This is a genomic window from Chelativorans multitrophicus, assembly GCF_011317445.1.
Classification (GTDB): Bacteria; Pseudomonadota; Alphaproteobacteria; order Rhizobiales; family Rhizobiaceae; genus Chelativorans; species Chelativorans multitrophicus.
In genome coordinates this window covers 56,105-167,992 of record NZ_JAAAPL010000004.1, presented here as the reverse complement: position 1 = coordinate 167,992, position 111,888 = coordinate 56,105, and the positions used below count along the sequence as shown (strand labels likewise).

At 60.1% G+C, this 111,888-nt stretch carries 111 protein-coding genes, 2 tRNA genes and 1 pseudogene (1 of these 114 running past the window's edge); 38 read left to right on the top strand and 76 right to left on the bottom strand.

The genetic code is table 11. The features are described 5' to 3' along the window. Both GNP00_RS18945 and GNP00_RS18940 read right to left on the bottom strand, forming a co-directional pair. Positions 1-679 carry the 5' portion of an aldo/keto reductase gene (locus GNP00_RS18945; RefSeq protein ID WP_011583331.1) on the bottom strand. It extends 83 nt beyond the left edge of the window, so 679 of the gene's 762 nt are visible here — the first part of the coding sequence; its start codon is at positions 677-679; the stop codon falls past the left edge of the window. A 176-nt stretch (positions 680-855) separates the two neighbouring features. Continuing rightward, positions 856-1,587 carry a sulfate transporter family protein gene (locus tag GNP00_RS18940; RefSeq protein WP_011583330.1) on the bottom strand — a complete coding sequence of 244 codons (732 nt, stop codon included), beginning with the start codon at positions 1,585-1,587 and terminating at the stop codon, positions 856-858. A gap of 151 nt (positions 1,588-1,738) precedes the next feature. Here GNP00_RS18940 and GNP00_RS18935 point away from each other — a divergent pair, with 151 nt between their 5' ends. Next, complete coding sequence (locus GNP00_RS18935; RefSeq protein WP_011583329.1) at positions 1,739-2,731, top strand: adenosine kinase; 993 nt, start codon at positions 1,739-1,741, stop codon at positions 2,729-2,731. A gap of 9 nt (positions 2,732-2,740) precedes the next feature. On the opposite strand, the gene GNP00_RS18930 is transcribed toward GNP00_RS18935, so the two are convergent. From GNP00_RS18930 to hrcA, 4 genes are all read right to left on the bottom strand, one after another. Next, positions 2,741-3,373, bottom strand: coding sequence for a trimeric intracellular cation channel family protein (locus GNP00_RS18930; protein ID WP_011583328.1), 633 nt, complete (start codon positions 3,371-3,373; stop codon positions 2,741-2,743). Positions 3,374-3,586: 213 nt separating this feature from the next. Further along, the gene (grpE, locus tag GNP00_RS18925; protein ID WP_049764890.1) at positions 3,587-4,237 is read right to left on the bottom strand and encodes a nucleotide exchange factor GrpE; all 651 of its coding nucleotides are present in this window, start codon (positions 4,235-4,237) and stop codon (positions 3,587-3,589) included. 84 nt (positions 4,238-4,321) lie between these two features. Beyond that, complete coding sequence (locus tag GNP00_RS18920; protein WP_011583326.1) at positions 4,322-4,618, bottom strand: putative quinol monooxygenase; 297 nt, start codon at positions 4,616-4,618, stop codon at positions 4,322-4,324. Positions 4,619-4,636: 18 nt separating this feature from the next. Beyond that, complete coding sequence (hrcA, locus tag GNP00_RS18915) at positions 4,637-5,707, bottom strand: heat-inducible transcriptional repressor HrcA (RefSeq protein ID WP_011583325.1); 1,071 nt, start codon at positions 5,705-5,707, stop codon at positions 4,637-4,639. 151 nt (positions 5,708-5,858) lie between these two features. Here hrcA and rph point away from each other — a divergent pair, with 151 nt between their 5' ends. Genes rph through hemW form a run of 4 tightly spaced genes read left to right on the top strand, consistent with a single transcriptional unit; the run spans position 5,859 to position 8,798 of the window. Beyond that, the gene (gene rph, locus GNP00_RS18910) at positions 5,859-6,575 is read left to right on the top strand and encodes a ribonuclease PH (protein WP_011583324.1); all 717 of its coding nucleotides are present in this window, start codon (positions 5,859-5,861) and stop codon (positions 6,573-6,575) included. Between the two features lie 5 nt (positions 6,576-6,580). Next, positions 6,581-6,994: a VOC family protein gene (locus GNP00_RS18905; protein WP_011583323.1), complete on the top strand. Its 414-nt coding sequence runs from the start codon at positions 6,581-6,583 to the stop codon at positions 6,992-6,994. After that, a complete protein-coding gene (rdgB, locus tag GNP00_RS18900; protein WP_011583322.1) occupies positions 6,991-7,638 on the top strand; it encodes an RdgB/HAM1 family non-canonical purine NTP pyrophosphatase in 648 nt (215 codons plus the stop codon). The genes GNP00_RS18905 and rdgB overlap by 4 nt, the downstream gene beginning before the upstream one ends. After that, positions 7,635-8,798: a radical SAM family heme chaperone HemW gene (gene hemW / locus GNP00_RS18895; RefSeq protein ID WP_011583321.1), complete on the top strand. Its 1,164-nt coding sequence runs from the start codon at positions 7,635-7,637 to the stop codon at positions 8,796-8,798. Before rdgB ends, hemW begins: the two co-directional genes overlap by 4 nt. Positions 8,799-8,802: 4 nt before the next feature. Here hemW and GNP00_RS18890 read toward each other — a convergent pair whose 3' ends face one another. Further along, positions 8,803-10,011: a penicillin-binding protein activator gene (locus GNP00_RS18890; RefSeq protein ID WP_011583320.1), complete on the bottom strand. Its 1,209-nt coding sequence runs from the start codon at positions 10,009-10,011 to the stop codon at positions 8,803-8,805. 110 nt (positions 10,012-10,121) lie between these two features. Between GNP00_RS18890 and rsmI the strand changes: the two genes are divergently transcribed. Next, the gene (gene rsmI / locus GNP00_RS18885; protein ID WP_011583319.1) at positions 10,122-11,033 is read left to right on the top strand and encodes a 16S rRNA (cytidine(1402)-2'-O)-methyltransferase; all 912 of its coding nucleotides are present in this window, start codon (positions 10,122-10,124) and stop codon (positions 11,031-11,033) included. Continuing rightward, positions 11,023-11,397 (top strand): YraN family protein, encoded by a 375-nt coding sequence (locus GNP00_RS18880; protein WP_011583318.1) that lies wholly within the window; start codon positions 11,023-11,025, stop codon positions 11,395-11,397. Before rsmI ends, GNP00_RS18880 begins: the two co-directional genes overlap by 11 nt. Here the strand turns inward: GNP00_RS18880 and GNP00_RS18875 are convergent. Beyond that, positions 11,394-12,782 (bottom strand): cytochrome P450, encoded by a 1,389-nt coding sequence (locus GNP00_RS18875; RefSeq protein WP_011583317.1) that lies wholly within the window; start codon positions 12,780-12,782, stop codon positions 11,394-11,396. The genes GNP00_RS18880 and GNP00_RS18875 overlap by 4 nt on opposite strands. Before the next feature lie 117 nt (positions 12,783-12,899). Between GNP00_RS18875 and GNP00_RS18870 the strand changes: the two genes are divergently transcribed. After that, a complete protein-coding gene (locus tag GNP00_RS18870) occupies positions 12,900-13,097 on the top strand; it encodes a CsbD family protein (RefSeq protein WP_011583316.1) in 198 nt (65 codons plus the stop codon). Between the two features lie 66 nt (positions 13,098-13,163). On the opposite strand, the gene aztD is transcribed toward GNP00_RS18870, so the two are convergent. Further along, on the bottom strand, positions 13,164-14,372 hold the full coding sequence (gene aztD / locus GNP00_RS18865) for a zinc metallochaperone AztD (RefSeq protein ID WP_011583315.1): 1,209 nt from the start codon (positions 14,370-14,372) through the stop codon (positions 13,164-13,166). Between the two features lie 96 nt (positions 14,373-14,468). Further along, on the bottom strand, positions 14,469-15,449 hold the full coding sequence (locus GNP00_RS18860; protein WP_041544938.1) for a zinc ABC transporter substrate-binding protein: 981 nt from the start codon (positions 15,447-15,449) through the stop codon (positions 14,469-14,471). A 90-nt stretch (positions 15,450-15,539) separates the two neighbouring features. On the opposite strand from GNP00_RS18860, the gene GNP00_RS18855 reads away from it, so the two are divergent. From GNP00_RS18855 to GNP00_RS18845, 3 genes are read left to right on the top strand one after another with little or no spacing between them, the layout of a single operon-like run. Beyond that, a complete protein-coding gene (locus tag GNP00_RS18855; RefSeq protein WP_011583313.1) occupies positions 15,540-16,391 on the top strand; it encodes an ATP-binding cassette domain-containing protein in 852 nt (283 codons plus the stop codon). Then, complete coding sequence (gene znuB / locus GNP00_RS18850) at positions 16,381-17,202, top strand: zinc ABC transporter permease subunit ZnuB (protein WP_011583312.1); 822 nt, start codon at positions 16,381-16,383, stop codon at positions 17,200-17,202. Before GNP00_RS18855 ends, znuB begins: the two co-directional genes overlap by 11 nt. Then, on the top strand, positions 17,199-17,633 hold the full coding sequence (locus tag GNP00_RS18845; protein WP_011583311.1) for a Fur family transcriptional regulator: 435 nt from the start codon (positions 17,199-17,201) through the stop codon (positions 17,631-17,633). Before znuB ends, GNP00_RS18845 begins: the two co-directional genes overlap by 4 nt. Here GNP00_RS18845 and GNP00_RS18840 read toward each other — a convergent pair. From GNP00_RS18840 to cpaB, 7 genes are read right to left on the bottom strand one after another with little or no spacing between them, the layout of a single operon-like run. After that, positions 17,613-18,602, bottom strand: coding sequence for a type II secretion system F family protein (locus tag GNP00_RS18840; RefSeq protein ID WP_011583310.1), 990 nt, complete (start codon positions 18,600-18,602; stop codon positions 17,613-17,615). The two genes, GNP00_RS18845 and GNP00_RS18840, sit on opposite strands and share 21 nt — an antisense overlap. Before the next feature lie 7 nt (positions 18,603-18,609). Then, on the bottom strand, positions 18,610-19,623 hold the full coding sequence (locus tag GNP00_RS18835) for a type II secretion system F family protein (RefSeq protein WP_011583309.1): 1,014 nt from the start codon (positions 19,621-19,623) through the stop codon (positions 18,610-18,612). Then, the gene (locus GNP00_RS18830) at positions 19,623-21,125 is read right to left on the bottom strand and encodes a TadA family conjugal transfer-associated ATPase (protein ID WP_011583308.1); all 1,503 of its coding nucleotides are present in this window, start codon (positions 21,123-21,125) and stop codon (positions 19,623-19,625) included. Before GNP00_RS18830 ends, GNP00_RS18835 begins: the two co-directional genes overlap by 1 nt. 4 nt (positions 21,126-21,129) lie before the next feature. After that, on the bottom strand, positions 21,130-22,398 hold the full coding sequence (locus GNP00_RS18825) for a CpaE/TadZ family protein (protein ID WP_166016217.1): 1,269 nt from the start codon (positions 22,396-22,398) through the stop codon (positions 21,130-21,132). A gap of 12 nt (positions 22,399-22,410) precedes the next feature. After that, a complete protein-coding gene (locus GNP00_RS18820; protein ID WP_011583306.1) occupies positions 22,411-23,091 on the bottom strand; it encodes a CpaD family pilus assembly protein in 681 nt (226 codons plus the stop codon). Between the two features lie 11 nt (positions 23,092-23,102). Beyond that, positions 23,103-24,653 carry a type II and III secretion system protein family protein gene (locus GNP00_RS18815; RefSeq protein WP_011583305.1) on the bottom strand — a complete coding sequence of 517 codons (1,551 nt, stop codon included), beginning with the start codon at positions 24,651-24,653 and terminating at the stop codon, positions 23,103-23,105. A 25-nt stretch (positions 24,654-24,678) separates the two neighbouring features. After that, positions 24,679-25,491, bottom strand: a complete 813-nt coding sequence (gene cpaB / locus GNP00_RS18810; RefSeq protein ID WP_011583304.1) for a Flp pilus assembly protein CpaB — start codon at positions 25,489-25,491, stop codon at positions 24,679-24,681. A 314-nt stretch (positions 25,492-25,805) separates the two neighbouring features. On the opposite strand from cpaB, the gene GNP00_RS18805 reads away from it, so the two are divergent. Then, positions 25,806-26,021: a hypothetical protein gene (locus tag GNP00_RS18805; RefSeq protein ID WP_041544936.1), complete on the top strand. Its 216-nt coding sequence runs from the start codon at positions 25,806-25,808 to the stop codon at positions 26,019-26,021. A gap of 59 nt (positions 26,022-26,080) precedes the next feature. Here GNP00_RS18805 and rpsU read toward each other — a convergent pair whose 3' ends face one another. The 7 genes from rpsU to GNP00_RS18770 form a co-directional block, all read right to left on the bottom strand. Continuing rightward, the gene (gene rpsU, locus GNP00_RS18800) at positions 26,081-26,308 is read right to left on the bottom strand and encodes a 30S ribosomal protein S21 (RefSeq protein ID WP_011583302.1); all 228 of its coding nucleotides are present in this window, start codon (positions 26,306-26,308) and stop codon (positions 26,081-26,083) included. A gap of 211 nt (positions 26,309-26,519) precedes the next feature. Then, on the bottom strand, positions 26,520-27,056 hold the full coding sequence (locus tag GNP00_RS18795) for a DUF934 domain-containing protein (RefSeq protein ID WP_011583301.1): 537 nt from the start codon (positions 27,054-27,056) through the stop codon (positions 26,520-26,522). A 2-nt stretch (positions 27,057-27,058) separates the two neighbouring features. Continuing rightward, positions 27,059-27,796 (bottom strand): phosphoadenylyl-sulfate reductase, encoded by a 738-nt coding sequence (locus GNP00_RS18790; protein ID WP_011583300.1) that lies wholly within the window; start codon positions 27,794-27,796, stop codon positions 27,059-27,061. Further along, the gene (locus tag GNP00_RS18785; RefSeq protein ID WP_011583299.1) at positions 27,771-29,441 is read right to left on the bottom strand and encodes a nitrite/sulfite reductase; all 1,671 of its coding nucleotides are present in this window, start codon (positions 29,439-29,441) and stop codon (positions 27,771-27,773) included. Before GNP00_RS18785 ends, GNP00_RS18790 begins: the two co-directional genes overlap by 26 nt. A gap of 9 nt (positions 29,442-29,450) precedes the next feature. Further along, positions 29,451-29,759, bottom strand: coding sequence for a DUF2849 domain-containing protein (locus tag GNP00_RS18780; RefSeq protein ID WP_011583298.1), 309 nt, complete (start codon positions 29,757-29,759; stop codon positions 29,451-29,453). Positions 29,760-29,761: 2 nt separating this feature from the next. Next, positions 29,762-31,204 (bottom strand): siroheme synthase CysG, encoded by a 1,443-nt coding sequence (gene cysG / locus GNP00_RS18775; RefSeq protein ID WP_011583297.1) that lies wholly within the window; start codon positions 31,202-31,204, stop codon positions 29,762-29,764. Next, positions 31,180-31,440 carry a hypothetical protein gene (locus GNP00_RS18770; RefSeq protein ID WP_157038144.1) on the bottom strand — a complete coding sequence of 87 codons (261 nt, stop codon included), beginning with the start codon at positions 31,438-31,440 and terminating at the stop codon, positions 31,180-31,182. Before GNP00_RS18770 ends, cysG begins: the two co-directional genes overlap by 25 nt. Here GNP00_RS18770 and GNP00_RS18765 point away from each other — a divergent pair. Further along, on the top strand, positions 31,430-31,921 hold the full coding sequence (locus GNP00_RS18765; protein ID WP_011583296.1) for a baeRF12 domain-containing protein: 492 nt from the start codon (positions 31,430-31,432) through the stop codon (positions 31,919-31,921). The two genes, GNP00_RS18770 and GNP00_RS18765, sit on opposite strands and share 11 nt — an antisense overlap. A 13-nt stretch (positions 31,922-31,934) precedes the next feature. On the opposite strand, the gene GNP00_RS18760 is transcribed toward GNP00_RS18765, so the two are convergent. The 8 genes from GNP00_RS18760 to GNP00_RS18725 all read right to left on the bottom strand — a co-directional run bounded on the left by GNP00_RS18760 (position 31,935) and on the right by GNP00_RS18725 (position 41,763). After that, the gene (locus tag GNP00_RS18760; protein WP_011583295.1) at positions 31,935-32,705 is read right to left on the bottom strand and encodes an SDR family NAD(P)-dependent oxidoreductase; all 771 of its coding nucleotides are present in this window, start codon (positions 32,703-32,705) and stop codon (positions 31,935-31,937) included. A gap of 44 nt (positions 32,706-32,749) precedes the next feature. Further along, positions 32,750-34,921, bottom strand: coding sequence for a transglycosylase domain-containing protein (locus tag GNP00_RS18755; protein ID WP_011583294.1), 2,172 nt, complete (start codon positions 34,919-34,921; stop codon positions 32,750-32,752). Between the two features lie 209 nt (positions 34,922-35,130). Continuing rightward, complete coding sequence (locus tag GNP00_RS18750; RefSeq protein ID WP_011583293.1) at positions 35,131-37,323, bottom strand: putative bifunctional diguanylate cyclase/phosphodiesterase; 2,193 nt, start codon at positions 37,321-37,323, stop codon at positions 35,131-35,133. Positions 37,324-37,487: 164 nt separating this feature from the next. Beyond that, positions 37,488-38,105 carry a ribonuclease D gene (locus GNP00_RS18745; RefSeq protein ID WP_166016214.1) on the bottom strand — a complete coding sequence of 206 codons (618 nt, stop codon included), beginning with the start codon at positions 38,103-38,105 and terminating at the stop codon, positions 37,488-37,490. Further along, complete coding sequence (locus tag GNP00_RS18740; protein ID WP_011583291.1) at positions 38,105-39,493, bottom strand: dipeptidase; 1,389 nt, start codon at positions 39,491-39,493, stop codon at positions 38,105-38,107. Before GNP00_RS18740 ends, GNP00_RS18745 begins: the two co-directional genes overlap by 1 nt. 82 nt (positions 39,494-39,575) lie before the next feature. Further along, positions 39,576-40,574: a BMP family lipoprotein gene (locus GNP00_RS18735; RefSeq protein WP_011583290.1), complete on the bottom strand. Its 999-nt coding sequence runs from the start codon at positions 40,572-40,574 to the stop codon at positions 39,576-39,578. A 184-nt stretch (positions 40,575-40,758) separates the two neighbouring features. Next, positions 40,759-41,418 carry a peptide-methionine (S)-S-oxide reductase MsrA gene (msrA, locus tag GNP00_RS18730; RefSeq protein ID WP_011583289.1) on the bottom strand — a complete coding sequence of 220 codons (660 nt, stop codon included), beginning with the start codon at positions 41,416-41,418 and terminating at the stop codon, positions 40,759-40,761. 24 nt (positions 41,419-41,442) lie between these two features. Beyond that, entirely contained in the window at positions 41,443-41,763 is a 321-nt protein-coding gene (locus GNP00_RS18725) for a hypothetical protein (protein ID WP_011583288.1), read from the bottom strand. Between the two features lie 208 nt (positions 41,764-41,971). On the opposite strand from GNP00_RS18725, the gene GNP00_RS18720 reads away from it, so the two are divergent. Then, positions 41,972-42,061: transfer RNA gene (locus GNP00_RS18720), tRNA-Ser, on the top strand. Positions 42,062-42,354: 293 nt separating this feature from the next. Here the strand turns inward: GNP00_RS18720 and GNP00_RS18715 are convergent. The 9 genes from GNP00_RS18715 to GNP00_RS18675 form a co-directional block, all read right to left on the bottom strand. Continuing rightward, entirely contained in the window at positions 42,355-43,839 is a 1,485-nt protein-coding gene (locus tag GNP00_RS18715; protein ID WP_011583287.1) for a M81 family metallopeptidase, read from the bottom strand. 113 nt (positions 43,840-43,952) lie between these two features. After that, the gene (locus GNP00_RS18710; protein WP_011583286.1) at positions 43,953-44,735 is read right to left on the bottom strand and encodes a transporter substrate-binding domain-containing protein; all 783 of its coding nucleotides are present in this window, start codon (positions 44,733-44,735) and stop codon (positions 43,953-43,955) included. A gap of 31 nt (positions 44,736-44,766) precedes the next feature. Further along, on the bottom strand, positions 44,767-45,408 hold the full coding sequence (locus GNP00_RS18705) for an amino acid ABC transporter permease (protein ID WP_011583285.1): 642 nt from the start codon (positions 45,406-45,408) through the stop codon (positions 44,767-44,769). Next, positions 45,408-46,103 (bottom strand): amino acid ABC transporter permease, encoded by a 696-nt coding sequence (locus tag GNP00_RS18700; RefSeq protein WP_246259138.1) that lies wholly within the window; start codon positions 46,101-46,103, stop codon positions 45,408-45,410. The genes GNP00_RS18705 and GNP00_RS18700 overlap by 1 nt, the downstream gene beginning before the upstream one ends. A gap of 90 nt (positions 46,104-46,193) precedes the next feature. Further along, positions 46,194-46,925: an amino acid ABC transporter ATP-binding protein gene (locus tag GNP00_RS18695; RefSeq protein ID WP_011583283.1), complete on the bottom strand. Its 732-nt coding sequence runs from the start codon at positions 46,923-46,925 to the stop codon at positions 46,194-46,196. Between the two features lie 363 nt (positions 46,926-47,288). After that, a complete protein-coding gene (locus GNP00_RS18690; protein WP_166016211.1) occupies positions 47,289-48,716 on the bottom strand; it encodes an aldehyde dehydrogenase family protein in 1,428 nt (475 codons plus the stop codon). Between the two features lie 10 nt (positions 48,717-48,726). Next, on the bottom strand, positions 48,727-49,980 hold the full coding sequence (locus tag GNP00_RS18685; RefSeq protein WP_011583281.1) for a DegT/DnrJ/EryC1/StrS family aminotransferase: 1,254 nt from the start codon (positions 49,978-49,980) through the stop codon (positions 48,727-48,729). 49 nt (positions 49,981-50,029) lie between these two features. Beyond that, positions 50,030-50,839 carry a shikimate dehydrogenase family protein gene (locus tag GNP00_RS18680; protein WP_166016209.1) on the bottom strand — a complete coding sequence of 270 codons (810 nt, stop codon included), beginning with the start codon at positions 50,837-50,839 and terminating at the stop codon, positions 50,030-50,032. After that, complete coding sequence (locus GNP00_RS18675; RefSeq protein ID WP_011583279.1) at positions 50,840-51,769, bottom strand: dihydrodipicolinate synthase family protein; 930 nt, start codon at positions 51,767-51,769, stop codon at positions 50,840-50,842. A gap of 105 nt (positions 51,770-51,874) precedes the next feature. Here GNP00_RS18675 and GNP00_RS18670 point away from each other — a divergent pair, with 105 nt between their 5' ends. The 7 genes and pseudogenes from GNP00_RS18670 to GNP00_RS18645 all read left to right on the top strand — a co-directional run bounded on the left by GNP00_RS18670 (position 51,875) and on the right by GNP00_RS18645 (position 58,741). Continuing rightward, positions 51,875-53,404, top strand: coding sequence for a UxaA family hydrolase (locus GNP00_RS18670; RefSeq protein WP_011583278.1), 1,530 nt, complete (start codon positions 51,875-51,877; stop codon positions 53,402-53,404). Between the two features lie 15 nt (positions 53,405-53,419). Beyond that, positions 53,420-53,605 (top strand): annotated as a pseudogene (locus GNP00_RS23895) (GntR family transcriptional regulator); the annotation flags it as partial. 12 nt (positions 53,606-53,617) lie between these two features. Beyond that, positions 53,618-54,391, top strand: a complete 774-nt coding sequence (locus tag GNP00_RS18665) for a GntR family transcriptional regulator (protein ID WP_246263732.1) — start codon at positions 53,618-53,620, stop codon at positions 54,389-54,391. A gap of 193 nt (positions 54,392-54,584) precedes the next feature. Then, positions 54,585-55,571 carry a tripartite tricarboxylate transporter substrate binding protein gene (locus GNP00_RS18660; RefSeq protein ID WP_011583276.1) on the top strand — a complete coding sequence of 329 codons (987 nt, stop codon included), beginning with the start codon at positions 54,585-54,587 and terminating at the stop codon, positions 55,569-55,571. A gap of 116 nt (positions 55,572-55,687) precedes the next feature. Further along, positions 55,688-56,179, top strand: a complete 492-nt coding sequence (locus GNP00_RS18655) for a tripartite tricarboxylate transporter TctB family protein (RefSeq protein ID WP_011583275.1) — start codon at positions 55,688-55,690, stop codon at positions 56,177-56,179. Beyond that, positions 56,169-57,662, top strand: a complete 1,494-nt coding sequence (locus GNP00_RS18650; protein WP_011583274.1) for a tripartite tricarboxylate transporter permease — start codon at positions 56,169-56,171, stop codon at positions 57,660-57,662. The genes GNP00_RS18655 and GNP00_RS18650 overlap by 11 nt, the downstream gene beginning before the upstream one ends. A gap of 14 nt (positions 57,663-57,676) precedes the next feature. Then, the gene (locus tag GNP00_RS18645; protein WP_011583273.1) at positions 57,677-58,741 is read left to right on the top strand and encodes an Ldh family oxidoreductase; all 1,065 of its coding nucleotides are present in this window, start codon (positions 57,677-57,679) and stop codon (positions 58,739-58,741) included. A 73-nt stretch (positions 58,742-58,814) separates the two neighbouring features. On the opposite strand, the gene GNP00_RS18640 is transcribed toward GNP00_RS18645, so the two are convergent. Then, positions 58,815-59,252: an Lrp/AsnC family transcriptional regulator gene (locus tag GNP00_RS18640; protein ID WP_011583272.1), complete on the bottom strand. Its 438-nt coding sequence runs from the start codon at positions 59,250-59,252 to the stop codon at positions 58,815-58,817. Positions 59,253-59,383: 131 nt separating this feature from the next. On the opposite strand from GNP00_RS18640, the gene rocF reads away from it, so the two are divergent. From rocF to GNP00_RS18625, 3 genes are all read left to right on the top strand, one after another. Continuing rightward, a complete protein-coding gene (gene rocF, locus GNP00_RS18635; RefSeq protein ID WP_011583271.1) occupies positions 59,384-60,313 on the top strand; it encodes an arginase in 930 nt (309 codons plus the stop codon). Then, positions 60,306-61,358 (top strand): ornithine cyclodeaminase, encoded by a 1,053-nt coding sequence (locus tag GNP00_RS18630; RefSeq protein ID WP_011583270.1) that lies wholly within the window; start codon positions 60,306-60,308, stop codon positions 61,356-61,358. The genes rocF and GNP00_RS18630 overlap by 8 nt, the downstream gene beginning before the upstream one ends. Positions 61,359-61,531: 173 nt before the next feature. Next, complete coding sequence (locus GNP00_RS18625; protein ID WP_011583269.1) at positions 61,532-62,731, top strand: OpgC family protein; 1,200 nt, start codon at positions 61,532-61,534, stop codon at positions 62,729-62,731. Positions 62,732-62,818: 87 nt separating this feature from the next. On the opposite strand, the gene GNP00_RS18620 is transcribed toward GNP00_RS18625, so the two are convergent. Further along, positions 62,819-63,127, bottom strand: coding sequence for a septal ring lytic transglycosylase RlpA family protein (locus tag GNP00_RS18620; RefSeq protein WP_049764885.1), 309 nt, complete (start codon positions 63,125-63,127; stop codon positions 62,819-62,821). A 332-nt stretch (positions 63,128-63,459) separates the two neighbouring features. On the opposite strand from GNP00_RS18620, the gene GNP00_RS18615 reads away from it, so the two are divergent. Next, a complete protein-coding gene (locus tag GNP00_RS18615; RefSeq protein ID WP_011583267.1) occupies positions 63,460-64,104 on the top strand; it encodes an SH3 domain-containing protein in 645 nt (214 codons plus the stop codon). 132 nt (positions 64,105-64,236) lie between these two features. Here GNP00_RS18615 and GNP00_RS18610 read toward each other — a convergent pair. From GNP00_RS18610 to GNP00_RS18585, 6 genes are all read right to left on the bottom strand, one after another. Then, positions 64,237-64,321 (bottom strand) — tRNA-Leu (locus GNP00_RS18610). A gap of 63 nt (positions 64,322-64,384) precedes the next feature. Further along, positions 64,385-65,188, bottom strand: coding sequence for an ABC transporter permease (locus GNP00_RS18605; protein WP_011583266.1), 804 nt, complete (start codon positions 65,186-65,188; stop codon positions 64,385-64,387). Further along, positions 65,185-66,066 carry an ABC transporter permease gene (locus GNP00_RS18600; protein ID WP_166016205.1) on the bottom strand — a complete coding sequence of 294 codons (882 nt, stop codon included), beginning with the start codon at positions 66,064-66,066 and terminating at the stop codon, positions 65,185-65,187. Before GNP00_RS18600 ends, GNP00_RS18605 begins: the two co-directional genes overlap by 4 nt. Then, on the bottom strand, positions 66,059-67,126 hold the full coding sequence (locus GNP00_RS18595) for an ABC transporter ATP-binding protein (RefSeq protein ID WP_011583264.1): 1,068 nt from the start codon (positions 67,124-67,126) through the stop codon (positions 66,059-66,061). Before GNP00_RS18595 ends, GNP00_RS18600 begins: the two co-directional genes overlap by 8 nt. A 47-nt stretch (positions 67,127-67,173) precedes the next feature. Beyond that, entirely contained in the window at positions 67,174-68,298 is a 1,125-nt protein-coding gene (locus GNP00_RS18590; RefSeq protein ID WP_011583263.1) for an extracellular solute-binding protein, read from the bottom strand. A gap of 123 nt (positions 68,299-68,421) precedes the next feature. Further along, entirely contained in the window at positions 68,422-69,204 is a 783-nt protein-coding gene (locus tag GNP00_RS18585; protein WP_011583262.1) for a tetratricopeptide repeat protein, read from the bottom strand. Between the two features lie 151 nt (positions 69,205-69,355). Between GNP00_RS18585 and GNP00_RS18580 the strand changes: the two genes are divergently transcribed. The 3 genes from GNP00_RS18580 (at position 69,356) to GNP00_RS18570 (ending at position 71,992) form a co-directional block, all read left to right on the top strand. After that, complete coding sequence (locus GNP00_RS18580; RefSeq protein ID WP_011583261.1) at positions 69,356-70,723, top strand: leucyl aminopeptidase family protein; 1,368 nt, start codon at positions 69,356-69,358, stop codon at positions 70,721-70,723. Between the two features lie 61 nt (positions 70,724-70,784). Then, a complete protein-coding gene (locus GNP00_RS18575) occupies positions 70,785-71,135 on the top strand; it encodes a MarR family winged helix-turn-helix transcriptional regulator (RefSeq protein WP_011583260.1) in 351 nt (116 codons plus the stop codon). Continuing rightward, on the top strand, positions 71,132-71,992 hold the full coding sequence (locus tag GNP00_RS18570; RefSeq protein ID WP_011583259.1) for a C40 family peptidase: 861 nt from the start codon (positions 71,132-71,134) through the stop codon (positions 71,990-71,992). Before GNP00_RS18575 ends, GNP00_RS18570 begins: the two co-directional genes overlap by 4 nt. Before the next feature lie 93 nt (positions 71,993-72,085). On the opposite strand, the gene GNP00_RS18565 is transcribed toward GNP00_RS18570, so the two are convergent. From GNP00_RS18565 to GNP00_RS18555, 3 genes are all read right to left on the bottom strand, one after another. Further along, entirely contained in the window at positions 72,086-72,640 is a 555-nt protein-coding gene (locus GNP00_RS18565; protein ID WP_157038143.1) for a hypothetical protein, read from the bottom strand. A 70-nt stretch (positions 72,641-72,710) separates the two neighbouring features. Next, complete coding sequence (locus GNP00_RS18560) at positions 72,711-73,415, bottom strand: D-lyxose/D-mannose family sugar isomerase (protein WP_011583257.1); 705 nt, start codon at positions 73,413-73,415, stop codon at positions 72,711-72,713. 71 nt (positions 73,416-73,486) lie between these two features. Continuing rightward, positions 73,487-73,723: an Lrp/AsnC ligand binding domain-containing protein gene (locus tag GNP00_RS18555; RefSeq protein WP_011583256.1), complete on the bottom strand. Its 237-nt coding sequence runs from the start codon at positions 73,721-73,723 to the stop codon at positions 73,487-73,489. A gap of 143 nt (positions 73,724-73,866) precedes the next feature. Here GNP00_RS18555 and GNP00_RS18550 point away from each other — a divergent pair, with 143 nt between their 5' ends. The 4 genes from GNP00_RS18550 (at position 73,867) to cml (ending at position 80,489) form a co-directional block, all read left to right on the top strand. After that, entirely contained in the window at positions 73,867-74,295 is a 429-nt protein-coding gene (locus GNP00_RS18550; protein WP_011583255.1) for a Fur family transcriptional regulator, read from the top strand. A 60-nt stretch (positions 74,296-74,355) separates the two neighbouring features. Continuing rightward, positions 74,356-75,774 (top strand): NADP-dependent phosphogluconate dehydrogenase, encoded by a 1,419-nt coding sequence (gndA, locus tag GNP00_RS18545; RefSeq protein WP_011583254.1) that lies wholly within the window; start codon positions 74,356-74,358, stop codon positions 75,772-75,774. A gap of 304 nt (positions 75,775-76,078) precedes the next feature. Continuing rightward, complete coding sequence (polA, locus tag GNP00_RS18540) at positions 76,079-79,015, top strand: DNA polymerase I (RefSeq protein WP_011583253.1); 2,937 nt, start codon at positions 76,079-76,081, stop codon at positions 79,013-79,015. A gap of 268 nt (positions 79,016-79,283) precedes the next feature. Next, positions 79,284-80,489 (top strand): CmlA/FloR family chloramphenicol efflux MFS transporter, encoded by a 1,206-nt coding sequence (cml, locus tag GNP00_RS18535; RefSeq protein ID WP_011583252.1) that lies wholly within the window; start codon positions 79,284-79,286, stop codon positions 80,487-80,489. A 120-nt stretch (positions 80,490-80,609) separates the two neighbouring features. On the opposite strand, the gene GNP00_RS18530 is transcribed toward cml, so the two are convergent. After that, positions 80,610-81,611, bottom strand: coding sequence for a 2-hydroxyacid dehydrogenase (locus GNP00_RS18530; protein ID WP_011583251.1), 1,002 nt, complete (start codon positions 81,609-81,611; stop codon positions 80,610-80,612). Positions 81,612-81,827: 216 nt separating this feature from the next. Between GNP00_RS18530 and GNP00_RS18525 the strand changes: the two genes are divergently transcribed. Both GNP00_RS18525 and GNP00_RS18520 read left to right on the top strand, forming a co-directional pair. Next, positions 81,828-82,385, top strand: a complete 558-nt coding sequence (locus GNP00_RS18525; protein WP_011583250.1) for an SH3 domain-containing protein — start codon at positions 81,828-81,830, stop codon at positions 82,383-82,385. A gap of 241 nt (positions 82,386-82,626) precedes the next feature. Beyond that, positions 82,627-82,800, top strand: coding sequence for a hypothetical protein (locus tag GNP00_RS18520; RefSeq protein ID WP_011583249.1), 174 nt, complete (start codon positions 82,627-82,629; stop codon positions 82,798-82,800). Between the two features lie 84 nt (positions 82,801-82,884). On the opposite strand, the gene irrA is transcribed toward GNP00_RS18520, so the two are convergent. Further along, entirely contained in the window at positions 82,885-83,325 is a 441-nt protein-coding gene (irrA, locus tag GNP00_RS18515) for an iron response transcriptional regulator IrrA (RefSeq protein ID WP_166016203.1), read from the bottom strand. A 267-nt stretch (positions 83,326-83,592) separates the two neighbouring features. On the opposite strand from irrA, the gene fabA reads away from it, so the two are divergent. From fabA to fabI, 3 genes are read left to right on the top strand one after another with little or no spacing between them, the layout of a single operon-like run. After that, positions 83,593-84,105 (top strand): 3-hydroxyacyl-[acyl-carrier-protein] dehydratase FabA, encoded by a 513-nt coding sequence (gene fabA / locus GNP00_RS18510; RefSeq protein WP_011583247.1) that lies wholly within the window; start codon positions 83,593-83,595, stop codon positions 84,103-84,105. Between the two features lie 47 nt (positions 84,106-84,152). Then, on the top strand, positions 84,153-85,373 hold the full coding sequence (fabB, locus tag GNP00_RS18505; protein ID WP_166016201.1) for a beta-ketoacyl-ACP synthase I: 1,221 nt from the start codon (positions 84,153-84,155) through the stop codon (positions 85,371-85,373). Between the two features lie 7 nt (positions 85,374-85,380). Then, entirely contained in the window at positions 85,381-86,229 is an 849-nt protein-coding gene (gene fabI, locus GNP00_RS18500; RefSeq protein WP_011583245.1) for an enoyl-ACP reductase FabI, read from the top strand. A 28-nt stretch (positions 86,230-86,257) separates the two neighbouring features. Here the strand turns inward: fabI and GNP00_RS18495 are convergent, their stop codons facing one another. The 10 genes from GNP00_RS18495 to rimP form a co-directional block, all read right to left on the bottom strand. Then, positions 86,258-87,268, bottom strand: a complete 1,011-nt coding sequence (locus GNP00_RS18495) for a class I SAM-dependent methyltransferase (RefSeq protein WP_011583244.1) — start codon at positions 87,266-87,268, stop codon at positions 86,258-86,260. Positions 87,269-87,351: 83 nt separating this feature from the next. Beyond that, positions 87,352-89,499: a polyribonucleotide nucleotidyltransferase gene (gene pnp / locus GNP00_RS18490; RefSeq protein ID WP_011583243.1), complete on the bottom strand. Its 2,148-nt coding sequence runs from the start codon at positions 89,497-89,499 to the stop codon at positions 87,352-87,354. A gap of 252 nt (positions 89,500-89,751) precedes the next feature. Next, entirely contained in the window at positions 89,752-90,021 is a 270-nt protein-coding gene (gene rpsO, locus GNP00_RS18485) for a 30S ribosomal protein S15 (RefSeq protein ID WP_011583242.1), read from the bottom strand. Positions 90,022-90,163: 142 nt separating this feature from the next. Then, positions 90,164-91,903 (bottom strand): sensor histidine kinase, encoded by a 1,740-nt coding sequence (locus tag GNP00_RS18480; protein ID WP_011583241.1) that lies wholly within the window; start codon positions 91,901-91,903, stop codon positions 90,164-90,166. Positions 91,904-91,973: 70 nt separating this feature from the next. Next, the gene (truB, locus tag GNP00_RS18475) at positions 91,974-92,912 is read right to left on the bottom strand and encodes a tRNA pseudouridine(55) synthase TruB (protein WP_011583240.1); all 939 of its coding nucleotides are present in this window, start codon (positions 92,910-92,912) and stop codon (positions 91,974-91,976) included. Between the two features lie 32 nt (positions 92,913-92,944). Beyond that, on the bottom strand, positions 92,945-93,346 hold the full coding sequence (rbfA, locus tag GNP00_RS18470; RefSeq protein WP_011583239.1) for a 30S ribosome-binding factor RbfA: 402 nt from the start codon (positions 93,344-93,346) through the stop codon (positions 92,945-92,947). Positions 93,347-93,466: 120 nt separating this feature from the next. Then, positions 93,467-96,037: a translation initiation factor IF-2 gene (gene infB / locus GNP00_RS18465; RefSeq protein ID WP_011583238.1), complete on the bottom strand. Its 2,571-nt coding sequence runs from the start codon at positions 96,035-96,037 to the stop codon at positions 93,467-93,469. Continuing rightward, complete coding sequence (locus tag GNP00_RS18460) at positions 96,034-96,669, bottom strand: RNA-binding protein (RefSeq protein WP_011583237.1); 636 nt, start codon at positions 96,667-96,669, stop codon at positions 96,034-96,036. The genes infB and GNP00_RS18460 overlap by 4 nt, the downstream gene beginning before the upstream one ends. A 38-nt stretch (positions 96,670-96,707) precedes the next feature. Next, the gene (gene nusA, locus GNP00_RS18455; RefSeq protein ID WP_011583236.1) at positions 96,708-98,312 is read right to left on the bottom strand and encodes a transcription termination factor NusA; all 1,605 of its coding nucleotides are present in this window, start codon (positions 98,310-98,312) and stop codon (positions 96,708-96,710) included. Between the two features lie 2 nt (positions 98,313-98,314). Beyond that, entirely contained in the window at positions 98,315-98,977 is a 663-nt protein-coding gene (gene rimP / locus GNP00_RS18450; protein WP_011583235.1) for a ribosome maturation factor RimP, read from the bottom strand. 241 nt (positions 98,978-99,218) lie between these two features. Here rimP and GNP00_RS18445 point away from each other — a divergent pair, with 241 nt between their 5' ends. Then, a complete protein-coding gene (locus GNP00_RS18445; RefSeq protein ID WP_166016200.1) occupies positions 99,219-99,383 on the top strand; it encodes a hypothetical protein in 165 nt (54 codons plus the stop codon). Positions 99,384-99,461: 78 nt separating this feature from the next. Here GNP00_RS18445 and trmB read toward each other — a convergent pair whose 3' ends face one another. The 12 genes from trmB to GNP00_RS18385 form a co-directional block, all read right to left on the bottom strand. Continuing rightward, a complete protein-coding gene (gene trmB, locus GNP00_RS18440; protein WP_011583233.1) occupies positions 99,462-100,160 on the bottom strand; it encodes a tRNA (guanine(46)-N(7))-methyltransferase TrmB in 699 nt (232 codons plus the stop codon). Between the two features lie 9 nt (positions 100,161-100,169). After that, a complete protein-coding gene (gene metK / locus GNP00_RS18435) occupies positions 100,170-101,480 on the bottom strand; it encodes a methionine adenosyltransferase (protein ID WP_198139758.1) in 1,311 nt (436 codons plus the stop codon). Between the two features lie 62 nt (positions 101,481-101,542). Then, positions 101,543-101,965 carry a helix-turn-helix domain-containing protein gene (locus GNP00_RS18430; protein ID WP_011583231.1) on the bottom strand — a complete coding sequence of 141 codons (423 nt, stop codon included), beginning with the start codon at positions 101,963-101,965 and terminating at the stop codon, positions 101,543-101,545. Positions 101,966-102,582: 617 nt separating this feature from the next. Continuing rightward, complete coding sequence (locus tag GNP00_RS18425; protein WP_011583230.1) at positions 102,583-103,644, bottom strand: hemolysin family protein; 1,062 nt, start codon at positions 103,642-103,644, stop codon at positions 102,583-102,585. A gap of 27 nt (positions 103,645-103,671) precedes the next feature. After that, positions 103,672-104,163, bottom strand: a complete 492-nt coding sequence (ybeY, locus tag GNP00_RS18420; RefSeq protein WP_011583229.1) for an rRNA maturation RNase YbeY — start codon at positions 104,161-104,163, stop codon at positions 103,672-103,674. After that, complete coding sequence (locus GNP00_RS18415; RefSeq protein ID WP_049764877.1) at positions 104,156-105,154, bottom strand: PhoH family protein; 999 nt, start codon at positions 105,152-105,154, stop codon at positions 104,156-104,158. The genes ybeY and GNP00_RS18415 overlap by 8 nt, the downstream gene beginning before the upstream one ends. 70 nt (positions 105,155-105,224) lie before the next feature. Beyond that, on the bottom strand, positions 105,225-106,652 hold the full coding sequence (miaB, locus tag GNP00_RS18410; RefSeq protein ID WP_011583227.1) for a tRNA (N6-isopentenyl adenosine(37)-C2)-methylthiotransferase MiaB: 1,428 nt from the start codon (positions 106,650-106,652) through the stop codon (positions 105,225-105,227). Between the two features lie 51 nt (positions 106,653-106,703). Beyond that, positions 106,704-107,492, bottom strand: a complete 789-nt coding sequence (olsA, locus tag GNP00_RS18405) for a lyso-ornithine lipid O-acyltransferase (protein WP_011583226.1) — start codon at positions 107,490-107,492, stop codon at positions 106,704-106,706. Between the two features lie 24 nt (positions 107,493-107,516). Next, entirely contained in the window at positions 107,517-108,011 is a 495-nt protein-coding gene (gene rimI, locus GNP00_RS18400; protein WP_011583225.1) for a ribosomal protein S18-alanine N-acetyltransferase, read from the bottom strand. Next, a complete protein-coding gene (gene tsaB, locus GNP00_RS18395) occupies positions 108,011-108,688 on the bottom strand; it encodes a tRNA (adenosine(37)-N6)-threonylcarbamoyltransferase complex dimerization subunit type 1 TsaB (protein WP_011583224.1) in 678 nt (225 codons plus the stop codon). Before tsaB ends, rimI begins: the two co-directional genes overlap by 1 nt. A gap of 161 nt (positions 108,689-108,849) precedes the next feature. Continuing rightward, positions 108,850-111,048, bottom strand: coding sequence for a malate synthase G (locus GNP00_RS18390; RefSeq protein WP_011583223.1), 2,199 nt, complete (start codon positions 111,046-111,048; stop codon positions 108,850-108,852). A gap of 200 nt (positions 111,049-111,248) precedes the next feature. Next, positions 111,249-111,581 (bottom strand): hypothetical protein, encoded by a 333-nt coding sequence (locus GNP00_RS18385; RefSeq protein WP_041544926.1) that lies wholly within the window; start codon positions 111,579-111,581, stop codon positions 111,249-111,251. Between the last annotated feature and the right edge of the window lie 307 nt (positions 111,582-111,888).

Below are 111,888 nucleotides of genomic sequence, written 5' to 3'. Positions count from 1 at the left end.
AGTCGAAGACGGAGATATTCTCTTTCATATGCGAATGAAGGTTGGCTTTGGGGATGGGCACTGTGCCGCGCTCCAGGTTCCACCGGATCAGCACTTGAGCCGGCGTCTTACCGTATTTTTCCGCTGTTTCGCATAGCGCCGCGTCATCGAGCCGTGTGGCCCGCGTAAGCGGGCTATAGGCCTGAATGACAATGCCGTTGAAATCCGCGTAATGCTTTAGCTCCAGATCGTGCCCGAACGGGCTCCACTCCACCTGGTTGACCACCGGTATTTCGCCGGTCGCGTCGACCAGTTCTTCGATCAACTCGATCGAGTAATTGCTCACGCCAATGTCCCGCGTCAGCCCGTCCTCTCGCGCGCGGATGAGTGCGCGCCACAATTCCTCACCTGCGCCATGCCGCGGCGGACGGTGAATGAGGATGAGATCGGCATAATCCAGGCCCAACTCGCGCAGATTCGCCTGCGTCGCGTTATAGGCATCTTCGGTTTCTTCGACCTTGGTGACCAGGTAGATATCGTCACGGTCCAAGCCGCTCGCCCGGATCGCCTCGCCGATGGCGCTCTGCGTTCCGTAGTCGCCGGAGGTGTCGACCATACGGTAGCCAAGATCGAAAGCGGCCCGGACCGTCCGCGCCGTCTCATGGGTAAGCTGCCATGTGCCCAGCCCCAAAATGGGCATCCGATTTCCCGTATGGAGCTGAATGAGAGAAGACAAGTCCAACGATATCCTCACGGTAAAGAAATATAACAGAAAGTAACGTTCGCATTATTTATAAGTTCCGCATCGCAGGAAAAAACCCTGTTCCGCGATCGCGCTATTTCCTTGAGGAAAGGCTGGAAAGTGTGGCCGGCAGATCATAAATGGCCGGCGGAGGCTCGCAAATCGGCGCTTTCCCGCGCGCCAATCATCTTATGCAGATGCACCATCATGGCGGCGGCAAAGAGCGGTGTCAGCAGATTGAGCAGGGGCACGGCCAGGAACGCGGCAACAACGAAGCCGGCCAGGAACACGGTTCCGGCGTGGCGCCGTCGCAGAGCCTTTGCATCTGCCTCGCTGCGGAAACGCATGGCTGCGAACTCGAAGAATTCACGGCTTAGCAAATAGGCGTTGATGATGAAAAAGGCGACCAGGTTCACACCCGGCACGAGCAGCAGCGTCAGGGCGATGATATTGCCGATGATGACAACGCCGAAAAATTTGAGCGACAGGATTATCGCCGGGAACAGCGGCACCGCCTTGCCTGGCGGATCCTGCGGATAGCTCTCTCTCTCCACTGCCTCGGCCACGTCGTCAAGGAAGATACCGGCGACGACGGCAGTGATGGGCGCAACCAGCAGCGCCAGCGCAACCGCGAGCCCTATGCCGGCGATAATCGCCGCGAGCAACCCGAGCCAGCCGGCCCAGGAGGGCAGGCCCGGCAGAAGTGCATCGAGCCACGGCATGGCGTAGATCTCGAACAGCTCCCTGAGGCCGAACCAGAGGCCGGCGAGGATGAGCAGCGTAAGGCCTAATGTCTTAAAGAAGGCTCCGCGAAAGGGAGGCGAGAAGAGCTGGGCGGCTGCGGCGCGCGCGGCGTCAAAGATCATCTGTGCGAAAGCCTCTCGTCAGCTAAAAGCCCCGTGCAGGCGAGATAAGGCCTCGCTCAAGGCAGCGCAAGCGCCGGAGTGTACTTGCAAATCCCGGTCGAGACGGTAAACCCCTCATATCTCCCTGCTGTCCGCCATCCTGGAGTTTCTGATGAGCCAATATGACGTCCTGTGCATCGGCAATGCCATCGTGGACATCATTGCCCGATGTGACGACGCCTTTCTGGTGGAGAACGGCATTATCAAGGGAGCGATGAACCTCATCGACGCCGAGCGCTCGGAGCTCCTCTACGAGCGCATGGGGCCAGCGATCGAGACTTCGGGGGGCAGCGCCGGCAATACCGCGGCAGGCGTTGCGAATTTCGGCGGCACCGCCGCTTATTTCGGGAAAGTGTCAAACGATCACCTGGGCGCGATCTACAGGCACGACATCCGCGCGCAGGGTGTCGCTTTCGATACACCGTCGCTCGATGGCAATCCGCCTACGGCGCGCTCCATGATTTTCGTCACGCCGGATGGCGAGCGCTCGATGAACACCTATCTCGGCGCCTGCGTCGAACTCGGGCCCGAGGACGTGGAAGAAGAGAAGGCAAGAAACGCCAAAGTCACTTATTTCGAGGGATATCTATGGGATCCGCCGCGCGCCAAGGAAGCGATCCGCAAAACGGCAGAGATCGCGCATGCGGCGGGCCGCGAGGTCTCGATGACCCTGTCCGATCCCTTTTGCGTCGACCGCTACCGGGCCGAGTTCCTCGACCTCATGCGCTCGGGGACCGTTGATATCGTTTTCGCCAATGAACACGAGGTGATGTCGCTCTACCAGACCGCCTCACTGGATGCCGCCATATCGGCCTTCCGGGAGGATTGCAGGCTGGGCCTGATAACACGTTCGGAGAAGGGTTCCATCGCGGTTACGCGCGAAGAGACGATCACGATCAAGCCGGTGCCCGTCTCAAACCTGGTAGATACCACGGGCGCGGGCGATCTCTACGCAGCCGGCTTCCTTTTCGGTTATACCCATAATCGCAGCATAACCGATTGCGGCAGGCTAGGCTCTCTTGCAGCCGCGCTCTGCATCGAGCAGATCGGCCCTCGCGTACAAGTCAGCCTTAAGGAAGCGGCCGAGCAGGCGGGACTTCTTTAGTCCAAGCATTCAAACAATGTCTTCCGGCCTGCGGCCGGGACGTGGCTTGTAGCGCGGAAAGGCCCATCCGAATTTCAGTGCGCCGCCGCGCACCGCAAAGGCAGCGACACAAGCGATGGCCGCACCCAGCGGCGCCGCAACACCTGCAAGATCGGCCAGGGTGAAAACCGCGGCACCGGTCAAAGCCGCCGTGATGTAGATCTCCGGCCTGAGCAGGACCGAGGGTTCGCCTGCCAGAAGATCGCGCAGGATGCCGCCAAACGTTCCGGTCATGACTCCAGTCATGACGGCTACCGTTGGCGATCCGGTGGCGCCGAGACCCTTGGCCGCGCCCATAACGCAATAGGCCGACAGCCCAATCGCGTCGAGCCACAGCAAGAGCCTGAAGCGCGATTCGACCAGATGAGCTGAGAAGTAGACGACGACACCCACGACCGCGCAAACGATCAAATAGGCCGGATTGACGACCCAAAACACAGGCAGGCCGAGCACCAGATCGCGCAGGGTACCCCCGCCCATGCCGGTTACGCCAGCGAAGAAAAGGAAGCCGATGATGTCGAGCTGCTTACGCGATGCGGCGAGCGCTCCTGTGGCAGCGAAAACGGCCACGCCGGCATAATCGAGAAGAAGAATCAGATTCATCGCAGCCTCCCGCCAACGGCTACAGCGCCGTGCGTCCTTTAGGATGCACAAAGGACGCTGTAAATTACTGACTCTACGCATCGGCCCGAAAGCCGATTTCGGTTTTCGGGCCGATGCGTAAGAGCAAGGCTACGGCAAAGGAAAGCTGAGCTTCTGCCAGCGAAGCTGCCGCATTGCGAGACGCTCATCCGAGCAGCTTCGGATCGGAGTGCGCTAGGCGCCCTCCGGCCCTTGGGCTGCCTGCTCGGATGTGGCGGCAGGCGTTTCCGCCTTTGGGCCGCCCTTGGCGACGCCAACCATGGCCGGCCGCAACACCCGGTCGCCGATCACATAACCGGGCTGCACAACCTGAACCACCGTATTGTTCGGCACGTCTGCATTGGGCACTTCGAACATTGCCTGATGGAAATGCGGATCGAACTTCTCGCCATTTGGGTCAACCCGCTTCACGCCGTGGCGCTCAAGCGTGGCGAGCATGGCGCGCTCCGTCATCTCCACGCCCTCGACAAGCGCCTTCAGGCCGGAATCGGCCTGGGCGCGCGCTTCCTCGGAAACAGCCTGCAGGGCGCGCTGCAGATTATCGGAAACGGTAAGCATGTCGCGCGCGAAGTTGGCGATGCCGTACACGCGCGCATCAGCCACGTCGCGTTGGGTGCGCTTGCGCAGGTTTTCCATTTCGGCTGTCAGGCGCAGCGCGCGTTCTTTCAAATCCTCATTCTCCTTCGCGAGGCGTAGGAGCACATCCTCTTCGGAGACGGGCGTGGCGCGGTCTGCAGCCTGAGCCGCTTCCGCACCATTCTCCACGGCCATATTTTCGGCCTGGCCGTTTTCCGGCGCGCGTTCGTCCTTGGAGTGTGTATTCATTGCAAATCCGTCATTCATTCTGCCAAAGCCGCGCCGGATATCGAGGTTTGCGATTGCAAAATCAAGGGGTACGGACGAGGAAGCTCAGCGGGGCAAGCCCACGCCACCGACGGGGACAGTGCGTACCTGACTGTCAAAACCGGCGATCAACGGCCGCGCCTTGGCGATTGCCGCCTGAACCTGTGGGAGGGTGAGCGAAGCCTTGTGACTTGCCTCCGTTTCCCAGACTTCCGTGATCAAAATCGCGTGCTCATCGTCCTCGGCTTTGGCAATCACATAGCTCAGACAGCCGGGCATCCCTTCCGTGGAAGACAACAGGATCTCCAACAGTGCATCCCGCTTGCCGGGTTGGGCGCGCATCTTCCCTATCAGGCCGAACATCTTTCCCCCTATCTGGTCTCAGCGAAGCAGGCGGCCCACCAGCTGGGCCGTATAGTCCACCATCGGCACAATTCTCGCGTAGTTAAGGCGCGTCGGGCCGATGATGCCGAGAGCGCCGATCACACGGGAATCCTGGTCGCGATAAGGTGCGACAATGAGGGAGGAGCCTGAAAGGGAGAAAAGCTTGTTTTCCGAGCCGATGAAAATCCGCACGCCCGGCCCTTCCTCCGCCAATCCGAGAAGCTGGATGAGCGCTTCCTTGGTTTCCAAATCATCGAAAAGATGCCTCAAGAGCTCGAGATCAGCCTGGGCGGTGACATTTTCAAGCAGGTTGGCACGGCCGCGGATGATAATGCGGGCCGGCGTGTCGCTTTCCGCCCCGGCCCAAATTGCAAGCCCCTGTTCTACCAGCGATTGGGAAAGGCTGTCGAGCGCTTCCCGTGTCTCTTCTTTCAGCCGTGCCATCTCTGACTTGGCTTCCGCCAACGTCCGGCCGCGAATATGCGCGTTGAGAAAGTTGGAGGCTTCCACCAGCTGCGAAGCCGTGACGCCTGCGGGCAATTCAATCACCCGGTTTTCCACGTCTCCATTCTGCGAGACGAGAATTGCCAATGCCTTTCGCGGCTCCAGCTGGATGAATTCGATGTGCTTGAGGGGCGCCTCGGTCTTGGCCGCAAGCACGAGGCCTGCACCGCGGGAGAGACCGGATAGCATCTGGCTTGCTTCCGTCAGCATGTGGTCCAGCGACTGGCCGCGCCCGGAAGCCTTGATCTGCGCTTCGATAACGCGCCGCTCCTCCTCGGAAAGATCTCCGACCTCCATGAAGGCATCGACAAAAAAGCGGAGCCCCTGCTGGGTTGGAAGACGGCCCGCGGAGACATGCGGCGCATAAATGAGGCCCAGATGCTCCAGGTCGCTCATGACATTGCGTATGGTTGCCGGCGAAAGCTGGGTCGGCAAAAGCCGCGACAGGTTGCGCGAGCCTACCGGCTCGCCGCGCTGCAAATAGCTTTCGACGATCAAGCGAAAAATATCACGCGAGCGCGCGTCAAGCGATTGAAGCGACTGGTCAGCCACCGGTTTGGTCATGCTCCTGACTCCATCCCGTAAAAATATATGCGTGCCGAGGACGAACACAACTGTTGGCGGTCGTTCACGAACATGCTTTTCCTTTTGCGTCGGCAAGCCGTGGCAGATACAAGCCGGCCCAATACAAGCAAATGCGAGCGGGAGACCCGACATGCGACCATCAAGACGGCAACCGGACGAGATGCGCGCAATCAGCTTCGAGCGTGGTGTATCGAAACATGCCGAGGGCTCCTGCCTCGTGAGGTTCGGTGACACCCACGTATTGTGCACGGCAAGCCTGGAGGAGAAGGTTCCCGCCTGGTTGCGGAACTCCGGGAAGGGCTGGGTGACGGCCGAGTATGGCATGCTTCCACGCTCAACCGGAGAACGAATGCGCAGGGAGGCGGCGAGCGGCAAGCAGGGCGGGCGCACGCTAGAGATCCAGCGCCTGGTCGGCCGCAGCCTGCGTTCAGTCATCGACCTTGAAGCACTCGGAGAAATGCAGATCACCGTCGACTGCGACGTCCTGCAAGCCGATGGCGGCACGCGCACAGCGGCGATCACAGGCGGGTTCGTGGCGCTGCACGACTGCCTAAGCTGGATGCAGGCGCGCCAAATGGTCACCGTAGAGCGCGTTTTGAAGGACCATGTCGCGGCGATCTCCTGCGGAATATACGACGGCACGCCTGTGCTCGACCTCGACTACGCGGAGGATTCAGCAGCCGAAACCGACGCGAATTTCGTAATGACCGGCAAGGGCGGCATCGTGGAGATCCAGGGGACCGCCGAAGGCGCGCCTTTCACGGAAGAGGAATTTCATGAACTTCTTCGCCTGGCCAGGAAAGGTATCTTCCGGCTGGTGGAGCTGCAGAAGATGGCGGTCTCGTAAAACGGATGAAGCCTGGGGCCATACTCGAAGCGGCGCTCTATGTGAACGATCTTGCGGAAGCCGAGCGCTTCTATGGAGAGGTGCTGGGCCTCGATCTTCTCGCCAAGGCGGAGGGGCGGCACGTCTTCTTCCGCTGCGGCGACGGCGTGCTGCTTCTTTTCGATCCCAAGACGACGGAGGCTCCGCCCGAGCCGGGCGCCCGCCTGCCTGTGCCTCCCCATGGCGCCCGCGGGCCGGGACACTTGTGCTTTTCGGCGAGTACAGAGGAAATCGATCTGTGGAAAAAGCGGCTCGAAGGACACAACATCGCCATAGAAGCTGATTTCGTGTGGCCGAAGGGTGGCAGATCCATCTATTTTCGTGACCCCTCCGGCAATTCTCTGGAATTCGCGGAGCCGCGCATCTGGGGTTTTTCGTGAGGCCAATAGACAACAAGAAGTTCGTGCTTGCCAGCCACAACAAGGGCAAACTCGATGAGTTCGCCGGTCTGCTGGCGCCGTTTGGCTACGAGATACGCTCGGCAGCCGAGTTGGGCCTGCCGGAGCCGGAAGAGACCGGCACCGAATTCGAGCAGAACGCCTATATAAAGGCTTCGGCTGCCGCAAAGGCGACTGGGCTGCCGGCCTTATCGGACGATTCCGGGATGTGCGTGGATGCGCTGGGCGGCGCGCCGGGCGTCTACACAGCCGACTGGGCGACATTGCCTGATGGGCGCCGCGATTTCGGGATAGCCATGGAAAAAGTGGAAAAGCTGCTGCGCGAGAAAGGGGCTACGTCCCCCGAGCAGCGGCGCGCGCGATTTGTGGCTGTCCTGTGCCTGTGTTTTCCCGACGGCGAAGCTGAATTCTACCGCGGCGAGGTGGAAGGCCATCTCGTCTGGCCGCCGCGCGGCGGGCTTGGGTTCGGTTACGACCCGGTGTTCCAGCCCGATGGCCACCAAAGAACCTTCGGCGAGATGACGGCGGCGGAAAAGCACGGCTGGAAACCGGGGGATGCGCAGGCTCTTTCGCATCGTGCCCGCGCGTTTCAGAAATTCGCACGGGCGAGGCTGGGCGTCGCATGAACAAGCCGCTCGACGAGGGGCCTGGCTTCGGCGTTTACGTTCACTGGCCCTTCTGCGCGGCCAAATGCCCTTATTGCGACTTCAACAGCCATGTACGCCACCAGCCGGTAGATCAGGAACGCTTCGCCGCCGCGTTCAAGCGCGAGCTCGCAGCGATGCGGGCGCGAACCGGTCCGCGCAGCGTATCCAGCATTTTCCTGGGCGGCGGCACACCCTCTCTGATGGACCCGAAAACAGTTGGCGCAATCATCGACGCGGTCGCTGCGAGCTGGCACGTTCCGATGGGCGTGGAAATAACGCTGGAGGCCAATCCTTCCTCCGTGGAGGCGGACCGGTTTCGTGGCTATCGCTCGGCGGGGGTCAACCGCGTTTCCATGGGCATCCAGGCGTTGAACGACCGGGATCTGCGCTTTCTCGGCCGCCTCCACAATGTGGAGGAGGCGCTTGGCGCGATCCGGCTCGCGCGCGATCTCTTTCCGCGCATGTCATTCGACCTGATCTACGCTCGGCCGGGCCAGACGGTGGACGCCTGGAGAGCTGAGCTGGAGGAAGCGGTCGGATACGCCGCCGATCACTTGTCGCTTTACCAGCTCACAATCGAGGAGGGCACGCCCTTTTATGCGCTGCGCGCGGCCGGAAAGCTTACCGTACCTGATATGGATCTCGCGGCGGATCTCTATCAGGTGACCCAGGAGATTACGGCCGCGCGCGGCCTTCCCGCCTACGAGATTTCCAACCACGCCAAACCGGGCGCCGAGAGCCGGCACAACCTGATCTACTGGCGCTATGGCGAATATGTGGGCGTCGGGCCAGGCGCCCATGGACGCTTCATCGAGGATGGGCGGCGGGTCGTGACCATGACCGAAAGAAATCCGGAGACCTGGGCGGCGCTGGTGGAAGCACGCGGCTCAGGCGTGACGGGCGGCGAGATGCTCACGCGCTCGGAAGAGGCGGACGAGTTTCTGCTGATGGGGCTGCGGCTGGTGGAAGGAATCGATCTCGATCGCTACGAGAAGCTGGCCGGATTTCCGCTTTCCCCGCAACGCGTCGCCATCCTGCGCGAGGAAGGGCTGATCGAGCCGGTCGGCAATTCTCGCTTGCGTGCTACACCCGCAGGGATGGTTGTGCTCGACGCGCTCGTGGCGGACCTGGCGCGCTGAAGCCTCAGCTTGCGCCGGCAAAACTCGACGGTGCGGGGCTGATGAGCCGGGCGGCACCGTCCATCACCTCATAGACCGCATAACCACGCTCATTGGTTCCATCAGGGCGGAAACGGAATGTGCCCGTCGTTCCTGCGAAGCCTGCCGGGATTTCGAGATTGGCCCTCGTGAAGGCGGCAGCACCTCCCTGGCGGGCAAAGGCAGCGGCGAGGATGACGGAATCATAGGCCAGCGAAGCGGTGACCGACGGCTCCGTTCCAAAGCGCTGCCGGTAGCGGCCCTTGAAAATGTTAAGGCGCGCGTGGTCGACATCGGCGAACCAGCCGCCCTGAAGTGCCTGATCGGCCAGATTGGCGCTTGTCCACTGACCGTTTCCAAGCAGCTTCTTGCCCGAAAGATCGATGCCCATGCCCTTAAGGGCCGAAACGATGACGCTCGGCGTGTTGCCGCCGTCAGGTATGAAGATCGCATCGGCTTGGCCGATCGCCAGCGCCACCTGCTGCAGCGCCGCCATGACCGAAGCATTGTCGTAGCCATAGCGCCCGATCGCGACAACATCACCGCCCGCAGCCTGAAGGATGCGGCGGGCCTCGGTTTCCGCAAGATCGCCCGCCGGGCCATTCGGCACGAGCGCGACCACCCTCCTCACCCCTTGGGATACCGCATAGGACATGATCCGGCGGACGAGGTCTTCCGGCAGGAAGGAGTTGAGATAGGTGCCGGGCGCGGCCACGTTACGGTCCGAGGAGAAGGCAAGGATGGGCGGATGTGACGGGCCAAGCGCCGTGGAAGCTGAGCGCACCTCGGCCGCAAAAAGAGGTCCAATGATCATTGCCGAGCCTTCGGCTCCGGCGCTCGCGGCGGCTGCGGAAGCGCCGGCCTCGTTCCCGCCGGTATCCTTCACCACGATCTGGAGAGAATCGAGCCCTGCATCCTCGAGGGCGAGTTGGGCTGCGTTCTTAAGCTCGGCCGCGACCACGCCGCCATTGCCTTGCGTGCCGAGCGGCACCAGAAGCGCAACCCGCGTGCTCCCGGTCCCAAGGATTTCCCCCTGCGCCGGCACCAGTGCGGTATTTTGCGCGGGCGTTACAGCGGGCTCCCTTATGGGCAGCCCCGATGGGATATCCCCAGCCGAACAGGCTCCAAGGAATGCGACGCAGGAAAGCATCGCGGCGGTGGCGATTCTCGCGCGAAGCGCTCCGGCGAAGTTCATTGCGTCCTGTCCTTTATGAGATGCGGTCTGGCAGTGAATTTGCAACCCGCGGGCCGGCATGTCAAAGAGGTTGGCCGGCAAGATGTGGACAGCCGTGGGGAAGAGCGACGGTGGATTCCGACAACAGCGAAGAGCGCAGGTCTTTTGTTATCAAAGGCGCGGAGATCAATGCACCCCGGCTTGAACCGGCGCTTTATCTCGTAGCGACGCCCATCGGCAACCTTTCCGACATAACCTTGCGCGCGCTGGAAACGCTCGCCGCCGCCGACGTCCTTGCCTGCGAGGACACACGGGTGACCCGTATCCTGCTCAACCGCTACGGCATTCGTCGCCGCATGCTCGCCTATCACGAGCACAATGAAGCCGAAGCCGCCCCGCGCCTGGTTGCCATGGTAGAGGAGGGCAAAAGCGTAGCGCTCGCCAGCGATGCGGGCACACCGCTCGTCTCCGATCCCGGGTTCAGGCTCGTGCAGGCGGCGCAGGAGAAAGGGATTCGGGTGGTGCCGGTGCCGGGCCCATCCGCGGTGCTCGCCGCGCTGGCAGCCGCAGGCTTACCCACCGATTCATTCATGTTCGCGGGCTTCCTTCCTTCCAAGGCGGGACAGCGCCGGACCCGCCTGGATGCTCTCGTTTCCGTGCCCGCAACACTTGTCTTCTTCGAATCTCCCCGCCGGCTTTCCGAAAGCCTGTCGGCCATGGGCGAAAGCCTCGGAGACCGGCAAGCCGTCGTGGCGCGTGAATTGACCAAAGCCTTCGAAGAGTTGCGGCGGGGAAGGCTTTCCGAATTGGCGGCGCATTACAACGAGGCGGGCGCGCCCAAAGGCGAGGTCGTGGTCTGCGTTGCTCCGCCGGGCCAGGCAACCCTCGCGGGGCCTGAAGAAACAGACCGGCTGCTTCTTGCTCTTGCTGCCGAAATGCCGGCTTCGAGAGCCGCGGGCGAAGCCGCCCGGATGACCGGGGGGAAGAAATCCGAACTGTACCAGCGCCTGCTCGCGCTTAAGGAGGGCGGCGATGGGCGCTGAGGCGCGTCTGAGCCGCCAGCGAGCATACCGAAAGGGCCACCGGGGCGAATGGCTGGCGGCGTTTGCCCTGAGGCTTAAGGGCTATCGTATTCTGGCGCACCGCTTCAAGACACCCTTGGGCGAGATTGACCTGATCGCAAGGCGCGGGGACCTTGTTGCAATTGTGGAAGTTAAGGCACGGCCGACCTTGGGCGAGGCGATGGAGGCGGTCTCCTTTACCGCACAGAGGCGGATCGACGCCGCTGCGGATCTATGGCTTTCGCGCCAGCCCGACTACGCGCGCCTCAGCCTGCGCTATGATCTCGTCGCGGTGCTGCCGCGCCGCTGGCCCGTGCATGTGGAGAACATCTACGCCGCCCGCTAACGGCGGCTCACACCCATCGGCAGGCCACCCTGAGGCTGCGTGGTAAGCTTCTGCACCGGCCAGGGCTTGGTCTCGGGAAGGAGATCGAACCGGTAGCGGGACATGAGCACGGCGAGAGCGATCACCGCCTCCTGCATGGCGAAGGTGGCACCGATGCAGACGCGCGGACCGGCCCCGAACGGAAGATATTGGAAACGGTTTATCTTTTCCCGGTTTTCCGGGTGGAACCGCGAAGGCCTATAAGCATCCGGATCGTCCCAGAGCTTGCGGTGCCGGTGCACCGTCCAGGGCATGACGAGCACCTGCGTACCCGCCGCGATCTTCAGGTCTGAGTAGGAATCGTTCTCAATCGCCTCGCGGTTGATGGATGGTGCCGGCGGGTAGAGCCGCATCGCCTCCTCGAAGGCGGCGCGCGTGAGCGGCATCGCGTCGAGCCACTTCACGGGGTCCGGCTCGCTTGAAAGCACGCTGTCGATTTCAGCTTCAATCCGCTCCCGCTCCTCTGGCAGGTTTGCCAGACAGTAGAGCGTCCAGCCCAGAGCGCGGGCAGTGGTCTCGTGACCGGCGCCGATGAAGGTGATGATATTGTCCTCGATTTCTCCACGCGAAAGGCCCTGCGGCCCTTCTGCGCGCAGGAGCAGGGTCAGGAAATCCTCCGGCACTTCCGCATCGCCCCCGGCGAGTTTCTCCTTCCGCATTTCCATCGTCCGCGCCACGATATTGCGAAAGAAGGCGAGCGAGTTGCGCCCCAGGATTCGTGTGATCCTCGGCAACCAATCGGGAGCGCCCAACAAATCGAGAGGATCGACCCTGCCCATCGTTTCGAACAGGCGATCCACCTGATGGGCGAAGCCGCCGGGATCTCCCGCCACCTCGCCGGAAAAAAGCGTTTCGGAGAGAATATCGAAGGTGAGCATCGTCATATCACGAGAGACATCGACCGTGCCCCCGATCGCCTGCTCGTAACGCTCGGCGAAGGCTTCGGCCTTCTGAAGCATCGGCCCGGCAAAGCCTGATATGTGACGGGGCGTGAAGACGGGGGCCATTGCTTTGCGGGAGCGGCGCCAGACCTCGCCTTCCGCCGTCAACAGGCCATCACGCAGGATCGGCCGCAGGATCTTTTGGCGGACACGAGCCATTTTGTAGTTCCTGGCATTGTCCACCAGCACATGACGGATCAGGCCAGGATCGTTGGCAATCAATAGCGGCCCACCAATGCCGCCCGTCAACTGCACCCAAGGCTCGTTGTAGGAAGGCTCACCCCAGAGTTCCAGCGGATTGCGATAGACGATCCGCATCATCTGCAGGGTCGAAGGCGGTGTCTGCCGCGGGCTTGGCGCGGGCGGACGGAAGGAAGCGGCAACCAGGTCTGTCGGTGTGGCCATGCTTCTTACCTAGGATCCTGCACTTATGGCTTCAATCAGCGCGAGGGGAACGGGGCCGGAGGGTGAGCGTTTATAACCTAGATAACGCTCAAGGTGCTGGAAAGCGAGGATATGCTCATGAACTGGAACCAAATCGAAGGAAACTGGGAGCAATTCAAAGGCAAGGCCCAGCAGAAATGGGGCAAGCTCACCAATGACGACCTTGACGTCATCAAGGGCAATCGCCGCGAGCTTGTTGGCCGTATTCAGGAACGCTATGGCAGGACCCAGGAGGAGGTCGAGCAGGAAGTGGACGATTGGATGTCCCGCCACTAGCTCCACCAGAACATGAGAAAGGCCTGCGGCCGAACCGCAGGCCTTTCTGCTGTGATGGATTGCCTGTTATTCGTGCACAGCGCCCGAACCGCCGACCGCGACGATCTCATAAGGCGCGCCGCCGGTGACGAATTCGCGGCGCTTCTCCAAGGTGACAGCGTCAAGCACGTGGATTAGCCCTTTGAGCGGATCCGTCACCATGATCTCATCTCCGGCGACGGCGATCCGCGGACGCGGGTCGTTCCAGTGGCCATCCATGGAATAAGGCTCCGTCACCCCGACCGATTTGGCGATTTTGCCTGAGAGCACATTGATCTGGTGCAGGCGACCGTCCTCGGTGAACACGTAGGCGAATTTGGTGCGGACGGGATCGATCGCGAAGTGAACGCGCCGGACGGGCAGATCGATGAGACGGAAAGCGTTCTCGTCCTCGGGATCGATGAGCACGACAGCCTTCTGGCCGAAATTGCCGAGAAAATACTGCAAGCCCTTGCCGCCGAGCAGGGTCGACACCTTGGCGTCCTCCGGCAGGTCACCGGCATAGGCGAGATGCTTGATTTCCGGCTTGCCTCCCGTCTCCTTTACGATCAGCAGGCCCGTTTCGCAGGCGATTGCGGTTAGATGGCCGGAGGAGGCTTCGCCGTGGAGGCCGGGGCATTCCGCCACCTCGCCGACCTGACTGCCCGAGGAATCCAGCACGCGCACGCCGGTGGGGAGTTTCGAAGGATCCTGCTCATTCGGCACGGTGACAACGACATGATCGCCTAGCGGGATCGCGACACCATGATGCGGAGCGGCAGTTTCGAGCAAGCGGACAGCGGATTTGCCCTCCAAAACATCCGCTTCCTTGATCAGTCGTACAACGCCCTCACCGTCATAGAAGATCGCGACATCGCCGTGATGCGGCACGAAATGGACAGGCTTCTTGCCGGCGATCTCCACGCCCAGCGCTTTTGGCTCGCTGACTTCCAGATCCCCATGATCGCCATGGTCATCCAACTCGATTCCAGTCGCAAAACCCATGGCGACATCGGCATCCGCCTGCACGGCGAAGACGACCTTGCCGCTCTCCGTCGGGTAGAGCCGCCCCTGGCTTTTCAAATCAAAACTCTTGATGATCTTGCCTTCCGCGGCATCCAGGACATGCATCACCGGCAGGTGACGATCCGTGACGAACAGCCGCCAGGCGCTCTCCGTCTTCTCGTCAGCCCGCGCCGGTAAAAGCGTCAGGCCAAAAGCAAGCCCCAACGCACAAGATGAAACGAGTGATTTCACTTGAACCTCCTTTGACGTAATAACATTACAACCGATGACCTGAAAAACGCCGCTCACCTCAAAGACGAGCGGCGTTAGCGCGCTTTATGCCGGGGACTACTGCGCTGCGGACAGGCAGTCGGACAGGGATTTCGCCAGATTGCCGACGAGCGTGAAATAAAGTTCCGGCCCCTCGTCGAGGCTCGCGCCCTCCGGATCGAGTACGCCCATGCGGGCGTTCGTGCCTTCCGTTACGACATTCGCGAATTTCGGATCGAACTGCGGCTCGGCGAAGACGCAGACCGTTTTGAGCTCCGCCACTTTGTTGCGGATTTCCTCGAGCCGCCCGGCACTTGGCATCTGTTCGGGGCTGACGGTGATGGACCCCGCCGCCTCCACGCCGAAGCGGTTCTCGAAATAGTGATAAGCGTCATGAAAGACGACGAAGGGCCTGCCGCGGACAGGTTCGACGGTTTTCTGGATATCATCGATTAGTTCATCGAAGCGTCCGTCAAGCGCGGCAGCATTCTTTTCATAGAGCGCGGCATTCTCCGGGTCGGCCTCCGCCAGGGTCGTTGCAATCTGGCGCACCATCAACCTCGCATTCTCCGGGTCGAGCCAGATATGCATGTCCTTGCCGTGCTCGTGATCGGAATGATCGTCGTGGTGATCGTGGCCGGCTTCTTCGGCCTCATGCTCGTGATCATGATCCTCATCGCCATGGCCGTGCGGCTCGAAAGTGCCACCCTCCCGCATATCGAGCAGGGTTATGCCAGGCGTTTCGGAGAGCTTGACGATTTTGGCGTTTCCCCCGAGCGACGCGAGCGGTTTTTCGAGAAAGGTCTCGACGCCCTCGCCTACCCAGAAAATGACCTTGGCATCCTCCAGCATGCCGGCTTCGGAAGGCCGCATGGTATAAGTGTGCGGCGAGGCCGCGCCTTTTACCACCAGCCCAACATCCCCTGCCCCCTCCATCACCGCCGAAACGAGCGAGTGGACCGGCTTGATCGAAGCGACCACCCCGTCCATGGCCATGGCCTGCGTTACGGAGAAGAATGCCGCGTAAGCGGCTAGCGGCAAGAGCAGGCGTTGTTGCATCGAATTCCCTCACTAAACGTTATGACATTACACTTGTTGCGTAATGCTATAACGTGTGCCATATGGATTGGCAAGCAGGATGCGAGCCGAATGTTGCAAACAGCAAGACAAGATCAGGAAGTGCTGGTCGAGATGAGAAATGCCGGCGTCCATCGCTCCGGACGCTGGCTGGTGCGCGGCGTGGACCTGACTGTTCGGCGCGGCGAAATCGTTACGCTGATCGGGCCGAACGGCTCTGGTAAAAGCACCACGGTGAAAATGGCCATCGGGGTGCTTCAGCCTGATGAAGGTGCGGTTAGACGGATGCCGTCGCTGAAGGTCGGCTATGTACCGCAAAAGGTTTCGATCGACTGGACGCTTCCATTGAGCGTCGAACGGCTTATGGCGCTCACCGGCACACTCGACCGGAAGAAGGTGGGCGAGGCTCTTGAAGCGGCCGGCATCGCGCATTTGGCGCGCGCGGAAGTACAGACGCTTTCCGGAGGCGAGTTTCAACGGGCCCTGCTTGCCAGGGCGCTAGCCCGCGAGCCTGACCTGCTTGTGCTCGATGAGCCGGTGCAGGGCGTGGACTTCACCGGCGAAATAGCACTTTACCAACTCATCAGCGAAATCCGCGACCGCACGGGGTGCGGCGTGCTGCTCATTTCGCACGACCTGCACGTGGTGATGGCGGCGACGGACACCGTGATCTGCCTCAACGGGCACATATGCTGCCGCGGGACGCCGGAGAAAGTGCTGAAGAGCCCGGAATATGTGCGGCTGTTCGGCGCACGCGCCGGAGATACTCTGGCGATCTATCATCATCATCACGACCATACCCATCTTGCCGATGGCCGCGTCCGGCAGGCAGATGGCACGATTGTCGATGATTGCCACGCGCATCACCACGATCACGCCCGCGATGGCGGCCAGGGTGGTGGGGGGCATGGTCATGCTGGATGATTTCTTCACAAGGGCACTTGTGGCCGGCATTGGCCTGGCGATGGTGGTGGGGCCACTTGGCTGCTTTGTCGTCTGGCGGCGCATGGCCTATTTCGGAGACACCATGGCGCATTCGGCGCTCCTGGGCGTAGCGCTTTCCTTCCTGTTCGAGATCAACCTGACCGCGGGCGTTTTCGTGGTCGCGGCCCTCGCCTCCCTGGCTCTCCTTTTCCTGCAGCGGCACGGCACGCTATCGACGGATGCGCTGCTCGGCATCCTGTCCCATTCCACACTTGCGCTAGGTCTGGTTATGGTGGCTTTCATGAGCTGGATCAGGATCGATCTCATGGCTTTTCTTTTTGGCGATATCCTTGCTGTCTCGCGAATGGATATTGCAATGATATATGGCGGAGGGGCGCTGGTGCTTCTGGTGCTTGCCTGGCTTTGGCGTCCGCTGCTTGCCGCCACCGTAAATCCGGAGATCGCGGCGGCTGAAGGCATGCGGCCGGAGCGGGCGCGCTTCATCTTCATGCTTCTCATGGCGGCCATGATCGCCATCGCCATGAAGATCGTGGGCATCATGCTCATCACGTCCTTGCTCATCATTCCGGCAGCGGCGGGCAGACGCTTTGCATCCACGCCGGAGATCATGGCAATTGCCGCCTCGATCGCCGGAGCGATCGCCGTAATCGGCGGGCTGACCGCATCCCTGCAATTTGACACACCGTCAGGCCCGTCGATCGTCGTCGCGGCTCTCATCCTCTTTCTCCTGAGCCTGGTGCGTCTGCCCTGGCGGCAGACGGCGCCGCTCAATACCGGAGGAAAAATATGACGACCCACCCGGAGCTCACACGCAACCAATCTTTGGTGCTCAAGACGCTCGGCAGGGCGGAAAGCCCGCTCAGCGCCTATACCATTCTCGACCGGCTCCGGGATGACGGCTTCCGCGCGCCGCTCCAGGTTTATCGGGCGCTTGAGAAGCTGCAGGAATTCGGCCTCGTTCACCGGCTAGAGAGCATCAATGCCTTCGTTGCCTGCGCCGATCCTCACTGTCATGGCCATTCCATGATCGCATTCGCGATATGCGAGACCTGTGGTCGTGTCGACGAGTTTTCAGACGAGACCGTCGAAGCGCGGCTCGGCGAGTGGGTGACGGCCAACGGTTTCAAACCGGCCAAAACGACCATCGAAATCCGTGGCAACTGCGCCGCTTGCTCGGCGGCAATTCAGGCGCCTAAGGGATTAGAACAATCCGTCCTTTGAAAGCTGGATCGCCGCCGGCCCGAGAATGATCGCAAAAAGCACCGGCAGGAAAAATAGGATCATCGGCACCGTCAGTTTGGGCGGCAGGGCTGCTGCCTTTTTCTCGGCCGCGTTCATGCGCGCTTCGCGGCTTTCATCGGCCAGCACGCGCAGCGCCTGGCTTATGGGAGTGCCGTAACGTTCGGCCTGAATCAGCGCCTGGGAAACGCTCTTTACGGATTCAAGACCTGTGCGGGCGGCCAGATTCTCATAGGCCTGTCTCCGCTCCTGCAGAAACGAGAGTTCGGCGGTTGTGAGCACTAACTCCTCGGCGAGCGCCACCGACTGCGTTCCAATCTCGTCTGCCACGCGCCGGAAAGCCTGTTCCACCGAAACACCCGATTCGACGCAGATGAGCAGCAAGTCTAAGGCATCGGGCCATGCAAGCTGGATGGACTTCTTCCGCTTGCTTGCCTGGTTGGAAATATAGAGGACCGGCAGGTAGAACCCCCCATAAGCGGCCAGGATGCAGACAAAGATGCGGATCGGGAGCGACTGCGCGGCAAGACCGCCCATGACGAATATGTAGAAAAGGGCGAGCATCAAGCCAGCGGGAGGCAGGACGAGTCGGAAGAACAGGAATCGGGTGAGCGGGCTCTGCCCGCGATAACCAGCCGTTCGCAACATGGCGACAGTAGACTCGTCGGCCAAAGCGCGCCTGAGATCCAGTTGGTCCACGATGGCGCGCATGGAGGAGCGGTCTTCCCGGCGCAGACCTCCGGCCCGCCGGCGCTCCGCCTCAGCGGCAAGGCGTGCCCGCTGTTTCGCGCGCAGCTCCTCCCGCTCCAGGGCCACGGTCTTCATCCGCGCCTTGAGCGGATCTCCTCCGCCGACGGGAACCACGGTGAAGATCGTAGCGAATACCGCGATCGAAACGAGGAGCGCCAGAAGGAAGCTCGGGTCGGTGAGGGTCGTGACCACATCAGTCATTGCGGGATCAGACCTCGAAATTCATCATCTGGCGCATCACGAAGATGCCGATGCTCATCCAGACCGCGGAAAGCCCGAGGATCAAGTGGCCGACACTTTCGCTGAAGAGCGGCATGATATAGGCCGGGCTCGTAATGTAGACGAGCGCGGCAACGACAATCGGCAAAGCGCCGATGATCACGGCAGAGGCCTTGGCTTCCATCGAGAGCGCCTGCACTCGTGCCTTAATCTTTTTCCGTTCCCGCAATACGCGCGATAGATTGCCAAGCGCTTCGGAAAGATTACCGCCGGCCTGGCTCTGGATCTGAAGCACGATCCCGAAGAAATTGACTTCGGGGCAGGGCATGGTCTCCGACATGCGCATGGCAGCCTCGGCCATGGGAAGCCCGAGCTGCTGGGCTTCAACCAGCCGCCGGAATTCCGTTCGAACCGGTTCCTGTGCCTCGACCGCGATCATACGCACCGCGTCATTCAGCGGGAGGCCCGACTTGACGGCGCGCACGATGATATCCAGCGCGTTTGGAAATTCGTTGAGGAACGCCTGGACGCGGCGCCTGCGCAAATAAGCAATGATCCAGCGCGGAGCGCCAAAGAAGCCGGCGACCATTGCACCCGCCACCGCGAGCAGCGGTGCTCCGGCGATAAAAGTCACGATCACGAACAGCAATCCGACCACAGCCGACAGGATGTAGAAGCGCTCCATGCTCATCTCCAATCCCGCCTGGCGGATCTGGATTTTCAGCGGCGGCCGCTTCAGGAAACGATCCTGATCCTTCTGCCTCGTCTCGATATCCTTTAAGCTTTCCTGGATGGACCTGCGTCTCTTGGCAATTTCTGCCGCCCGGTCGCGCGCCGCCCTTACCACATTGCCCTCGATCTGAGCGCGTTTGACGGTCTCGAGCCGCCGTTCGACTTTTTTCTCGCTGGCGATCGTGTTGAACATCAGCACATAAGCCAGTCCTCCTGCGCTGCAGGCCGCCAGCACGACAAAGGCCAGGAGGCTGAGCGACAGACCGAACATCAGAGAGCCTGCTTTTCCATCGCTTCGAGCGCGGCTGCGAGCCGCGCCTCCTCGCCATAATAGAGCGCGCGTTCCCAGAAAGCAGGCCGGCCGATGCCGGTGGAGACGTGCTTGCCGATGATGCGGCCCGACGCGTCCTCCCCCTTTATGTCGAAGACCACCAGGTCTTGAGTGACGATCACATCCCCTTCCATACCCAGCACCTCGCTTATGTGGGTGATGTGACGGGAGCCGTCACGCAGGCGCGCGGCCTGAATGATGACGTCGATAGAGCCGACGATGATTTCGCGAACAGTCTTCTGCGGCAGGGAAAAGCCGCCCATGGCCACCATGGATTCGATGCGGTTCAGGCATTCACGCGGGCTGTTGGAATGGATCGTGCCCATGGACCCGTCATGACCCGTGTTCATGGCCTGGAGCAGGTCGAACACCTCGGGCCCGCGCACCTCACCCACGATGATACGTTCGGGCCGCATACGCAAGCAGTTGCGCACGAGATCGCGCATCGTCACCTCGCCTTCGCCTTCGAGGTTGGGCGGGCGGGTTTCGAGCCGCACTACATGAGGCTGCTGCAGTTGAAGTTCGGCCGAATCCTCGCAGGTTATGACACGCTCATCCCGGTCTATGAAATTCGTGAGACAGTTGAGCAACGTGGTCTTGCCGGAGCCCGTGCCACCGGAAATGACGACGTTGCAGCGCACTCTGCCGATAATTTTCAGCACCTCCGCGCCCTCCGGCGAGATGCTGCCGTGCCGGACAAGCTGATCGAGCGTCAGCTTGTCCTTGCGGAACTTGCGGATGGTCAGCGTCGGGCCGTCGAGCGCCAGCGGCGGCGCGATTACGTTGACACGGGAGCCGTCGGGCAGGCGCGCATCGCAGATCGGGCTCGACTCGTCCACCCGCCGGCCAACCTGGCTTACGATGCGCTGACAGATGTTGAGAAGCTGCTGATTGTCGCGGAAACGGATATTCGTCTGCTCGACTTTCCCGTTCACCTCAATGTAGACGTTTCGCGCGCCGTTCACCATTATATCGGCGATTTCATCGCGCGCGAGCAGCGGCTCCAGCGGCCCAAAGCCCAGCACGTCGTTGCAGATGTCCTCCAGCAGCTCTTCCTGCTCGGATATCGACATCGCAAGATTTTTGATTGCGATGATGTCGTTGACGATGTCGCGTATTTCTTCCCGGGCGCTGTCGGCGTCGAGCTTCGCCAGTTGGGAAAGATCGATCGTATCGATGAGGGCGGAAAAAACCTGGCCCTTGGTGTCGTAATAGCTGTCGCTGTGAGCCGCCGGGCGAGCCGGCGCCTGGGCAGGAGCGGGCGCGGGTTTCTCCTGACTGGAGGCGGCAGGCGGAGCAACAATTGCGCCCGCTGCATCCGGCTGCTGCGGACGGGGCTTGGGAGCAGAGATATCTGCTTCGGCGTGAGCCAGCGCCGGCTGAACGACGAGGCGTGACCTGACTGTGCCTGTGGTGTCGCCTGTTCCTCTTCTCCCGAACATGGCGCTACTTCTTCAACCGGCCGAGAAGCGCGGCCAGGCCAGACCTCTTCTTCGGCGTCACCTCGCGCCGGCCGGAAAGCACATGCGCAAGTTCATCGATGGTCTTTGCAATGGTGTGATTGCGATCCGTCTCGCCAAGCATGCGGCCATTATTTGCGGCGGTGCCGAAGAGCTGCGGCTCGAAGGGAATAACCGCGAGCGGGGTAATGCCGAGCGGTTCGGAGAAGTCTTCCGGCTTGATCTCCGGCCGCTTCGGCACGTTTGCCTGATTGATAATCAGCTTCGGGGGCCCATCGTTTGGCCGCAACATCTTCAGCATGTCGACGAGATTCTTCGTGTTTCGCAGATTGGCCAATTCTGGAGTGGCGGTGATGACGATATCGTCGGCGCGCATGAGCGTCGTCCTGGCCCAGCCCGTCCATAGATGGGGCACATCAAGCACGACCATGGGGGCGGTGCGCTGGGCGGTATCGATGATTTGCGAGAAGGCCTCCCCATCCAAATCATAGACCCGATCGAGAGTGGACGGGGCAGCGAGCAGCGAAAGCCGTTCGGCGCATTGGGCAAGCAGCCGATCCAGATAGACCTCATCAACGCGTTCGGGCGCAAAGACCGCCTCTGCTATTCCCTGCGCCGGATCCTGGTCAAAGTTGATGTTGGCGGTTCCGAATGGGAGATCGAGATCGGCGACAACCACCTCGCTCTCGAAAAGCGAGGACATGGACCAGGCAATGTTATGCGCAAGCGTCGACGACCCAACGCCGCCTTTGGCGCCCACAAAGGCTATCGAGCGGCCGAGCGGTTCTGCACCCGGATCGACGAAGATATTAGCGATCACGGCCACGATATCCGCCATCAAAACCGGCGCCACCATATATTCGGAAATGCCGGCTCTGACGAGTTCCCGATAGAGCCACACATCGTTGTGGTTTCCGATAACGACAACTTTCGTGCTGGGATCGCAGACCTCGGCGAAGCTGCCGAGCTGGGCGGTCAGCTCCCTGGGTTCCATACGTGTTTCAAGCAGGACGAGATTGGGCGTGGCCGCGGTCCGGTAGTGTTCGATTGCCGCCGGAAGGCCGCGCATCTGGACCTTGAGATGGGTTTTGGCCATGCGCCGGTCCTCACCGGCCCGGCGGATCGCACCTGCCACCGCATCGGTCTCGCAGAATGCCTGGATGGAAATGCGCGGTATCGGCCGCAACATCTGAAGCAGGCCGTCCTGATCGGCGTTCCACCGTTCCTCATCGGTTTCCAAGGCAAGGCTGCTCATGATTGCTCAATCCTAGTATTCGACTTCCGAGCGCACCCAGAACTCATCGGCAACCTGACCGGCTTTGTACCGTCCAATGGCCGTATCGCGGTTTTCAGCATCGATTGGGGTGGTCTTGCGCGGACCCAGCAGATCCATGGGGTTTGCTATCTGCGCGGCGAGATTGTTCTGATAGGCGCAGCCAAAATTCGCGTAGTGCTTGTTTTCGGTGGTATCGAGCAAATCTTCCGGCCAGCGCCCGCACTGGCCGGTTGTCGCCGCTACCACCGAGTAACTGACGCGGACCGGAGAAGCCTGCTCTGCAGGGGCATCATAGGACAGAACCTGAAGATGACCCTTCGGCACGCCTCTCCTGTATAGGAATTGGGCGATATCCTCCGAGAGCCGGCTTGCCGCGCGCTCATTTGGAGAACCAGATGGCACGAGAACCGTCACGACCGCTTTGCCGCTCTCGCCGTAATGTTCCATGAAGCCTTCGAGCGACATCTTCTGTTGCGGCGTCATACGGTAGGAGAAAACGCCGACCGGAAGGTCCAGCACCTGCTCCTTTTCGGAAAGCACGATGGGGTGATTGGTGCGATAGTCGTCCGGCAGCGCGCCAACGGTAATCGAATCCCGTTTGGCACAACCGGCCATTGCGGCCGCTGCCATGAAGACCAGGAAGACCAGCCTGCCGCTCCGATGTATGGACATAGACATCCCCGTCATTTGTAAATGTAGCCGACCACGCCGTGGTAGCGGCCCTTGGGCAGGTTGGTTTTCATTGCGCCATAGATCCGGTTGACCCGGCCGAGGAATATGCCGGCGCCATCGCTGGGCGGATTGAAATTGTCGTCCGGCCTTGCAAGTGCCGTGCGCGCCACCGGGCGCGCCAGATAGGGCGTGATGATGATCACGAGCTCGGTTTCGTTGCGTACGAAATCGCGGCTGCGGAAGAGAGTGCCCAATATGGGAATCTTGGAAAGGCCGGGGAGACCGTTGATCGTCTGGCGTACATCATCGCGCACCAGGCCGGCAATCATCATCGAGCCCCCTGAAGGCAGCTCCACCGTGGTGTCGGCCAGACGCTTGCGAATGGAAAGCGCGTTCATGCCCGGGCTATTGAAACGCCCCCCGATCGACGGCGACCCCAGGGAAAAGGAGCCCTCGAATGTCGGCTCCGAAACCGATGTTCGCACCTTGAGGCTGATGCGTCCGGGCGAGAGCACAGTGGGCGTGAATTCCAGCCCGATCCCGTAGTCGATTTTCTCGACCTCATAGGTAAGCTGGTCCGCCTGCCCCTTCGACGCATCGCCCTGCTCGACTTTCTGGCCGGTGACAAGGTTGAATTCCCCGCCCACCTTGAATGTCGCCTTCTCGCCTGAGATGGCCGTGAGCGTGGGCTCGGAGAGCGTCTTCATGACGCCCGCCTGCTCCATGGCATTGAGATAGCCTTGAAGGAGCGATCCCCCGAGTGCGAGCTGCGAAGCCGAGGCCGGGGCGCCGAGACCGTAGGGACTGTCGACGATGGCGCCCCAACTGATCCCGTCAAGGCTTCCCGAGCCTATCATATTGACGCCAAGCTGCTTCATGACGGAGCGGCTGACCTCGGCCACGGTCACCTTCAGGGTCACCTGGTCCTCGCCGATGATCTGAAGCATGTTGACGATCTTGCTGACCTGGCGTGCAGAATCAGGATTGCTGATCGCGACGCCGCCGCCGTCAGTGGGCGCAGCAGCTGTTTGGGAATATTGCCCGGTCGTAGCTTCGCCACCGGTCACGAATATGGTGGCGAGTTGTGCAGCACGAGAGGCGTCAAGCGGCGTTTCCACCGTGCCGGTGAGGACGACATTGTCGTTGATCAGCTCGACATCGATATTGGAGTTCGGAATAAAGCGCTTCAGATATTGCTCGAGCCCGGCGACATCCCGCTCCACTGCGACATCGATCCTGGCGATCTGCTCGCCGCCCGCCCCGAAAACAAAGATATTGGTTTCACCCACCTGCTTGCCGAAGAGATAGATGCGGCGGGCCGTGCGGGTCACGGCGTCTGCCACCGCAGGATTGGCAACCAGAATGTCGTAGGCATCAGACGGCAGGTCCAGGACCAGCGTCTTGTTCAAGCCGAGCTTCAATCGCTCGGTTCCTGCTCCGCTAACCTCAATCACGCCTTCACCGCGCGCAGCGGAGGGTATGATCACCGGCCCCGCGGAAGCTAGCACCAGGGCCGCCGCCAGCAGGGCCCTACCGCGCCATTTTCCTGTTGCCCCTATCATCACTTTCGCCCCCTACGATGCCTGCCTATCGCCGTGTTCCGACGATGCTTGTTTCGCCGGATTTGATCAGCCGCACACTGTCTCCGCGCCCGGTGCCGGTAACGAGATGAAGGCCGCGGTCGGTAGCTTCTTCATTCGAATCCGCGACTGAGCGAAGGGAAAGCGTCAAGCGATCCGCCAATTGCTGCGCCACGGTGATGACTTCGGCCTCCTCCGGCGTGAGCTCGAGCGTGGCTGTTTCCCCGAGCTTGACGCGGCGGCCTTCCTCGTCTTCGTGGATCGTCTGGTCGATCGCCAGCACACGGATATTCTCCAGAACCGTCTCGGTAATGAAGCCGTTAGGGCTTGAGCCCTCGTCCGCGCGGCGCGTCATGATCACATCGACGCGGTCATTCGGCAGGATGAAGCCGCCCGCGGAAGTGTCCGCCGCTATGCGAGTGGCCACAGCTCTCTTTCCCGGCGGCAGGATCGCAGCCAGAAAACTATCGCCCTCCCCCACCAGCTTGGAGCGGCGTACCGGCTCGCCCGCAAAGAGAGGCAGGCGCGCAACCGCATTTCTTATCGTTTCAAGGGCATCCGGCTCTCGCTCCCGCGTGATGAAGGCATCCATCACGCTCTCAGCCGGCCAAGCCTGCCACATCGCCGCGCCATTTATCGGCTCCCCGACGGGAACGTCCTGCGTAAGCACCAGGACGTCCGTAAGGCTAACTGGCGGCTTCTCAGGCGTCGGCGCAACCGCGGCCACCTTCTGCGGTGATGCGAGATTCTTGGCCAGGTATCCCGCCCCGATCGCCGCAGCCACGGCTACGCCGAGAATGACAATGCGGGATTTGTTCATATGACCGCCCCCTGACATGCGGGCTTAGGCAGCCCGCCGTTTTTGGACCATGGAGGGGAAAGGTCAAATTATGGTTAACAACTTCGATACTAACATCGTTAATGAAGTGTGGATGTCTTTCTCAGTCTTTCCAACGTCGGACCGCCGACTGCTGCTCGAAACCAGCAGAGTCGCGCGAGTGACATGGAATTTTATGAAAAATTTACTCTAAAGCCTGGCAATTGGGACCGGTTAGACACGAATTCGGAACGTTTTCCGCCCGGCATTGTTAAACCAGCAAGTAAGAAGTGCAACCAGGCATTGCGAGCGAAGTGATGCGGAAAAACGAACAGGCAAGAGATGCGCCAGATGTGGCGCGACTCATAAGCCGGCAGATCCGCAATGCTGACAACAAGCGTTTCCTGCGCCGGCTGCCAGGATTGGAACTAGAACGGGACCTGCCTTCACAGGTGCTGGATCTCCTGCGCAAGTTGCAGGAGGTCGAGGGTACCTATTCGACACCGGGCATGAGACAACAGGATTCCCGCTAAGCCAAAAAATAAGAGCCGGGCGGCAACGCCGCTCGGCTCCTTACCTCTTGCTGTAGTGCTTAGGCAGCCCGCTTTTTGCCGGGAAGAAGGCCTTCGCGCTGAGCCTGCTTACGCGCAAGCTTGCGAGCCCGGCGGACCGCTTCCGCCTTTTCCCGTGCGCGCCGCTCTGAAGGCTTCTCATAAGAGCGACGCGCCTTCATCTCACGAAAGATGCCTTCGCGCTGCATCTTCTTCTTAAGGACCCTCAGGGCCTGATCGACATTGTTGTCACGAACGACGACCTGCAATGCTTCCACCTCACTCGGTTGGATATTTCTGCAAAAAGTCCGGCACGCGCCCGCGGGGCGCTAAAGGCGACACTTCGGCCGCCGGCTCAGACGACTCGGAATGGCGCGAGCTATAACAGCAATTGCGCCAGAAGTATTCCCTAAAAGGGAAATATAGCGCGCCGAATTCCCGATTGAAGGAGTAAGGCGTATTTCCTGCACCTTTTTTGGCCTATTGCGCCGCGCGCCGCCAGGAATATCTGCCAGGGCCGGCCGGGGCGGCCGCACTCGGCTGATAGTGCAGGGGAATGCCGCCACGCCGCCCGGCTTCAAGGCGGCGCAGGGTGATCTCGTTCTTCACTTCGAAGCTCGAAAACCCACAGCGCAGCATATGCGGAATCTGGTCGATCAGCACGTCGCCGGTGGCGCGGACATCGCTTCGGTAATTATGCCGGGAACGCAACAGCTCGGCTTTCGAATAGCTGCGCCCATCGTTGAAAGCGGGAAATGAAAGCGCCACAAGCGGCAGGCGATCAAGAAACGGCAGGATCGGATCAAGCGCATCGCCTGGCAGCAGTTCAACCCCGAGACGAGGCAATACGTTCTCAAGCACCACCGGGTCGAGTGCGAGAAACGCGCCGAGCGGAAGCAGGAAATTTCCGTTGCCGCGCAGCGCCTCCGCGCTGTCGGCCCGCTCCCACCTATTCTCCTGGAAGCCTTCCGCGGTCCAGAGCCGGGGCGCCGGTGCGATGATTTCGGTTGTGTTCATATTCACGCCGCGTTGGTGAGAGCTTCAAGACCCGGCAGATGGATGCCGCATTCGGTTTTAGCCAAGCCTGCCCAGCGCCCGCTGCGTTGATCCTCGCCGGGCTTCACGGGCTGCGTGCAGGGAAAGCAGCCGATCGAGAGATAGCCATAGGCCACCAGCGGATTCTCGCGCAGGTCGTTCGCGCGCATATAGGCGGCCTGGTCGGCCGTGGTCCAGCGGGCGAGCGGGTTGATGCGAATGCGCGGACCAACCGCCTCGAATACCGGCATTTGCGCCCGCGACTCCGCCTGGTGGCGCTTGCGGCCGGTGAACCAGGCGGAATACGGCTCCACCGCGCGCGCCATGGGCTCCACCTTGCGAATCTCGCAGCACAGATCGGAGTCGCTCTTGTGAAGATCATTACCCGGATCGCGCGCGCTCAGCATCTCGGACTTCGGGTGAACGACCACCAGGTTTGACAGGCCAAGATCCGACGCCAACTGGTCGCGATATTCGATCGTCTCACCAAAATGCTGGCCGGTATCGAGGAAGAGCACGGGCAAGCTCTTGTCGACGCTGGCGACCATGTGAAGAAGCACGGCCGAATCGGCACCGAAAGAGGAGACGGTGGCAATACCGCCCTCGTCGCGGAACCGGTTCACGGCAAGCTCGACGATCGCCTCGGCCGCCAAATGGCCGTAACGCGCATCGAGTTCCAGCGCCTCGATTTCGGCGTCAAGCGGCTTTGGCTTCGCTGCCATAAAGTGCCTCCTTGAAAGGTGCAGGGCCAAGCCGGCCATAGGCGGCAAGGAACGTCTCTGATTTGTCTTGGCGCAGGCCGACATAGGTCTCGACGATCGTCTCAACCGCGTCGACGATTTCGTCGGGACCGAAGCCGCGGCCAATGATCTCGCCCACAGCGGTGTTCTCGTCGCCCGACCCTCCCAGCGTGATCTGGTAGAGCTCCGCGCCCTTCTTCTCCACGCCCAGAATGCCGATATGGCCCACATGGTGGTGGCCGCATGCGTTGATGCAGCCGGAAATCTTGATCTTGAGATCTCCGATCGCCTCCTGGCGAGCCTGATCGGCAAAACGGGTCGAGATCTGCTGGGCAACAGGAATCGAGCGGGCATTGGCGAGCGCGCAGTAGTCTAGGCCGGGGCACGCGATAATGTCCGTGACAAGACCCACATTGGCCGTGGCGAGCCCGATCTCGACCAGCCTGTCATAAACTGCTTTCAGGTCCGCCCGCGCCACGTGCGGCAGCACCAGATTCTGCTCGTGGCTCACGCGGATTTCGCTCATTGCATAATGCTCGGCGAGGTCGGCGACGGCGTCCATCTGGTCGGCGGACATATCGCCCGGCACCTCGCCGATACCCTTGAGCGAGACCGTAACGGATGCATAATCGGGGTTCTTATGCGTATGCAGATTGCGAGCAAGCCAGGTGGCAAACCCCGCATCCGCGGCGGATGCGGCAGCGATAACTGCATCGCCTTCCGGCCGGGCCGGCAGCGAAGGAGGCGCGAAATAGGCCTGAATCGCACGAATATCGCTTTCGGGAAGCTTCAGCTCACTATCCTTCAGCGCCTCGTATTCACGCTCCACCTGCGCTCTCAGCTCCTCGGTGCCCGTTTCGTGCACCAGGATCTTGATACGCGCCTTGAATTTGTTGTCACGGCGGCCATTCAGGTTGTAAACGCGCAGGATCGCCGTCGTATAGGAGAGCAGGTCCTCTTCCGGAAGGAAGTCGCGGATCTTCTTGGCCACCATGGGCGTGCGACCAAGGCCACCGCCCACATAGACCGTAAAGCCCCGTTTGCCTTCGGCATTCTTCTTCAAATGCAGGCCGATATCGTGCACCTGCACGGCCGCGCGGTCGCGCTGCGCTCCAGTCACTGCAATCTTGAACTTGCGCGGCAGGTACGAAAACTCGGGATGAAGCGAGGACCACTGGCGCAGGATTTCCGCATAGGGTCGCGGATCGGTCACCTCATCCGCCGCCGCGCCTGCAAAATGGTCGGCCGTCACGTTGCGAATGCAGTTGCCGCTCGTCTGAATGGCGTGCATTTCGACAGAGGCGAGCTTTTCCAGAATGTCCGGGATGTCTTTCAAAGCGGGCCAATGGAACTGCAGGTTCTGGCGCGTCGTAAAGTGGCCGTAGCCCTTATCGTAATGGCGCGCGATATGGGCGAGCATCCGCATCTGCCGTGGTGCAAGCGTCCCATAAGGAATGGCAATCCGGAGCATATAGGCGTGCAGCTGCAGGTAGACGCCGTTCATGAGGCGAAGCGGCTTGAACTGCTCTTCCGTCAGCTCGCCCGCCAGGCGCCTTTCCACCTGATCGCGAAATTCGGCGACGCGCGCTTTCACAAAGGCGTGGTCGAATTCGTCGTAGCGGTACATACTCGCTCCTTAGACCAGCGACACCGCAGGCTTGTTCGCCTGCTTGCCGAGTTCGGGGTGAATGGATGGGCCCGCGGCGCGGATGCGCTCGCGAAGCCGCAGGGGGCGGACGGCCCCATCAACGATCTCGACATCGATCAGCTCGATATCGAGCACCAGATTTTCTGCCAGCGCCCGACGGCCGATCTGCTCCAGGCGCGCCTCGCCTTCCTTGTCGCGGGCTATCTCGGCATCCGAAATATCTTCGACCCAAGCCGCATCGGGCCCGAGCCAGACTGCGGTGCCATCAAGCAACCTGTTTGCCGCGAGCAATTTCATGCTCATTCCTCTTCTGCCGGAGTGCGTGCGCCGTGCTCGTGGTAAGCAGCGAGCGGTTCCGAGCGCGCCAGATTCGCGCCAGCGACGGCATCACCTATGATCGTGAGCACCGGGCCGGAAAGATCAGCGCGCCTTCCAAGCGCCGGCAAATCGGAAAGCGTGCCGTGAAAGAGGCGCCGGTTTCCGAGGCTGGCGTTCTCAACCACAGCCACCGCGGTATCCGGCGACAGGCCAGCTTCCTGCAGATGCTGCGCTACCTCGGCAGCGGTCGAGCGACCCATATAGACAGCGACCGTCGCGCCATCGATGGCGAGCTTGGCCCAATCCGGCAGCGCCTGCCCTTTCAGATCGTGGCCGGTTGTGAAGACGAGCGACGAGGCTATGCCACGCAGCGTCAGCGGCAGCTCGAAATCGGCGGCGGCGGCGAAAGCGGCAGTAACGCCCGGTACGACTTCATAGGAAATGCCGGCCTCACGCAGCGCGGCTATCTCCTCACCCGCACGGCCGAAGATGAGCGGATCGCCCGATTTCAGCCGCACGACACGCTTGCCATTACGCCCAAGCGCGACAAGGAGCTCGTTGATCTCGGCCTGGGTCTTGGAGTGGCAACCCTTGCGCTTTCCTGCCGCGATGCGCTCCGCATCGCGCCGCCCCATGGCGACGACCGCCTCGGGCACCAGCGCGTCATGCACGATCACATCGGCTTCCATCAAAAGGCGCTGGGCGCGCAGCGTGAGCAGATCCTCCGCGCCTGGGCCGGCACCCACCAGCGCCACGTGGCCGGGCTCAACGCCCTGTGAATCCAGCAGCATTTCTGCTGCCCACGCGGCGCGATCCGCATTGCCTGCCTCCACGGCGCATGCCGGACCGCCGGTAAAGAAAGCTTTCCAGAAGCGACGGCGCACGACGCCCTTGGCAAGGCGGTGCTCAACCGCCGCGCGGTAGGAAGCGGCAAGAAGAGCAAGCCGCCCGAGCGAGGGCGAAAGCATCTGATCGATGCGGGCGCGGATCATCTGCGCCAGCACCGGGCCTGCACCTTCCGTGCCGATAGCGACAGCCACAGGCGCACGGTTGACCAGGGCCGGGGTGAAGAAATCGCAAAGTTCCGGCCGATCCACGGCATTGACCGGGATGGACCGTTCCCGCGCATCGGCCACCACGGCGCGATCGGCCTCTTCATCGCCCGTGGCGGCGAAGACAAGGACGGCACCGTCGAGAAGGGCGGGGTTGTATGAGGAGCGGGTAAGAGCCGCGCCGTTCTCCGCAGCCCAGGCTGCAAGCGCTGGCTCCGGCTTTTCGGCGACAATCAGGATTTCAGCGCTTGACTGCGCCATCAGCCGCGCCTTAGCCAAAGCCTCGCCGCCGGAACCGACGATGACGACGCGTCGTCCTTCCACCCGTAAGAAAACGGGAAATGCGTTCAGCTTTGCCGTTTCGCCAGCCATAAAACCAGTTGCTCCTGATCAGTGGGCAATTTTGCCCGCGGGCGAGAATTTTCAGAAGAAACCCAGTCGCGCATGAAAGACCGCCGCGCAATCGCTTTTCCGCTGCCGACCACACCTAAGGAAAAATCATCCGCCACTTGTTTCCGCGCTGCCACGCCGCCGTGGAACGCCGCACGCCCAAACGAAGTTGTGCGGGAGCAAATAAACATCAACATGGAGAGAAAAATGGCGGGCATTCGGCTCGAACACGGCATTTGGGTTCTCGTGGCAGATGGCGAAAAGGCACTGTTCCTGCACAACAAGGGCGATGCCGAATATCCCAATCTTGAAGTCGTGCGCGAGTTGCGTGACGAAAACCCGCCCACGCGCGAGCAGGGAACGGACCAGCCCGGCCGCTATTCCGACGGCGCAAACGTGCATAAGAGCGGCTTCGCGGAGACGGACTGGCACCGCATTGAGAAGGAGCGCTTCGCGGAAGAGATTGCCGAGCGGCTCTACAAGATGGCTCACAGCGGCCGGTTCGAAAAGATCGTGCTCGTTGCGCCGCCGCTGGTGCTGGGTGCGCTACGCAAGGCATTGCACAAGGAAGTCGATGCGCGGGTCACGGGCGAGCTATCCAAGACGCTCACGAACCATACCATCTTCGATATCGAGAAGACGTTGACGAGCGGCGGCGCACCGACCTTTCCACTGCAGGGCGGCTCCCGCGTGCGGTGAGGGGAGCCTCCCCTCAGACGTGCTGCCCGCCATTGATATGGATCTCTGCGCCCGTGACGTAAGAGGCGTTTTCGGAACAGAGAAAGTAGATCGTATCCGCGACTTCCGATGTTTGGCCGAGCCGGCGCAGCGGTATGGTTTCGACCAGCTTGTCGGTGCCAGGCGACAGGATCGGCGTTTCGATCTCGCCCGGTGCGATCGCGTTGACGCGTATCCCGTGTGGACCGAAATCACCCGCCATTTCGCGTGTAAGCGCGGCAAGTGCCGCCTTCGAGGTGGCATAGGCGGTGCCTGCAAAGGGATGAACGCGACCGCCTACTATGGATGTGACATTGACGATCGAGCCCTTGGCGGCGGCGAGCTCCTTGAAGAGGCCGCGCGCCAGCATGATCGGCGCGAAGAAGTTCACCTGGAAGACGTCGCGCCAGACATGCATTGGCGTATCGATGGAATTCATGCGCCTGCCGCCATCGAGCTTGGGTGAGATCGCGGCATTGTTGACGAGCGCATTGAGCTGTCCGCCATTTTCGGCGAGACGGTGACGGATTTCGGCGATCGCGATGCCCACTCCCTCCTGATCCGAAAGATCGAGCTGAATATGATCCTCAGGACCAGCCGGCCAAGGACAGTCCTCCGCGAAAGCCTGGCGCGAGCAGGTGATGACGCGCCAACCTTCGCGCGAGAAGCGCTTTACCGTCGCATGCCCGATACCCCGGCTTGCGCCCGTCAGGACCAAGGTCTTCCGCTGATCAATCTGGCTCACGTCGCTCTCCATTTGCGCCATATGTAATCTCTGGGCGCAGAGAATGCGATAGGCCGGCGCGCTGCCTAGTTGCCTAGAATTGCATCCAGGATCGAGAGATGCCGCCGCTGTTGCGGTCCGCCCACATCCGCTGGCGGAACTGGGCGGCCATTCCCGCCGCCGGCATCCGCCACGGACGGGATCGGCTGAGGCCTTGCGGCCTCCCCAACCGCGTTCTGCGGCACCGGCCTGGAGGACTCCAGCGGCCGGGCAACATCCAACCGCGGCTGAGGTCTCCAACTGCCGGGAAGTCCTGCCACCGGAACACCCTTGTGGGCGGCTGTCATGAACTCGCGCCATGCCTCCGCCGGCAACGAGCTGCCGGTTGCCTTGGTGGGGCGGCTGTTGTCATTGCCGAACCAGACACCGGTGATAAGATTCGATGTATAGCCGAGGAACCAGGCATCGCGGGATTCCTGCGTGGTGCCCGTCTTGCCCGCGGCAGGCCAGCCGAAAGCGGCGGCTCGCCCGCTGCCGTACTCGATTGTACCTGCCATCATGTAATTCATCATGCCGATGATCTCGGCATTGGCCACGCGCGGGACGTGGCTTGCCTTTTGCTGGTAGAGCACCTTGCCGGACGCGGTGGTGATGGTTTCGATGAAGTGTATCTCGGGCTTAAAGCCGCCATTGGCGAACGGCACATAGGCGGCGGTGAGCTCAAGCGGCGTCACCTCGGATGTGCCGAGCGCGATCGAAGCGTTCGCGTTGAGGCTCGACTCGACGCCCATGCGATGCGCCACTTCGACGACCGCTTCAGGTCCGACCTCGACGGCCAACTGCGCTGCGACGGAATTGAGCGACCGCGCAAGCGCTTCCGCCAGCGTGACCTGGCCATAATACTTGCCCTGATAATTCTCCGGCCGCCATTTGCCGATTCGAACCGGTGCGTCGTTGCGCATGCTGTCGGGCGTGCGCCCCTGTTCAAGCGCGGCCATGTAGACGAATGGCTTGAAAGCCGAGCCGGGCTGCCGCCGCGCCTCCGAGGCACGGTCAAATTGGCTGTGCGCATAATCATATCCGCCCACCATCGCGCGTACCGCACCGGAACCGTCGATGGAAACGAGCGCACCCTGGCTTACCTGAAGCTGCTTCCCCTTCTCGTCAATGAGGCGGCGGATCGACTTTTCCGCCACCTTCTGCAAATGCAGGTCAATGGTGGTTTTGACCACCACATCCCGTTCCACCGTGCCGACAAGAGCGGGCAGCTCTTCCATGATCCGATCGGCCACGTAGTGCTCCGAGCCGGTCCAGTAGGCTGCCGCGCGGTTGGCAGGCGCGCTCATCGCCGCCGCCAGCTGGCTGTCGCCGATCATGCCCTCCTCGCGCATGGCCGAGAGCACCACCTGGGCGCGTTCCTCTGCGGCCTGCGGATCGCGCGCGGGGGAAAGCCGAGAGGGAGCCTTCAGGAGGCCGGCCAGCAAAGCCGCCTCGGAAAGCGTGATTTCGTGGGCCGACTTGTTGAAATAGCGCTGTGAAGCAGCCTCCACGCCATAGGCGCCCGAACCGAAATAGACCCGGTTGAGATACATCTCGAGTATCTGGTTCTTGGTATATTTCTGCTCCATCCACAGAGCGAGCAGCATCTCCTGAACCTTGCGCTCAAGCGTGCGGTCGGGTTTCAGATAGAGGTTCTTGGCCAGCTGCTGGGTAATGGTGGACCCACCCTGGGACAGCTCGCCCTCAAGCAGGTTCGCGACCATCGCGCGCGCCATACCCATCGGATCCACGCCCCAATGGGAGTAGAAGCGCCGATCCTCGATGGCAATCACCGCCTGGGGGATGAAGGGCGACATTTCGTGCAGGCCGATCGCTTCGCCGCCTGTCATGCCGCGATTGGCGATCAGCGTGCCATCCACTGCCACGATCTTTACGTTAGGCGGCCTATCGGGAATCACCCAGGTGGTTAGGCTCGGCATCTGGGCGCCGTAATAGGCGATGAGCCCTGCAGCGGCGATCCCTCCCCAAAGGGCGAGCACGATCGACCAGTAGACGAAGCCTCGCAGAAAACCTCCGAGCCCGCTGCGCCGCGCGCGGCTGGAACGGCGGTGGGCTTTCTTTTTACCCTTTTTGCGGCTCGGACGGCGCGCGGGAGGGAGAATACGGTCGGACTGGCTCACCGACAATGTTCCAGAGCGCCGCCCGCCCGGTGCGCCGAAGCTTGGTTCGATGCGTTTTCCCCGATCGCGCTTCGCCATCTAAACTCCCATCACCACCCGCGATGCGGCTCCTTCGCGCCCACCTGCAAGCTAAAGATGGCGATTTAAGGGGGCGTTAATGGCGAATATCCACAAATTCACGCCACTTCAACGACTTAGCCGAGATGCCGCGGGCCTTCATTGCTGGAAGCGCGTCTCATCGCGGCCGCAGCTCTTTCATGGAAACTCATCTCAATTTCCTGCCCTTGTCAGGAGTTCGGAGATATAGCGCCGCCAGCGGAAGAGAACTTCGCGATGAAGTGCGGCGCCCGTATGGGCCGGGAAAACAGATAGCCCTGCATTTCATCACACCCTAGTTTGACAAGAAGGTCGCGCTGTTCCTGAGTTTCCACACCCTCGGCGGTGACCTTCAGCTTCAAAGCGCGCGCCATTTCAATCATGGCTGCGATTATCGCACGCCCTTCTTCGCCCTCCAGCAGCGCACGCACAAAAAAACGGTCGATTTTGAGCCTGTCCAGCGGGTAATTCCGAAGGTAGCTCATGGAGGAATAGCCCGTCCCGAAATCGTCGAGCGCTACGCGAACGCCGGCGGACCTTAATGCGCCGAGTATCGTGCCGGCAAGTTCAGGATTCTCGATGACAACCGCTTCGGTGACTTCGATCTGAATCCTCTGTGGCGCGATCCGGTGATGCCGAATGATATCGAGGCACCGGCGTGCAAAATCCGCATCGCGAAGCTGAACCGGAGAGACATTCACGGCGATCCAGGCGACTGGCACGCGCTTGGCCATTCGGCACGCCTCATGGAGCACCCAATCACCGATTTGGGCAATAAGCCCGCTTTCCTCGGCGATTGTGACAAGGAACAGAGGCGAGACGCATTGGTGCACGGGATGGTTCCAGCGCAGGAGCGCCTCAGCGCCGGTGATCCTGCCTTCCGCCGAATAGAGAGGCTGGTAGACAAGTTCGAGCTCTTTCCCCGTCGCGAGCGCCTTTCGCAGATCCGCCTCCACCTGGCGGCGCTGCTTGACGGTATCGTCCATCGTCCTGGAGAAAAGTTCATAGCGGCCGCGGCCCTGCTTCTTGGCTTCATAGAGGGCGATGTCAGCCTTGCGCAGGATCTCTTCGCGGTGCAAAGCCGCTTCAGGGGCGGTGGCAATGCCAATGCTGACGCCGATATGCGCCGTATCCCCCTCCAGCTGAAAGGGCGGGATAAATGCCGCGAGCACCCTATCCGACAGTTCGCTGGCTGCCTCCACGGCATTTCGAGAGGCTATCACGATGGCAAACTCATCGCCGCCGAGACGAGCCACGAGGCCGGTATTTCCGACGATATCCTTCAGCCGCCGCGCTGTCTGCTGAATGACCTGATCGCCCGCGCGGTGGCCGAGGGTATCATTTACATTTTTGAATCGATCGAGATCCAGAAGAAGCACGGCAGCCTCTGCCTGCCCCGGCAGCAGATCGGCTAGAATGTCATCGAGCCTGCTCTCCAGACGCGCGCGATTGGGCAGTCCCGTCAGCCAATCGTGAAAGGCGAGATGGCGCGCGCGTCCCTCGCTCTCCTGCAGTTCGGCCGAGGCGCGGCGCAATTTGCGTGCCTGGTAGAACGCGATGCCAGCCGCAAAGGCAAGTACGAGTGAGGCCCAGGGTGCGATTTGACGTATCAGGCCCAACCCGGGCCGGTCGGCAGTCCAAACGTAATAGCCGATCACGTCACCCTGTTGGGAGCCAACCCCGATGCTCCCAGGCTGGGGCACGTAATCGCGCGCTGGTTCGTAGCGAAGTTCCTTTACAAGCGTGGTGCTGGCGATCTCCTTCACCACCGGCCCATCCAGAAACTTTACCGCCAGGAAAATGCTTTCCTTCCCCTTGGGAACAACGACAGCATCCGTATGAGGCCGAATGGGTCTGGCGCTGAGGATGGCCGGGCGCTGTTCAATTTCATCGATATCAACGACGAAAATATCGCCGCCGGGGACTTGCCACGGTGCTTCCCGGGCCTGCAAGCGCTCGCGAAGTTTAGTCATTACCCTCTCGGCAGCCCTAAAATCCGCACCAAAGCTCGGCGGCTTCACCACATCTTCGCCACGGGCCGAAAGGAGGAGCTCACCATCAGGAGCAACTATGTAAGTTCGGTCATGCTTGAAGAAGCGGTACATCCAGCCGCCGAAGTTTTCCTCAACCCACTGGACGTCACGTTTGTTGGTGTGGATTACGCCGTCATCCCATACGCTAAAGCTTTCCTGTTCTCTTGGGACAGCAGCCATTATGGAAGAGATCTCCCGCTGGACGAGCATTTTTTGCGTCCGCAGAGCTTCTTCATCAGCCCTTCTCGCCGCGAACCACGTAAAGGCGGCGAGCGATGCCAGCGCAAGAAGCGTGAGCAGGGCAATAGCCACGGTAATCTGGGAAGCCAGCGATTTCGATAATGACTTCATCAATTAAATGCTTAAAAATAGAAAAGTTTATGTATTTTTCAGTATGAAACGGCGCAAATTCCAATATCCAAGCCAGACAGGCGAAACTACTTTACCCCTCAAAAGTTTCGTGGCGATAATTATTTCTAATAAATAGCGTGATAATCCAATCAGGCTTTTGTTTTTTAACTATGTGCAAATATGTCTTGCTCGTCCCAACCCATGAGATCCAGCTTTGCTCGTGTGGGCAAAAACTTGAAGCAAGCCTGCGCTTCCCGCGCGCGGCCGTCCCGCATCAGACGCTGTTGCAGCACGTCCGCCAGGCGATGAAGATAAAGCACATCGGACGCAGCATATTCCAGCTGTTCCGGAGTCAGCTGTTCCGCTGCCCAATCGGAAGACTGCTGCGCCTTGGAAAGATTTACCTGCAGAAGCTCGTAGCAGATATCCTTGAGGCCGTGACGATCGGTGTAAGTCCGCGTCAGGCGCGAGGCAATCTTGGTGCAGAAAACCGGATCGGGCATGACGCCGAACGAGTGGTAGAGAACCGCTATGTCGAAACGGGTATAGTGAAATAATTTCGTGATGCGCCGGTTTCGCAGAAGCGCGACAAGGTTTGGAGCGCGCCTCTGCCCTGCCGCGATCTGCACGACATCCGCCGTTCCGTCCCCTGGAGAAAGCTGCACCACGCATAGCCTGTCACGATGGGGATTGAGCCCCAGCGTTTCGGTATCGATCGCCACCGCGTCCACATCGTAGCGGGAGAGATCGGGCAGGTCGTATTGATGAAATCGGATCGTCATTAAATCGTCCCCTCAGCGAAAGCAGCGAGGATTCTTGCCCAGGACCGCTGTCCCATATGAAACGAATTAAGCTCGTATTTCTCGTTCGGAGAATGGATCCGGTCATCCGCCAGGCCAAAGCCGACGAGGAGCGATTCCATCCCGAGCACCTTTTGGAAATCGCCGACAATCGGGATGGACCCGCCCATCGCGATCGCCACAGCCGGCCTGCCCCACTCCTGCGATAAAACCTCCTGCGCGGTCTTCACCAGCGGCGAATCGTAGGAAAGCTGGATTGCGGGCGAACCGCCATGCGGCGCGAACTCCACCGAGCAGTCTTCCGGGATGCGCTCGCCAACAAAGGCGCGGAATGCCTCGCGAATTTTGGCAGGGTCCTGATTATGCACCAGGCGGAAAGAGATCTTGGCCGAGGCTTGCGCCGGGATAACGGTCTTGAACCCTTCGCCGGTGTAGCCGCCGGTAATGCCGTTGAATTCGGCGGTCGGGCGCGCCCAGATGAGCTCCAGGATCCCGCGCCCTTTTTCGCCCGCCGGCCGGGAGAGCCCGATGGGGCCGAGGACATTCTCCGGCGTGCTGCCCAAGGCCTTCCAGCTCTCGAGTATATGGGGCGGCGTTTCTTCCACGCCGTCATAAAAGCCGGGGATCGTCACGCGGCCATCCTCATCATGCATGGCTGCCAGGACACTGGCGAGCACGCGGATCGGATTCGCAGCGGCGCCGCCGAAGAAGCCCGAATGCAGGTCGCGATCAGCAGCCTTTACGGTAACCTCCTCACCGACCAAACCACGCAGCCCGACGCAGATGGCAGGGGTTTCGCGATCCCACATGGTTGTATCGCAGACCAGCGCGAAATCGGCCTTCAGCTCCTCTGCGTTGGCCTCCAGAAAGGGCCCCAGCGAAGGCGAGCCGGATTCTTCCTCGCCTTCCAGCAGAATACTGATACGGCAGGGCAGCTTGCCGTGTACTGCCTTGTAGGCGCGGCATGCCTCGATGAAGGTCATGAGTTGCCCCTTGTCGTCTGACGAGCCGCGCCCGGTGATAACCTTGCGGCCGGGCTCGACTTCCCTTACCTCCGGCGAGAACGGGTCACTTTCCCAAAGGGGCAGAGGATCGACCGGCTGCACGTCATAATGACCGTAAAAGAGCACATGCGGTCCCTCACCTTCGTGATGAGCAACCACCATCGGATGGCCGGCAGTTTCCCGCACGCTTGCCTCGAACCCGATCGAATGCAGATCTTTAGCGAGCCAGGCAGCAGCGCTCCGCACATCTTTTGCGAAGGCCGGATCGGTGGAAATCGATGGAATTGCCAACAGGTCGAACAAGCGCCCCAGGCTGCGGTCCAGTTCGTTATCCAAGTGATTGAGCACCGGTGCGAGATCAAGCATGGCGGTCTCCTTCAGTTGCGCATCGCGCCTCAGACAAGAAAAAGGGCCGCGCACGGCCCCTTTTCCGTTGCTGACGCATCGCTTACCAGTAAGGGCAGCTGTTGTCGTCCAGGTAGTTGTGGACAGTGACAGCACCCGAAATAATATCGGCCTTCGCCTTCTCCACCGCGTTCTTCATTTCCGCGGTGATGAGCGACTCGTTGTTCTCGTCGACCGCATAACCCACCCCTTCCTCTTTCAGGCCCCAATCCTCATGCCCGAAGGTGAACTCGCCATTTTTGGCGTCCATGAAGGAATCGTAGACGGCAAGATCCACGCGTTTCAGCATCGAGGTGAGCACGTGTCCCGGATGGAGGTGATTCTGATTGGCGTCGACGCCGATGCCCAGCTTTCCGGCATCCGCCGCAGCCTGCAAGACGCCGACACCAGTGCCACCCGCGGCGTGGTAAATGACATCTGCTCCCTGATCGATCTGCGTGCGGGTGATCTCGCCACCTTTCGTCGGATCGTTCCAGGCCGAAGGTGTGTCGCCGGTATAATTGCGGATCACGTTGGCGTCGGGCTTCGCGGCTTTCACACCGCCCACATAACCGCATTCGAACTTTCCGATCAGCGGCACCTGCATCCCGCCGACAAACCCGACAGTCCCAGTCTCCGACGCCATGGCCGCAAGCATTCCGACGAGATAGGAGCCCTCATGCTCCTTGAACGTGACGGAGCGGACATTCGGCTGGTCGACCTTATCGTCGATAATGGTGAAGCTCACATCGGGGTAGTCCGGCGCCACCTTATTGAGGAACTCCACCCAGGTGAAACCCGCCATCACTATGGGATTATGCCCGTTCTCGGCGAAACGGCGCAGGGCCTGTTCGCGCTGGGCATCATTGGAGATCTCGAACTCGGCATATTGAACGCCGGTTTCCTCCTTGAACTTCTCCGCGCCCATATAGGCCATTTCATTGAAAGACTTGTCGAACTTTCCTCCCAGATCATAGAGGAGCGCTGGGGAGGTCTCCTCCTGAGCCATTGCGGCGGTGACCATTGCTGTTGCGCCCAGAAGGCCGAGAACAATTTGCTTCATTTGATCCACACCCTGTCGGTTGCTCTGACACCGATCCCCACGCTTCCGCATGGTACGGTGCGCTATATGCCGGCAGGATTTTGCATCCTGCTTGAGAGCACTCTTGCACGGGCGCAGGGAAAATTCCACGCGGAAAACAGGTTAGAAAATGGAGCCGTGCGCCAAATAGGTGCGGCGTACTGGGCTATTGAACAGAGGCCCCCGGCATCGGGCAGGCGACGCCTGTTCCCTGCAGACCGCAATAGCCGCCGGGATTCTTGGCAAGATATTGCTGGTGCTCTTCCTCGGCAAAGAAAAAGGTTGGGGCACGGTCAATCTCGGTCGTTACCCGGTCTCTTCCGGCGCCTCTCAGCGCCTTCTCATATGCGTCCCGGGAAGCCTCGGCTTCGTGTAGCTGCGCGTCCGTGGTGGCGTATATGACGGACCGGTAAGTTGTGCCCACATCGTTTCCCTGCCGCATCCCCTGGGTCGGATCGTGGCTCTCCCAGAAAACCTTTAGAAGCGCGGAAAAGGAAACCACCTTCGGATCATAGACGACGAGGACCACCTCCGCATGGCCGGTGAGTCCCGTCGTGGTTTCCCGATAGGTGGGATTTGGCGTGAGCCCGCCGGCAAAGCCCACGGCAGTGACCCAGACCCCCTCCATCTGCCAGAAAAGGCGCTCGGCACCCCAAAAGCAGCCCATGCCGAACAGCACCTGCTCGGCACCTTCCGGATATGGACCCTTCAGGGGTCTGCCGTTGACGAAATGATGCTCGGCGGTGGCAATGGGCTGCGGGCGACCCGGCAATGCCTCCTGCGGGGAAGGAAGCCTGAGCTTCTTTTCCGAAGTCTGAAAGAACATGGGAGCTCTCCTCGGTTTGACCGGCTAGCGGGCGGCCAAAAGATCGCCCGGCCTTCGTCTTCGATAGCCAATGGCGTAAAGGATGAATGCGAGCGCGGAAAAAACGAGCCACCCGGGCAACGAAAGGATGGAGGTCATCACAGGATCCCACAGGTAGGAAACCGTGCGAGCCTGAATGAATCGTTGGACGGACAGCAGCGCATCGGGAAAGGTGGTCTGCCAGCTTTCCACCAATGGCGTGAACGTCCAGGCATCTGCCGCGATCGTGCGGGTTGCGTCGATAACCGCCATGACGACAGCGATGGCAAGGGCAAAAAGCGCAAGGATGCGAAAGATGAGCCGCATTGTGAAATCCGCCAATGGCTGTCAATGCTATTGCCAGTGAGATAAGGCTGCGAGAGCGACTTGGCAATCGCCGCGGATTCATAAGTTTTCAACCAAGAGAGAAAAGGCGTCTAAGCATCTTGGCATGCGGGGCTAATTCGACTAGATGAGCCCCGGGCTTTGCATGCCCCCGTGCAGCGGAAGGCTATATTCAGCTTTCGTTGCCTGTGGAGAGGTGGCCGAGTGGTTGAAGGCGCACGCCTGGAACGCGTGTATACGGGAAACCGTATCGAGGGTTCGAATCCCTCTCTCTCCGCCAGTTCCTATCTGATTTCATAAGCTTTTTAGTGGCAATAGGCGCCGAGCGACACGAAGGACGCGTGAAGCGCCCCTCCGTGCACCCTCGGTGGGTTGATGCTTCCTCGCCGTCTCAGCGGTCTGAATTCTTCAAGCTGCCGGTTAGCTCGTCACGATAGGCCAAAGGGCGGAGACTGGAGAGGCTCCTCCAAAGTCATATCCATCAAAGCGCCATGACCCACTCGCGGCGGCCGGCCTCGGAAAATCTCATGAATCTCCTTCCGTATTTGGAGGCGCTTTGTTGGCTGCTCCCCTCTAGCCCACCTTGTTGCACTCAAGAGGAGCAAACGACCACTGGACGATGTCGAGCGGGTAGAAGGGCCTCGCCTGGGTAAAAGGGAACTGATGCGGCTTAAAGGCTGTGAGGCCGGGAGTATCGACTGTAATCGTTCGAGCGATATCGGCGAAGGAGAGCTTGTAGTGGTTGGCTGCTCTGGCGACTACCGCCTGCTGGCTGGCCAGCGGAACACCCACCGCCTCGTAAAAGGCAGGATCATGCACGTTGGGAGCCATAGTTGTGACAATTACCGTGACAGCATCACAGGTCAGCACAGCGGCATCGCCAAAATCCGCTTCCGTTCCCGCCATATAAGGCCCGATATTCGTAAAACGCGCGCGGCAAAGTTTCCGGACGGTCCAGTCGCGTTCGAGCGGTGCGACCGAATGGGTGAAAGCGCCTCCGACGGCCATGCGGACCGTAGCGTTCTCTCCCGCTTCCCGTGCTGTTCTGACCGCCTGCGGATCATACACTGGAACAGCGACTTTTAGGCCCGGAAAATGTTCGAGGGCCACGCGCGCGATCTCGGGTGAATCGCCGGGGCCAGCGCCCATGACGCGATCGCCCTGGTCCCCGAGAGCGAGCAGTTGCCGCGAAGTGCGTGCAATTTCCAACGCCTTGTCGACAGACATGAGCTGCTCTTGGAATTCGTCGCGTGCCTTCCAGAGCATGTCGCTCAGATCCCTGCACGCATCAATGGCCGCCCCACTTCCGTTGTCATAGGCGAGAACGACCTGCCCGTATCCCGGCACGTCGAGAAAAGGATGGACGTTGAAGATTGACAGGTCGACGACATCGGAACGCGCGCGCCACCTATCCGCCGCCGCGCCGATCTCGGCGAGTGGCCCCGACCACGTCTCGTCGTTACCTCTGGTGAGAAAAGGAATCAGCGAATATATCGCACGCGGAGGCCGCGTTTCATTGGACAGGCTGTCAAGCAGCGTCATGGCCCGGACGCCCGTTTCCTCGATATCCGCGTGAGGAGTCGTGCGGAAGCTCGTTATGATCGTCGCCTGCTCCACCATTTGGGGTGTCAGGTAGGCATGCAGGTCGAGAGCAAGCGAGATCATGATGTCGTTGCCGACAACCTCCCGGAGCCGCGACAGCAGATACCCTTCCGTGTCGAGTGTGTGCTCCGCGAGTGTCGCACCGTGAAGGTCAAGACAGATCGCGTCAAAGTCTTGCATCCGCGCCGCCTGGACGAATTCGTCAACAATGTTATCGAACACCTTCTGTTCGATAGCTCCGCCCGGACGCGCACGGGCGCTGATCGAAGGTACGCAGCGATATCCGAGAGCTTCAGCGGTCTTTACAATACCGCTCAATGCCGTCGACGAAGCTCGGGCTTCCTCAAGGACGGCTTCTCCCCGCAGGAAGAGGAAATCCTTTTCGCGCGTCAGGATCGGATTGAATGAATGCCCCTCGTGCCAAATCTGGCCGACGAGGATTGAACGCTGAGCCATTTACTTTTCCCAATCGAGGGAGGGCTCCCGGCCTTCCCTGTTTAGTAATGGGGAGATACGAGCGGATGAGTCATTCCTTGGCTCATATCTCCCCGATATTCTTTGAGGCTGCTTTAGAAGGACTGTAGGTTCCCCAACTCTGCGCCGATCCACTTTTTGCTCAGCTCATTTAACTGGCCGCCCAGCCGATAAGAATAGATGAAGGTATTGATCAGGTGGAGGAACTCCAGATCGCCCTTTCGAAGCCCGATGGAATAGGGATTTAGCCCAAGCAGAAGTTTGCGCTCGTAATTCTCGGTGTCCCGCGCGACGAGTTTGTCGCCAATAAGCGTGCCTGTGGCGATAAACGGTACCTGTCCTGACAGGAATGCTGTCGCGGCGGTCGCATCATCCTCATATCTGCGGATCACTGCATCAGGCAGCATTCGGGTGACAACATTGTCCTGAATCGAGCCTCGAACGACAGCCACCGGCTTCCCGGACAAATCAGCAATGGAGGAGGCAGCCTCGCCTTTTTGCCCAAAGATCCAAATCTGATTTGCGCCGTAAGGTATGGTGAAGTTAACTGTCTTTGCGCGCTCCGGAGTCACGCCGAAAGTGGAAATCACCATATCTGCCCGATTGCTTTCGAGATAGGCAATTCGGTTTGGGCCGGTGACCGGAACGATCTCAAGTTCGACGCCGAGATCTTGAGCGATCATCTTCGCCATGTCGACATCGTATCCCACCGGCTGCATGTTTTCGTCGAGCATGCCGTATGGCGGCACCGCGGTGTCTATCGCGATCAGCACCTTGCCGCGGGATTCGATGGCCTCCAAAGTCTGTGCGGCAGCCAATGGGGCGCTTCCGACAAGTGCCGCAACGGCAAGCATGAATGTGCAGAGCAGTTGTTTCATTGTTGTTCCCTTCTTCATGGTTCTTCAATTGCTAATGTGCGGTTTTCTTCTCGAGAAATCGGCTAATCAATGAGATTGGATAGCAAATGCAAAAATATATGATGGCGACGGTCAAGAAGACTTGAAAAGCTTGAAACGTTGCATTGTTTACGAGCTGGCCAGCGCGCGTTAGCTCGACCAAGCCGACAATCGACGCCAGCGACGTGTTCTTGACGAGCTGGACAATGAAGCCGACGCTCGAAGGTGTGGCAAGGCGTATGGCCTGCGGGACGATCACATAGATCATCTGCTGCGCCCAAGACAGGGATAGGGACTCGGACGCCTCCCATTGGGCGATCGGTATCGACTGAATCGCGCTACGCCAAATTTCCCCCAGATACACGGCTGCAAAAAAGCTCAATGCGATGCAGGAGGCCATGAACGGGCTGACGACGATGCCCGCGAAAGCCAGCCCGAAATAGGCGAGGAACAGAAGAACGAGCGGCGGCACGCCTTGCCCAATGGCGACAATCGTGGCCGCGATTGCCCCGATCAGCTTGGAATTGCTCAGTCTCAGCAGGCAAATGCCTATACCGACAACACTACCGAGAACAAGAGATGCCAGCGACAGCCACACTGTGTATTGGGTGGCGTCGAGCAGAAAGTAAATGTCGTTGTAGGAAAACTCTCGCATTAGCGGCCTCTGGATCGCGCGCGCTTGGCCGATCTGCGCAAAATCCGCTGTTCAGGGAAAAAGAAGATTCCCATGCGAACGAGCACAGTCTTCAGGACAATAGACAGGGCTAGATACAGGGCTGCCAGAACAACGTAGACCTCGAAGCTTCGGAACGTCTGGGATTGGATCTGGCTTGCGGCGGCCGTCAGCTCCTCGGCCGAAATCTGTGAGACGATGCTCGACGCCAGCATGATCAGGATGAACTGGCCGCTCAGCGGAACCCAAATGTTCCTGAGCGCCTGAGGCAGTATTACATAGACGAAGGTCTGGATCTTCGAGAGGGCGAGGCTCTCGGCGGCTTCCTTCTGGGCGGGCGGGATAGATTGGAAGCCGGCCCTAAATATCTCTGCCGAATACGCGCCGCAGTTAATCACCAGCGCAACCAGGGCGGCCGGCAGCGGATCAAGCCGAAAGCCAACGCTCGATAGACCAAAATAGATAATGAATGCCTGGACGAGGAGCGGCGTGTTTCTGATGGCCTCGACATATGCTGCGCCGCATGTCCTCAGCAGGAGGTTTCCCCTATGCCTGCAAAGACCAACGATGATTCCAATCGCACTCCCTGCGGCACAGGCTCCGATTGTAAGCAGAATGGTCGTCAACGCCCCATAAAGGAGGGTGTCGTAGTTCTGCCATAGCCATCCAAATTGCATGAAATACATCGTGCTTTACCTGTCCATTGCGCGGTCGGCAGACGCTCAGGGAGGAGAGATCAGGGGGAAAGAGTTCAGAACATTGGGATGCTACAACCCGTTTCCTATGAACTGCCTGAGTTCAGGTGTCGCTGCCTGCGACAGGAGGTTGCGCGATCCGCGCTCCCACACAGTGCCCTGGTGCATGAAGACGATGCTGGTTGCCACAGAGCTTGCGAAGGCCATTTCGTGGGTAACGATCAGCATGGTCATCCCGTCACAAGCCAGCCTCTCAATCGTCTTTAGAACTTCGCCGGTCAGCTCCGGGTCCAGCGCCGAAGTCACCTCATCGAAAAGCATTAGGCGAGGCCGCATCGCAAGCGACCTTGCAATTGCTACCCGCTGTTGTTGCCCACCCGAGAGTTGGTTCGGATAAGAATCGAGTTTCTCCGAAAGACCCACTTGCGCCAGCACTTCGCCTGCAAGATCACGCGCTTCACCGAGCCCGATCTTCTTAACCTTGCGCGGAGCAAGCATCACGTTCTGTGCGACAGTGAGGTGGGGAAAAAGATTGTAGCCCTGAAAAACAATCCCGACCTCTCGACGCAAGGCGCGCAGGTCAACTTCAGGCACATGAAGATGATGCCCGCAGACTGTCAGTTGCCCCGCATTAATCTGCTCAAGGCCATTTACGCATCGCAGCGCCGTGCTCTTACCGGAACCGCTGCGACCAATGAGCGCGACGACCTCGCCCGCTTCCAATCGCAGATCGATGCCCCTAAGGACCTCAAGCGCTCCAAAGCTCTTCCTTACACCTTTGAAATCAACGATGTTCTCACCCATGAGGTGATCATTCCCCTCGTACCGTCAACCCGCTGGCTGGTTGTATCTCAGCTTCCTTATCCAAAAAAGCTATCACAATTGGTTTTTGTCGGCAATGATCTTTTTTGATTTCGGAAGAAGGCGGCAAGGAACGGCAGTAGTGTGCATTTCAACACGAAATAGCCAAACCGATAAAATGGACTTTGCAGACATTTTTTCCTGCCTGCAGGGGCTTAGACGCTCAATTTGTCGTCCAACAACGTAGAATTTCCCTCATATTTCCAGCGGCGAGCATACAATCACTTTAGCGCTGCGCTGAGTCATTAATAACGGCCTCACTGTGTGCGCGGCCGTTATGATGCCGACGAGCCTCACTGGCCAAGCCTAGGCGAGCGAGTAGCTTGTCTTTACAGTAGTGAAGAACTCGGCCGCGTAGCGGCCTTGCTCCCTTGGCCCGTAAGATGACCTCTTTCTCCCGCCAAACGGCACATGGAAATCGACTCCGGCGGTCGGCAGGTTTACCATGACCATTCCGGCTTCAGCGTTCTGCTTGAAATGCGTAGCGAATTTCAGGCTTTGGGTCGCGATGCCGGCCGACAGACCATAGGGCGTGTCGTTGGAGACGGCTAGCGCCTCCTCATAGTCCTTTACGCGGATAACCGCCGCCACAGGTCCGAAGATTTCTTCACGGGCGATGCGCATATCATTTGAAGCCTCCGTGAACAGCGCTGGCTCGAGATAAAAGCCGTTCGTCTCGCGCTCCAATCGCCGGCCACCGAAGTGAAGCCTGGCTCCTTCTTTCTGGCCGACTTCGATATAGTCGAGATCCTGCTGTAACTGGCTTTCGTCGACGACCGGACCAATATGCGTTCCCGGCTTGAGTGCATTGTCTACGACCAGGGAGCTAAGCCGCTGTGTCATAGCTTCGACAAAGCGATCGTGGATCCCTTCAGTCACGATGAGTCGCGAAGAGGCAGTGCAACGTTGGCCAGTCGAAAAAAATGCAGAGTTGGTTGCCGCTTCCACGGCGATCGAAAGATTGGCATCGTCCAGAACGACCATAGGGTTCTTGCCGCCCATCTCCAGTTGGAAGCGACGATTGTGCTCGATCGAGGCGGCCGCGACGTGCTTGCCGGTTTGCGTCGAACCGGTAAACGTAACTGCGGCGACATCTGGGCTCTCAAGAATTGCCTGGCCAACCACAGAACCCTTGCCCATGACGAGGTTCAATACTCCCGCAGGCAATCCCGCTCTCTGCAATATATCGACAATGGCCCAGGAACTGGCGGGAACAAGGTCGGCCGGCTTGAAGACGATCGCGTTTCCGTAGCAGATCGCCGGCGCGATCTTCCATGCGGGGATGGCGATCGGAAAATTCCATGGCGTGATTATGCCGATCACGCCCACGGGCTCCCGCGTTATCTCCACACCGATTCCCGGGCGAACCGATGGGATAATCTCACCGCTTAGCCTTAAGCTTTCGCCGGCGAAGAAATCGAATATCTGCGATGCCCTGACAACCTCGCCGATGGCTTCCGGCAGGGTTTTTCCCTCCTCCCTGGCAAGGAGCGAGCCAAGCTCGTCCTTGCGCGCCATGATTTCATCGGCAGCTTTGCGCAGAACAGAATGGCGCTGTAGTGGCCCCGAGCGGGACCAACTGGCAAAAGCGGCCTTGGCCGCAGAGATTGCGTCGAGCACATTCTCGCGGGTCGCCCGCGAATACACGCCAACGACATCGCTGGTGTCGGACGGGTTGATGTTCTCCGTTCCTTCGGCTTCGACCCACTCGCCGGCAATATAGTTCTTGAACACGTCCGCTCCTTCAGGCCGAAACACGGGAATAGGCGGCGATGACCTTTCCAATCGCGCCAGCAATTTGCACGAGGTGGCGTTCTTCCATGCGATCCGTCCACCACATGCAAATCGTTTCCTTGCACGCCTTCTCCGCCTCGGGGCAAAGCGGCGATCCGAAGTCGTCTTTGCGAACGCCTTCCAAGGTGAAGGGCCAGCCGGAATTTCCGAATGTCTTATGTTCCCGGATCATGGGATAACGGTAAAGCGGGATGGGGCCAGGATACCCAATGAATCCATCGATGCCCTCGGCCACCAGAGCTTTCATCAGCTCCGGTACCGAGACCGTCAATTTCGCGGGGTCGATTCGGAAGCTGTAGAAGAAATACACGCCGATCGTATCGCGCATGGGCAGGACCGGCGTCACCGCGACGCCCGAAAGCAGCTCCGTCAGCCTGTCGGCGGCTTTAATCCGTGCATCAACAAACTGCTCAAGCTGTTCAAGCTGACCAAGCCCCACGGCGGCTTGCAGTTCCGTCATGTGATAGTTCGTTGCGAGGAAAATATGATCGCGGCCGCCCTTCTCGCGTGGCCAGCCCTTGTCCGAGCAATGCCTGAGTTTCCGGCCGAAGCGTCCATCACCGTTGGTAATCACCATGCCGCCGTCGCCGGTGGTCATATGCTTCGATTGCTGAAAGCTGAAGCATCCAACATCGCCGATCTTGCCGCAAAGCTTCCCCTTGTAACATGCAAGATGTGCTTGAGCGCAATCTTCAATCACGAACAGATCATGCTTACGCGCGATTGCCATGATCGCATCCATGTCGGCGGGATGGCCATAGACATGCGTGACGATAATTGCCCGCGTGCGCGAGGTGATATTCTTCTCGATCGACGCAGGGTCAATGTTCTGTGTCACCGGATTAACATCGGCAAAGACGGGGATGGCCAGCTGGTAGATGATCGGGATCACCGTGCCCACGTCTGTGATCGGCGATAGGATGATCTCGTCTCCCGGTTCGGGATTCAGATAGGTGACCGCGACGTGAAGCGCTGCGGTTCCGTTCGAAACCGCCACCGCCGTATCTACACCGTATTTTTCCGCCCAACGGCGCTCGAACTCGGCGGTCTTCGGACCCGTGAGGAACGACAGCCTGCCGGTTTCCATGACATCCCGCAGATGCTCCGCTTCCTTAGCACCAAAGGTTCGACCGGAGGCATCGCGAAAACTCGGCAATACGCCCTCTATCGCCCTGGGGCCACCATTGACGGCAAGTTCTTTCATAATGCGTTCCTGTAGAGTTGAAGGGTAGAGGTGATGTCTTCTAGGTCCGTCAAAGGCCCATAAAGTCGGCCATGAGTTGGAGCTGGTGCTGAAGCATATGGCGGCCGTGATGAATTCGGCAGCTGGCCGCTTGCGCAGCACGCAGCAGGGGAGTCATTTCCGGCTCCATTATGACTTCTGCAACGACCATTCCCGCGTGTAATGTGGCAACATCCAGCGGCAGCGGATCTTCGGGTTTCATACCGAGTGTTGTGCCGTTGATGACAAGATCATGACCACCCGCGTCGCCCGAGCCGAGCGAGACGGACAGATCAGACCTGAACTTCCGCAAGCGGTCACGCAAATTTTCGATTTTGTGCCTGCTCCGGTTGGACAGGGTGATGTGCGAAATTCCGGCGTCTGCCAGCGCAAACGCGACTGCGCTCGCGGCACCGCCAGCTCCGGCAAGGAAGACGCGCATTCCAGCAGGGTCTACGCCTGCCGAGCGCAGCCCCTCAACGAACCCGATACCGTCAAGTTGGCCGCCAATCAGCCGGCCATCGGGTTCAAAGCGAAGGATATTTAGAGCGTTCACGGCGCGGGCCTGAGGTGTCAGCTCATCGCAAAGCGCCACAATCGACTGCTTGTGAGGAACGGTAACGATTGACGCATCGAGGCTTTTTATTTGTCGCAACGCTTCAACAACCTTCGCCAACTCTTCCGGTGCAACATCAAAGGGTACCATGACGGCGTCTTTTCCCCGCTCTGCTGCTATGCGATTGATTGCCGGAGGCGCTTTTACATGCTCGGTCGGATGCGCGAGAATTCCCAGCACCCGGGTGCGGCCGGTGATTTCACGGTTTTCGGGATGGTTGGGCATCTACTTGCCCCAGCTCAGCGCCAGAGGGTTCATGGCGTGCGCAAGTTCCAAAAGGCCGGCTTTGGTGGCAGGGTCAATCTGGGCAAGCGGATGACGCACATGGTCCGAGGCGATGACACCCCCCTCCTTCATGACGGTTTTTGCCGCCCGCAGGCCGCACTGACGGTTTTCATAGTTTATCAGCGGCAGGATCTTTTCGTAGGCGGCCATTGCCGCCTGTCGACGCCCGGCGCGATGGTGGTCGATAACGGGCCGAATGAGATCAGGCAGCAGGGCGCTGGACATGACACCAGTCGCCCCCGCATCGAGATCCGCCATCAACGTAATAGCTTCCTCTCCATCAAACGGCCCTTCGATCGCACCGCCCCCAACCTCGATAAGCCTACGCAGCTTGGCAGCAGTGCCGGGCACCTCGATCTTGAAGTAACGGACCAGGGGAAGGGAGCGCGCAATACGCGCCAGGAATTCAACGGAGAGCGCTACACCGCTCACGGGCGCATCCTGAATCATGATCGGAATGCCGGCGGAATCGGCGATGCGCGAGAAGTGCTCATAGATTGCGTCTTCGTCGATCCGGGTAATTACCGAACCCGCACCGTGGTAGGGTGGCATGACCATGATCAGTTCGGCGCCATGCTCAGCAGCATGTCGGGCGCGCGCCGCGGTTATTTGGGTGCTAAAGTGGCTGCAAGTGACCATTACCGGAACCCGTCCGGCAACATGCTCCAGGCAGAGTTTGGTGAGTTCCAATCTTTCGGTGTCTGAAATGAGGAACTGTTCTGAATAATTCGCCAGAATGCATATTCCATCGACCTTCTGGTCGATCATGCAATCGAGCACACGGCGCTGACCGTCGAGATCCAGTGTCCCGTCTCCGGCAAAAGGCGTTGGCGCGACCGGAAACAGCCCCGAATACGACTTCCTGTTCATACGACAAATTCCTCCGCAAAACTCAGCAAACCAAAAGGATGTCCTTGACTTCTTGATCGCTATCATAAATGACTTTTGCGCACAATAAGCAATATGGATTGCTACATGACCAGTCCCAAACTGCATCGCGCGGCCATTCGCCTACACGAGGCCGATAATGTCATTGTGGCCACCCGCCGCCTAGAGAGCGGGACTGATCTCGGGGAGACGGTCACGCTCGAGCCGATTCCGAACGGGCACAAGGTCGCGACATCCGAAATCAAGCCGGGTGATCATGTAATTAAGTACGGTCACGTTATCGGTGTCGCGAGCAAGCCGATAAGGCCAGGTCAGCATGTGCACTTGTCGAACCTCGCCATGCTGGAAAGCAAAACGGCACACGAGTTCGCAGTCGATGGCGGTCCGACCCCTCTCTTACCAGTCGAGGAGCGCAGAACCTTCGAAGGTTACGTCCGCGAGAACGGGCTCGTCGGGACGCGCAATTACATCGGCATCATCACGTCGGTGAATTGCTCTGCTACCGTCTCGCGAGCAATCGCCGATCATTATAAGACTAGAGGGTTCGGGGATTACCCAAATATCGACGGGGTTGTCGCGCTGACCCATGGGACCGGGTGCGCGATCCCGACCAACACGGAAGGCTATGTCTATCTTCGTCGCGTCCTGAACGGCTATGCCCGCAACCCCAACTTCGCCGCGATCCTGATCATTGGCCTGGGTTGCGAGACAAACCAGATCAGCCACCTCGTTGACGCATTCGAACTCCGGGATATCCCGCGGCTCCATACCATGACAATCCAGCAGGTGGGGGGCACACGCAAGACGATCGAGGAGGGCATTCGTGTTATCGATGGAATGCTTGAGGAGATAAACGCGACCAAGCGCCAGACCGTGCCGCTATCGGGGCTTAAAGTGGCTCTGCAGTGCGGTGGGTCCGATGCATACTCCGGAATCACGGCGAATCCTGCCCTTGGCTACGCATCTGATCTCGTCGTTAAGCATGGAGGGACGGCCGTCCTTAGCGAAACCCCCGAAATCTATGGCGCGGAGCATCTTCTTACCCGTCGCGCTGTCACATCCGAGATCGCCGAAAGGCTGATGGCGCGGATAGAGTGGTGGCGCAACTACACGTCCCTGAACGGCGCCGAGCTGAACAACAACCCTTCTCACGGCAACAAGGAAGGTGGTCTGACGACCATACTGGAAAAATCCTTGGGAGCGGTGGCCAAGGGCGGCTCCATGCCGCTGCAGGCTGTCTATGAGTATGCCGAGATCATCGACACCCCTGGTTTTGTCTTCATGGATACGCCTGGCTACGATCCCGTCGCAGTGACGGGTCAAGTTGCAGGCGGATGCAATCTCATCGTATTCACGACCGGACGCGGATCCGTTTCGGGCTTCAAGCCCGCGCCTTGCATTAAAGTTGCCACCAATACCGCCATGTACGAAAGGATGAGGGAGGACATGGATATCAATTGCGGTGGCATTATTGATGGCAGCGACACTATTGCGGACGCCGGGCAGCGGATTTTTGAGCGAATCATCGCGGTAGCATCCGGCGAGAAAAGCTTGAGCGAAACATTCGGCTATGGTGATAACGAGTTCGTTCCCTGGCAAATCGGGGCTGTCACTTAGAATGAGTAGGGGGCTATGTCGCATCGAACGCTAGCCAAAGAGGCAATAGCGGAGACTTTGAGAACTGCCCTCATCGAGAAGACGCTTCCTGAAGGCGCTGTCCTTCTGGAGGGTCCAATCGCGACGCTCTTCAATGCAAGCCGAACGCCCGTCAAACAAGCGCTCGCTACCCTGGAATCCGAAGGGCTGGTCCGGCGGTTCAAGGGGCGGGGATTGCTTGCGGGAAAAGAAGGAGAACCACTCCGAATTAAAGTGACCCCAGAGATGCTGAAGCTCAACCCGGAAGGTCATGAGTACCCTAAGACATTCGCGTGGGAGAGTTTTTATTACGACTTCGAGAAAACGGTCATTCTGCGCGCCGTGTACGGGACAGCCCGTGTGAATGAGTTGGCATTGTCGCGTCACTACGGCGTTAGCCGGACCGTCGCCGGTGACATCCTGAATAGAGGCGCGGAAAAGGGGATCGTTAGCAGAGACGAGAAATCGAGATGGTTCGTGAACCCGCTCGACGAAAGGCGCTTTCGTGATCTCTATGAGGTGCGGGCACTTCTGGAGCCGGCAGCTCTGCAAACCGCGATCGACCACGCTCCAGTCGAGTTCGTCCAAGGCCTCAGGTCGCGGCTTCTAAGAACGAGCGAACATTTCCCTGATGTCCAAGGCGCCGAGTTGGATGAGTTGGAGAAGGACCTCCATATCGATCTGCTTCAGTGGACCGGAAATATCGAGATCATCGAAGGACTCCGGCGTACGCATTGTGTGCTGGTTGCCGGAAAGCATATTCAGCGGGCAATCCGAGGAATGACGGGAATCGATGCATTCATGGGCGAGCATCTTGAGATCGTGGACGCTGTCCTGGAGAAGGACCATCAGTTAGCAAAAGCTCGTCTCTCCGCGCACCTACTGGCATCCAGTCGAAAGGCGGCCGAACGGATTCACGCATTTCGATCGGTAAACCAGATGGAATCTGTGAGCTATTTGGTAAGCTAGCCGCGGCGCTTTCGAAGCGGAACCGGAGCATTCCCCTGCCCCGGCCATGACTCCCCTGCACCTTTAGCCGGACAATAAGTTGCTGCGGAATGTGGCAGGGCAATTATTCCGCCCTTCCCAAAATGGTTATTGTATGCATTAATCGATTATGTTATCTGAACCGCTCCGCAGGAGAGCTTTGAGGGAGGAGACAATGCGTTACGCATTCAAACGAGATTTGCTAAAATCGATTGCCGCGGCCATCGTGGCGGTTGCAGCCGCGAGCCAGCCCGCATTTGCGTGGCCTGACAAACCCATTACGATGATCATTCCGTTTTCCGCCGGCGGCGGCACGGACGCGACCGGGCGGATGCTAGCCGCCCTGATGGAGAAGGAACTCGGGCAGCCGATCAACGTGGTAAACCGCCCGGGAGGCAATGGATTGGTAGGGCACTCCGCGATTGCCGCCGCTGCACCGGACGGGTACACGATCGGAGTCGCGACCACTGAGTCCATGTCCTATAAGCCGACCGGCCTTTCAGAGTTTCAGCCCACCAAGGATTTCACGCACTTGGCCGTTTACAACACTGATTCAACGTCAGTGGTGGTCAACGCGGATTCCAAGTTCGAAACGATTAGCGATTTGCTGGAGGCGATCAAATCCGGTGAAACGGTACGCGTTTCAACTGGAGGAGCTTTTGGCGGCTCCTATCAGATTGCGTTCGGTCTCCTTCTGAAGGATCGGGGAATTGACCCGATGCTGCCGACATATGTTAGCTCTCAGGGTTCCGCACCGGGACTTCAGGAGATGGTGGCGGGAGGAGTGGATGTTACTCTGACGACCCTGGCTGAAGCGGCGTCCCTCATCCAGGCCGGGAAAGTGCGCCCCTTGGCGACGATCGGGGATAAACGCAGTCCAACATATCCGGACGTCCCAACCACAGCGGAATCTCTTGGTGCTACAGAACTGACGTTCAGTTCCTGGCGCGGGGTAATGGCTCCTGCGGGAGTGCCGCAGGAGGTTGCCGATAAGCTTCGCGACGCCATCAGACAGGGCGCGGACTCGAAGGAATTCAAAGAGTTTATGGACAATCGCGGCTTTGGCGTCGCCTGGATTGTTGGTGAAGACCTTACATCGTTCCTTTCGGCAAGCGAAAGTGAGATGGCGACAGGGCTGAGGGAAATCGGCCTCGCGAAGTGACGCTCGCTGGTTAATCTGTCTGGAAACTCGCCGCGACGTAATGCAGCGAGCTTTCCGGACCGGCACTCGCCTTTGTCCGCTCATGTCGACGCTCAGTATTAAAGAAGCGCCTCGCAATGAAATTCAACGACACGGTCATATCCTCGCTGTTACTCATTGTAGCAGGACTCATGTACTATAATGCGAAGACGTTGCCTTCTCTGCCTGGACAGACTGTCGGACCTGCGCTTTTCCCAATAACGATTTCCATCATGCTGGGTCTTGTCAGCATGGCGATCCTATTGAAATCCATAACGGGCAAGCGAAAAGAGAGATGGCTGACCCTCGATAATGCCATTCTCTCTCCGAGAAGCCTGATTTCAATCTTTCTCGTGCCCGCCTCTGTCGTGTTTTATATCGCCTTTGCAAACACCGCAGGCTTTCTCATCGTGTCAACAGTTATACTGTTTGTCATGATGGTGGCCTTTAGGGCTAAACTCTATATAGCTGCCCCGCTTGCCGTAGTCGTTTCGTCTGTCAGCTTCCTGCTGTTCCGCGGCGTTCTTCTCGTTCCGTTGCCTGAAGGCGCGGTGGAACGCGTGCTCATGGAACTTAGCCATGCTGTCTGAGGTCATTGCCAATATACTAACAACGCAGACAATTATTGCGATTATCGGGGCTGCAATTTTCGGCATGTTCATGGGCGCCATTCCCGGCCTGACGGCTACGATGGCGACAGCCCTCCTCGTCCCGGTCACGTTCTTTCTCGACCCGGTTCCTGCCATTGCGACCATGATCACCGCCGTGGCGGTTGCTATTTTTGCGGGGGATATCCCTGGCTGTCTTCTTAGGATGCCAGGCACTCCCGCCTCTGCAGCATATACGGACGAAGCCTATCAGATGGCGCTGAAGGGCGACGCCAAGAAGGCACTTGGGATCGGCTTGCTCTCATCCTCATTTGGGGGGCTTTTTGCTACCGCAGTGCTCGTCTTTGTCGCGCCGTCGCTTGCGGAGTTTGCCGTTCGATTCAGTTCGGCCGAATATTTCTGGCTCGTCGTATTGGGTCTGAGCTGCGCCGCTGGAATAGGGGCGAGCGATCCCCTCAAGGGGCTCGCCATGCTCATGCTCGGGCTGGCCGTGTCGATGGTCGGCATGAACAACAATGCCGGTATCCCGCGCTTCACCTTCGGCGAAATGGCTCTCCTGGACGGGGTGTCGCTCATTCCAATGATGGTGGGAATGTTCGGGATATCGGAAATTCTTCGCTATGCGTCAAACAGCAAGAGGGACTTTGGCGATCCGATTAGATCGACCGGGAGCGCAATTAGGACATCTGCTGCAATCATCGCCAGGTATCCAGTCCAACTGCTTCGAGGAAGCGCTCTGGGCACGGTGGTAGGTGCATTGCCCGGTGCTGGCGCGGATATTGCGGCCTGGATGTCGATGGGCATAAGCAAGAGCCGGTCCAAAACCCCGGCGAAGTTCGGCTCTGGCCACCCAGAAGGTCTCGTTGAGGCTGGTGCGGCCAACAATTCGTCACTCGCCAGTGCGTGGATACCCGCGCTTGTATTCGGGATTCCCGGCGATTCAATAACCGCTATCGTCATTGGCGTGCTCTACATGAAGAATCTCAATCCCGGTCCTGAGCTTTTCACCACGAATGCGCCACAGCTTTATTCACTTTTTGCGATCTTCGTGATCGCTAATCTGATTATGATCCCGGTCGGATGGGCAGCAATACACGGTGGATCCTTTATAACGCGGATACCAAGAAGAATAATAATGCCATGCATCTTGCTATTCTGCATACTCGGAAGCTATTCCATAAACAATAGCACTTTCGATATCGCCATCATGCTGTTCTTCGGGGTTCTTGCGTATTTCCTCGAAGAGGCAGGCTTCCCGATTGCCCCGGCTATTCTCGGCGTTGTCTTAGGACCGATGCTGGAGAACTACTTTGTTACCACAATGACGAGCTCAGGTGGCGACATCTTCGCATTTGTCAGCCGGCCGCTCGCGGCTGTAATCGCCCTTCTTCTTGTCAGCGTCTGGTCCATTCCGCTGATCTGGCGGCTTCGGCAGAAGGGAAGTGCGTCCATAACACGGAGCTGAAAAGGGATATCCAAATGAACTCACAGCAGTTCTATGATGCGAACGCGTTGAAGGACTACGCCAGGAACCTTCTCAAGGCGCTGGACGTCCAGACTGATATCGCCGAAGTTGTGGCTGATGTCCTTGTTGAAGGAGATTTGCTGGGGCACAGCACACATGGCCTCGCACAGCTGCCCAGCTATCTTGACAATCTAGCCAAGGGGCAGATGAAGCCTTCAGGGACTTATTCCGTGGTCAGTGATTTTCCAGCGGCCACCACATGGGATGGGCAGTGGCTGCCTGGCCCATGGCTGACAAGAACAGCATGTATTGAGGCAAAAACGCGCGCAAGAAAGTTCGGCACAGGGACCGTTGTTATTCGCCGTTCACACCACATTGCATGTCTTGCGGCCTATCTCGAGCCGCTAACGGCCGAAGGCTTTGTGTGCATTATCCAAAGCTCAGACCCCGCCGTCAAAGCAGTCGCGCCCCATGGCGGGACTCGTCCGTTTCTTACGCCAAATCCGGTCGCGGTTGGCATCCCGACGAAAGGTGATCCGATCCTGATCGACGTTTCCATGTCTATCGCGACTGTCGGTATGGCACGACGTCTCATTGCTTCCGGTGAGCGGGCGCCTTTCCCTTGGTTGCTGGATGGCGATGGACATCCAACTGACGATCCCAACGTCATAGACGCCGACCCCAAGGGGAGCCTGATGCTGTTGGGAGGGATCGAGGCCGGGCACAAAGGCTTTGGCTTGGCGCTTATGGTTGAAGCACTTACGGGCGGACTTGGTGGGCATGGTCGTGCTGACAAACCAACCAACTGGGGAGCGTCGGTTTTCGTGCAGGTTCTAGATCCCGACGCATTCGGCGGGAAGGAGGCGCTCCTGAGGGAAATGAGTTTCATCGCCGACGAGTGTGTCTCCGGTCCGTCGCGCGATATCAACAACCCTGTAAGAATGCCCGGCTCGGCTGGCCTCAGGCGCAAGCGTGAAGCTCTCGAGCGCGGCGTTCCCCTTCATTCCATCATAATGGAGAGCCTCACCCCATGGGGTGAACGTTTCGCCATATCCGCCCCCCAACCAAGCGGCGCCTAAGCGCACGGCATGCGTGTTCGGCGATGGCGAAGCCCACGTCCTGCCTGCACGGCGGCGGCGGTACGCCTTGAAATTATAGTTTGGCTTTGGTGCTGCGCGGCGTAGCCAACAGAAGACTGGTCTCGCTGTTTGCAATGCCGGCAATGAGGCGTATGCGGCGCAGCACGGCATCGAAATCAGCCAGTGTGCTCGTTCCCAGTTCCACGATCAAATCCCACCGACCATTCGTCGTATGGATCGCCGAAACCGCGGGCAAGCCCCCAAGCGTCCGGATTACCCTGTCGGTCACCTGACCTTCGATTTCGATCATCATGATGCCACGAACCGGTTGGTTGGTCGTGTCGGCGCGTAGGATGACCGTATAGCCGACGATCTCGCCGGAGTGCTCCAGCCGTGCAAGCCGGGCGCGAGCGGTGGCGCGCGAGACGCCAAGGTCGGCTGCCAGGTCGGAAATGCTTCGGCGGGCATTGTGGCGAAGCAAAGTGATCAATCTTTCGTCCAGTTCGTCCATTCTGCTTCTCGATCTGGCAATTTTTGCTTCTCAGAATGTAAATTAGCACGCTCGCCTTGCCAAATCACGCCATATAAACCGCCGCGCGGTTCAGCTTTAATCCGCTGGAAAAAGCTGCGAGACAAAAAGGCATGCGTTGCAAAATCCTGGGGGCACCCGTTCAAGACGGTGCAGGGTGCAGAGGATGCGACATGGGCCCGAGCGCGCTTCGCGTCGCGGGATTGGTCGAAGCATTGAGCGAGCTTGGCCACACAGTCGAGGATCTGGGCAATGTGAGCCCCAAGCTTCAGTCTCCACTTGCCCATCCGAACTCAGTCCTCAGGTCATTATCCGAGATCGCCGGCTGGACCGCCGCTCTTGCAGAGGCGGCCTATCGCGCCAGCGCCGACGCGCTGCCCATCTTTCTCGGCGGCGACCACAGCATATCCGCTGGAACGGTTTCCGGCATCGCTCAACGGGCTGCAGAACTCAGGCGTCCGCTTTTCGTGTTATGGCTCGATGCGCACACCGATTTCCACACGCTGGACAGCACGGTGAGCGGCAACCTTCATGGGGTGCCGCTGGCCTATGCCACCGGACAACCGGGCTTCGACGGCTATTTCCCTCCGCTAATGGCCGCCGTCGATCCATTCCGCACCTGCGTAATGGGCATCCGCAGTATCGATCCCGCTGAACGTATCGCCATCAATGAGGCGGGCGTGACCATGTACGATATGCGCGCCATCGACGAGCACGGCGTTGCGCCGCTTCTGCGCGCTTTTCTGGAGCGGGTCGCCTCGCAGGACGGACTGCTGCATGTCAGCCTGGACGTCGACTTCCTCGATCCCTCGATCGCGCCGGCGGTCGGCACCACCGTGCCGGGCGGAGCGACCTTTCGCGAGGCACATCTGGTGATGGAAATGCTGCACGATAGCGGCCTCGTCAGCAGTCTGGACCTGGTCGAGCTCAATCCCTTTCTCGATGAACGTGGCCGCACGGCAACCCTGATGGTCGATCTGGCCTCCAGCCTGATGGGACGCCGCATTATGGACCGGCCGACGCGGAGCTACTCACATGGATAATTTGAATATCGTCCCCTTTGTCAGCGTCGATCACATGATGACGCTGGTGATGCGCACCGGCGTAGAGCAATTCCTGACCGAACTTGCCGGCTATATCGAGGAAGACTTCCGCCGCTGGCCGCTCTTCGACAAGACGCCGCGCGTGGCCTGCCACAGCCGCGATGGAGTGATTGAGCTGATGCCGACGAGTGACGGCCAGCTCTACGGCTTCAAATATGTAAACGGACATCCGTGCAACACCCGCGAGGGGCGCCAGACGGTTACAGCCTTCGGCGTCCTTGCCGATGTCGGCAACGGCTATCCGATGCTCCTGACGGAAATGACCATCCTCACAGCGTTGCGCACGGCGGCCACCTCGGCTCTGGCCGCCAGATATCTTGCGCCACAACACGCCGACTGCATGGCGATCATCGGCAATGGCGCGCAGTCGGAGTTCCAGGCGCTCGCGTTCAAGGCTCTGCTCGGCATTCGAAAACTCAGATTGTTCGACCTGGACCCGTCCGCATCGCGCAAATGCGCGGTGAACCTGGCGGGAAAGGGCTTTGATATCACCCTCTGCGAGACGGGACAGGAGGCGGTGGAAGAGGCCCAGGTCATAACCACTGTTACGGCTGACAAGCAGCGCGCAGCGATTTTGACCGACAATATGGTAGGGCCGGGAGTGCACATAAATGCCGTCGGCGGCGATTGCCCAGGCAAGACCGAGTTGCACCGCGACATTCTGCTGCGCTCCGAAATCTTCGTCGAATATACGCCCCAGACCCGCATCGAAGGCGAGATACAGCAGTTGGCGCCTGATCATGCCGTCACGGAACTGTGGCAGGTTCTAGCGGGCGAAGCAGCGGGCCGTCACGATAACCGGCAGATCACGCTGTTCGATTCCGTCGGCTTCGCCATCGAAGACTTTTCAGCGCTGCGTTACGTCCGCGACAAGCTGCAATCGACGGGCCTGTTCGACAGGCTCGACCTGCTCGCCGACCCGGATGAGCCCCGCGATCTCTTCGGGATGCTTCTGCGGCATGCCGCCAGGCAAACGGCGGCCTAGGCCCGGCCATCGACGTGGCCGTTACCGCCGCGCCGGCTTGTTGTCGTTGGGCAGGGAGCCCGCCCGGGAGTGACACAGTACAAACGCGCCGAACAGATCGTGATTCTGTTCGGGGAACCTGATCGGGTTAGTCCTGTTCTCCTGCGGGGGCGCTCCCAAGCTGACGAGAGTTCATGCGACGCCTAGATATATTGGACGGCATGCGAGGATACTTCCTCGTCTTCATGATGCTGAATCACCTGGCCTTCACTGGTGGATATTTGCTGGTGAAGTTCAATCACAGCGAACTTGGTTATGTGCAGGACGCGCAGGGATTCGTGTTCTTGTCGGGCTTGCTGGTCGGCATGGTCTATGCTCGCCGTATGCTGAAAGAAGGATATGCAGCGGGTGCCCGCAAAGTCCGCAAGCGGGCGTTGGAGATATACCGCTATGCGGCAGGCTGTATCTTCGCGGTCGTGATCCTCGGCTTGATCTTGAGCAAATCCTCTACCTATTGGGAACCCTGGCTTTGGAAGCTTGCCAGCCATGATCCCTTCTACGCCATCGCATCGCTGCTGCTGCTCTACCAGCCCACCTATATGGATATCCTGCCGCAATACATCATCTACATGCTGGTCTCGCCGCCGCTTATCTGGCTTTGCGTGACCGGACGCTGGGGGTGGGTTGCCGCAACGACAATTATCGTCTGGGTCGCCGCGCAGCTCGGGCTGTACATTCCACTGGGCGCCGGCACGCACCGTGCCATGGAATGGATATATGAGGGCGAATTGTTCCGCTCGGCCTTCAATGTGTTCGGTTGGCAGATTGTCTTCATGTCCGGCCTTATTCTCGGCGCGCTGACCGCGACCAAGCAGATCGACTGGAGCAGGATGATCACGCCGGAGAAGGCCGCTCCGGCCTGGGCAGCCCTAGCGCTCGTGCTGATCTTCATGGTCGTTCGTCTTGGCTTCACTTTCGGTTTCCTGCCTGAAGACATGGCGCAGCGCTTCACCAGCCTCGACAACCGGGTCGAGTTCAGCTTCGTTTATCTGGTGAATTTTATGGCGACAGGATATCTGGTTGCCTGGGTGGTCATGGCCGGCTCAGCCTCGGAAAACCGGATCGTCCGAGCGATGAGCAGTGGATTGCGCCGCATTTTCAACCTGTCGTTCCTGCGCCTCATCGGCCGCCATTCGCTTCAGGTCTATGTCTGGCATGTGGTCGTTGTCTATCTGTTGAAGAGCGCCGATTATCACTATGGTCCGTTCTCGGAATGGATCAAGACGGCGATTGCTCTTCTGGCCGTGGGGTCGCTTGCCATACCCGCCCTGTATCGAGAGCGGACGAGCCTTTTCGGCACCTTCTCCGTTGCTGGTGACGCACGCGCAAAGTGAGCCGCTACCAGCCCGGAAGCAAGTTTGAGCTCGAAATCGTCCAGCGCCAAGAGGCCAAGGCCACACTTTCTGCCGGCACGGGAGCGCTTAGTTTACCTCCAGGCAGACAGGGGTGTGTCCTGCACCCAGGAAGCCTAACTTTGCGGCCGCGGCCTTCGATAGATCGAGAATGCGCCCCCGAACAAACGGGCCGCGATCATTGATGCGCACCACCACGGCCTTTCCATTCCGCCGGTTGATCACCTTGATCTTGGTTCCAAAAGGAAGTTTCCGGTGCGCCGCGGTCATTGCGGCCGGATTCATGCGCTCGCCGGACGCAGTTTTGGACGTAAGCGCATACCAGGACGCGCTGCCGCATTGAGCGTGAGCCGTAGCCGGTATGAGCGCAAAAAGCATAGCGGCAGTAACAGCAAATGCGCCGCGTCGGCGCAGCAAGGATTTCATATTGTAGACCCCCAGGAGAATGCAGGTCCCGGTCCAATAAAAGCTAAATGAGGCAGAGAATCGGCGATAATGTGAAGGAGGATCGAGGTGCCAGACCGAATGAAGACATCTAAATCTGATTATACTAGCGGCTATGGAAGGATCACATTCATATTACGTTCATTTTCGATATGTGTACCTCTCTAATCGGAGAACGCATGAGTCTCTTCCCCTCCCGGGGCTAGGAACTGTCCCTCCCCAAAAAGCGTTCCAAAAAGGAAGAGATGCGGAATAGGAGCTTTACGATGAAAACCCGTCTTCTGCTGGCGGCTGCCGCGTTTGGGGCCGCGCTGGCGCTGCCCGGTGTTGCAGCGGCGGCCAACGCGTTCACAACCGGCAATGTCAATATGCGTGCCGGCCCAAGTACGCAGTATCCAAGAGTAATGACGCTTCCACAGGGCGCAGCCGTCGAGGTCTATGGCTGCACCAATGGCTGGAGGTGGTGCGATACGAGCTGGCGCGGCTATCGCGGCTGGGTCAGCGCATCTTACCTGCAAATGATGTATCGCGAACGCAGGGTCTATGTCCCGGAATATGCACCCCGTCTTGGCCTGCCCGTCATCACGTTCGAGTTCGGTTCCTACTGGGACCGGTGGTACAGCGACCGGCCCTGGTACCGCGATCGTGATCGGTGGCGTCGCGGGGACTGGGATCGCGACAGGCGGGACTGGGATGGCGATAGACGGGACCGGGACCGCGACAGATGGGACCGCGATCGCGATCGCTGGGAACGTGAGCGGGACCGGGAAAGGGTTCGTGTGCAGCCTCGGGAGCGTGACCGAGCAGAAGATAGACGGTCAGGCTTTGATATCCGCAGACGGGGCGACACCGGGCCACAGCGTGGCGAAGGCCCCGATAGATGTGGTCTTGCAGGGATAGTAAGGTGCTAAGCGCACCGCAGGTGTAAAGAGCCACTCGCGCCGCTCACATCCGAAGCGGCGCGATCAAGGCTGGCGAGCCTCGCAGAAATCGAACATTCTCTTGGAAGCAGAGTTGCGCCAGCCCTCCGAATCGATCGGGGCTGGTGCCCAGGAGAGGACTCGAACCTCCACGCCTCGCGGCACACGGACCTGAACCGTGCGCGTCTACCAATTCCGCCACCTGGGCTAGGTGCGCAGCCGATGTAAGCGGCGGCGCGACGACTGTCAACGCGGTTTCTTCGTTTTTCGTTCAGACGTCAATGGAGCTGCGCGAGCGCCGACGCACAACCTCATAGACGATCGCGCCGATAATTGTGACCGCAATCATGATAAGCGCCAAGGCGTTCACCGCAGGCGTCAGGCCCGTGCGCACCTTCGTCGCGATATAGACGGTCAGCGGTGTATCGAAGCCGCGCACGAAGAGCGTCGTGTTGTAGTTCTCGATCGACTGCAAAACCGCGAGAAACGCAGCCGCAATCAGCGCAGGCTTCAAAAACGGCAGCATCACGCGCCGGAACATCATGAACTTGGAGGCCCCGAGGCCGATCGCCGCCTCTTCCTGGGTGCGGTCAAAACGTTGCAGGCGGGCCGCAACCATCAGCATCACATAGCAGATGATGAAGCTTGCCTGTGCCAGCACGATCAGAAATATGCCGCCGCCAACGCCGAGTTGCCGCCACAGCACCAGAGTGGAGATGCCGACGACCACGCCGGGGGTGAGCAGCGGTGAAACCATCACCGCGTAAAGAAAGCTTCGCGCCCGCGCGTGGAGACTGGTCAGCATGAGGGCAGCTGCCGTGCCAATGGGGAGCGCTACAGCGACGACGAAGAAGGCAACGAGGATCGAAGTGCGGAGCGACTGCCACATGCCGGTATCTGCCGCCAACTGGTTGAACCAGTCGAGCGTCGTGCCCTGCCAGGGCGTGATAGTCGGAAAGCGGCTCGTGTTGAACGTCGCCGCCGCCATGATTGCGAGCGGGGCAAAAAGGTAGACAAAGAATGCCACGAAATAGAAGGCGAAGAGGCCGCGTGCGATGCGGTCGGCCGCGTTCATTTCGCCACGTCCGTCAGGTTCACGCGCGCGATCCGCAGCGTGACAAGCACAACCGTGAGGCACAGCACCAGCAGCACAAGCGCATAGGCGGCTCCACGATTCCAGTCACCGCCTTCGAAGAACCAGTTGTAGATGATCTCGGTGAACCATCGGCTTCCCGGCGCGCCTAGAAGGGCCGGCGCAACATAGCTTCCGGCGGCCAGCATGAAGGTGAAGACGCAGCCCGTGGCGATCCCCGCCTTCGCATGCGGGATCACGACACGCCAATGCGTTCGCCAGATGGAGGCGCCAAGGTCCCGCGCCGCCTCGATCTGCGATCTGTCGAGGGATTCGATCGCGTTGTAGATGGGGAAGAGCATGAAGAGGATATAGGCGTAGACCATGCCGGCAAGCACGCCGGCATCGCCATACCAGCGCATCGGCTGGTCGATGATGCCGAGTGCGAGAAGCACCGCGTTCAGCGGGCCGCGGAAAGCAAGCAGGATATACCAGGCAAGCGTGCGCAGCACCTCGTTGATCCAGAAAGGGATGGTGAGCGCAAGCAGCACCACGGCCGTATGGTTGGGGGTGGCGCGCTGCGCAAGCCAGTATGCCGGCGGGTAGCATACCACGAGCGTGAGGAAGGCGACCAGGGCGCTGGCCCATACGGTCTTGAAGAAGATGGTGCGATGGACGCTCTCATTGGCGAGATAGAGGATGTTGTCGAGCGAATAGACGTCGCGAGGCCCGCCGATCTCCGCCGGAAGCAGATTGGGCCGGAACGCGTAGTCGATCATCATGAGGTTCGGCGCGAGCACCATGCCGGCAAGCCAAACGGCCACCAGCGCCAGAAAAAGCGTTCCCAGTCCGCTGCCGAAACGCCGGTATAGCTCAGCCATCAGACAGTACCACCGCATTTGCAGGGCGGAAGCTGAAATCCGCGGGAGCGCCTATGGAAGGAGCGCCCGCAAGTTCCGTGCTCGGAATGGATGCAATGAGCATACTGCCGTCGGGAAGCCTGCCATGGGCCAGCGCAAACGCGCCCTCAAAGTCAATGCGCTCGATGGCGGCCCTCAGATAGCCGTCTCCGTCCGGCCGCTGCTCCAGCGCTTCCGGGCGGACATAGAGCTTCGCGGCCATACTGACGGACAGTCCATTGCCAGCGCGCCCACGCAAGGGGCCATATGCACTTTCAATGGTCGCGATCCCGTCGTCGATGGCGGTCACCTTCCCGGGAATCGCGTTGGTTTCGCCAACAAAGCGAGCGACGAAGGGGGTGGCAGGATTGTCGTAAAGTTCCCGCGGCGCGCCCACCTGCTGCAGAACCCCGGCGCTCATCACGGCCACACGATCCGACATGGCCAGGGCTTCCGATTGGTCATGCGTGATGTAGATGAAGGTGACTCCGGTGCGCTTCTGGAGGGCACGCAGTTCCGCACGCATGCGCTGCCGAAGCTTGAGGTCGAGCGCCGAAAGCGGTTCGTCGAGAAGCAGGACCTGCGGCTCGACCGCAAGCGCCCGAGCTATTGCCACGCGCTGGCGTTGTCCGCCGGACAGTTCGCCCGGCATCCGGTTCCCGAGCCCCTCGAGCGCGACCAGCTTCAGGAGTTCCTCGGCCTTTGCCTTTCGCGTGCGTTTGGCCACGCCGCGTGCCTCCAGACCGAAGGCGATGTTCTCCCAAACCGGCATAAGCGGGAAAAGAGCGAGTGACTGGAAGATCATTGCGGTCGGGCGCTGATCGGGCCCGAGCCCTCTCATGTCGCGCCCGCCGATAAGGATCGTTCCTTCGGTCGGTTCCAGGAATCCCGCGGTCATGCGCAGGATCGTCGTCTTGCCGCAGCCCGAAGGCCCGAGGATCGAGAAGAATTCTCCGCCGCCAACGGTGAAGGAAACATCCGAGACGGCCCGGGTTTGGCCGAAGGCCATGCCGATGTGATGCAGCTCTACAGATTGTGACATTATCGTCCGGAAGGTGGCGAGGGCGGTTTCCCGCCCCCGATAACGCGTCAGGCCGAAAGGAACCGGTCCTGATATTCGTTGCGCTTGGCGACGTACCAGCTCTCCTGGATCGGCCACCACCAAAGCTTCTCCAGCGCATCGCCTGGATAGGCGGCGGCAAAGAAGCCCTTGGCCTCGTCCGAAATCAGCTGCTCGGCGCCGACCGCGGTCGAATTGATGGATGTGGCGTTGGTGTACATGGCGCCGGCCTCCGGCGTCAGGAACCAGTTGATAAAGGCATAGGCCTGCTCGATATTTTCCGCCCCTTTCGGGATGGCGATCCCCTCCATCCAGGCCAGCGCGCCTTCCTTGGGGGCGATAAAGCCGATGGGCAAGCCCTCTCTAGCGAGGGTGGCGGCAGTCGAATCCCAGGTCTGGCCGATGGCGCAGCCATTGACGCGGAATGCGCCCTGCGCCTCGTTCTCGTTCGACCAGAACTGGGCGATGTTGGCTTTGCGGGTGATCGCCTCGGCGAGGATCACATCCCAGATCTTCACCATGTTTTCTTCGGACTTGTAAGCTTCGATATAAGGCATAGGCAGCTTGCCTTCGCTCTCCATCCAGAGGCCGAGGCCAGTGAGACCCGAATGGCCGCGCACAGTGGCCTTGCCCTGCATCTCAGGCTTCCAGATATCGCCATAAGAAGCCGTGCCGTATTCGAGAGGCGCCTGATCCTTGTCGAAGGCGATCGCCTCCGTGCCCCAGTCAGTGGGGACCTGGTAGCGCTTGCCGCCGATGACGGCGCCCAGGTTCTTGGAATTTTCCCAAGCGCTCGGCAGGCATTTCGCCACCTCGACCTTGGATTCGTCGATGGGCTGCACGAGGTCGAACTCGACATAGTTGGGCACGCGGTCGACCGTCGGCCAGATGATATCGAAGCCTGCGCCATTATTGGCGCGCAGCTGGTTCAAAAGCTCGTCATTCGTGCCGTAGGGTGTGTAGTTCGCCTTTATGCCGGTCGTGTTCTCAAAAGCGCCGAGCATGTCGTCATTCAAATAGCCGGCCCAGGCAAAAATGTTGACCGTGCCGGAGGAGCCCTGCGCGTAAGTGCGCGAGATGAAAGGGGCAGCCAAGGCCATGCCTGCGATGGATGTCAAACCCTTGCCGAAACGGCGCCGTGTGATCGGATTCATTGGTAACTCTCCCCTTCAAACCCGTTGCTTGGTGCGCGCAGCGGTTACGCCCGCCATGTTACACCCAGATGAAAGGCGAGCAATGAAAATACGCGAGGTGGAGAATGCCGGCAAAGTACTGGCCTAAATGGCGTTCGCGGCGTCCTCGCGGGCGATCTCGGACCAGCCGTCGCGCTGGGCGATCATTGCGCGCAGGTAAGCGACATTGGCCTCGGCCTGTTCGGGCGAGAGCTCCCGGCGAGCGATGGCTTCCGCGTCATTAAAACGGCCCTGAAGGCCAACCACCAGCGCCAAATTCTGCCTCACACGGCTGTCCGCACCGGGGGCGGCCACTGCCTTGGCCATGTAGATTTCGGCGGTCTTGAGATCACCCTGCAGCAGATAGGACATGCCCAGGTTGGAAAGCACGGAGGCCTCGTCCGGCCGCAGGTCGAGAGCGCGCCGGTAAAGCGCGCGCGCCTCGTCCGGCTTGCCCAACTGATCTAGAATTGCGCCTTCCGCCGAAAGAAGCCTCCAGTCAGGATATTCCGGCGTCTGGGCACGACGGATCGCATCAAGCGCCGGCTCCAACTCGCCAACCGCGGCAAGGGCCTTGCCATAAGCCGCCAGCACATCCCGGTCCTTCGGATGGTCTATGGCCAGTTTGCGCATCACGGCTAGGGACTGATCTGCGCGTCCGCTCATCTGAAGAATGTTCGCGTAGCGCAGCGCCACGGCCTTGTTCCTGGGATCACGGACGTAGAGCTTGCCGACGCTATCGGCCGCCGCCTGGAGATCCCGCGCGGACATCATGGCGACGTTCTGCTGCGAGGGAGCTCCCGTCGAAGCGGTGGTTTGGGCGCTCACCGCCTTTCGGGCCGTTTGTGAGCAGCCGGCGAGCGCGCCGGCCAAAGCAAGGGCTATCATTGCCGAGACGACCCGGCCCCTTCGCACCTTTCCCCGCATAGGCTTTGGCCCCCGTAATCCCCTTATTGGCAAAGACGCCGCCTTTCCACCGCCAGAGGTAATCTGTTAACCCTAATGGAGTGTTAATTGACTGCCGAACAGGACGCCGCCAATGCCCCTAAACCTCACGGACCGCAAAGTGCCCGCTTCATTGCCTGTCTATGTCGCTGCCGGCGGCGCCCTGGAGGAATCCGGCGCGGACGCGGCCGCCTGCGCGTGGGCGCGCTCACATGGATTTTCCGGGGCGGAAGGAGCAGTGCTCACCTTCCCCAGCCGGGACGGTGCGCTGGCAGGAGCTTTCTTCGGCATTGGCGGCAACGGCTCCTCGCCGCTCATTTACGGCAAGCTCGCCCGTGCACTGCCGGGTGGGGATTGGCACTTCGCTGTTCCCCCCAAGGACCCGCAGCTTATGGCCGTTGCCCTTCTCCTGGGCGGTTATGCCTTCACTTCCTACGGCGCGAAGCCAACGGCCGACATTCGCTTCCTCGTGCCGGAAGGCGCGAGTGCGGACGAGGCCCGCCGGGTGGCGGCGGGCGTGTTCCTGGCCCGCGATCTCGTCAACACACCGACGAACGATCTGGGGCCAGATGCATTGGAACGAGCCGCGCGGGAACTTGCCGAGACGCATGGCGCTGCCTTTGCCTCGGTCGTTGGCGAGAATCTTCTGCAACAGAACTTCCCCATGATTCACGCTGTCGGCCGCGCAAGCGCCATTGCGCCCCGGCTTATGGACATGCGCTGGGGAAAGGAAAACGCGCCGAAGGTGACCCTCGTCGGCAAGGGCGTGTGTTTCGATACTGGCGGGCTCGACATAAAGACGTTGAGCGGCATGCTGCTCATGAAGAAGGACATGGGCGGGGCAGCCAATGTGCTGGGCCTTGCATCCATGATCATGGCCGCAAACTTGCCGATCCGGCTTCGGGTCCTGATCCCCGCCGTTGAAAATTCCATCGCCGGCAATGCCTTCCGCCCCGGTGACGTTTTGAGAAGCCGCAAGGGCATCACGGTCGAGATCGGCAATACGGACGCGGAGGGCCGGCTGATCCTGGCCGACGCGCTTGCACTCGCCGACGAGGAAGAACCGGAGCTTCTGGTGGATATGGCAACGCTCACAGGCGCGGCGCGCGTGGCTTTGGGGCCTGATTTGCCGCCATTTTACACGCGCGACGATCTCTTTGCGTCCGCATTGGCCGCAGCGTCCAACCGGACGGATGATCCACTCTGGCGCATGCCGCTCTGGCAGCCTTATGCCGACAAATTGCGCTCCCGCATCGCCGACATAAACAATGTGACCAGCGACGGATTCGCGGGATCCGTCACGGCGGCTTTGTTTCTCCAGCGCTTCGTGGAGAGGGCGGCAACCTGGGTTCATTTCGATATTTTCGCATGGAACCCGACCGAGAAACCCACCTGCCCTGTTGGCGGCGAAGCGCAGGGTATCCGCGCGCTCTTCGCCTTGCTGCGTGAGCGGTATGGATAGGCTTTCGCGCGGGCGAGGAAAGGCGTAATGATACGGTCCCGAAACGAATTCGGACGTTCTGATGCCGGTTGTGCTTCGACCGATCCAGGCATTGAGGCTTTGGCAGCAGGTATGCCTGGCCGAGGTGCAAAATGAACTGCCGGATCTTGGAGAGCGGCAGCTTGCCATTCTGCTGACCATCTATCTCGACCCGCCGCCGCATACCGTACGAGGACTGGCGCAGAAGTTGAACGTGACGAAGCCTGTGATTACACGCGCTCTCGACAGGATGGGGGCGCTGAAGCTCGTATCTCGCCATCGCGACGATCATGACCGGCGCAACGTCCTTATCCGGCGCACCGTCGAGGGTGCGCTTTTCGTGGAGCGTTTTGGCGATGTCATCGTAGCCAAGGCGGAGGAGCTGCCTTTATGAGCAAGCCAGATCGTCGTCTGAATGCCTACAGGCCGGATCTGGCGGATGAGCGGCTTCGCGGGCAAGTGGATGCCGCGCGTTTCGTTGCCGGGCACCCCGCGTCCATTACCGCACCCGTGGTTGACGTGCATGCGACGCCCGATCAGGCCTCCGGCATCGACACGCAATTCCTTCACGGCGATTCGGTGCTGGTTTTCGATCGCCGTCAGGGCTGGGCTTGGGTGCAGGGAACCCGAGACGGCTATGTGGGCTATATCCGGGAATCCTCCCTCGGCGCCTCGGGCTTTCAGCATACGCATGTGCTGTCGGTCCCGCGCAGCTTCGTCTATCCCGAGCCGGAACTGAAAACCCCTCCGCTTGCAGCCTTCAGCATGGGCGCGCGCGTCATCGTGGTCGAGGAAGTGGAGAAGCGCGGAACGCGCTATGCGCTGCTGGCCTCCGGCGGCGCCATGGTTGCCGGACATCTGCGCCCGGTCGGCCAGCCGGAAAGCGATTACGTTTCAGTTGCAGAGAAATTTCTCCACACTCCCTATCTCTGGGGTGGTGCGAGCGGGTTCGGCATCGACTGCTCCGGCCTCGTTCAGCTCTCGATGTTCATGGCGGGCCGCCAGGCTTCGCGCGATACCGATATGCAGGCAAATTATCTCGGGACACCGGTTGATCCTGCAGAAGGACTGATACGGGGCGACCTGGTTTTCTGGCGAGGGCATGTGGCCATCATGACGGACAGCCAGACCATCATTCACGCCAATGGCTACACAATGTCGGTTTCATGCGAACGGCTTGCGGATGCAATCCGTCGCATCGAGCCTTTTTATGGAAAACCGACCGGCTTTCGCAGACCGGAACAGCCCTGACCGCCGCGCGGTGCATCCTTCAGGACGCGCAAAGCACGCCGCAGACGATGAGATATGCATAATGCTTTCAAATCCCGGTTTTCGGGCGATGCGTCAGCGCCTTTCGTCGCCGGTAACGAAGATCGTCGCGCGGTCATCCGTACCGAATTCCATCGCTACCACGTCCTGCAGGAGGATCTGCCGCGAATCAATCGCGTGGTAAAACATAGCGCTACCCTCGATTGAGTCGCGCAAGACTTCAATGTCGGCCTCGTGTTCCTCGATCGCCTTCTCAATGGCGCCCGTTTCCTTCCCAAGATCGGGGAGGAACACGATTTCGAGCTCATTGACGGTAAAGGCCTTACGCACGCGTTCGGCGCTATCCTGGGTCATTTGGATGGCGGTGAGGATGCGCTCCACCTGCGCGTTCTTCGTTGTCTCCTCCGTTTTCACATCGGAGCCGACGATGGCGTCGATCGATTCCTGGCTCTGCAATCCCTGAGCAAGTGGTTGCTGCGATATCGGCAGCAGCAGGAAGGTAAAAGCCGCAACGAGGAACAATGTTCTCTCAGCAAATCCAAGAGAAGCGGGCCGATCAATATCCGCACAAAGCATCTTTTCTCCTTGCAAGCGAACCAAGCAATTCAGTGACGGGAACGGCAGGCACACGAAACTGTTCCAACGGCGCAGGACGGTGAATTCCGTTCAGAGAAACATGTCAGCTTCGCGACGGCGGTTTTCAACCCGTTTCGGGATCAACTTCCAGCCACTGCGGGTAGTCGGATACGAGAAGGCGATATGGCTCCTCATCCTCCTCGATGCTGGAGAACCGGCCGATCGGCTCGGCAAAGATGTTGTCCGTCAGGTCATCATTGACGGTGGAGATTTCGCCGATCAGCACGTCTGATCCCTCACCCCAGAATTCATGCCAGACGCCAGGCAGGAGCGTAACGCTTTCGCCGGGAGAGAGCCGCAGGACTCCACCGGCGCCGAAGTGGCGAACGATTCCGTCGATCGGCACGGAAACCGGCGCCTCATAATCAATGCTGCCGTCGGGCGAGGGGGCATATAATTTGATGCACAGGCTGCCGCCGCCCCGATTGATGATGTCTTCGGCCTTGATGGCGTGACGATGCATGGGAGAGATCTGATCGCGGCGGGAGATCATGATCTTTTCGGCATAGAGCTTGCCGCGGCCCTCCTTCAGCGCCGCGGGATTCCCATTGCGCACAGTAAAGAGGAAAAGGCCCTTTTTGGCGAAATCGCCCGCTCCGTAGTCGGTGATGTCCCAGCCGAGCCGCGCGTCAACGATACCGCCGATTTCCGCGCGGCGCGCTTTCATTTCGGCCGGCGGCCAATCCGCGAAAGGCGGCATGGCATAGCCGAAAGAGCGGATGAGACCCGCGCCTTCCCGCAGGATGTCGTTGACCTTCGATCGTTTCATCGCAAGCTCCTCCTTCGAAAGGCGGGCAAGGCATTGGATGATACGAACCGCTCACGGAGAGCCGCGACCGATCAGAATGCCTTGAAAGTGAGCGTGGTCAGCGAGCGCACGATACCGGGCACATTCGCCACATTCTCATTTATGAACTTGCCGACATCCACGCCTTCATCGATATAGATTTTCAAAAGAAGGTCGTAGTCCCCACTCGTGGAATAGAGTTCCGAAGCGATTTCGCGCCTGTAGATTTCGTCGGCTACATCATACGTCTTGCCGGGCACGCACCGCAGCTGAACGAAAACGGGTCTCATCACGTCCCTTCCAAAACTCGTGGCGTTGGCGAAAAAGTCGGGCCTGTGCCGCTGCCTGTCAACAGGTTTGCGCTCGCGTGCGGCGGTGTTAAAGACCCGGCTGCGACTTTGCAACAAAGGCCGATTTAGCGCATAGTCTTATAATGAGTGAAACGGTGCCGAACAGGGTGAAATACGAGGAAAAGCTCCGCCGCGCCGGGATCCGGATCACTCGCCCCCGGCAGGTGATCCTGAGCATTCTCGCGCAGACGGAAGACCACCCGGACGCGATGGAGATTTTCAGCCGCGCCTCAGAGATTGATCCCAGCATCTCACTTTCCACAGTCTATCGCACCATGAAACTGCTCGAGGAACTTGGTGCCATCCACCGCCACGCATTCGAGGGCGGGCGGGCCCGCTTCGAGCAGGCAAGCCAACATCATGACCATTTGATCGATATCGATACCGGTGATGTGATAGAGTTCCATTCAACAAAAATCGAGGCGCTGCAGGACGAGATCGCCCGTTCGCTGGGTTACGATATCGTTCATCATAGGCTGGAGCTTTACGGCAGGAAGCGGCGACGCCGCTAGGCTACCGAAAAGCATGGGTTACTCTGCACGCCAGCGCACACAAGATGGGTCTGTCTTCATATGGAAAAAGCTGACATCGGTCTTATCGGTCTTGGGACCATGGGAGCCAATCTGGCCCTCAACATTGCCGAGAAGGGCTTCCGCATTGCCGTGTTCAACCGCACGACGGAGCGGACGCATGAATTTGCTCAGGAGGCGGGCTCCCTCGCCGGGAATATTGTGCCCTGCGACACGCTCCAGGCGCTTGTGGAGGGCATAAAACCGCCCCGGCCGATTATCCTGATGGTGCCGGCCGGCTCAGTGGTGGACGAGCAGATCGCGGCTCTCGACCCGCTGGTCGCACGCGACGATATCATCATCGATGCGGGCAACGCCAATTTTCGCGATACGCGCCGGCGCATGTTGGAACTCGCGAAAACCGGGCCCCGCTTCATCGGCATGGGCGTCTCTGGAGGCGAGGACGGCGCCCGCCACGGCCCATCGATCATGGTTGGCGGGCCGGACGAATCCTATCGGCGCATAGAACCGGTCCTGGAGGCGATCGCCGCGCGCTATGAGGGCGAGGCTTGCCAGGCCTGGCTTGGACCAGACGGCGCCGGCCATTTCGTAAAAACCATTCATAACGGCATCGAATACGCCGATATGCAAATGATCGCCGAGATCTACGGCATCCTGCGCGACGGCCACGGGCTTCAGGCCGGCGAGATCGCTCCGATTTTCGCGCAGTGGAACGACGGGCGGCTCAATTCCTATCTGATCGAGATCACAGCCAAGGTCCTCGAGGCGAGTGATCCCGATACGGGAAAGCCCATCGTGGATGTCATCCTGGACCGCGCCGGACAAAAGGGCACCGGCCGCTGGTCTGCCATTGAGGCGCAATCGCTGGGCATCCCCGCAACGGCGATCGAGGCCGCCGTTGCCGCGCGCAGCCTCTCCGCCTTGAAAGCTGAGCGCGAGACAGCCGAAAAGCGCTACGGCAGCCTCGCCGCCGCCATGGCGGGATCACCGGGCGCGGACGAGCTGGCGACCCTGGAGGCGGCGCTCTTCGCAGGCAAGATAGTCGCCTATGCCCAGGGTTTCTCCGTCATGGCCGCCGCATCGCGGGAGTTCGGCTGGAATCTGCCGCTCGGCACCATCGCGCGGATTTGGCGGGCAGGCTGCATCATCCGCTCGCAGTTCCTCGGTGCAATTGCCGAGGCTTTCGACGGCGCACCGGAGACGGACAACCTGCTGATGACGGAGGCGTTCTCTCAACATATGGAAGCCGCTCATCCGCGTCTGCGGCGCGTTGTCGCCAAAAGTGCGGAGGCGGGACTTCCCGTACCGTCGCTTTCGGCGGCTCTCGCCCATTTCGATACGTTCCGCCGCGGGCGGGGCACAGCGAATCTCATCCAGGCGCAACGCGATTTCTTCGGCGCTCACGGTTTCGAGCGCGTGGACAGCGAAGGCAGTCATCACGCATCCTGGAAGCGGGACTAGGCGGCAAAAAAGTGCCGCCGTGGTGGAGGGGAACCACGGCGGCCTTATATTATGTGCGGCAGCCCGGAGAGGGGGATAAGGCTGCCGCTTTTATGTCCGGTTCGGCGGGGGACGAGCCTTTCCGGACTTCGGCGAAAAATATTGCCGATACAGGATATGTTGTTCGCTAAAATGGCTATTCAAGGGCCACGAGGTTACACTTTGTTAATATTTCGCGATCAGCTGCCAGGTTTTGGCGGTAGAGGCGATTGTTTCACGCCTTTGTGATGGACATGAAAGGGGTCGTCGCGCTACCCGTTGCGCCATGAAAAAAGGCGACCATCTCTTCCTCGTGGACGGCTCGGGCTATATTTTTCGGGCCTATCATGCGCTTCCCCCCCTCAACCGCAAGTCGGACGGGCTTCCAGTCAGCGCGGTTCTGGGCTTCTGCAACATGGTGTGGAAGCTGTTGCGCGACGCAAGGGATACGGCTGTCGGGGTCACACCCACTCATTTCGCTGTGATTTTCGACTACTCATCAAAAACCTTCCGCAGCAAAATCTATCCCGAATACAAGGCGAATCGCACTGAGCCGCCGGAAGACCTCATTCCTCAGTTCGGCCTCATTCGCGAGGCTACCCGCGCCTTCGATCTGCCCTGCATCGAAATGGAAGGCTACGAAGCCGACGACTTGATCGCCACCTATGCGCGCCTGGTCTGCGAGGCGGGAGGCGACACGACGATCATTTCTTCCGACAAGGATCTGATGCAGCTCGTAGGGCCGACTGTCTCCATGTACGACCCCATGAAGGACAAGGAGATCAGGGTTCCGGAGGTTGTCGAGAAATGGGGTGTTCCGCCGGAAAAAATGATCGACCTGCAGGCACTCACCGGCGATACGATCGATAATGTTCCCGGAGTGCCGGGGATCGGGCCGAAGACTGCCGCCCAGCTCCTCGAAGAATATGGGGACCTGGACACGCTGCTTTCCCGCGCTCATGAAATCAAGCAGCAGAAGCGCCGCGAAAACCTCATCGAATTCGCGGAAAAGGCCAGGATCTCGCGCGAACTCGTGCGGCTCAAAAACGACGTGACAGTGGAGATGCCGCTCGATGCGCTGGCCCTCAACCCGCCGGACGGGCCGAAGCTGATCGCCTTTTTGAAGGCAATGGAATTCTCCACTCTCACCCGCCGCGTGGCGGAGGCGACGGGAGCGGATGCCGCAGATGTCGAACCGGCATATATAGAAGTCCAGAAGGGCGCCGAGGCGCACGGACCTGACCTCACTGTTCCGGCAACGGGCATCGGCGAGCCTGGGGCCGAAGGGGAGGTGGCGCCGGAGAGGGACGACGGGGCCGAAACGCCGGAAAAGCTCGCCCGAAAGCTTGCCGACGCCGCCAGCCACGAGGCCTTCGATCACTCGCGCTATGTCTGCATTCGCGACCTGGAGACGCTGAACCAGTGGGTGGCCGAGGCGCGAGAGACAGGTGTTGTCGCTCTCGACACGGAGACCACATCGCTCGACCCGATGCAGGCCGAACTTTGCGGCATTGCTCTGGCGACGGCGCCTAACCGGGCGGCCTATCTCCCCCTGTCGCACAAAAACGGTGCGGAAGACCTGCTTGGCGGCGGCATGGTGGACGGGCAGATCAGGGTGGAGGAAGCCCTTGCGGTTCTGCGCCCCCTCCTCCAGGACCCCTCGGTACTGAAGATCGGCCAGAACCTCAAATATGACTGGGTGCTTCTTTACCGCCACGGCATCGAGATCGCGCCTTACGACGATACGATGCTCATCTCCTACGTCCTCGAAGCGGGCACTCAAGCCCACGGCATGGACGCGCTGGCCGAGCGCTGGCTGGGCCATACGCCTGTCTCCTACAAGGAGGTCACGGGTTCCGGGCGCTCGAAGGTCACGTTCGACATGGTCGGTCTGGAGCGTGCAACTGTCTATGCCTCGGAGGATGCCGACGTCACGCTCAGGCTTTGGAAGGTTCTGAAGCCACAGCTTGCCGCGAAGGGCCTCGTCTCCGTCTATGAGCGGCTGGAGCGCCCCATGGTATCGGTTATCTGCCGCATGGAGCATCGCGGCATCATGGTCGACCGGCAAATCCTGTCACGGATGTCCGGCGACTTTGCGCAAACGGCCGCGGCCATGGAGGAAGAGATATACCGGCTTGCGGGGGGCCGGTTCACTATTGGATCGCCCAAACAGCTTGGCGACATTCTTTTTGGGCGTATGGGCCTGCCCGGCGGCGCGAAAACCAAATCGGGCCAATGGTCCACCTCCGCGCAGGTGCTGGAGGAGCTGGCAGCCGCCGGCCACGAGCTGCCGAGAAAGATCGTGGACTGGCGGCAAGTCACAAAGCTCAAATCCACCTATACGGACGCGCTTCCGGGCTATATCCACCCTGAGACAGGCCGCGTCCACACCTCCTATTCGCTCGCTTCCACGACAACCGGCCGCCTTTCCTCCTCCGAGCCAAATCTGCAGAACATCCCGGTGCGCACACCCGAAGGGCGAAAGATCCGCACCGCCTTCATTGCCGCCCCCGGCTATAAGCTGATTTCGGCCGATTACAGCCAGATCGAGCTGCGCGTGCTCGCCCATGTGGCCGACATTCCGGAGCTGAAGAAGGCATTCGCGGAAGGTATGGACATTCATGCCATGACCGCCTCCGAAATGTTCGGCGTGCCGGTGGAAGGAATGCCAGGCGAGGTGCGCCGGCGCGCCAAGGCCATCAATTTCGGCATCATCTACGGCATTTCGGCTTTTGGCCTCGCCAACCAGCTCTCCATCCCCCGCGATGAAGCCGGCGCCTACATCAAGCGCTATTTCGAACGCTTCCCCGGCATCCGCGACTACATGGAACGCACCAAGGCCTTTTGCCGCGAGAAAGGCTATGTGGAAACCATCTTTGGCCGCCGCGCGCATTATCCGGAGATCCGCTCATCGAACCCGTCCGTCCGAGCGTTCAACGAGCGTGCCTCCATCAACGCGCCTATCCAAGGCTCCGCTGCCGACATCATCCGCCGCGCCATGATGCGGATGGAGGCGGCGCTGGCCGATTCGGGATTGGTCGACGTGAAGATGCTTCTGCAGGTGCATGACGAACTGGTGTTCGAAGCGCCGGAAGACGCGATCGAGCGGGCAATTCCGGTAATTCGCACGGTCATGGAGGGCGCGGCATGGCCCGCCCGATCGCTTTCAGTACCGCTGAAGGTGGACGCCCGCGCAGCGGACAACTGGGAAGAGGCGCATTAGCTCGGCCTCGGCCGATCCATTCTGTCGTTATCAAGCACCGTCCGTCGTTTTCCGGAGCAGGTGATTGATGGCTCGGGGGCTGTCTGATAAAAAGCGTCCCGCTTTTATCGCCCCTTCGAAGGCTCGCACCTGATGGAACCAAAAGCCTCAGACCGATAAGCCGCAGCAACGTGCTTTCGTTGTTGCGGCCGTCTGCCCGGTTCCAATACCTGTCACCTGACAGCGCAGACCGCCGCCGAACATCATTCATTCGAGCGGATGCTTTGTCATGTCCAGAAATATCCGGCTGTGGACCTACAGCCTGCCTGTCGCATTGATGCTGCTGGCACCCTTCAACATCCTTGCCTCGCTTGGCATGGACATTTACCTGCCTGCCATTCCCGCAATGCCAGGAATCCTCGGCACCACACCCAATGTGGTGCAACTAACGCTCACCCTCTACATGATTATGCTCGGGGTAGGACAGATCCTCTTCGGGCCTCTTTCGGACCGTCTCGGCCGCAGGCCCGTCCTGATCGGCGGGGCGATCCTCTTCGCCACTGCTTCCTTTGCTCTTGCGGCCACATCCTCGGCCGGGCTGTTCCTGCTTCTCCGGTTGGCTCAGGCCACGGGCGCGGCTGCGGTGCTGGTTGCCCTTTTCGCCACCATCCGCGACGTCTATGCCGAGCGTCCAGAAAGCGCCGTCATATACAGCCTCATGAATGCCATGCTGGCATTCGTGCCTGCGGTCGGTCCCATCGCCGGCGCGCTGATCATGGGGATCTGGGGATGGCGCGCCATCTTCCTTGCGCTGGGCATTCCGGCGCTCATCGTGCTCACCCTCATGCTTCCCGCCTGGCACGAGACCCGGCAGGCGAAGGGAGGACAGGATAGCGCGGGTTTTAGGCCGGTGCTCAGAAGCCCAGCCTTTTGGACCTATACCATCGGCTTCGGAACTGCCATGGGCACATTCTTCGTGTTCTTCTCTACCGCCCCTCGCGTTCTGATCGATGGAGCAGGCTTTTCCGAGCTCGATTTCAGCTTCGCTTTTGCAAGCGTGGCCATCGCCATGATTATTACCACGCGGTTCGCCAAGAGCTTCGTGGCGCGATGGGGAATTCCGGGCACCCTGATGCGCGGCATGGTGATGTTGATCCTGGGGGCGTTCCTGCTCGCGATCGGCCAGTTGTTCCTCGCCCCGTCCTTTTGGTCCCTTGTCGTGCCCATGTGGCTGATTGCGATCGGCATCGTCTTTACGACCGCCGTCACCGCTAATGGCGCATTGCAGGAGTTCGGAGAAACTGCGGGAATGGCGGTCGCCCTGCATTTCTGTATCCAGAGCCTCCTTGTCGGCATTGTCGGCACGGGATTTGTGATCATGCTGGATGGCAGCACCGCATGGCCTCTGATCACCAACGCGGCCGGCATGGCGGCGGTCACTTTGATCGCGCTCTTTTGGCTCGGCGGCCGCAATTTGCATCCGCAAACCGCGTGATGCCAACGCCTGAGCGGTCCTGATCGCGGCCGCTCAGGCAGCCCCGCACATTGGCTGGAGGTCTCGTCTGACGATGCTTCTGTTGCGGCTGCCAAGGTCGCAGTTCGGCGCCAAGGGGCTTCAGAGCTTCCGCGGCAGCACGCGATCCGGCGGGCGATGACCGTCGAAGAAGGCGCGAATATTGATGATCACCTTCTCGCCCATGTCGATGCGGCCCTCGATGGTGGCCGATCCCATATGCGGAAGGATCACAACCTTGCCGATCTCGGAGAGCTTGAGGAGCCTTCTGCTCACCGCCGGCTCGTGCGCGAACACATCAAGCCCGGCGCCGGCAAGCTTGCCCTCCTCGATCATGCGGATCAGCGCTTCTTCGTCGACGATCTCGCCGCGCGCGGTGTTCACAAGATAGGAGGAGGGTTGCATCAGCGCGAGCCTGCGTGCCGAGAGCAGGTGGTAAGTCGCCGGAGTGGACGGGCAATTCACCGAAATGATATCCATGCGGGCCAGCATCTGGTCGAGACTGTCCCAGTAGGTCGCTTCCAGCTCGTCCTCGATCATCGGCGCCACGCGGCGGCGATTGTGATAATGGATCGATAGGCCGAACGCCTTCGCCCGGCGCGCCACCGCCGTACCGATACGGCCCATGCCGACTATGCCCAGCCGCTTCCCCCAAATCCGCCGGCCGAGCATCCAGGTGGGCGACCAGCCGGCCCACTTTCCCCCCTGCTTCAGCATTTCCGCGCCTTCGACCAGCCGCCGCGGGACAGCAAGCATCAGCGCCATCGTCATGTCGGCCGTGTCCTCATTGAGGACGTTGGGCGTGTTGGTGACGGTAATCCCCCGCTCCGCCGCGGCGGTGACATCGATATGCTCGACGCCGTTCCCGTAATTGGCGATCAGCTTCAGCCGCTCGCCAGCCTGCGCAAGAAGAGCCGCATCGATGCGATCGGTGATCGTGGGAACCAGCACATCGGCTTCCTTCACTGCGGCCACCAGCTCGGGCTGGGTCATTGGACCGTCATCGATGTTCAGGCGCGCGTCGAAAAGTTCCCGCATGCGGGTCTCGACCTGGTCCGGCAGTTTTCGGGTGATCACGACGAGAGGTTTTTTTCGCCCGGTCATTCTCTTTCCTGCTCCCCGCGTTGAGACACCGTTAACCAAGACGAGGGAAACTGAAAAGTGCTGCCCTGCTTCGATGTCTCAGCCCGATGTCTAACAAGCAGGCGCGAGGAAGACAAAGAAAAAGACCGTAATGCGTTGCGTGGGTCCCAAGCCAACATCGCCGGCAGTGATGCCCTGCTGCCTTCGGCGGCAGGTTCTGGGACAAGGGAGTAAAAAATGTTTAAGGTTTTGAAAAAAACGAGGCTGCTTTCACTCGTTCTCGCCACCGCGTTGACAGCATTTCCGGCCATCTCCCAGGACCAGGCTCAGGTGGGAGCGGCATTGAAAAGGGGGCCAAGCGGCCTTCCCCTGCCACGTTTCGTCAGCCTCAAATCAGGCCGGGTGAATATGCGCGTCGGGCCCGGCACCCAATATGCCGTGATGTGGCTTTATCTTAAGCCTGGGCTGCCTGTTGAGATCATTCAGGAATACGACAACTGGCGCCGCGTGCGTGACGCCGATGGAACGGAAGGCTGGATTAACCAGGCGCTTCTTTCGGGGCAGCGCACGGCCGTTGTGGCGCCTTGGTTTAAAGGCAAGGAAAACGCGGCGGTACCCCTTGTTGCCAAGCCTGAAGAGGGCGCACGCGAGGTCGCCAAGGTGGAACCTGGTCTCGTTGGCGAGGTGGCCATGTGCAATGGCAGCTGGTGCCGTATCAACTTTGCCGGGCACGAAGGCTGGATGGACCAGGGCGCGATCTGGGGTGTCTATCCCGGAGAGGCGATTAAGGAGTAGCTCCGGCCTTGCGGAAGAGATTGCCGTCCCGAGCGCAGATGATTCGCTTGCTTCTCGCCGGATGCGAAGTACTTTTACAAAAAAATATGGGTGAATTTAAAAATTCACCGACGCGCCTCAAGCAAAAAAGCGCAAATTTCGGTCATTCTGTGCCCAATTCTCGCATTTTGTTTCGCAGCAAGCAGACTTGCGGCTATTAAGGATGGCACCTGTCCAGGGAGGACAGGGTAGGAGAGGGAAAATGCAACTCAGTGCACCGACCACCGTGGTCTTTCTTATCGCTTTGATTCTGGCCATCGTCTCGCTGTTGCCGGTGCTCGGCATCACGCTCGGCGGAATTGGCGCTTACAGCTACTGGATCCTGTTCGTGGGGTTTGTCGTGCTGTTGCTTGGCAATCTGATGAAGGGTCTGTAAACCCGACCGCAAAAGAGTGGCCGGCCATCACAACTGGCCGGCCGTTACAGCAGGAATGGATTGTGATCCGCCAATCTACCTAGATCAGCGCAGAGGCTTGGCCTTCGGGCGCAGGCGAACAAGGATGTCGACATGGGATATCTCCATGTTCTCCGGCGGCTCTGGTAGGTTCGACACGGTGACAGGCCCTTCCGGGATATCGACCAGCCGGTTCTCCCCTTCCACGAAGAAATGATGGTGATCCGAGGTGTTGGTATCGAAGTAGGTCTTCGACCCTTCCACCGGCAGGATTCGCAGCATCCCCACCTCGGTGAACTGATGCAGCGTGTTATAGACCGTCGCGAGCGACACCCTCACGCCCGCGCTAACGGCTTCCTCGTGAAGTTCCTCTGCTGAAACATGGCGATTGCCAGGCGCGAACAGAAGCCCGGCCAGAGCCACGCGCTGCCGCGTCGGACGCAGCCCAGCTGCCCGGACACGGCTTTTCCAAGTCCATCTGTCGCACTTCCCAGCAGCTGCGGTCAAGGAAGTCTTTCCTGTCGCTAGCGAATTCGAAAGCGGCAAGGCCGCATATAGCTTCCCGACATATATTCCGACCGGTTGCCGCGATCAATAGCGGCATGCATTCTCTACCATTCCGGGCTGATCATCGACGGGATAATCGCGTTCGGCGGTTTCCCACGGGAAAAAAGCTGTGATAGGAGAGTTTCCAAAATGCGGTGCCGTATCGGCAACGATGTGAATGGTTAGACGCCGGCCGGAAGAACCGGTCGCCAGTGAGAATGGGAATTCATGGCGCAGACGAAATCCAGCTACGATTACGAGGACCTTCTGGCCTGCGCCCGAGGCGAATTGTTCGGCCCGGGCAACGCACAGCTTCCGGCGCCGCCGATGTTGATGTTCGACCGCATCACTGAGGTGAGCGCAGAAGGCGGTGAATTCGGAAAAGGGTTCATCCGTGCCGAACTTGATATCAAGCCGGATCTTTGGTTCTTTCCATGCCACTTTATCGGCGACCCGGTGATGCCGGGCTGCCTCGGTCTTGATGCGCTTTGGCAAATGACCGGCTTTTTTCTCGGCTGGCTGGGCGAGCCGGGCAAAGGACGCGCCATTTCCACGGGCGAAGTCAAGTTCAGCGGCATGGTCACACCCGCTGTGAAAACCGTCGAGTATGGCGTCGATCTGAAGCGCGTGATGCGCGGGCGCCTTGTGCTCGGCATCGGCGATGGATGGTTGAAGGCCGACGGGGAAACCATATACAGGGCTTCTGACCTGCGTGTCGGCCTTTTCAAGCAGGAAAGCTAGGCTGCCGCCATCCTAAACATCAGCCTTGAAGCCCTAAGGAGAGCCATATGAGACGCGTCGTAGTCACCGGCCTCGGCATCGTTTCCTCCATTGGCAATAACGCCCAGGAAGTCACGGCATCGCTGCGCGAAGCCAAATCGGGCATCAGTTTCTCGCCAGATTTCGCCGAGCACGGCTTTCGCTGCCAGGTTTGGGGAGCGCCTAGCCTCGATCCGACAGATCTTGTGGATCGCCGCGCGATGCGTTTTCTGTCCAAGGGCGGCGCCTGGAATCATGTGGCCATGGAACAGGCAATCGCCGACTCCGGGCTCGAAGAGCAGGACATCACCCACGAGCGCACCGGCATCATAATGGGTTCCGGCGGCCCTTCGACGCGTATTATCGTGGAAGCCGCCGACACCACGCGCGAGAAAGGCAGCCCGAAACGCATCGGTCCCTTCGCCGTGCCCAAAGCAATGTCCTCGACGGCTTCGGCAACGCTTGCAACCTGGTTCAAAATCCACGGCGTGAATTACTCGATCTCCTCTGCCTGCTCCACATCCGCGCATTGCATCGGCAACGCCTACGAGCTGATCCAGTGGGGCAAGCAGGACATGATCTTCGCCGGAGGCCACGAGGATCTCGACTGGACGATGTCGAACCTCTTCGACGCCATGGGCGCGATGTCCTCCAAACATAACGACACGCCCTCCACGGCATCCCGCGCTTACGATGTAACGCGGGACGGCTTTGTGATTGCTGGCGGCGCCGGCGTCCTCGTGCTTGAAGAACTTGAGCACGCCAAGGCGCGCGGCGCGAAGATCTATGCCGAAATCGTAGGCTATGGCGCCACTTCAGACGGGTACGACATGGTTGCGCTTTCCGGCGAGGGTGCCGTCCGCTGCATGCGCCAGGCGCTTTCCACCGTCAAAGGGAAGGTGGACTACATCAATACGCATGGCACCTCGACGCCGGTCGGGGATTCCGGCGAGATCGGCGCAGTACGCCAAGTGTTCGGGAACGAGATCCCACCCATTTCCTCGACCAAATCGCTGACAGGTCATTCCCTGGGAGCGGCGGGTGCGCAGGAATCCATCTACTCGATCCTGATGATGCAGGAAGGCTTCATCGGAGAGAGCGCGCATATTAGCGAGCTAGACCCTGAATTCGAAGGGGTTCCCATCGTGCGCAAGCGCATCGACAACGCAAAGATAGACACCGTTCTGTCGAACTCGTTCGGCTTCGGCGGCACCAATGCGACGCTGGTGTTTCAGCGATACGCGGGCTGAGGGGATGATGGAATCTCTTATGAAGGGGAAGCGCGGCGTCATCATGGGCGTCGCGAACGATCATTCGATCGCCTGGGGCATTGCAAAGAAACTCGCCGAGCAAGGGGCGCAGCTCGCATTTACCTATCAGGGGGATGCTTTCGGGCGCCGCGTGAAGCCACTGGCCGATCAGTTGGGAGCAAAGCTGCTTCTGCCCTGCGACGTCGAAGACAGCGCCTCGATTGATGGCGTTTTCGAGACCCTTGCGTCGGAATGGGGCTCGCTCGATTTCCTCGTGCATGCCATCGGTTTTTCCGACCGCAACGAGCTGAAAGGCCTTTACGCCAACACCACGCGGGAAAACTTCATCCGCACGATGGTTATCTCCTGCTATTCCTTCACCGAAGTCAGCCGCAAGGCGGCGGCAATGATGGACAATGGCGGGAGCCTCCTCACCCTTACCTATGCCGGATCCGTCCGCGTGATGCCCAATTACAACGTGATGGGCGTTGCCAAGGCCGGCCTTGAAGCGAGTGTGCGCTATCTTGCCAATGATTACGGCCCGCGCGGAATCCGCGTGAACGCGATTTCTGCCGGCCCGGTGCGGACGCTTGCAGGCGCTGGAATTTCCGACGCGCGGCATATGTTCACCTACCAGCAACGCAACTCACCACTGCGCCGCACCGTCACGATAGACGAGATCGGCGGGTCAGCGCTCTATCTGCTGTCGGAACTTTCCTCGGGCGTAACGGGGGAAATCCACTATGTGGATTCGGGCTACAATATCGTTTCCATGCCGGTGCTTGAGGAACTGAAGCGCTCAGGCGAAGCCTCCGAAAAGGCCCAAGCCGAGGGCGACGTCCCGAAAGCGAAATAGCGGGCGCAACCGTCCAACGGACAGCGGGCTATTTCCGTCCCCACAGCACCTTATAGCTTTCGTCGCGGGCGATTTCGCCCTGCTGGCGGAAGGCGTTTTCCATTATGCGCTCGTAGGGCAGGCCGCGATTGGCAACGAGGAAAAGCCTGCCGCCAGGGTTGAGAGCCTTTGCTGCCGCCCCGATCATGCCTCGGCCGATCTCCGGCTCGGCCGCGCGGCCACGATGAAAAGGCGGATTCATGAGGATCACGTCATAGCGATGCGGGACAGGCTCGTTTAGAAGGTCGTGCCAGAAATAGCGGCAATTCACGCCGGGAGCCTGCTCAGCCAGATTCCGTCTGGCCGACTCCAGGGAAGGAAGATGGGCTTCATAGAGATCGGTCGCCATAATCGAGAAACGCTCGACAAGCCGTAGCGAAAGAAATCCCCAGCCGGCCGCGAAGTCTGCAACCTTGCCGGAAATGTCGGGCGGCAGATTGTCAATGAGGAAACGGGAGCCCGGATCGGCCAAGCCTTCCGAAAACCCTCCGACAGCAGTTTCATAGCCCTCGGGCGTAATGCCTGCGGGTCCGGATAGGACTGAGAGGACATCCGCTTCCAGCCGCTCGGGACGGCGAAGCCAAAAGGCGAGGCCATGAAATTTTGAGATCGCGTTTTCCAGCGGAAGACGCTCAGCGACTTGTTTTCGAAGGCTTTGCGCACCGTCTTTTTTCATGCCCGCGGCAAGAATGATCCCGCCGGGATGAACGGATCTGAGCGCCTCAGCCAGCCGCGCTTCGTTCTCCCGCCTATTCCGGCCGAGGAGAAGCAGCGCCGCATCATAGCCGTTCCGTTTCACTTCCGCGCTGACGGCAAAGCCGGCCTTCTCCAGGGCGAGGAAATCAGGGCGAAAGTCCACCACCACATCAACTTCGGCGGCGGTTTCAGGCAGGCGCAGGCCAGCAGATGCGCCGAGAACGAGCAGGCGCGCGCCTGCGCCCGGCAAATCGAGAATGCCGCGCTCGAATGGATAGAGGAGTGTTGGCAGAGCTTCGTGCATCGGTGCTGCTCACCGCAGGCCAGAAACAGGAACGGGCGCAGCAATAGCGGCGCCCGCTGGAAGATAACACAGTGAAAGAGAGATCAGCCTTCGGCTTCCTGCTTCTCTTCCTTCTTCTCCTGTACGATTTCCTTACCGGTCTCCTGATCGACGACCTTCATGGAAAGGCGCACCTTCCCGCGCTCGTCAAATCCCATGAGCTTGACGAAGACCTTGTCGCCTTCCTTCACCACATCCGTGGTCTTCTGGACGCGCTCGGGCGCCAGTTGCGAAATGTGGACCAGGCCATCCCGAGGACCGAAGAAGTTCACGAATGCGCCGAAATCGGCTGTCTTTACGACCGTGCCCTCATAGATCTCTCCCACCTCCGGTTCGGCGACAATGGAATGAATCCACTTGCGAGCCGCCTCGATCTCCTTGCCATTGCTGGAGGCGATCTTCACCGTGCCGTCGTCCTCGATATTGATCTTGGCGCCGGTCTTCTCAACGATCTCGCGGATCACCTTCCCGCCAGTGCCGATCACGTCACGGATCTTGTCGGTCGGGATGTGCATGACCTCGATGCGCGGAGCGAACTCACCAAGCTCGCCGCGGCTTTCCGAGAGCGCGTTGGCCATTTCGCCCAGAATATGCAAACGGCCATCCTTTGCCTGCTCCAGGGCGACTTTCATGATCTCTTCGGTGATGCCGGTGATCTTGATGTCCATCTGCAGCGAGGTGACGCCTTCGGCGGTGCCTGCCACTTTGAAGTCCATATCGCCAAGATGATCCTCGTCACCGAGAATGTCGGACAACACGGCAAAGCGGTCGTCTTCCTTGATGAGGCCCATCGCGATGCCAGCCACCGGCTTGGCAAGCGGCACTCCCGCGTCCATCAGAGCCAGCGAGGTGCCGCAGACAGTGGCCATTGAGGAAGAGCCGTTCGACTCGGTGATCTCGGACACAACGCGGATCGTGTAGGGGAACTGCTCCGGTGCCGGGAGCAGCGGGTGCACCGCGCGCCAGGCGAGCTTGCCGTGGCCGATCTCACGCCGACCCGGAGAGCCCATGCGGCCGGTCTCACCCACCGAATAGGGCGGGAAGTTGTAGTGCAGCATGAAGGTTTCCTTGACGGTACCTGTCAGGGAATCGACATATTGCTCGTCCTCGCCGGTACCCAAGGTCGCGACCACAAGGGCCTGCGTCTCCCCGCGGGTGAAGACGGCAGAGCCGTGCGTACGGGGCAGTACGCCCACTTCCGCGACGATCGGGCGAACGCTCCTCAAATCGCGGCCGTCAATACGGGAGCCGGTGTCGAGGATGTTCCAGCGCACGATCTTTGCCTGGAGCGCCTTGAAGACCGTGGCCACCTGCTCAGGCGTCCACTTGTATGCCTCGGCACCTTCCGGAAGGAAAGCTTCCTTCACCTTTGCCTTGGCAGCATTCACGGCATCGTAGCGAGCTTGCTTGTTGGTGATCTTGTACGCGTCACGCAGGTCAGCCTCGACCACCTTCAGCATCTCGGCCTCAAGCGCGGAAAGATCCTCAGGCAGGAATTCGCGGGGCTCTTTCGCCGCGACTTCGGCGAGCTTGATAATGGCGTCGATGACCGGCTGGAAATTCCTGTGCCCGAACATCACGGCGCCGAGCATCACGTCCTCGGGCAGCTCGTGAGCTTCCGACTCCACCATCAGCACCGCATCGCTAGTGCCCGCCACGACGAGGTCCAGCTTGGTCTCCGCCATTTCGTCGAGGTGCGGGTTAAGAATGTACTCGCCGCCGACATAGCCAACGCGAGCAGCCCCTACCGGCCCCATGAAGGGAACACCCGAAAGCGTCAGCGCGGCCGAAGCGGCAACCATGGACAGGATGTCCGGATCGTTCTCCAGGTCGTGCTGGAGAACGGTGATGATCACCTGGGTGTCGTTTTTGTAGCCTTCGACGAAGAGCGGACGGATCGGACGATCGATGAGGCGGGAGACCAGCGTCTCCTTCTCGCTCGGACGCCCCTCACGCTTGAAATAACCGCCAGGGATCTTGCCGGCCGCGAAGGTCTTTTCCTGATAATTCACGGTGAGCGGGAAGAAATCGATCCCGGGTTTCGGCTCCTTGGCCGAGACGACGGTGGCCAGCACGACAGTTTCGCCGTAGGTCGCGAGAACCGCACCGTCGGCCTGGCGGGCGATCTTGCCCGTTTCCAGGATGAGCGGCCGCCCACCCCATTCAATTTCCACTTTATGATGATTGAACATGTCTTGTCCTTAACGCTTGAAAGCAAGACATAGCAGTCTCACTTCATTTCTCTTTCATTTTAGGACGAGCCACGGGCAAGACAACGTGAAGCTTGGTTCCAAGCCGCCTGGCGGCTCACAAGCATCCCGCAATCCTGCCCCATGACCTGTCCGTCGGCGGCCTCAGGCCACTTGCCCAGAGCCGGATGGCACCTGTCCTTACAGGGCCAATAAACTGGGGCGGGTTCCCCCGAGGAGAACCCGCCTCCAGAACTAACGACGCAGCCCGAGCTTTTCGATCAACGCCTGGTAGCGAGCCTCGTCCTTCCGCTTGACATAGTCGAGCAGACGACGGCGCTGCGAGACGAGTTTGAGGAGACCACGACGGGAATGGTTATCCTTCTGGTGCTCCTTGAAATGCTCGGTCAGGTTCTTGATGCGCTCGGTGAGGAGGGCGACCTGGACTTCCGGCGAACCGGTGTCAGCATTGGCAGTCGCGAATTCCTTCAAAAGCTCCTGCTTGCGCTCGGCAGTAATCGACATCGGGGTCCTTTCATTAACTAGAGGAATAAGCCGCCCACAGCCGGGATGTCGTCCAGCAAGGGCCATTTTCCACAGGGCGCTAAAGGCGCTGTGATGCGGCGCATATAAGGCATAATCCGAATGATTGCCAGCTAAAAGGCGATCAGAAGGGCGAGGCGGGTTGCGTCCGCTCGGGTGCGAGGCGCTTCAACGGGATGCGAAAAATGCATTCGAGGCCGTCGCGATGAAACGTACGCGATATCTCCGCGTCAAGCGTGCCCCCCAACATGCGCTCGATGATCTCCGTGCCGAAACCGCGCCGCATCGACCGCCGCCGCAGCAGCGTGAGATGTTCGCGCCAGGTGAGAACCAGCACCTCTCCGTCGATTGTCCAGGTGACCGACAATCGGCCCGTCCGCGCACCGAAAGCACCATATTTGGCGGCATTCGTCGCCAGCTCGTGCACGGCAAGGCCGATGGTTTGCGCCGCCTGATTGGAAAGACGGAAAGGAGGGCCCGAAATATCGAGCCGCTTCATATCCTCGGGCCGGAAGGGCTCGATTTGCGCCATCAGCAATTCGCGCAGCTCCACACCGGTGGCGCCGCCTGCGATGAGAAGATCTGTCGAACGCGCAAGGCCATAAAGGCGCTTCTGGAACGAATCGAGGAAGACCGGCAGGGAGCGCGAACTGCGGGCCGTCTGCTTTGCCATTGATGAGACCACGGTGAGCTGATTTTTAGCCCGGTGAGCCACCTCGCGCATGAGAAGCCGGATCTCATTTTCCGCGGTTTTCCGATCGGTTGCCGCCTCCGAAAGCGCCGCGGAAACCGTTGCCACCTCGGCGATTGGATAGCGCACGGCATCCACCGCCTGTCCGGCGCCCAATCTTCGTGCATCATAGGCGAGGCGGCGGATGGACCGGGCAATTTGCCGCCCGATCAGCCAGGCCGCCAGCGTTCCGATGGCTATGATCACCAGACTGCTGCTGAACAGCGATCGCAAAGCGCGTCGCGTTGGCTCCTCGACGGCCGCCGTTGGCGCCCAGACGACCACTTTCCAGCCGCTATAGGCCGACTCATCCACGATCGCCACGTAGGATTGCGAGTCGACACTTTCGGAAATGCGACCGGTCTGCGGTTCACGGCCGTTATGGACATCGAGGAAGAATGGCTTGCCAATGCTGGACGACATGAAGGAGGAGGCAATTACTATCCCCTCCCGGTCAAGCAACGAGGCATTCCACCCGCCGCGCAGCATTTCCTGTGAAAGCGTGTCGGCCATAGTCTCTGCATTGCGCGTCAGCACCAGCAGAAGCGGCGGCTGGTTCTCGCGCAGGATCGGCAAGATGACATTGAAGACCCACTTTTGCGAAACCTGGCCGAAGAAAACGCCGGAGACCACAGCAGCGCGGGTCTGAAGGGCCTGCTTTGCCGAGGCGGGATTTGCGGTTGGTCCAAGCGAGGCGCCGAACGGGACACGTGTGTTCAGAAGTTGCCTGAGATTTCCGTCAAGCACGATGAGATAGGACCCGGTTCCCGCGAGCGCCATCCTCGAGCGCTCATAAAAGTCGTGCAGGTTGCCGGTTGTGAGTGAGCGCGTGGTCGACAGCACCCTGAGCGTGGTCACCATGCCGCTTAGTTCCCTATCCACGGCCTCTGCTATGGAGCCGGCCATAGCTTCCGCCAATGTCTCGACCACCGCGCGCTGCGCCGCGTCGTTACGCTGCAGAAGCACCGCCGAGATGGCAAGCGCCGGGACAATGGTGACCAGGATCAGCAAAAAAAGATAAAAGCCGATCGATTTCGGGCCTGTCAGCCGCGCGCGCAGCTTCTGCCTGAACCCGTGCTTTGCATCAGGGCGATTAACGCTGGTGTCCACGTCGCCCACACCTTGCCGATCCAACCCGCATCTCTCCTTCAATGCGAAACTAGGGCAAGCGTTGCAACATAAAGCTTAAGGACCTCGTTCCCCGTTAGAGCCCAAAAACCCTTTTCGGCTTGAACATGCCGGCCTCCACCATGCCGATCGCGATCAAACGGCCGCGCAGGCTGGCCCAAGCTTCCGGCGCCTGTACCGGAGCGTCCCGGCCGCGCACGATCACCGGATTCCCAAGCCGGATACGGCCTGCCGCATCATCGCCCAGGACGATTTCGGGTAATCCGTCGAGGGCCGCTTCCGTATCGAGAAGATAGGAGTCCAGGGCAGAAAATCGATCGCTTTCCGTTTCCGCATCGGCTGCGGCGCCTTCCAAATCCTTCAGCGGCACCAATTGTTGCGTCTCGAATGGGTAGACTTCTGTGCGCCGGAGATCGGCGACATGCCCGAAACAGCCTAGATCGCGGCCCATATCGCGGGCGAGCGAGCGGACATAGGTCCCCTTGCCGCATTCCACTTCGAACACGGCCTTTTTCGGTTCGGGAATCGAAATGAGATCGAGCCGCCCGATCTCCACCTCGCGCGCTGCAATTTCCACCACCTCGCCTTCTCGCGCCAGATCATAGGCGCGTTCCCCACCGATCTTCACGGCGGAGAATTGGGGCGGCGTTTGCATGATCAGCCCCGTGTACCGCGGCAGGAGCGCTCGTATGTCCTCTTCCACAGGCACCTTGTCACAGGACTTTGTCACCGGTCCCTCAAGATCGTCCGTCGAGCGTTCCTCACCCCAAGCGACCGTGAACCGGTAGACCTTCGCCCCTTCCATGACATAGGGAACGGTCTTCGTGGCCTCGCCAAGAGCGATGGGCAACATGCCGGAGGCGAGCGGGTCCAATGTGCCGGCATGTCCAGCCTTCTGTGCGCCGAACAGCCATTTCACCTTGGAGACAGCCTCCGTGGAACCAAGCCCGGCCGGCTTGTCCAGCACCAGCCAGCCCGAGACGGCTCGGCCCTTTTTCTTTCCGCGACGCGCCATATGGCAGTCCTTCTGTGGTCGGGTTTTGTCCGTCAGCCGTTGTCGTCTTCGTCGTCGGCATCACCAAGATCCCGCGCCACCTCCGGAGAGCGCAGAATCCGGTCGATCTTCTCGAAATTCTCGTAACTTGTATCGAGGTGAAAACGAAATTCCGGCATATACTTCATCTGCCGCAGCGCTGGGCTCACCCGACCACGGATATAACGCGCGTGGCGGTTAAGCGCTGCGATGATGGCTTCCTTGTCGCCGCTCAGAGGCGAGACAAATACTGTCGCAATCTTCAAATCCGGCGACATGCGGACCTCGGAAACGGAAATCACGGCGCCTTCAAGGGCCGGATCACGCATATCCTCGCGTTGGAGCACGTCCGAGAGCGCGTGGCGAGCCTGCTCGCCGACGCGAAGCTGCCGTTGGGAAGGGGCGGAACTGGGCATGGCAATCAATCGTCAAGCTTCGGGCGGAAAACCTGTTTCCCACCGTCAATTTTGGCCCTGTTTGCCATAGGCAAAAGTGCGGCCGCGAAACCGGCGGCCAAGAAGCCGCCGGCAAATTGCTTATAGCGTGCGGGTCACATGCTCGACGCGGAAAGCCTCGATCACATCGCCAACGCGGATGTCCTCGTAGTTTTCGAAGGCCATGCCGCATTCCTGGCCCGCGGGAACTTCTGAAACTTCGTCCTTGAAGCGCTTCAGCGTCTTTAGCTTGCCCTCGTGAATCACCACGTTGTCGCGGATGAGGCGGACGCCCGCGCCGCGCTCGACCTTGCCTTCGGTGACACGGCAACCGGCCACCTTGCCAACCTTGGTGATGTTGAAAACCTCCAGAATCTCGGCGTTGCCGAGGAAGGTTTCACGCCGCTCGGGCGAGAGCAGGCCGGACATAGCCGCTTTGATATCATCCACGAGGTCGTAGATGATGTTGTAATAGCGGATCTCGATTCCCGCCTGCTCGGCTGCATCCCGCGCCTGCTTGTTGGCGCGCACATTGAAGCCGATGATGGCGGCATCGGATGTCTCCGCAAGCGAAATGTCGCTTTCGGTGATGGCGCCGGCCCCCGAATGGACGATACGTGCGCGCACCTCTTCGGTGCCGAGCTTCTCGAGAGCGTTGACGATCGCCTCGATCGAGCCCTGCACGTCGCCCTTGATGATGAGCGGAAACTCTTTCATACCGCTCGATTGGAGCTGCGACATCATCTGCTCCAGCGAGCCGCGCTGGCCGGCCTGACGGGCAACGGCCTTCTCGCGCGCCTTGCGCTGACGATATTCGGAAATCTCGCGAGCCCTCGCCTCGGTATCCACGACCGCAAAGCGGTCACCCGCTTGCGGCGGACCCTGCAAGCCCAGAACCTCCACCGGGGTCGATGGCGGCGCAACCTTTACTGCCTCCCCGCGCTCATTCACGAGCGCACGGACGCGACCCCATTCACTGCCGGCCACGATCACATCGCCCGGCTTCAGCGTGCCGGCCTGGACAAGCACAGTCGCCACGGAGCCGCGGCCGCGATCCAGCTTGGCCTCCACAACGACACCTTCGGCCGTGCGATCTGGATTGGCCTTGAGTTCGAGTATTTCCGCCTGGAGCAGAATAGCCTCGAGCAACTTGTCCAGATTGGTGCCTTTGATTGCGGACACCTCGACATCCAGGACATCGCCGCCCATGGATTCCACGAAAACCTCGTGCTGGAGAAGTTCCGTGCGCACCTTCTGCGGGTTGGCATCCGGTTTGTCGATCTTGTTGATGGCCACGATGATCGGGACACCGGCTGCCTTGGCGTGGTTGATGGATTCCACCGTCTGCGGCATCACGCTATCATCAGCCGCCACCACAAGGATGGCGATATCCGTTGCCTGCGCGCCGCGGGCGCGCATGGCAGTGAATGCCGCGTGGCCGGGCGTGTCGATGAAGGTGATCGTGTTCCCGTCCTGCTCCACCTGGTAGGCGCCGATATGCTGTGTGATGCCGCCGGCTTCACCAGCCACGACATTGGCCTTGCGGATCGCATCGAGCAGCGAGGTCTTGCCATGATCAACATGGCCCATGATGGTGACCACGGGCGGACGCGGCTTCAGGTCCTCGGGTCTGTCCTCGATATTGAAAAGTCCTTCCTCAACGTCGGATTCCGCCACGCGCTTGGCCGTATGGCCGAATTCGACCGCCACCAGTTCGGCAGTGTCCGCGTCGATCACGTCGCCGGGCTTCATGATCTGGCCCTGCTTCATGAAATATTTGACGACATCCACGGCCCGTTCGGCCATGCGCTGGGCAAGCTCCTGGATCGTGATCGTCTCCGGAATGACGACCTCGCGCGAGACCTTCTCGCGCTGCTCCTGCTGCATGGCGCGCTTGAATTTTTCCTGCCTGCGCCGCATGGAGGAGAGGGAACGGCTGCGCGTAGACTCCTCGTCGGAAAGGGCGGAATTGAGCGTGAGCTTGCCGCGCCGGCGTTCCTCTTCGCCGCGAGGTTTGACGGGGCGAACAGGCGCTTCCGGCTTTACCGCTCCGCGCTTGGCGAGGCCGCCACGGCCGCCGCGCTCTTCTTCCTCTTCCACGGCCTCCGCCACCACGGCGGGTGTCTCGACCACGGGTGTCCGGCGCTTGGCTTCTTCCTCAGCACGTTTGCGGGCTTCCGCCTCTGCCTTGAGACGAGCTTCCTCCTCCGCCTGGCGGCGTGCGGATTCCTCTCGCTCGCGCTGACGGCGCTCGTCCTCTTCGGCACGACGCCTGGCCTCTTCCTCGGCGCGCTTGCGCTCCTCGGTCTCGCGCAGTTTCGCATCCTGCAGAGCACGACGGCGCGCTTCTATCTCATCGGCCGAAAGCTCGTTAAGCACGACGCCTGAGCGCGATTGCTGCGGTTGAGGCCGGGGCGTCTCGCGCGGCTGAGGGGCAGGCGCGGGCGCTGGCGACGGCGCAGGAGCCTTCGGGCGCATTGGCGCCACCGGCTCCACCCGCTCATCGGACCTGGAGAATTTGCGTTTCTTGGTTTCGACGACGACCGCCTTCGTCCGTCCATGGGAGAAGTTTTGACGCACTGTACCCTGCTCTACGCCGGGCCGTTTAATCGTCAGCGTCTTTTTTGTATTGACGCTCAGCGTCTTGTCGTCACCGGTCTTCGTATCAGTCATTCCATATCCTCTGCGGCATCCGCCGCGCTCGACACTTCCCGGTCCGGGACAATGCCTCGATATCGAGCAAGCGCGTCGATGCGCCTCAGCGCTGCCTCGCCCGGCCCCCGGTCGAGCACGGCAGCATGTATCACATTTGTCGCCCCCAATGCCAAACTCATTTCGGCCTCCGAAAAGAGTTTATATGCCGGCACCATTGGGCCACCGACATGGGCTATCGATTTTCGCGCGTTCGCGATCTTGCGTACGCCGTCCTGTGAAGCCTCGCTGGCGTGCAGCACGGCCAAAGCACTGCCGCTGCGCACTCCGGCTTCCACCTTCGCCGCCCCCAATGCCACGGCTCCGGCCTTGCGCGCAAGACCAAGAGCGCCGAGAGCAGCGCTTGCCAGCAAAGATTCGACCATTTCGGCCAAACCGGGCGGAACTTTCACCGGCGCTTTCAGGGCGCGGGCGAAAAGATTTTTCGCGGCCGCCCTCTCGACCAGAACCCGCTCAGCGCCAACCCAGCAGCCGCGACCAGGCAGCTTGCGTTTCAAATCCGGAACGACCGTGCCGTCCGGACCCGCGACAAACCGGATCAGCCGATCCGGCTGCTGCGTTTCCCGCGTGACGATACATGTGCGGTCGTTCATCGCGTTTCACAAGACCCTTGAGCGAGCGAACCTGCATATCAGCCTTCCATCGGCTGGGTTTCCTCGGTTTCTTCCTCGGCTTCCGACTGCAGGTCATCTTCGCTGATCCAGCCCATCTTCAGACGAGCTGCGACCACCATCTGTTCCGCCTCGGCGCGGCTGAGGTCGAGATCTGAAAAGACGCCCGGGAAGAACTTGTTCTCACCGTCCTTGCGCTCCCTCCAGCCTACGAGGTCGTCAACCGCATAGCCCGCGAAATCCTCTATGGTTTTTACGCCGTCCTCGCCGAGCTTGACCATCATTGCAGTGGTCATGCCAGGAATTTCGCGCAGATCGTCGGAGACACCGAGTTCTCTGCGCTTGGCATCCCGTTCAGCCTCGATGCGCTCGAGATATTCCCGGGCACGCGCCTGAATCTCCTCGGCCGTATCCTCGTCGAAGCCGTCGATAGAAGAGATTTCGTCCGCGTCCACATAGGCGATTTCCTCGACGCTGGTGAACCCTTCGGACGCCAGCACCTGGCCGACCATTTCATCGACGTTGAGAGCGTCCATAAAGAGGTTCGAGCGTTCGGTGAACTCTTTCTGCCGGCGCTGAGACTCCTCTTCCTCCGTCAGGATGTCGATGTCCCAGCCGGTGAGCTGGGAGGCAAGCCGCACGTTCTGGCCGCGACGTCCAATGGCAAGGGAAAGCTGGTCGTCGGGAACAACCACCTCGATGCGCTCGGCGTCTTCGTCGAGCACGACTTTCGAGACTTCCGCCGGCTGAAGCGCATTGACGATGAAGCTCGCCGCGTTCTCGTTCCAGGGAATGATGTCGATCTTCTCCCCCTGGAGCTCGGCCACCACGGCCTGAACCCTGGACCCGCGCATACCCACGCAGGCGCCGACCGGGTCGATCGAGGAATCGTGGCTGATCACCGCAATCTTGGCGCGGCTGCCCGGATCGCGGGCCACCGATTTGATCTCGATGATCCCGTCATAAATCTCCGGCACCTCCATGGTGAAGAGCTTCGCCATGAATTGCGGATGGGTGCGGGAAAGAAAGATCTGCGGGCCCCGCTGCTCGCGACGCACGTCATAGACATAGGCACGAACGCGATCGCCATATTTGAAAGACTCGCGCGGGATCAATTCGTCACGGCGGATAATGCCCTCGCCGCGGCCAAGATCCACAATCACGTTCCCATATTCCACGCGCTTGACCGTGCCGTTGACGATCTCGCCTACGCGATCCTTATATTCCTCATACTGCCGGTCGCGCTCGGCCTCGCGCACTTTCTGAACGATCACCTGTTTGGCCGACTGCGCAGCGATACGGCCGAAATCCATCGGCGGAAGCTGCTCCGCGATAAAATCGCCAGCCTGCGCATCCGGATTGCGCGTGCGCGCGTCTACAATGGAAATCTGCCGTGCGGGTTCTTCCACATTCTCGACAACTTCCATCAGCCTTTGCAGCTTCATCTCGCCCGTTTGAGCGTTGATGTCCGCGCGGATGTTGGTTTCCTGGCCATAGCGCGAGCGAGCGGCCTTCTGGATAGCATCCGCCATCGCCTGAATTACGATCGTCTTGTCGATCGATTTCTCGCGAGCCACCGCATCAGCGATCTGCAAGAGCTCCAGCCTGTTTGCACTGACAGCCATGTTCATTCTCCTTCACTTGCGGAGCGGGCCGGACCCTCTCTCGCCGAATCCGGTTGTTCCTCGCCTGCGGTGCCGTCGTCCCCGACGCCGCCCTTTTCACCACGGCGGCGAGCCTTCTTGCGCTGCCGCCTTTCTTCCTTGTCCTTCTTCAGCGCCTCGCGAATAAGCGCGTCCGTCAACACCAGCTTCGCATCGCTGATTGCATCGAGCGGAATCTCCGCAAGCGGCGCTTCGCCCTCGGCGACCTTGTCCCGTTCAATCGTCAGCGTTTCACCTGTGCAGCCGACGATTTGACCTCGGAACCGCTTGCGCCCGTCGACCATCACCGATGTCTCGACCTTGGCCAGATGACCCAGCGCCGCCTGAAAATCGCTCAGGCGCACCAACGGCCGGTCAATTCCGGGAGAGGAGATCTCCAGCTGATAGGCGCTATCAATCGGATCCTCAACGTCCAGCGCCGGCGAAACCGCCCGACTGACCTCCTCGCAATCGTCGACAGTCATGGTCCCGTCGGGACGTTCAGCCATGATCTGCAGCGTCAGCCCGTCCTGAGCAGAAAGGCGCACCCGCACCAGCCTGTACCCGAGCGCATCGAGCACCGGCATGACAATGGCCGCAACGCGGGCGGCAGCGCCGGTTTCTCGAATGATGCGATCGTCCTGCATAGGTTACAAGCCTCTGGCGGTCAGCGGTAACAAAAAAGAGCGGGACCGGAAGGACCCACTCTTCGTCATAGTGACCAAGAATTTCTCCTCGATATAGCTAAGACGGCGGCGGTATTCAAGCGCGGGTAAGCAGGCATCATTGTTGCAATGCACAAAAACGCATGGGTGCGTTGCACAAAAGGCCCTAGCTCGCGGTCTTCGGCCATCTTATTTCCTCGGCAGACAATGGCTGGAGACTAAAATGCGTAAGCGCACCTTTATCAGCGGAATTAGCAGCTTTTTCGGGATGGTCGACAGCGCCATGAGAGTGTCGAATGCCGTCCGCAACCGGGCACAGCCCAGGTCGGCCGATCTTGTCAGGCTTGGCATCGATCCCGATCGCTTCCGGGAGATCACGTTGCTCTAGAGCATCCCGGCACGCCGGAATTGGGTAGAACCTTAGGGTTTGGCTCAGCTCAGCGTTTCTTCTAGTCGCTGAAACGATCTAGACGCGGACAAATGTCAGGTAAGCGGGATGCCGGCCTTCGCGCATGGCTTTCGCCTCGTAGCGCGTTCCCGGCCATCCCTCATACGGGTGCCGCCAGTCTTCCGCGCTTTTCGCGACCCACCTGAAGTCCGGATGGGCACGGCAAGCGAGCAGCGTCCAGTTGACATAACCCTCTATGTCTGAGGCGAAGCGGAACTGCCCGTCCACGCACAATACACGGGCAAAGCGGTCAAGATTGGCCTTATTGACGAAGCGCCTCTTCCAGTGGCGCTTTTTCGGCCAGGGATCCGGATAAAAAAGATCGATTCGCGAGATCGCGCTGTCCGGCAGCCAATCAAGAAGCTTCGTTGCATCATCATCATAAAGACGCAAATTGGGCGGCGCCTCTCCTTCGAGCGCGGCGACCAGCTTGGCCATACCGTTGACGAACGGCTCCACGCCGATGAAACCGACATCAGGATGACGCCGGATTTCATTGAGCAGGTGCTCGCCTCCGCCGAAACCGATTTCAAGCCGTATTTCACGCAGTGGCTTGCCAAACAGGCTGTCGAGCGCGGCTGGAGCCGGGGAACTCAGATCGAGTTTGAGGCGGGGAAGCAGCTTCTCGACCGCGGCCGTTTGCTGCGAACGCAAGCGCTTTCCGCGCCTGCGTCCGAAGAATGCTTCTGTAGATCGTTCGGGATGGCGTTCGGCCATTAGCTTTGCCTATGCGGCGGCAGCCATGGCCTGTTTTAACGCCTTCACCAGATCCAGACGCTCCCATGAGAAAGAGCCGTCACGCCCACCAGGCTTGCGGCCGAAGTGACCATAGGCCGAGGTTTTCGCATAGATCGGCTTGTTGAGATCGAGATGGCGGCGAATACCGGAAGGCGACAAATCCATGACTTGGCGGATGGCGAGTTCCACCTCCTCCTCCGAAACGCGCCCTGTGCCGTGCAGATCCACATAAATGGACAGCGGCTGTGCCACGCCGATCGCATAGGAGAGCTGGATCGTGCAGCGATCGGCAAGCCCAGCGGCCACCACATTCTTCGCAAGATAGCGCGCAGCATAGGCCGCCGAGCGGTCAACCTTGGTCGTGTCCTTGCCTGAGAAGGCGCCGCCGCCGTGAGGGGCTGCCCCGCCATAGGTGTCGACGATGATCTTACGGCCGGTAAGACCCGCATCGCCATCCGGTCCTCCGATGACGAATTTGCCGGTAGGGTTGATGTACCAACGGCAGTCGTCGGCGATCGTCAGGCCGCCATCCGCCAGCGCCTTGCGTATGTAAGGCTCGACCACCTGGCGGACCTTCTTGCTGTCCCAATTCGGGTCGAGATGCTGGGTGGAAAGCACGATCTCGGTCACCGCGGCAGGTTTGCCGTCCACATATCGGACGGTCACCTGGCTTTTGGCATCGGGGCCGAGTTTCGCCACATCGCCCTGGCCCTCCTTGCGGGCTTCCGCAAGCGTGTGCAGAATGCGATGGGAATAATAGATCGGCGCCGGCATGAGATCGGGCGTTTCACGGCAGGCATAGCCGAACATGATGCCCTGGTCGCCGGCTCCTTCCTCGCCCTGCCGATCCGCGGCGCTGTCGACGCCCTGGCCGATATCGGGCGACTGGGCATGAAGCAGCACATCGATTTTCACCGTCTTCCAGTGAAACCCGTCCTGCTCATATCCGATGGCGCGTATCGCGCGGCGCGCTGCCGCACGAAACTTTGAAGGATTGATCGCAGGATGCCCGCGGCTATCCTTGAGAATATCGCCTTCCTTGTCTCGCTTGAGGAGGCTGTCGGGGACGCGCACCTCGCCTGCGATGACGACCCGGTTGGTGGTGGCAAGCGTTTCGCAGGCCACGCGCACCTTCCAGGGATCCATGCCTTCCTTCTTTGCTTCGCGATAGACCAGATCGACGATCTCGTCCGAAATCCGGTCGCAGACCTTGTCCGGATGGCCTTCGGAAACAGATTCACTTGTAAAGAGATAGCTTCTGCGCGCCACGGGTAACCCCTCTGAGAAAAGCCGGCGCATAATACCGGCAACTGGCAGCATCTAGTTAGCCACCGCCAGTGAGCCGGTCAAGAAAACTTGATTTAATCCGGTGCGGTACCGTCGGTCGCAAGAGCCTTGACAAGATCGAGAACCCGACGGCGAACCTTCGGATCCGTAATCCTGACAAAGGCGCGATTGAGCTGAATGCCTTCCGAGCTGCTCAGGAAATCACCCACATAAGGTGTTCCCTCCTCGGCAAGTCCAGCAACTGGGTCCCCGTCCTCGTTTGGAGCGCCTTCAAAGAAAAAAGAAACCGGCGCATTAAGAATGGAGGCGATCGCCTGTAGCCGGCTCGCTCCTACGCGGTTTGTTCCTTTTTCGTATTTCTGAATTTGCTGGAATGTAATGCCCAGGCTTTCGCCCAGCTTTTCTTGGCTGATTCCCAGCATGTTCCTGCGGAGTCTGATTCTACTACCGACATGAACATCAATTGGGTTCGGCCTCTTCTTATCGTTGGTATTCATTCAATCCCTCGCCGCTCGGGATAACTGACACAGGAACCGACGAGGTTCACGCCCCCCTCAGCCGGGTCTCCGGCATTGCGCGAATAGTCGGCATTTGCATATGCGTAAGCTACTTAGCCGATGTCAATTCGACGGCTGAACCTGCCACGCTTATGCTTAACGTTACAGGCAATATCCTAAACTATCAAAAATGTAAGGCCTTGGGTTAGGTTTTTCCCAACTTTGGCCCCGCCAGAAAACTGAAGACTACGGCGAACTATAGGCGGCCCCCTCCGGCTCCGCCGGAGCTTTTTCTACACATGGCGTAACAATGAGTAACTAAGAAGGGTGTTAGTAGCACTTGCGCCACAAGGGCAATAGGAGCCCCGGCGGATGGCTGAGCGCGAAACGCAAACTCATCGAGCCGAGTCGGAATAGCGTATCGCCGACGTGATCAACATTTTTTAACAAGCGTTATACACGTCGACGGATCCGCCACCCGCGCCCAGTGTGACTGATCGAGCATTGGCGCAAGCGACGAGCCTACCCGGCAGTATCTGCGTGGTCGTGCGGCAATCTGCCGCAAGAACAACATGCCGTTTTGACGAGTGCAAGACTTCGGAGTTGGAGGCCGGCGCCTACTCGACCGAACTCTCCGGCGCCTTGAGAATACGGCGACGCCGCTCCGCGGTGCGCCCTTGTATGATGCGCACCCGCTTCACCCTGCGCGGATCCGCGTCGAGAACATGGAATTCGAAACCGGGGACAGCTTGAACGACCTCGCCACGGGCAGGAACACGGCCCAATATGTTGAAGATCATGCCGCCGATCGTGTCGACATCCTCCGCATGCTCACCCGGCCTGAAGCTTTCGCCGATGGCTTGAGCCACTTCGTCAATCTCAGCGCGCGCGTCGACCACGAAGATGCCGTCTCCGGTCTTCTCGATCATCGGCTCGTCTTCGTCATGCTCGTCTTCGATATCGCCGATGACCATCTCGACGATGTCCTCCAAAGACACGAGTCCGTCGGTGCCGCCATACTCATCGATCACGAGAGCCATCTGTATTCGCGCCGCCTGCATGCGGGCCATCAGGTCCGACGCAAGCATGGAAGGCGGCACGAAGAGCAGCGGCCGTACGATTTCGAGCTCGCCCACGGTCCGGTCGAGATCCACATTGCCAAGCAACAGCGACGGGTTCGCAGGAAGCACTTTGCGGCCGCGCCCGTTTTTCTGCCGCGCTGTCCGGATCAGATGGGCCACGACGTCACGGATGTGCACCATACCGCGCGGATCATCCAGGGTCTCCACATAGACCGGCATGCGCGAGTGTGCGCCACGCTCGAACTGGTTAAGAAGATCGCCAAGTGTGGTGGACATCTCCACCGCCTCGATATCTGCGCGAGGCACCATCACGTCCTCTACGCGAAGTTCGCGCAGACGGAGAATGTTGTTGAGCATTGCCCGCTCGCCCACGGTGAGCGGTGCAGCGTCGGTTGTGTGCTGGGCGAGAGCTTCAGCCAGCTCATTTTGCAGCGTCGAGCCATTGCGCGAGCGGAAGAAGCCTGCAATGCGCTGAAACAGCGATAAGCGGCTTTCCAGGCGTTGCGGAGGCCTACTCGGGCCCTCTTCCCCCTCCTCGGGGGGAGCAGCCGCACTCTCCGGCGTTCCGCCGGGGGCGATTATAGAAGCTTCAGTCATTGTCCTTTGATCGTTGCTATCGCAAAGTTAAGCGTAGGGATCGCCGATGGCAAGGCTTTGGAGAATTTCCCTTTCGAGCTGCTCCATTTCCTCGGCTTCCACTTCCGTCTCATGATCATGGCCCGCAAGGTGTAGAAAGCCATGGACGACGAGATGCGTGAGATGATGCTCGAAAGACTTGCCCTCCTCCTTCGCCTCACGCGAAACCGTTTCATAGCCAAGAGCTATGTCGCCGAAATGACGCGGCGTCCCGGGCGGCACCATGCTATCCGGCGCTGGGAATGAAAGCACATTCGTCGGCTTGTCCTTGCCTCGGAAACGGGCGTTCAACGCCCGCATTTCGGCATCGTCGGTGAAAAGAACACTCAGGCTTGCTTGCAGCGGGCCGTCGGTTCGCGCGGCAGCCGCCGTTACGGCACGTTCGACAAGGCCGCGCAGCACATCCTCGGCTGGCCAGTCTCCGGTCGCAACGGCATAGTCGATCGTGAAAGCCGGCGAAGATGCTTCGCCCTCAACCATCGCCTTCGCGCCGCCTCTCCGTTGTTTTACGCGGCTGCCTGTCATAGGCCTCCACGATGGCCGCCACCAGAGGATGGCGCACCACGTCCTTCTCATTGAAGCGCACGGTAACAATGCCCGGCACATCCCTGAGGATATCCAGCGCCTCGATCAGACCCGATTTAGTGTTGGGGGGCAGATCGATCTGGCTTGGATCGCCGGTAACGATCATGCGGCCGTTCTCGCCAAGGCGGGTCAAGAACATTTTCATCTGCATCGGCGTGGTATTCTGCGCCTCGTCCAGAATCACTACCGCGTTGGAAAGCGTCCGGCCGCGCATGAATGCCAGCGGCGCAATCTCGATGACGTCCGCCGCGAGAGCGCGCTCCACCTTGTCGGCGGGCATCATCTCGTAGAGCGCGTCATAAAGCGGCCTGAGATAGGGATCGACCTTCTCCCGCAAGTCGCCAGGCAGAAATCCCAGGCGCTCGCCTGCCTCAACCGCCGGGCGTGAGAGGACGATCCGGTCCACCATGCCGCGCTCGAGCAGCATTGCGGCATAGGCAACAGCAAGGAAGGTTTTGCCCGTACCTGCCGGCCCAATGCCAAAGACAAGCTCCGAACGCTCCAGGGCGCGCATATAGGCGTCCTGGTTCGTCGAGCGCGCGTTGATGGTGCGCTTGCGCGTCGAAATCTGCGCGGCGGCGAGCCTTCCCTTGCCTTCCAAAGTGGGTAGGCTCAACTGGTCGTCGGCAGCCTGCGCAAGCCGGATCGCACCATCCACCTCCGATGCGGAAAGCTCCGCACCGCCCTGCACCAGGCCATAGAGGTAATCGAGCGCGCGCCGGGCCTGCTCCGCAGCCGTCGATTCTCCCTTTACGGAAAGCTGGTTGCCCTTGGACCGTATATCGACCCCCAGCTTCTGCTCAAGGCGAGCCAGGTTCTCGTCAAAGGGGCCGTAAAGCGCGCTGGCAAGCTTGTTGTTGTCGAAGGTGAGCACGATGTGCGCCATGTCGGACGCCCCAGAGGGCGTGTGCTTGAGCTCCGGACCACCCGTCAAACGCGTTCCCCTTTTTTGGCTTTCATAGGGCCACTCTCGCTGTTCCTGCCGGCTCACAAAAGAGGCTATGCCCCCCCGAACTCGTGATCCGCACACGGACGATATCGCCGATCTGCCCCGCATTCTCCTCGACAATGACGGGCTGCAGCCAGGGCGATCGGCCCACAAGCTGTCCGGCCTGGCGGCCCGGCTTTTCAAGCAACAAGTCGATCTCCGTGCCGACGAGGCTTTCGCCGAAAGCACGCTGCTGCTCGGCAAGAAGCGCCTGGAGCCGCTGCAGCCGTTCGTCCTTCACCGCGTCCGGGACCTGATCGTGCATATCCGCACCCGGCGTTCCCGGCCGCGGCGAATATTTGAAGGAAAAAGCCTGGGCATAGTTCACATCGCGCACGATGCGCATCGTATCCTCGAAATCCCGATCCGTCTCGCCCGGAAAGCCGACAATGAAATCACCGGACATGGCAATGTCGGGCCGGGCAGCGCGGATGCGTTCAATCAAACGCAGATAATCGGCGGCGGTGTGCTTCCGGTTCATTGCTTTGAGGATGCGGTCCGACCCCGCCTGCACCGGCAGGTGGAGATAGGGCATCAGCTTAATAAGATCACGGTGGGCGGCAATGAGCTCCTCGTCCATGTCGCGAGGATGGCTGGTTGTATAGCGCAGCCGGTCAAGGCCCGGGATTTCCGCTAGCCGGAAAAGCAGACGGCCCAGACCCCATTCGCGGCCGTCCGGTCCCTCGCCGTGCCAGGCGTTCACATTCTGGCCAAGCAGGGTCAATTCGCGAACGCCGGCTTCCGCCAGCCTTTCGGCCTCCGCTACGATCTGCGCCACAGGCCGTGAAACCTCCGCGCCGCGCGTATAGGGCACCACGCAGAAGGTGCAGAACTTGTCGCAGCCTTCCTGGACCGTAAGAAATGCGGTCACACCCCGGCTTCTGACCGCGGTCCGCTCGGGAGCGGGCAAGTGGTCGAACTTATCCTCCACGGCATATTCCGTCTCGACGATCTTCTCGCCGGCCCTCGCCCGTGTCACCACCGATGGAAGCCGGTGATAGGTCTGAGGGCCGATCACGAGATCAACGGCAGGGGCGCGGCGCAAAATTTCCCGCCCCTCCGCCTGGGCAACGCAGCCCGCAACGCCAACGACCGTTTCGCGCCCCTGTTTCGCCCGCTCCTCCTTAAGCACCCGGATACGCCCAAGCTCGGAATAGACCTTCTCCGCCGCCTTTTCGCGAATATGGCAGGTATTGAGCAAAACCAGGTCGGCGTCTTCGATTACATCAGTCGCGCGGTAACCCTCTGCCGCCAGAGCATCGGCCATGCGCTGGGAGTCGTAAACGTTCATCTGACAGCCATAGGTCTTCACGAAGACTTTTTTATCCGTGCGCGAGGCCGTCCCTGCCCGGGAAGAGGAGGTCTCTGAACGTTCCGTCGTCAAATTCTGTTCCATGATCGCGTAACTAGCGTCTTTCGATCCCAAAAAACAGACGAATCTTCCAGGTCACCGCTGACGCAATGCGCCGACCAGCATGCGCCGCACCTCTGCCTCGGCTGTGCGTGCCAACGCTTTCCTGTCCCCGTCCGCGGAAAAGGAGATGGATTCCCCGAAATGGACTTCTACGTCGATGGCCTTGAGGCGAAGCAACGCCAAAAGATGGGGCACGAAATCCATGTTGCCGATCCAGGCGAGCGCCCCGCGCTCACGCCGGTCAAGCGGCAGCCCGCTCCGGCGCAGATAGGCGATGGCCACGGGCTGTACAATGACCTGGCTGCTCTTTGCCTGACCGAGCGCCATATAGGCCGCGCCAAAAAGGGTGCTTTTGAACGGCAGAACGCTGGTCCCGTCGCCAGTCGTGCCTTCGGCGAAAAGCACCATCGGATCGCCGTCCGCCAGCCGCGAGGCGATTTCGCGCGCTTGCTCGGGAGCGCTTCGCTTGCGCTCCCGGTCGACGAATACCGAGCGTTGAAGGCGGGCGAAAGTGCCGAGCACCGGCCAGCCTCGCATTTCGGCCTTAGCGACGAAATGCACGCCGGTGATGGAGCCCAGCACAAGTATATCGGTCCACGATACGTGATTGGAAACGAGAAGCAGCGGACGCTCCGCCGTGGGCGCACCCTTTACCTGAACCCTGATCCCCAGCACTTTAAGCGTGAGCCTGTGCCAAAGGCGAGGCGCCACACGATCGCTCCACCACCGGGTGCGCAGCGCCAATTCCTGTATCAGGATAAGCGGCGGCGTGTAGCCGGCAACGAGCAGTATCCTTCCGATCAGGCGGAGCTTGCCGAGCATGTCGCGACTCCTGGCCAGTGTCCGCTACCTGAGGTCCCGGCGCATTACCAGCGCATTGCTCTGGCGTGCACTTGCATCCCGGTAATAATCGGGCCTATGGCCGACCTGGCGAAAACCCAGGCGCCGGTAAAGCGTGATCGCCGGCGCATTGTTCTCATCCACCTCCAGGAACAGCGCCTCCACGCGTTCGGCATGCAATGTGCGCAGAACGGCATCCATCAGCATGCGGCCGATACCGCGGCGGCGCAAAGCACGGGCTACGGTGACCGTGAGGATTTCGGCCTCGCCGGCTGCGCGGCGCGCGAGGACGAACCCGCAGGGTTTTCCGCCCGGAACACCTTCCTCAATAGCGGCGAAGCCGAATACGGTATCCTGGGACAGAAGGGATTCGAACTCCCCGTCAGTCCAGGGCCGCACGAAATCCTCCTCGTGCAGCATGGCCAGAAACCGGCAGTCAGCAATCTCCAGCGGGCGCACGACGAATGTCTTTCTAAGCAATCGGGAGAGAGAAAACGCCATCATCTCCCCTTTAGCGGCACGGCAAAGCCGGTCTGAGGCTTCGCGTCCGGCGCGCGCAGATATAGCGGCTTGGGCTTTTCGCCCGCCGCCGGCCGGCTGGCCGCAACACGGGCATAAAAAAGAATATCCGAGGTCGCAGCACGAGATCCGATGTCAAAATGTTCATCCGCCTCCCCGGCAATGCGCTCTGCCGCGTCGCCGACCAGCAGCGGCCTTCCTTCCCCGGCAATCCGCACAAGGTTTTCAACCGAGGTGAGCCGTGGCCCGTCCAGGCAGTGCCCGGCAGCATCGAATTGCGCCATAGCGACCGGTTCCGCCCGCCCCAGCGCGCAAAGCACAGAGCGGCCAGGAAAGGCCGCGCGCGCTTCTGCCGCCAATGCTTCCAGCGTGGTCACGCCTATGGCCGGGATTTTCAACGCGAGCGCAAGGCCGCGCGCTGCGGAGATGCCGACCCGCAGGCCCGTAAATGAACCCGGCCCTACCGAAACGGCGATCGCATCCATTTCCTTAAAGGAAAGCCGGGCTTGCCCCAGCGCCTTCTCGATCACATCCATAATGTGCTCGGCATGGCCCTTGCCGAGATCGAGAACCGCGCGGCCTTTCTCCTCTGCTGCCTGAGCATCATAGACGCAGGCGGAGCAGAACGCGGCGGCGGTATCAATGGCGAGGATATTCATGCCAAAGGCTGCGCTATCCGGCTGTCCGCGCCCTGCCGAGGCGCAGCTTCAGGCCCGGTCGCATTTGCCCGGCAGCGCAGTATGACAGCGACCGTCCGCCGATACAGCGCCGGTTCTCTCGTGAAAGGCCAATGCATATCTCGTCAACAGCCGAGCCCTTGTCAGCCTCTGGAGCTGTCAGCCGCAGCACCCTTCCTGTCTTGAGCCTTCTTCTGGAGCCGCCTTGCATGCAGCACCGGCTCCGTATAGCCGTTTGGCTGCTCGCGGCCCTTAAAGACGAGGTCACAGGCAGCCTGAAAGGCGATGGAATCCTCAAAATTCGGCGCTATCGGTTCGTAGTCGGGATCACCTGCATTCTGACTGTCGACCACCTCCGCCATTCGCTTCATGGTTTCCATCACCTGCTCCGGCGTAACCACGCCGTGATGCAGCCAATTGGCGATGTGCTGGGAGGAGATGCGCAGTGTCGCGCGGTCTTCCATCAGGCCCACATTATTGATGTCCGGCACCTTGGAGCAGCCCACGCCCTGATCGATCCAGCGCACAACATAGCCGAGAATTCCCTGGGCGTTGTTGTCGAGCTCCTGCCTGATATCTTCAGGCGACCAGTTCGGGCGCACCGCCACTGGAATGGAGAGGATATCGCCGAGCTTGGCCCTTGTGCGGGATTTCAGGCCTTCCTGCACCGCCTTTACGTCCACCTGGTGGTAATGGGTCGCGTGCAGCGTGGCCGCGGTTGGCGAAGGGACCCAAGCCGTATTGGCGCCCGCCTTCGGATGGGCGATCTTCTGGTCCAGCATGGCCGCCATCAGATCGGGCATCGCCCACATGCCCTTGCCGATCTGGGCACGGCCAGAAAGTCCGCACAGGAGCCCGATATCGACATTCCAGTTCTCGTAAGCCGCTATCCAGGTCGACTGCTTCATATCGCCCTTGCGGATCATTGGGCCGGCTTCCATCGAGGTATGGATCTCGTCGCCCGTGCGGTCGAGGAAACCGGTATTGATGAACACTACGCGCTCCGAAGCGGCTCGGATGCACTCCTTAAGGTTCACGGTCGTGCGCCGCTCCTCGTCCATGATGCCCATCTTGATCGTATTGGGGCGCATGCCCAGCGCATCCTCCACGCTGCCGAAGAGCTCCACGGCAAACGCGACTTCCTCCGGCCCGTGCATTTTCGGCTTTACCACATACATGGAGCCGGCACGGCTGTTCATGCGCCGGCCGTTTGGACCAATGTCGTGCAGCGCGATCAACGCCGTGAACATTGCATCCATGATGCCCTCGGGCACCTCCTTGCCATCCCTGTCGAGGATCGCCGGGTTTGTCATGAGGTGGCCGACATTGCGGACGAGCATGAGTGAACGGCCGGGAAGCTTAATCGGCGAACCGTCGGGCGCAGTGAGGCGGATATCCTGATTGAGCTTCCGCGTGACCGTTGTGCCGCCCTTCTGGAACGTCTCCTCAAGATCCCCCTTCATGAGGCCTAGCCAATTGCGGTAGGCGAGCACCTTGTCTTCCGCATCGACGGCCGCGACGGAATCCTCGCAATCCATGATTGTTGTGAGTGCGGCTTCCATGACGACGTCGGCAATACCTGCCCTGTCGGTGCTGCCGATCGGATGGTTGCGATCTATGATGATTCGCACATGGAGCCCGTTTCGGGCCAACACCACTTCGCGGGGACTATCAGCCTCTCCGCTATAACCGGTGAACTGCGCCGGGTCCGCCAGGTCAGCGGCGGCGCCGTCGAAATCGACAGCTAGCTTCCCGTCCTTCACAGAAAGCCGCGCCGCATCGGCCCAGCTCGCATTTCTTAGCGGTATGCTCTCGTCCAGGAACTTGCGCGCCCAGGCAATAACCTTCTCGCCCCGCTGCGGATTGAACCCTTTGCCGCGCTCCGCGCCTGCCGTTTCGGGAATGGCGTCGGTCCCGTAAAGAGCATCGTAGAGCGAACCCCAGCGTGCATTCGCGGCATTGAGCGCATAGCGCGCGTTCATCACCGGCACGACGAGCTGCGGCCCGGCAATCTGCGAGATCTCCGGGTCGACATCCGAAGTCGTCACCTTGAAATCCGGCCCCTCAGGCAGGAGATAGCCGATCTCCCGGAGAAAGGCCTCATAGGCCTGCAGGTCACTCGGCGCGCGATTCGCGCGATGCCAGGCATCGATCTTCGCCTGCAGGTCATCCCTTTTGGAAAGCAGCGCGCGGTTGCGCGGCGAGAGCGTGTGAACGATTTGGGAAAGTGAATGCCAGAAGGTCTCTGCATCCACACCAGTCCCCGGAAGGACTTCGTTCATCGCAAAGTCATGAAGCTCACGGGCGATCTTGAGCCCGTTGATCTCGACGCGATCGGTCATTTGGCACCTCGGCACATGCAAACGCTGCGTTTGACCATGGCGGGCGCACGCGGTCAATCGCCCTCAGCCGCCAAGCATGCAATTTGGCCCGGCGCACGGCAATGATAAAAAATCAAAAAGGCCGTTCCGGCATGTAGCCGAAACGGCCTCCTGTCGGAAGGGAGAACTCAACCGACCCATCTAACGGAGAAGCATTGCTATCAACCGCCGGGGATTGTCTCGTTCTCGGGCGGGAGATTTTCATCCCGGGCCGAGAAAGTTTCCGTTTCCTGCCCCGCCAAGGGGCGAAGAAGCGGGGAATCGACAATCGCGGTGTTTGTATCCATTTCATTATCAAAGACATCGTCGTCCCTAAGGGAATAGGGAAGATTGTCCTCGTCGCTTGGCTTGAATTGTTCGTTCAGGTCTCGTGCGGCCATTGATTGCGTCGGGCCGATACTGCCCGTCGTTACGGTGCTATCCACGCCCTGCGCAAAGCTTACGCTCGAACCGAGCAGGAACAAAGCCGAAGTGGCGGCAAGTATCTTTTGCATTTGGGATTCTCCTTCAAGTCTCCGGGAAGGGCCTTTGCTCACCCCTAGACCCTTAACCACTGAGGAAAATCAGAGTTCCGCTAATCGAGTGTCCTGGCCGCTCACAAGCGCTTGATGATAGACGGTCCAAGCAGCCAGAATCGGTCATTGCCGCCAGCAATTTCAGCCGATCGGAGAACCGTCGCTATTAATTAAAAATGCAACAAACCAGTGGACCGAGTGGATGCACCCCTCTTCTGGGGCGCCCCGGGGCCAGCCCGTGCATTAAAGCACGGGACGGTCCCGGGCGTTGGTGACCGGGTTTGGG

Coding starts and splice junctions, on each gene's coding strand:
- GNP00_RS18940 (WP_011583330.1), bottom strand. CDS start 1,587: ATGATCTTTGACGCCGCGCGCGCCGCAGCCGCCCAGCTCTTCTCGCCT.
- GNP00_RS18935 (WP_011583329.1), top strand. CDS start 1,739: ATGAGCCAATATGACGTCCTGTGCATCGGCAATGCCATCGTGGACATC.
- GNP00_RS18930 (WP_011583328.1), bottom strand. CDS start 3,373: ATGAATCTGATTCTTCTTCTCGATTATGCCGGCGTGGCCGTTTTCGCT.
- grpE (WP_049764890.1), bottom strand. CDS start 4,237: ATGAATACACACTCCAAGGACGAACGCGCGCCGGAAAACGGCCAGGCC.
- GNP00_RS18920 (WP_011583326.1), bottom strand. CDS start 4,618: ATGTTCGGCCTGATAGGGAAGATGCGCGCCCAACCCGGCAAGCGGGAT.
- hrcA (WP_011583325.1), bottom strand. CDS start 5,707: ATGACCAAACCGGTGGCTGACCAGTCGCTTCAATCGCTTGACGCGCGC.
- rph (WP_011583324.1), top strand. CDS start 5,859: ATGCGACCATCAAGACGGCAACCGGACGAGATGCGCGCAATCAGCTTC.
- GNP00_RS18905 (WP_011583323.1), top strand. CDS start 6,581: ATGAAGCCTGGGGCCATACTCGAAGCGGCGCTCTATGTGAACGATCTT.
- hemW (WP_011583321.1), top strand. CDS start 7,635: ATGAACAAGCCGCTCGACGAGGGGCCTGGCTTCGGCGTTTACGTTCAC.
- GNP00_RS18890 (WP_011583320.1), bottom strand. CDS start 10,011: ATGAACTTCGCCGGAGCGCTTCGCGCGAGAATCGCCACCGCCGCGATG.
- GNP00_RS18880 (WP_011583318.1), top strand. CDS start 11,023: ATGGGCGCTGAGGCGCGTCTGAGCCGCCAGCGAGCATACCGAAAGGGC.
- GNP00_RS18875 (WP_011583317.1), bottom strand. CDS start 12,782: ATGGCCACACCGACAGACCTGGTTGCCGCTTCCTTCCGTCCGCCCGCG.
- GNP00_RS18870 (WP_011583316.1), top strand. CDS start 12,900: ATGAACTGGAACCAAATCGAAGGAAACTGGGAGCAATTCAAAGGCAAG.
- GNP00_RS18860 (WP_041544938.1), bottom strand. CDS start 15,449: ATGCAACAACGCCTGCTCTTGCCGCTAGCCGCTTACGCGGCATTCTTC.
- GNP00_RS18855 (WP_011583313.1), top strand. CDS start 15,540: ATGTTGCAAACAGCAAGACAAGATCAGGAAGTGCTGGTCGAGATGAGA.
- znuB (WP_011583312.1), top strand. CDS start 16,381: ATGCTGGATGATTTCTTCACAAGGGCACTTGTGGCCGGCATTGGCCTG.
- GNP00_RS18845 (WP_011583311.1), top strand. CDS start 17,199: ATGACGACCCACCCGGAGCTCACACGCAACCAATCTTTGGTGCTCAAG.
- GNP00_RS18840 (WP_011583310.1), bottom strand. CDS start 18,602: ATGACTGATGTGGTCACGACCCTCACCGACCCGAGCTTCCTTCTGGCG.
- GNP00_RS18835 (WP_011583309.1), bottom strand. CDS start 19,623: ATGTTCGGTCTGTCGCTCAGCCTCCTGGCCTTTGTCGTGCTGGCGGCC.
- GNP00_RS18830 (WP_011583308.1), bottom strand. CDS start 21,125: ATGTTCGGGAGAAGAGGAACAGGCGACACCACAGGCACAGTCAGGTCA.
- GNP00_RS18825 (WP_166016217.1), bottom strand. CDS start 22,398: ATGAGCAGCCTTGCCTTGGAAACCGATGAGGAACGGTGGAACGCCGAT.
- GNP00_RS18820 (WP_011583306.1), bottom strand. CDS start 23,091: ATGTCCATACATCGGAGCGGCAGGCTGGTCTTCCTGGTCTTCATGGCA.
- GNP00_RS18815 (WP_011583305.1), bottom strand. CDS start 24,653: ATGATAGGGGCAACAGGAAAATGGCGCGGTAGGGCCCTGCTGGCGGCG.
- cpaB (WP_011583304.1), bottom strand. CDS start 25,491: ATGAACAAATCCCGCATTGTCATTCTCGGCGTAGCCGTGGCTGCGGCG.
- GNP00_RS18805 (WP_041544936.1), top strand. CDS start 25,806: ATGCGGAAAAACGAACAGGCAAGAGATGCGCCAGATGTGGCGCGACTC.
- GNP00_RS18795 (WP_011583301.1), bottom strand. CDS start 27,056: ATGAACACAACCGAAATCATCGCACCGGCGCCCCGGCTCTGGACCGCG.
- GNP00_RS18790 (WP_011583300.1), bottom strand. CDS start 27,796: ATGGCAGCGAAGCCAAAGCCGCTTGACGCCGAAATCGAGGCGCTGGAA.
- GNP00_RS18785 (WP_011583299.1), bottom strand. CDS start 29,441: ATGTACCGCTACGACGAATTCGACCACGCCTTTGTGAAAGCGCGCGTC.
- GNP00_RS18780 (WP_011583298.1), bottom strand. CDS start 29,759: ATGAAATTGCTCGCGGCAAACAGGTTGCTTGATGGCACCGCAGTCTGG.
- cysG (WP_011583297.1), bottom strand. CDS start 31,204: ATGGCTGGCGAAACGGCAAAGCTGAACGCATTTCCCGTTTTCTTACGG.
- GNP00_RS18765 (WP_011583296.1), top strand. CDS start 31,430: ATGGCGGGCATTCGGCTCGAACACGGCATTTGGGTTCTCGTGGCAGAT.
- GNP00_RS18770 (WP_157038144.1), bottom strand. CDS start 31,440: ATGCCCGCCATTTTTCTCTCCATGTTGATGTTTATTTGCTCCCGCACA.
- GNP00_RS18760 (WP_011583295.1), bottom strand. CDS start 32,705: ATGGCGCAAATGGAGAGCGACGTGAGCCAGATTGATCAGCGGAAGACC.
- GNP00_RS18755 (WP_011583294.1), bottom strand. CDS start 34,921: ATGGCGAAGCGCGATCGGGGAAAACGCATCGAACCAAGCTTCGGCGCA.
- GNP00_RS18750 (WP_011583293.1), bottom strand. CDS start 37,323: ATGAAGTCATTATCGAAATCGCTGGCTTCCCAGATTACCGTGGCTATT.
- GNP00_RS18745 (WP_166016214.1), bottom strand. CDS start 38,105: ATGACGATCCGATTTCATCAATACGACCTGCCCGATCTCTCCCGCTAC.
- GNP00_RS18740 (WP_011583291.1), bottom strand. CDS start 39,493: ATGCTTGATCTCGCACCGGTGCTCAATCACTTGGATAACGAACTGGAC.
- GNP00_RS18735 (WP_011583290.1), bottom strand. CDS start 40,574: ATGAAGCAAATTGTTCTCGGCCTTCTGGGCGCAACAGCAATGGTCACC.
- msrA (WP_011583289.1), bottom strand. CDS start 41,418: ATGTTCTTTCAGACTTCGGAAAAGAAGCTCAGGCTTCCTTCCCCGCAG.
- GNP00_RS18725 (WP_011583288.1), bottom strand. CDS start 41,763: ATGCGGCTCATCTTTCGCATCCTTGCGCTTTTTGCCCTTGCCATCGCT.
- GNP00_RS18715 (WP_011583287.1), bottom strand. CDS start 43,839: ATGGCTCAGCGTTCAATCCTCGTCGGCCAGATTTGGCACGAGGGGCAT.
- GNP00_RS18710 (WP_011583286.1), bottom strand. CDS start 44,735: ATGAAACAACTGCTCTGCACATTCATGCTTGCCGTTGCGGCACTTGTC.
- GNP00_RS18705 (WP_011583285.1), bottom strand. CDS start 45,408: ATGCGAGAGTTTTCCTACAACGACATTTACTTTCTGCTCGACGCCACC.
- GNP00_RS18700 (WP_246259138.1), bottom strand. CDS start 46,103: ATGCAATTTGGATGGCTATGGCAGAACTACGACACCCTCCTTTATGGG.
- GNP00_RS18695 (WP_011583283.1), bottom strand. CDS start 46,925: ATGGGTGAGAACATCGTTGATTTCAAAGGTGTAAGGAAGAGCTTTGGA.
- GNP00_RS18685 (WP_011583281.1), bottom strand. CDS start 49,980: ATGAAAGAACTTGCCGTCAATGGTGGCCCCAGGGCGATAGAGGGCGTA.
- GNP00_RS18680 (WP_166016209.1), bottom strand. CDS start 50,839: ATGCCCAACCATCCCGAAAACCGTGAAATCACCGGCCGCACCCGGGTG.
- GNP00_RS18675 (WP_011583279.1), bottom strand. CDS start 51,769: ATGAACAGGAAGTCGTATTCGGGGCTGTTTCCGGTCGCGCCAACGCCT.
- GNP00_RS18670 (WP_011583278.1), top strand. CDS start 51,875: ATGACCAGTCCCAAACTGCATCGCGCGGCCATTCGCCTACACGAGGCC.
- GNP00_RS18660 (WP_011583276.1), top strand. CDS start 54,585: ATGCGTTACGCATTCAAACGAGATTTGCTAAAATCGATTGCCGCGGCC.
- GNP00_RS18655 (WP_011583275.1), top strand. CDS start 55,688: ATGAAATTCAACGACACGGTCATATCCTCGCTGTTACTCATTGTAGCA.
- GNP00_RS18650 (WP_011583274.1), top strand. CDS start 56,169: ATGCTGTCTGAGGTCATTGCCAATATACTAACAACGCAGACAATTATT.
- GNP00_RS18645 (WP_011583273.1), top strand. CDS start 57,677: ATGAACTCACAGCAGTTCTATGATGCGAACGCGTTGAAGGACTACGCC.
- GNP00_RS18640 (WP_011583272.1), bottom strand. CDS start 59,252: ATGGACGAACTGGACGAAAGATTGATCACTTTGCTTCGCCACAATGCC.
- rocF (WP_011583271.1), top strand. CDS start 59,384: ATGCGTTGCAAAATCCTGGGGGCACCCGTTCAAGACGGTGCAGGGTGC.
- GNP00_RS18630 (WP_011583270.1), top strand. CDS start 60,306: ATGGATAATTTGAATATCGTCCCCTTTGTCAGCGTCGATCACATGATG.
- GNP00_RS18625 (WP_011583269.1), top strand. CDS start 61,532: ATGCGACGCCTAGATATATTGGACGGCATGCGAGGATACTTCCTCGTC.
- GNP00_RS18620 (WP_049764885.1), bottom strand. CDS start 63,127: ATGCTTTTTGCGCTCATACCGGCTACGGCTCACGCTCAATGCGGCAGC.
- GNP00_RS18615 (WP_011583267.1), top strand. CDS start 63,460: ATGAAAACCCGTCTTCTGCTGGCGGCTGCCGCGTTTGGGGCCGCGCTG.
- GNP00_RS18605 (WP_011583266.1), bottom strand. CDS start 65,188: ATGAACGCGGCCGACCGCATCGCACGCGGCCTCTTCGCCTTCTATTTC.
- GNP00_RS18600 (WP_166016205.1), bottom strand. CDS start 66,066: ATGGCTGAGCTATACCGGCGTTTCGGCAGCGGACTGGGAACGCTTTTT.
- GNP00_RS18595 (WP_011583264.1), bottom strand. CDS start 67,126: ATGTCACAATCTGTAGAGCTGCATCACATCGGCATGGCCTTCGGCCAA.
- GNP00_RS18590 (WP_011583263.1), bottom strand. CDS start 68,298: ATGAATCCGATCACACGGCGCCGTTTCGGCAAGGGTTTGACATCCATC.
- GNP00_RS18585 (WP_011583262.1), bottom strand. CDS start 69,204: ATGATAGCCCTTGCTTTGGCCGGCGCGCTCGCCGGCTGCTCACAAACG.
- GNP00_RS18580 (WP_011583261.1), top strand. CDS start 69,356: ATGCCCCTAAACCTCACGGACCGCAAAGTGCCCGCTTCATTGCCTGTC.
- GNP00_RS18575 (WP_011583260.1), top strand. CDS start 70,785: ATGCCGGTTGTGCTTCGACCGATCCAGGCATTGAGGCTTTGGCAGCAG.
- GNP00_RS18570 (WP_011583259.1), top strand. CDS start 71,132: ATGAGCAAGCCAGATCGTCGTCTGAATGCCTACAGGCCGGATCTGGCG.
- GNP00_RS18560 (WP_011583257.1), bottom strand. CDS start 73,415: ATGAAACGATCGAAGGTCAACGACATCCTGCGGGAAGGCGCGGGTCTC.
- GNP00_RS18555 (WP_011583256.1), bottom strand. CDS start 73,723: ATGAGACCCGTTTTCGTTCAGCTGCGGTGCGTGCCCGGCAAGACGTAT.
- GNP00_RS18550 (WP_011583255.1), top strand. CDS start 73,867: ATGAGTGAAACGGTGCCGAACAGGGTGAAATACGAGGAAAAGCTCCGC.
- gndA (WP_011583254.1), top strand. CDS start 74,356: ATGGAAAAAGCTGACATCGGTCTTATCGGTCTTGGGACCATGGGAGCC.
- polA (WP_011583253.1), top strand. CDS start 76,079: ATGAAAAAAGGCGACCATCTCTTCCTCGTGGACGGCTCGGGCTATATT.
- cml (WP_011583252.1), top strand. CDS start 79,284: ATGTCCAGAAATATCCGGCTGTGGACCTACAGCCTGCCTGTCGCATTG.
- GNP00_RS18530 (WP_011583251.1), bottom strand. CDS start 81,611: ATGACCGGGCGAAAAAAACCTCTCGTCGTGATCACCCGAAAACTGCCG.
- GNP00_RS18525 (WP_011583250.1), top strand. CDS start 81,828: ATGTTTAAGGTTTTGAAAAAAACGAGGCTGCTTTCACTCGTTCTCGCC.
- GNP00_RS18520 (WP_011583249.1), top strand. CDS start 82,627: ATGCAACTCAGTGCACCGACCACCGTGGTCTTTCTTATCGCTTTGATT.
- fabA (WP_011583247.1), top strand. CDS start 83,593: ATGGCGCAGACGAAATCCAGCTACGATTACGAGGACCTTCTGGCCTGC.
- fabB (WP_166016201.1), top strand. CDS start 84,153: ATGAGACGCGTCGTAGTCACCGGCCTCGGCATCGTTTCCTCCATTGGC.
- fabI (WP_011583245.1), top strand. CDS start 85,381: ATGGAATCTCTTATGAAGGGGAAGCGCGGCGTCATCATGGGCGTCGCG.
- GNP00_RS18495 (WP_011583244.1), bottom strand. CDS start 87,268: ATGCACGAAGCTCTGCCAACACTCCTCTATCCATTCGAGCGCGGCATT.
- pnp (WP_011583243.1), bottom strand. CDS start 89,499: ATGTTCAATCATCATAAAGTGGAAATTGAATGGGGTGGGCGGCCGCTC.
- rpsO (WP_011583242.1), bottom strand. CDS start 90,021: ATGTCGATTACTGCCGAGCGCAAGCAGGAGCTTTTGAAGGAATTCGCG.
- truB (WP_011583240.1), bottom strand. CDS start 92,912: ATGGCGCGTCGCGGAAAGAAAAAGGGCCGAGCCGTCTCGGGCTGGCTG.
- rbfA (WP_011583239.1), bottom strand. CDS start 93,346: ATGCCCAGTTCCGCCCCTTCCCAACGGCAGCTTCGCGTCGGCGAGCAG.
- infB (WP_011583238.1), bottom strand. CDS start 96,037: ATGACTGATACGAAGACCGGTGACGACAAGACGCTGAGCGTCAATACA.
- GNP00_RS18460 (WP_011583237.1), bottom strand. CDS start 96,669: ATGAACGACCGCACATGTATCGTCACGCGGGAAACGCAGCAGCCGGAT.
- nusA (WP_011583236.1), bottom strand. CDS start 98,312: ATGGCTGTCAGTGCAAACAGGCTGGAGCTCTTGCAGATCGCTGATGCG.
- rimP (WP_011583235.1), bottom strand. CDS start 98,977: ATGCAGGACGATCGCATCATTCGAGAAACCGGCGCTGCCGCCCGCGTT.
- GNP00_RS18445 (WP_166016200.1), top strand. CDS start 99,219: ATGCGTAAGCGCACCTTTATCAGCGGAATTAGCAGCTTTTTCGGGATG.
- trmB (WP_011583233.1), bottom strand. CDS start 100,160: ATGGCCGAACGCCATCCCGAACGATCTACAGAAGCATTCTTCGGACGC.
- metK (WP_198139758.1), bottom strand. CDS start 101,480: ATGCGCCGGCTTTTCTCAGAGGGGTTACCCGTGGCGCGCAGAAGCTAT.
- GNP00_RS18430 (WP_011583231.1), bottom strand. CDS start 101,965: ATGAATACCAACGATAAGAAGAGGCCGAACCCAATTGATGTTCATGTC.
- GNP00_RS18425 (WP_011583230.1), bottom strand. CDS start 103,644: ATGACTGAAGCTTCTATAATCGCCCCCGGCGGAACGCCGGAGAGTGCG.
- ybeY (WP_011583229.1), bottom strand. CDS start 104,163: ATGGTTGAGGGCGAAGCATCTTCGCCGGCTTTCACGATCGACTATGCC.
- GNP00_RS18415 (WP_049764877.1), bottom strand. CDS start 105,154: ATGGCGCACATCGTGCTCACCTTCGACAACAACAAGCTTGCCAGCGCG.
- miaB (WP_011583227.1), bottom strand. CDS start 106,652: ATGGAACAGAATTTGACGACGGAACGTTCAGAGACCTCCTCTTCCCGG.
- olsA (WP_011583226.1), bottom strand. CDS start 107,492: ATGCTCGGCAAGCTCCGCCTGATCGGAAGGATACTGCTCGTTGCCGGC.
- rimI (WP_011583225.1), bottom strand. CDS start 108,011: ATGGCGTTTTCTCTCTCCCGATTGCTTAGAAAGACATTCGTCGTGCGC.
- tsaB (WP_011583224.1), bottom strand. CDS start 108,688: ATGAATATCCTCGCCATTGATACCGCCGCCGCGTTCTGCTCCGCCTGC.
- GNP00_RS18390 (WP_011583223.1), bottom strand. CDS start 111,048: ATGACCGATCGCGTCGAGATCAACGGGCTCAAGATCGCCCGTGAGCTT.
- GNP00_RS18385 (WP_041544926.1), bottom strand. CDS start 111,581: ATGCAAAAGATACTTGCCGCCACTTCGGCTTTGTTCCTGCTCGGTTCG.